Raw genomic sequence first — 113,412 nt, forward strand, 5'->3', positions numbered from 1 at the left:
GGTGGCGGACGTCATCCACCGCGACCGCTGGTAGCCTCCGGCCCCGCGTCACCCTCGCCGGCACCCCTGTCGGGTGACACTGGACGTCACCCGACAGGGCTGGCTTGGCTATCAACTCCCCTACGTTTGCAGGATGTTGCCAGCAGAATCACCCCTACAACTCTTTGTCATGCCCACCCCATGTCGATAGCCTGACCGTGTTCGGCACCCCTCTGGCCCACCCCGGGCCCGAGGGCTTTTCTCTTCCCTCCACGCCCACCCCACAGAGCAGGAGCCCTCATGCCCCTACGCACCGCCGCCCGGACCCGGGCCCGTGCCTGTGCCGTGGCGGCCGTCATGGCCACGGCCCTCCTCGCGACCGGGCACCCGGCGACCGCCGCCCCGCGAGCGGACACGCCCGACCCGATGAACCGCGCGTTCGCCGAAGCGGCGGACGCGTACGGCGTACCGCGCGATCTGCTGGCCGCCGTCGGCTACGGCGAGAGCCGTCTCGACGGCCACGCGGGCGCGCCCAGTCAGGCGAACGGCTACGGCGTGATGCATCTGGCGAGCAACCCGGCCAACCGCTCCCTGGAGAAGGCCTCCGAGCTGACCGGCGAGAGCGCGGCCCGGCTGCGCCGGGACACCACGGCCAACATCCTCGGCGGCGCGGCCGTCCTGCGCGACCACGCCGACGCGCTGGGCCTGGACGCCACCGGGCGCCGGGACGTGAACTCCTGGTATGCGGCGGTGGCCCGCTACAGCGCCGCCGAGGGTCCGGCCGCCGCGCTCTACGCGGACGCGGTCTTCACGTCCCTCGCCGAGGGCGTGTCCGCCACGGCGCCCGGCGGCGAGGAGGTCCTCGTACCCTCCCGCCCGGTCGACCCGGACAAGCGTGCGCTGCCGGCGTCCGACGTCTACGCCGCGAGCCCGGACTACCCCTCGGCGCGCTGGGTGCCCGCGTACTCCGGGAACTTCGTCGTCGGCCGCAAGGCCGCCATCGACAAGGTGGTCATCCACACCACCCAGGGGTCGTACGCCGGTTCCATCAGCTGGTACCAGAACCCGGCGTCGGAGGTCAGCGCGCACTACACGATCCGCTCCTCGGACGGTGAGGTCACCCAGTCGGTCCTGGAGAAGGACACCGCCTGGCACGCCGGCGGCACCAACTCCTCGTCCGTCGGCATCGAGCACGAGGGTTACGTCGACAACCCGGCCTGGTACACGGAGGCGATGTACCGGTCCTCCGCCGCCCTCACCAAGCACCTCGCGGCGCGGTACGGCATCCCGAAGAACCGGTCGCACATCATCGGCCACAGCGAGGCGCCCGGCGCCGACCACACGGACCCCGGCCCCAACTGGGACTGGGACCACTACATGGAGCTGATCGACGGCGACCCGGGCAGCGGCGGCGACGGCCTGACCTTCCCCATGTACACGACCCAGCGGTCCGGCTCCACCGGCCCGCAGGTCAAGGCCGTGCAGACGCTGCTCAACGCCCAGGGTTACCAGGCGGGCGCGGCGGACGGCAGCTTCGGGCCCACCACGCAGAGCGCGGTGCAGGCGTTCCAGCGGGCCCGCGCGCTGGAGGCCGACGGGGTGGTCGGCCCGAAGAGCTGGACGGCCCTGCTGTCGGCGGGCACGACCCCAGCGCTGTCACGGGGCAGTTCGGGCGACGCGGTGAAGCGGCTTCAGCGGTCCCTGACGGCGGCGCTCGGGACCACCGTCGGCGTGGACGGCAGTTTCGGCCCGGCCACGGAGACGGCGGTACGCGGCTACCAGACCGGCCGGAAGCTCGTGGTCGACGGCAAGGTGGGCCCGGCCACGTGGGAGGCGTTGCAGAGCGGGAAGTGAGCGTGGCCCCGGGCGGGCCCCGCTTCGGCTCCGGGGAGGCCCGCCCGGGACTGCCGGGCGGGCTTCCGGCCCGGTAGGTTCGTCCCGTGTGCTACTACGCGATGACGCACTACAAGCCGCACTTCGCCTGCGTCCCCTGCCGCGTCAGCTTCAAGCGGCATCCCTCGGGCGACCGGGAGCAGCCGTGCCCGAACTGCGGTCGCGCCCTCGTCTGCGCCGGCCACGACTTCGCGCCCCCGCCGCGCCGTGACACCGCGGCCTGGGGTGCGGTGGCGGCCGTCCTGGGAGCGGGCCTGCGTTACGAGGGCCTGGAGCCGTGCGGCTGCGGCAAGCTGCCGCGATTCCGGCCCCGGAGGCGCTCGGAGGTCAGGGCCCGGCTGGCCGTGGCGGCCCGGACGGGCGTGCCGGTCGCCGAGGCGCTGGCCCGCCGCGACCCGGCGACCCCGGAGGCGGACTGACCGCGACGCCACGGCCGCGAGGCCCACGGTGTCCGGGGCGCGGCCTACTCCCCCGTGCCGACCGGGTACCCGATCTCCTCGACGTCCTGGGCCAGTTCGGCGGGGAGCCGCTCGGGGGCCAGGGCGGCGATCACCTCGTCGGTCAGCGGTCGCAGCGCGTAGACGTGGCGTACGGCTTCGAGGTCGACGGAGACCTCGAAATGGTCCTCGGCCCACTCCTGGTAGGACTCGGGGGTACCCGTGACGAGAAGCTGGAAGAGCCAGTCGGCCCCGTCGGAGTCCTCACCGTCCTCCGGGAACTCGATGGCGCCGGCCCGCCAGCGGTCGTCGTCGCTCGCCCGCCAGAGGCAGGCGGTGACGACGGGCATGCCGGACTCGTCGGTGAACGAGGGCTCGTCGACGTAACGGCGGAACACGGCGGGCACCTCGTCGAGCACACCCGGCCAGGGGCCGTCGTCCACGTACGGGCTCATCGGCGACTCGTGGTCGAAGCCGCGCGCGTACGCCCCGTCGGCGGAGAAGACCACGGAGTACTCCCCGCCCGAACCGTCCCGCATCGAGGCCATCGCCTCCGTCGGCGACCACCGCGCGTCGAAGCCGTGCCAGCGGTGGTCCCACTCGGGACACAGGATCGCGTCGAGCATCGCCAGGGAACGGCAGAGATCGGTGAGGGCGGATATGCCCGGCAGCCTGCGGGCCACGTCGTGAACGCTCATGGTCATATCCAACCGCACCGGCCCGGCGGGGTTGTTCGCGCGCTCCCCGGGCACCCGCCGGGCGGACGGTCCGGGGCACTGACCGGCTGAACGCGACGGTCCCGCACCCCCGTGGGAGTGCGGGACCACGTCAGCAGGTCACTTCAGGCCGAAGGCCCGGATGATCTCCTGGTCGACGACGAGCCCGCCGGGGCCCTCCGCGTGCGCCTTGAGCGAGACCGAGGTCGCGCCCTTCGACGGGGTGCGGAACGTGGCGGTCCACTCGCCGGACTTCTTCTTGTGGAGGTCCACCTTCGACCAGTGCTTGCCGTCGTCGTAACTGACCGACAGCGAGGCCTTGTTCGCCTTCACCGCGCCCGGCAGCCATTCCTGGGTGGTGGAGGAGAGGCCGATCTCCGTCGAGCGGCCGGCCCGGACGTCGCCCGCCAGGTCGGTGTCGACGGCGTAGTCCAGCTGGAGCATCGGGATGTCGGCCTGCTGGGGGCCGCCCGGCTCCAGGGCGCCGGAGACGAAGCCCCACTCGGAGTGGGTGCGGGTCGACGTCTTCCAGGTCTCCGCGTCACGCCGGGAGTCGATGACCAGGCGGTACGGGAGCTCCTCGGCGGGGAGGTCCCAGGCGAATCCGGCCCTGCCCGCACCCTTCTTCAGCTCCTTGTCACCCTGGTGGAGGGCGTAGGAGGTGGTGTCGTACTCGTTCTCGGGCATCGAGCCGGAGTGACCCGCGCCCGCGTCCGTCCACGGAGTGATGTTGAACTGGAGGTCGTTGCTCACCGTGCGGAACGGCCCCCAGTAGCCGGTGCCGAGGCGGGGGCGGACCACCGGGGCGAACCACTCGGCGCGGTAGTCCTCGCCCGCCCGGTAGTCCAGCTCGGCGCTGCGCATCTCGTGCGCCCGGCCGGACTGCTCCGCGTCGAGGACCGCGTGGTTCTCGTACCAGAAGGAGTCGCCCGGCAGCGGGTTGACCCATTCGGTGCGGACGCCCGGGAACTGCTCGTACTCCTGGAAGCCGAGGCCCGGCCCGTACTCCGGGATGTCGTAGCGGTAGCCGCCGCCGAGCGTCTTCTTGTGGCCGTAGAAGGTGTTCTCCACCTTGGCGAGCCGGCGGGTCGAGGGAGCGAACGCCAGCGAGCGGTCCGGGATCGTGCCGTCGTGGCGGTCCACCAGGTCGTACAGGTAGTCCGCGAACTTCTTCTGGTCGATCTGGACCTTCTTGCCGCGCTGCGCCGCCCTGATCAGGCTCTCGCCCGCGGAGGTCTGGACCGAGGCGACCGGAATGGTGGTCTCCTCGCCGTACGGGGTGTAGCTCTCCATCGCCACGCCACGCTCGTCGTTGACGACGAACAGCGCCTTCGCTCCGGCGGCCAGGGCAGCCGCGAGGCGTTCGGCGGGGGTGACGTCGGCGCTGCGGGTGACGACGACGGCCTTGCCGCGCGCGTTCACACCCCGGTAGTCCGCCGGCGCGCCCTTGTCGACGTACACCGACTTGAGCTTCCGCCGGCTGTCCTCGGCGACCGGCGAGCCGCCCTGGACGAAGACCGGCACGTCACGGCCGTCGGCCTCGACGTCGATCAGCTCCTCGCCCTGGCGCCAGCGGGTCAGGAAGCTGAAGCTGCCCTCGGTGACCTTCTTGGTGGGGCTCGCCCACAGCTGGTCGTACGTCAGCGGTATCTGGTACGCGTCGCGCTGGACGGTGCCGTCCGGGGCGGTGCGCGCCATGTCGTAGCGCAGCTGGCGGGTCTCGGTCTCCTTCGGCGTCCGCACGCTGACCTTGTTGGCCTCGGAGGCGTCGAGAGTGACCGTGGTGGACTTGTCCAGGATCGTCTCGGGGGCCGCGAGGAACGCCACGGCCTTGGAGTCGGGGCGGTCGCCGTCGACGTCCACGGTGGACCAGGCTGTGTAGTTGCCCGGCGGCAGGCGCAGGGTGGTCTCGCCGCCGCTGACCTGGACGAGGCCGAGCTGGGGGTCACCCAGTTCGGCGAGGACGACGGCGCCGTCCATCGGCTTGCCCGAACGGTCGCGGAGCTTCACCGTCAGGTCGTGCAGCTCCCTCTCCTTGGTGAGCGCGAAGCCGGTGTGCGCGACCGTCGTGCCCGCCGCGTCGGTGGCGACGACCTGGCCGGAGAAGGTCGTGTCGTTGGCGACCTTCGCCGGGTCCAGGGACAGGACCGCTTCCGCGGTGCCCCCGGCCGGGACGGTCAGCTTGTCGGCGGAGAGCGTGTACGCCGGGTCGTCCGTGTCGGTGGCCAGGTTCAGCGTGACGTCCTCGTCACCCGTGTTGCGGTAGGTGACGGTGCGCTCGGCGACCTCGTCGGACGGGCTGTGCGGCCAGGCGTAGGAGGCGACCTCGACCGAGCCGGTGGCCTCGATCGTCGTGTCGATGGCCGCCTTAACGTCGAGCCGGCCGGTGCCCTGCTCGTACGGGGTGTACGCGTCGAGCTTCTTGGAGGAGGTCATCAGCGCGTCCTTGATGCGCTGACCGGACCAGTCGGGGTGACGCTGCTTCAGGATCGCCGCCGCGCCCGCGACATGGGGCGTGGCCATCGAGGTGCCCGACATCGACTGGTACATGCCCTCGATGCCGGGGATCGACTGCGAGGCGGCGGCGTTGATGCCGACGCCGGGGGCCGACAGGTCGGGCTTCAGGCCGTGGGAGCGGACGAGCGGTCCCATCGAGGAGAAGTCGGCGCGACCGTCCTGCTTGTCGACGGCGGCGATGGTGAGCGCCTGCTCCGCGGAGCCCGGCGAGCCGATGGTGCCCGCCCCGTACGCGTTGCCCGCCGCGATGACGAACAGCGGGCCGCCGTCCGCCGAGAGGGCGTTCACGGCCTGGGACATCGGGTCGGTGCCGTCGTCGGGCACCGGGGAGCCGAGGCTCATCGAGACGACGTCGGCCCCTTCGGCCTTGGCCCACTCCATGGCCTCGATGATCCCCGAGTCCGCGCCGGAGCCCTCGTCGCTGAGGACCTTGCCGACGAGCAGGTCTGCGGCCGGGGCCACGCCCTTGTTGGCGCCATCGGAGGCGGCGCCGGATCCGGCGATGGTGGAGGCGACGTGCGTGCCGTGTCCGTTCTTGTCGTCGACCTCCTCGCCCGGGATGAAGCTGCGGGCGCCGACGACGCGGTCCTTGACGTCCGGGTGGTCGGCGTCGATGCCGGTGTCCAGGACCGCGACCTTGGTGCCCTTGCCGTCGAAGCCGTCGGCCCACGCCTGCGGGGCGCCCACCTGGGGCACCGACTCGGTCAGCAGCGCCTCGGAGCGGCCGTCCAGCCAGAGCTTCGCGATCCCGCTGTCCAGCGAACGGGCCTTGTCGTCACGGGTGATGGCGCTCCAGAAGGTCCGCGCGTCGTCCTTGTCGGCCGTGAGCGCGGCCCCGTTGACGGATTCGAGGGTGCGGACCTTCTTCGCGCCGCGCGGGGCGGCGGGCAGCGCCTTGGCGCGCGCGGGCGGGTAGGTGGCGATGAGCGGGACGGAGCCGGTGCCCTCGTCGTCGTAGCCCATCCGCACCAGGGCCGAGACGTTGAACAGCCGCCGGTCCAGGGTGCCCGCCGCGATCAGCGTGGTGGCCTCGTCGGGCAGGACGTACACGTCCTCGCCCGCCTGCTGGATGCGGACGCCGCCGTGTCCGCCGTCGGGGCGGTCCACGGTGACGGTGTCCTGGCCGCCGGGGCCGTCCACGTAGCGCACGACGTCACCGGTGATCAGGGTGACGGTGTGGCTCTCGGTGCGTACGTCGGAGCGCGGGGTCCCGTCGCGGGGTGCTGGGGCGGCGCCGGCGGTGCCCGCGAAGGGGACCAGCATGCCGCCCAGCAGGGCCGCCGAGGTCGCCAGGAGCAGGGCTCTGCGTCCTGGGCGGGCGGATCTCGCCCGGCCGGGAACGGAGGAAGGAGAAGAAGTCATGCAGCTGATCTACCGGTAAATCCGGGGCGACCGCTGCGTTCCGGGCGGGCGGGAAACCGCCGTGGCGGATACCCGCCCGGGGCGGACGGGGCGTTGACGAGTGCTTCAGGCCACCGAGACGAGCGGCTGTCCGCTGCTGTCGTGATGGATGGGGGTGTGGGCGCCGGTGAGGGGTACGCCGCTGCCGCCGCGCCGGACCGCGACGATCTCGGCGGCGATGGACAGGGCCGTCTCCTCCGGCGTACGGGCGCCGAGGTCGAGGCCGATCGGCGAGCGCAGCCGGGACAGTTCACGGTCGGTGAGCCCGACCTCGCGCAGCCGGTCCTCGCGGTCCAGGTGGGTGCGGCGGGACCCCATCGCGCCGACGTAGGCGACCGGGAGGCGCAGGGCGGCCTCCAGCAGCGGGATGTCGAACTTGGCGTCGTGGGTGAGGACGCAGAGCACGGTGCGCGCGTCGGTCGCGGTTGTGGCGAGGTAGCGGTGGGGCCAGTCGACGACGATCTCGTCCGCCTCGGGGAAGCGTGCCGCGGTGGCGAAGACCGGGCGGGCGTCGCAGACGGTGACCCGGTAGCCGAGGAACTTCCCGGCGCGGACCAGCGCGGCGGCGAAGTCGATGGCGCCGAACACGATCATGCGGGGCGGCGGGACGCTGGACTCGACCAGCACCTCGATCGGCCGGCCGCAGCGGGAGCCCTCCGCGCCGATGGCGAGCGGCCCGGTGCGGCCCGCGTCCAGCAGCGCGCGGGCCTCGGCGGCGGCGGTCCGGTCGAGCGCCGGATGGCCGCCGAGCCCGCCCACGTGGCTGCCGTCGGCGCGGACCAGGAGCGGGAGTCCGAGCAGTTCCCCGGGTCCGTCCGTGACCCGCGCCAGCGCGGCCGCCGTCCCCTCCGCGGCGGCCGCGAGCGCGGCGGCGAACACCGGGCGGGCGGGGTCGTCCGCCCGTACCGGTGTCACCAGGATGTCGATGACGCCGCCGCAGGTCAGACCGACCGCGAAGGCGTCCTCGTCGCTGTAGCCGAAGCGCTCGCGGACGGACTTCCCGTCGTCCAGGGCCTGTTGGCACAGTTCGTAGACGGCCCCCTCCACGCATCCGCCGGACACCGAACCGATGGCCGTGCCGTCGCGGTCGACGGCGAGGGCGGCGCCGGGCTGCCGGGGCGCGCTGCCGCCGACCGCCACGACGGTGGCGACGGCGAACTCGCGTCCCTGCGAGACCCACCGGTGCAGCTCTTCGGCGATGTCCAGCATGGCGTATCTCCTTAGGCGGGAAGGGGGCGCGGACGTCAGTGGACGCCCAGCCAGCTCTCGATGGGGTTGAGGGCGAAGAAGACGATGAAGATCACCGTCAGCCCCCACATGAAGGCCCCGACCTCGCGGGCCCGGCCCTGGGCGAGCTTGATGGCGCTGTACGCGATGACGCCCGCGGCGACACCGGTGGTGATGGTGTACGTGAAGGGCATCAGGACCACGGTCAGGAAGACCGGGATGGCGACCGAGCGATCGCTCCAGTCCACGTGCCGGGCGTTCTGCATCATCATCGCGCCGATGACGACGAGGGCGGCGGAGGCCACCTCGGTCGGCACGATCGCGGTGAGCGGGGTGAAGAAGAGGCAGGCGGCGAAGAAGAGTCCGGTGACGGCGGAGGCGAGCCCGGTCCGGGCCCCTTCGCCGACGCCGGTGGCCGACTCCACGAAGACCGTCTGGCCGGAGCCCGAGGCGACACCGCCGATGACGCCGCCGGCGCCGTCGATGAACAGCGCCTTGGACAGGCCCGGCATGCGGCCCTTGTCGTCGGCGAGCTTGGCCTCGGTGCCGACGCCGATGATGGTGGCCATCGCGTCGAAGAAGCCTGCCAGCACGAGAGTGAAGACGATCATGCCGACCGTCATCACACCGACGTCTCCCCAGCCGCCGAACTCGACGTTACCGAAGAGCGAGAAGTCGGGCGCGGAGACCGCGCTGCCCTCCAGCTCCGGCGGGCCGCTGCTCCACTTCTTGGGGTCGATGTCGACGATCGCGTTGATGACGATCGCGACCACGGTGCCGACGGCGATGCCGATCAGGATCGCGCCGGGGATGTTGCGCGCCTGGAGCATGAAGATGAGCAGAAGCGTCACGCAGAAGATCAGGACGGGCCAGCCGGCGAGTTCACCGGCCGGACCGAGGGAGACCGGGGTCGCCGCGCCCTTGTGGACGAATCCGGCCTTGTAGAGGCCGATGAGGGCGATGAAGAGCCCGATGCCCATGGTGATGCCGTGCTTGAGCGCGAGCGGGATCGCGTTCATGATCATCTCACGGAGGCCGGTGACCACCAGGAGGCAGATCACCACACCGTAGATCACGCACATGCCCATGGCCTGTGGCCAGGTCATGTTGGGCGCGACCTGCGAGGCGAGCACACCGGAGACGCTGAGCCCGGCGGCGAGCGCCAGGGGCACCTTGCCGACGAAGCCCATGAGCAGGGTCGTCGCGGCCGCCGCGAACGCGGTCGCGGTGATCAGGCCGGGCTGGCTGAGGAGGTTGCCGTTGACGTCCTCCCCGCCCAGGATCAGCGGGTTGAGCAGGAGGATGTACGCCATGGCCATGAAGGTCGTGACGCCGCCGCGCAGCTCGCGCGCGACGGTGGATCCTCGTTCGGATATGTGGAAGTACCGGTCGAGCCATGATCTTCCGGCGGGGACGCGCGAGCCGGGGCCCGCGGCCTCCGGACTGGTCTTCGGTTCCACTGACTGCTGGGTCATGATGCCTGACTCCCAAGGTTCACAGGGGCACCCGCTTGGAGATTCCTGAATGCGGGATTTGGGATGACTGCGTCGGCTGCACGACCCGGGGACGGCCGGGACGGACTGTTGAAGCAGAACGGATGTGCCGGCGGCACGGATGGTCCGTGAGGCGTTGCCGTGCGCGCGGCACGGCGAAGAACCGCGAGCGGTGCGGTACTTGGTTCCTCCGGGCGGTGCGGGGTGCGGAAAAGTGTGACGTTCTCGGCGCTGCGCACCGCCCGGAGAGTTCGGGGGGACCGCTCGGAGTCCGCCGGGCGACGACCGGTGGGAGATCGCCCGGCAGGCTCTCAGGTGCTGGTGAGGTGTTCGGGCCGCACCGGTGTCCTGTTGAGCTCGAGACCCGTCGCGTTCCGGATCGCCGCGAGGACGGCCGGGGTGGACGACAGGGTGGGGGCCTCGCCGATGCCGCGGAGCCCGTACGGGGCGTTCTCGTCGGCGAGTTCGAGCACGTCGACGGGGATGGTCGGCGTGTCGAGGATGGTGGGCAGAAGGTAGTCCGTGAAGGACGGGTTGCGCACCTTCGCGGTCTTCGGGTCGACGATGATCTCCTCCATCACGGCGACGCCCATGCCCTGGAGGGTGCCGCCCTGGATCTGGCCGAGGACGGAGAGCGGGTTGAGCGCCTTGCCGACGTCCTGGGCACAGGCCAGTTCGATGACCTTGACCAGGCCCAGTTCGGTGTCGACCTCGACGACCGCGCGGTGCGCGGCGAAGGAGTACTGGACGTGGCCGTTGCCCTGTCCGGTGCGCAGGTCGAACGCCTCGGTGGGCCGGTGGCGCCACTCCAGCTCGATGTCGATCGCCTCGTCCTCCAGGACGTCGGCGAGGTCGGCCAGCACCTCGCCGCCGTCGGTGACGACCTTGCCGCCCTCCAGGAGGAGTTCGGCGGTTGCCCAGGCCGGGTGGTAGGTGCCGAACTTGGTGCGGCCCAGCTCCAGGACCTTCTCCCGTACGGCTTCGCAGGAGTTCTTGACCGCGCCGCCGGTGACGTACGTCTGGCGGGAGGCGGAGGTGGATCCGGCGGAGCCGACCCGGGTGTCGGCGGGGTGGATGGTGACCTGGTTGACGCCGAGTTCGGTACGGGCGATCTGGGCGTGGACGGTGACGCCGCCCTGGCCGACCTCGGCCATCGCGGTGTGCACGGTGGCGACCGGTTCGCCGTTGATGACCTCCATCCGGACCCGGGCGGTGGAGTAGTCGTCGAAGCCTTCGGAGAAGCCGACGTTCTTCAGGCCTACCGCGTAGCCGACACCCCGCACGACGCCTTCGCCGTGGGTGGTGTTGGAGAGCCCGCCGGGCAGCGCGCGGACGTCCACGGAGGTGCCCTCGCTGCCCGCCGCCAGCCACTGCTGCTCGGGCGGCAGCGGCCGGGACTTGACCCGGCGCAGCAGTTCGGCGACCGGGGCCGGCGAGTCGCAGGGCTGTCCGGTGGGCAGCAGGGTGCCCTGCTCCATGGCGTTGAGCTGGCGGAACTCCACCGGGTCCATGTCCAGCTTGGCCGCCAGCTTGTCCATCTGCGCCTCGTAGGCGAAGCACGCCTGGACCGCGCCGAAGCCGCGCATCGCGCCGCAGGGCGGGTTGTTGGTGTAGAGCGCGATCGCCTCGATGTCGACGTCCTCGATGACGTACGGGCCGACCGAGAGCGACGAGGCGTTGCCGACGACCGCCGGGGAGGCGGAGGCGTAGGCCCCGCCGTCCAGGACGATGCGGCACTTCATGTGCGTGAGCTTGCCGTCCTTGGTGGCGCCGTGCTCGTAGTGGAGCTTCGCCGGGTGCCGGTGGACGTGTCCGAAGAAGGACTCGAACCGGTTGTAGACGATCTTGACCGGCTTGCCGGTGCGGAGCGCCAGCAGGCAGGCGTGGATCTGCATCGAGATGTCCTCCCGGCCGCCGAAGGCCCCGCCGACGCCGGAGAGCGTCATGCGGACCTTCTCCTCGGGCAGGCCGAGGACGGGGGCGATCTGGCCGAGGTCCGAGTGCAGCCACTGGGTGGCGACGTACAGCTCGACGCCGCCGTCCTCGGAGGGCACCGCGAGGCCGGACTCGGGGCCGAGGAAGGCCTGGTCCTGCATGCCGAAGGTGTAGTCGCCGGTGACGATGACGTCGGCCCGCTTCGCGGCCTCGTCGGCGTCGCCGCGGATGATCGGCTGGCGGTGCACGATGTTGGGGTGCGGGACGTGACCGATGTGGTGGTCGTCGCGGCCCTCGTGCACGAGCACGGCGTCGGCGGCGGTCGCCGAGGCCTCGTCGGTGACGAGGGGCAGCTCGCGGTACTCGATCCTGATCTTGGCGGCGGCGCGGCGCGCGGTCTCCGGATGGTCGGCGGCCACGATGGCGACCGGCTCACCGTGGTGACGGACCTTGCCGTGGGCGAGAACGGGGGTGTCCTGGATCTCCAGGCCGTAGTTCTTTATCTCGGCGGGCAGGTCGTCGTAGGTCATCACGGCGTAGACGCCGGACGTCGCCAGCGCCTCGGAGGTGTCGATGGAGACGATCTCGGCGTGCGCGACGGTGGAGCGCAGCGTCTGGCCCCACAGCATGTCCTCGTGCCACATGTCGGAGGAGTAGGCGAACTCCCCGGTGACCTTGAGGGTGCCGTCGGGGCGGAGCGTGGACTCACCGATGCCGCCCTTGGTGGGCGACCCCTGGGTGATCTTGGTGGGCGTGCCGGCCGGTGCGGTCCGGGCCTCGGGTGTCGTCGTCATGACTGGACCGCCTCTTCCTGGCGGGCTGCCGCGAGGCGGACCGCGTCGAGGATCTTCTCGTAGCCGGTGCAGCGGCAGAGGTTGCCGGAGAGCGCCTCACGGATGTCCTGGTCGGACGGCGAGGGGGTGTTCTCCAGCAGCTCGTCGGCGGCGACCAGGAGGCCGGGGGTGCAGAAGCCGCACTGGACGGCTCCGGCGTCGATGAACGCCTGCTGGATCGGGGAGAGTTCGACGGCCTCGCCGGTCTGGCCGTCGGTGGGCCTGGACTGCCAGCGCTTGGCGGCGTCCAGGGTGGTGCCGCAGGCGCCGGAGGCGCAGCCGCCGCCGGGGTGGGCGTCCTCGCGGTGCTTGGCGTAGTCGGCCAGGCCCTCGACGGTGACGACCTCGCGGTCCTGGACCTGGCCGGCGGCGACGAGGCACGCGCAGACCGGGACACCGTCGAGGCGGACGGTGCAGGATCCGCACTCGCCCTGCTCGCAGGCGTTCTTGGAGCCGGGCAGGCCCATGCGCTCACGCAGGACGTACAGGAGGGACTCGCCCTCCCACACGTCGTCGGCTTCCTGCTGACGGCCGTTGACCGTGAAATTGACTCGCATGGTTACGCAGCTCCTTCCAGCGCGCGGCCCGCGCCGCGGTACTGCTCCCAGGTCCAGCCGAGCGTGCGGCGGGCCATGATGCCGACCGCGTGCCTGCGGTACTTCGCCGTGCCGCGCACGTCGTCGATCGGGTTGCAGGCGCCGGACGCGAGGGTGGCGAACTGCTGGGCGATCGCGGGGGTGATGATCTTGCCGTTCTCCCAGAACCCGCCCTCTTCGAGCGCGGCGTTCAGGAACTCCTCGGCCTCCTTGGCCCGGACCGGGGTCGGGGCGGCCGAGCCGATGCCGGTGCGCACGGTGCGGGTCTCGGGGTGCAGGGCGATACCGAACGCGCAGACGGCGATGACCATGGCGTTGCGGGTGCCGACCTTGGAGTACTGCTGGGGTCCGTCGGCCTTCCTGATGTGCACGGCGCGGATCAGCTCGTCCGGCGCCAGGGCGTTGCGCTTGACCCCGGTGTAGAAGGCGTCGATGGGGATCAGCCGCGTTCCGCGTACGGATTCGGCCTCGACCTCGCAGCCGGCGGCGAGCAGGGCCGGGTGGGCGTCACCCGCCGGCGACGCGGTGCCGAGGTTGCCGCCGACGCCGCCGCGGTTGCGGATCTGCGGGGAGGCGACGGTGTGCGAGGCGAGCGCCAGACCGGGCAGCTCGGTGCGCAGGTGCTCCATGATGCTGCTGTACGGCACGGAGGCGCCGAGCCGCACGCTCTCCTGGCCCACCTCCCACTCGGACAGCTCACCGATGCGGTTCAGGTCCAGGAGGTACTCGGGCCGCCGGTGGTCGAAGTTGATCTCGACCATCACATCGGTGCCGCCCGCGATGGGCACAGCGGTGGGGTGCTCGGCCTTGGCGGCGAGCGCCTCCTCCCAGCTGGCGGGGCGAAGGAAGTCCATGAGTGGCTCTCTTCTTCTCAATCGGTTCGTTCGCCGGGGCGGGGGACGGCCGGCCCACGACTGGCTCGTTCATGTGGTGTTCACGTGGTGTGTGACCCAGTACACAAGCCCTGCTCCTACCGGTGCAGTCACCGAAACACTGAAGGAGTTGGCTGGTGTCCGTCCTCGTCTTGTAGATTCGAACGAATGGCGGGAATCAGTAACCTCGCCGCAATCGACAGCTACCCGTATCCCTCACGGCTCCCCCACCCCACGGCCTCCTTCACCCACTTCCACCCCCACCTGCTCCTTCACGAACTTCACCTGCTCCCCTACGGAAAGATCGGCGGCGACGAGATGCGGCTGCGCGCACTGCTGGAGAACGACGCGCTGGGCCTGCGGCTGCTCGGCGGCGAGGACGAGCTGGACCGCTCGGTCCGGGGCGTCATGACGACCGACCTGCGCGATCCCAGCCGCTACCTCTCCGGCGGGGAGCTGGTGCTCACGGGGCTCGCCTGGCGCCGGGACGCGGCGGACTCCGAACCCTTCGTCCGGATCCTGGCGGGCGCCGGGGTGGCCGGTCTCGCGGCCGGCGAGGCGGAGCTCGGCGACATCCCCGGCGATCTGGTCGAGGCGTGCGCGCAGCACCGCCTCCCCCTCTTCGCCGTGAACGAGACCGTTGCTTTCGCGACGATCACCGAATACGTCGTCCGTCAGGTCTCCGGTGAGCGGGCGGGCGACCTGGCGGCCGTGGTGGACCGGCACCGACGGCTGATGACCTCGGGCCCGGCGGGCGGCGGCCCCGAGGTGGTCCTGGATCTCCTCACCTCCGACCTGGACCTGCGGGCCTGGGTCCTCTCCCCCACCGGCCGCCAGATCGCGGGGGCGGGCACCCCGCTGCCCGGACCGCTGGGCGCGGCGCTGGCCGGGCACCACCTGGCCGCGACCCGTACCGGCCGCCGGGGCCCGCACCGGGCGGCGGTCTCCGGCACGACGTATTCGCTCTTCCCGATCCGGAACACCGGCCGGGGCGCGGTGCCGGCCGCCCGCGACGTACGGGAGTCGGTGCTCTCCGACTGGCTGCTCGCGGTGGAGGCCGACGCCTCGGACTGGCCCGCCGCCCGGCTCGACCTGCTCCAGGGCGTCACCCAGCTGATCGCGGTCGAGCGCGACCGCCGCGACGCGGCCCGTACGGTACGCCGCAGGCTCGCCCAGGAGGTCCTGGAGCTGGTCCAGGCGGGCGCCGCCCCCGCCGAGATCGCGGCCAGGCTGCGGGTCGCCGCGCCGGTCCTGCTGCCCGGCCTCGGCGTGGCCCCGCAGTGGCAGGTCGTGGTGGCCCGGGTCGACTGGAGCGCCGGGGGCCAGGCGGCCACCGCGGGCGAGATCGCGAGCGGTCCGGTGGCCCAGGCGCTGCTGGAGGAGATCCTCGTCGACCCGGCGGTCAGCGGCCCCGACTCGGCCGACCGGATCGCCGTCGCGCACACGGGCGAGGAGGCCATCGCCCTGGTGCCGCTGCCCGCACCCACCGCCGCCGTGGCCGCGGAGTCCGGGGAGGGCGCTCCGGGCGATGCCGCGCGGGCGGGCGCCGAGGACGCCGCCGCCATCGACGCGGAGCCCGGCCTGCACGCCGACGCGCTGCTGGCCTCCGTGCGCGAACCGCTCTCCGCGGGACTCGCCGACGACGGCCGGCTGACACTGGGTGTCAGCGCGGCCGTGCATTCCGCCGAAGGGCTGCGCGGCGCGCTGGAGGAGGCCCGGCACGCCCGCCGGGTGGCCGCGGCCCGTCCGGGGCGGGTCTGCGCGGCCGGTCACCACGAGCTGGCCTCGCACGTGCTGCTGCTGCCGTTCGTCCCCGACGACGTCCGGCGTGCCTTCACCGCCCGGCTGCTGGACCCGCTGCGCGACTACGACCGGCGCCACCGGGCGGAGCTGATCGAGACGCTGGAGGCCTTCCTGGACTGCGACGGGTCCTGGACCCGCTGCGCGGCCCGGCTGCACCTGCACGTCAACACCTTGCGCTACCGCGTCGGGCGGATCGAGCAGTTGACGGGGCGTGACCTTTCGCGCCTGGAGGACAAGCTCGACTTCTTCCTCGCCCTGCGCATGAGCTGACCTCCGGGCCGCGCCGCGGGCCCGGCGGGGGCCAGTCGCGTCCCGGCCGATTGTGAAATCTTTCACCTGACATTGCCCGGACCCCTTGGCCCGGCGTGCCAATCCGTGCTGAGATGCGCCGTACCCAACAGCACAATGGCGCGCTCGGGGAGGGCAATGTGGCGCATACCGCCATGTCTGGTTCCGGAACGACAGCAGATGACGATCCTCCGCTCCAGACCGCGGTATGGCGGCTGCGCTCACGCGCCTGCTGGACGGACGCGGCCGCACTGCTGGAGCACGACGCGGGCACGGAACCGGCCGCCGCTCTCCAGCGCACCGCGCTGCTGACCGAGCGGTGTCTCTACACGGGAGAGGGCTGGACCGACGCGGAGGACGCCCTGCGCACGGCGGAGGCCATCGCCCGCAGCGACGACGAGCGTGGGTCCGCCGCCTCCGAGCGGGGCCATCTGGCGTACGCCTCGACCCTCCTGGCGGTACGGGACCGGGCCGACGAGGCGAGCGTGGCGCTGAGCCGGTCGGCGGCGCTGCTGGCGCCCGCGTCCCCGGCCCGGCCGCTGCTGGACTTCCGGCGCGGGCTGATCGCCCAGAACATCGCGGAGTCGCCGCAGTCGGCGCGTGCCGCGTTCCGCCGGGCGCACGCCGGTGCGGCGGACCGGGGCGACGAGTTGCTCCTCTCGTCCACCTGGCGGCATCTGGCGGCGCTCGCCCTCCGCGAGGGGGAGCTGGCCGAGGCCCGGCACGGCTTCGCGGAGTCCCTGCGGATCCGGGAGGAGCTGGGGTTCCTGGTCGGTACGGCCCCGGCGCTGATCTCCCTCGCGGAGACGGAGGAGGAGTCGGAGGCGGCACGGCTGCGGGCCGAGGCCGGCCGGCTGTTCCGGCTGCTGGGCGGCGTGCCCACCTGGCTGGCCCCCCACCTGGGCCCCCCGGCCCCGCGCACCGCCGGGGCGAGCTGAGGCAGGGGCGTGCCGACCGCCGCGGACCCGGTCAGGATCCGCCGGACGCGCCGTAGGCCCCCGGGCGGCGGACGTCGCGGCGGTCAGCCGTCGGCGCCGGCGAAGTGTTCGCGGACCAGGGCCCGGACGACGGCGAGGTCCTGGGAGACGAGGGCGTCGAGCAGGGCGGTGTGCTCGGAGGCGTCGGCCAGCAGGTCGGCCCGGCGGGTCTCGGGGCCCGAAACCAGCGGCCACTGGGAGCGCCGGTGCAGTTCGTCGGCGACGGTCACGAGCTGCTCGTTGCCCGACAGCGTGAGGACCGCGCGGTGGAAGGCCCGGTCCGAATCGGCGTAGGCGGCCCGGTCGCCGACGGCCGCCGCCGTGACCGTGGCCTCCGCCAGCGGACGCAGAGCGCTCCAGCGGTGCGCCGGGACCGTACGGGCCAGGCTCAGCATCACCGGGACCTCGATCAGCGCCCGCACCTCGGCCAGTTCGGCCAGTTCGCGGGGGCCGCGTTCGCTGACCCGGAAGCCGCGGTTCGGCACGACCTCGACGGCTCCCTCGACGGCCAGCCGCTGCATGGCCTCGCGCACCGGCGTGGCGGAGACCCCGAAGCGGGCGCCGAGCGCGGGGGCGGAGTACACCTGGCCGGGCACCAGCTCACCGCCGACGAGGGCGGCGCGCAGGGCGTCCAGGATCTGACCGCGGACGGAGTGGCGCTGGACGACGGCACGCGGCGCGGGGGGCTCGCTGTGGGTGTGCTCGCCCCGGGCCGCCTGTTCCCTCTCGGCCGGGCGCCCGCCGGTCCGCTGGACCCCCGCCTGCTCGAATCCGGCCCGCTCGCCCCGCGCCTGTTCCGGCACCCGGCGCTCCGGCATCCGGCCTTCCGCCGGGGTGCGCGGGAACGCTCCCAGGGCGTACGCCGGACGTGCGCTCTCGCGCGCGCTGCCGTGCTCCACCCGGACCTCCTCCGCCTGCCGCGGGCCGGCTCGCGTGTGCCGGACCTCCTGTGCACGATAGAGGGAGGAGGCTGCGGTTCAAACATCGATGGCATCGGGTAAGGTAAGCCTTACCTGCAAACGATCCCGATTCGGTGGTCCCCTGCATGACCCTCTCCCCGCCGTTCACCGGTGCCGCGACATCCCCCGTGACCGCCGCGTACACCCGCCTGACCGAGGTGTTCCCCGGGCTGCGGGCCGACGTGCTCGACAGCGACGCCGTGGCCCCGTCCGGAGCGGGCTGGGTCGGCGCGGCGGAGCTGGCCGCCGGCGGTCACGCCGTGGACACCTTCCTCGCCTGGGACAACGCGCAGGTGCTGCGCGACCACGGCCGGCAGGCCCGTCCGGACGTGGTGGCGAGCTTCGGTCTGCACCGGTACGCCTGGCCCGCCTGTCTGCTGGTCACGGTGCCCTGGTTCCTCCAGCGCCGGGTGCCCCGGATCCCGGTCGAGGACGTGGCCTTCCAGCGGGCGCTGGGGCATCTGACCGTGCGGGTCCGGGAATTCGCCTGCCTGCCGGACGACCCGGCCGCCACCCTGCCCGGGGCCCGGGTCGTCGCGGACGAGGCGGCGCTGCGGGCCGAGGTCCTGACCTCCCTGACCGAGCACCTCGGCCCGGTGCTGGAGGGCTTCGGGCCGCGCATGCGGCGCGGGAAGCGGGCCCTGTGGGGGATGGCGACCGACGAGATCGTCGAGGGCCTCTGGTACATCGCGCATCTGCTGGGTGAGGAACGCCGCGCCATGGCCGAGCTGGAGCTGCTGCTGCCCGGCACGACCAAGCCGTACGTCGGCACCGCCGGCTTCCGCGAGCTGACCGGACCCGACGGCCGGTCGCTGCCGACCCGGGACCGGGCGAGCTGCTGCCTCTTCTACACGCTGCGCCCCGAGGACACCTGTGTGACCTGTCCGCGTACCTGTGACACGGACCGGGTGCGGAAACTCAGGGCTGTCCCGTAATCCCTGGCGGGCGCACGACGACAGCTACGGCACCTCGCCGCGTTGTCGGAACGCCCGGATACATCCAGTATGCGGACGCCCCTCCGCCTTGCGATGCACCGCATCTGACGCCGCGCGCTGATCCACCAGGGATTGCGGGACAGCCCTGAGCCGCAGCTTCCTGATCCACACCGCCCGTCCGGATGACGTGGAATCGAACGTGACTCGACTAGATCGAGCGCTCGTTCGAGAAGATTCCACCCATCGATAGCCTCTCCCACCCCCATGGCGTGCTCTTGTCCCGAAACCACCGGAGCGGGACGGGAATTCCGTCACGATGGCGCACGAAACGCCCTACGTGACGCAAGGGACCGCGCATGAGACTGACCGACATATCGCTTGACTGGCTGCTTCCGGGCGCCGTACTGCTCGTGGGAGTCATGGCGGCGGTGACGGTGGTCGCACGCGGCAAGCGTGCCGCCGGCAAGGCCGCGGCCGACGACTCCTGGGAACGCAGCGAGGAGCGCCGCAGACGCAAGGAAGCGCTGTACGCCACCGCCAGTTACGTCCTGCTGTTCTGCTGCGCGGCGGTCGCCGCCGCGCTCTCCTTCCACGGGCTCGTCGGCTTCGGCCGGCAGAACCTGAACCTCACCGGAGGCTGGGAGTATCTTGTCCCGTTCGGGCTGGACGGGGCCGCGATGTTCTGTTCGGTGCTGGCCGTACGGGAGGCGAGCCACGGAGACGCGGCGCTCGGCTCCCGGCTGCTGGTGTGGACGTTCGCCGGGGCCGCCGCCTGGTTCAACTGGGTGCACGCCCCCCGGGGCATGGACCACGCGGGCGCTCCGCACTTCTTCGCGGGGATGTCCCTCTCGGCCGCGGTGCTCTTCGACCGCGCGCTGAAGCAGACCCGCCGCGCCGCGCTGCGCGAACAGGGCCTGGTGCCCCGCCCGTTGCCGCAGATCCGGATCGTCCGCTGGCTGCGGGCGCCCAGGGAGACCTTCGGCGCCTGGTCGCTGATGCTCCTGGAGGGCGTCCGCACCCTGGACGAGGCGGTGGACGAGGTGCGGGAGGACCGCAGGGAGCGTGAGCAGGACCGGCTCCGCCGACGCGACCAGGAGAAGCTGGACCGGGCCCGTATCAAAGCCCTGAACCGGCAGAACCGGGCCTGGGGGCGCGGGGGACGGGGCGGCCGGCAGCTGGACGTGCCCGCCATCGCCGCGGCCTCGGGCGGCGCGGCGCCGGCCGTCGCGGAGCCCGCCATAGCAGAGCCGGGTCAGCTGCCTCTGCGACCCCGGCCATCCCTGCAAGCCGTCGGCCCGAAGCAGCCGGACGCTTCGAGCTCGAAGAGCCTGGACGCACCGAGCCAGGGAAGTGACCCGCGGACCGTCGACCTCACCGCCGAGGACGACACCCAGACACTCCCGCGGCTCGACTCGCTGGAACAGAAACTGAAGGATCTGGAGCAGCAGTTCGGCTGAGAGCGCTGCGCGGCGGAGGGCCCCTCAGGGCCTTCCGCCGCGCAGCTCGAACCAGACGACCTTGCCCAGGGCCTGTGCCTCCACGCCCCAGGCATCGGCCAGGCTCCGGACCAGGATCAGGCCCCTGCCGTGCGTACCGTCGTCGGCGTTCGGTACGTACTGCGCGGGCAGATTCTCCGAGGCGAAGTCCTGGACCTCCACCCGCAGTCGGGCCGGCGTCTCCGTGGCGGTGACCACGGCCCCGTGCCGGGTGTGGATGAGCGCGTTGGTCACCAGCTCGCTCACCAGCAGCTCCGCCGCCTCGGTCCGCTCCTCGTCGGAGCTGCCCCGGAGGAACTCCCTCATCTCCCGGCGCACTTCGCCCACAGCCGACCGTTCGGTGTGGCCCACCCTGCGGCGCATCCGGGTCGGCGGTGGCGCCTCGCCCGGTCTCCGGCCCCGGGGGCCGTGCCCCTCGATGACCGCGGTCCTTCTCTGACGCTTCGCCATCTCCCCCGCCCGCACAGTGCACCGACCTCCTCGGAACCGGCCGCTCGTCGAACAGCCTCACGGGATGCATGCCCCTGTACGCACACGGTCACGCTTGTCGACCCGTCAATAGGTGAACGGTCGGGAGCGGCGAGGGGCGCACGGAACATCCCACCCGCGCACGCCATCACCACAGAGGCGCAGCTCCGCTCAACCTCCCTCGGCTACACCCGAGTTGCTGTTGCCCCGGCGCAAGGAAGTCAGTCAGGCGACCGCCGACTCAAGGACGGGGCACGTTACGGAGGTTGGAGCGGGCCATCTGGAGCATGCGGCCCACTCCGCCGTCGAGCACGATCTTGCTCGCGGAGAGCGCGAAGCCGGTGACCATGTCCGCGCTGATCTTCGGCGGGATGGAGAGCGCGTTCGGGTCGGTGACCACGTCGACGAGCGCGGGTCCCTTGTGCTTGAAGGCGTCCTTGAGCGCGCCCTGCAACTGCTTGGGCTTCTCCACGCGTACGCCGTAGGCGCCGGCCGCCCGGGCGATGGCGGCGAAGTCGGGGTTCTTGTTGGTCGTCCCGTACGAGGGGAGGCCCGCCACCAGCATCTCCAACTCGACCATGCCGAGCGAGGAGTTGTTGAACAGGACGACCTTCACCGGCAGGTCGTACTGGACCAGCGTGAGGAAGTCGCCCATCAGCATGGAGAATCCGCCGTCGCCCGACATCGCGACGACCTGCCGGTTCAGATCGGTGAACTGGGCGCCGATCGCCTGCGGCAGGGCGTTGGCCATCGAGCCGTGGCTGAACGAACCGATCACCCGGCGCTTGCCGTTGGGCGTCAGATAGCGGGCGGCCCACACGTTGTTCATGCCGGTGTCGACCGTGAACACGGCGTCCTCGTCGGCCATCTCGTCCAGCACGGAGGCGACGTACTCGGGGTGGATCGGGACGTGCTTGTCGACCTTGCGGGTGTAGGCCTTGACCACGCCCTCCAGGGCGTTCGCGTGCTTCTTCAGCATCCGGTCGAGGAACTTGCGGTCGGACTTGGGCTTCACCCGGGGCGTCAGGCAGCGCAGGGTCTCACGCACATCGCCCCAGACCGCCAGGTCGAGCTTGGAGCGGCGGCCGAGGTGCTCCGGGCGCACATCGACCTGGACGATCTTCACATCGTCCGGAAGGAAGGCGTTGTACGGGAAGTCCGTGCCGAGCAGGAGGAGGAGGTCGCACTCGTTGGTCGCCTCGTACGCGGCGCCGTAGCCGAGCAGCCCGCTCATCCCGACGTCGTACGGGTTGTCGTACTGGATCCACTCCTTGCCGCGCAGCGCGTGCCCGACCGGGGACTTGATCTTCTCGGCGAACTCCATGACCTCGGCGTGCGCCCCGGCCGTGCCGCTGCCGCAGAACAGCGTCACCCGCTTGGCCTCGTCCACCATGCGGCAGAGCTTGTCGATCTCGTCGTCGCCGGGCCGTACAGTCGGCCGCGCGGTGACCAGGGCGTGCTCGATGCTCTTCTCGGGGGCGGGCTTGGAGGCGATGTCGCCCGGCATCGAGACGACGCTGACGCCGCCGCGCCCGATGGCGTGCTGGATCGCCGTCTGGAGCAGCCTCGGCATCTGCTCCGGGTTGGAGATCATCTCGTTGTAGTGGCTGCACTCCTGGAACAGCAGCTCCGGATGGGTTGCCTGGAAGTAGCCGAGACCGATCTCGCTGGAGGGGATGTGCGAGGCGAGGGCCAGCACCGGGGCCATCGAGCGGTGGGCGTCGTACAGGCCGTTGATGAGATGCAGGTTGCCCGGTCCGCAGGAGCCGGCGCAGGCCGCGAGCGAACCGGTGACCTGCGCCTCCGCACCGGCCGCGAAGGCGGCGGTCTCCTCGTGGCGGACGTGGATCCAGTCGACGGCCGGGTTACGCCGGATGGCGTCCACGACGGGGTTCAGGCTGTCGCCGACGACGCCGTACAGGCGTTTGACGCCTGCCCTGGCGAGGATGTCGACGAACTGCTCCGCCACGTTCTGCTTGGCCATGGGTGCGCGCCCTTTCCTTGCCCGTGCTCCGTGCACTTCGGTTGTCCGGACTCCGGAGCCCGAAACACCGTGTCGCCCGGCTCCGGAATCCATCAACCCACGGTGTGCGCGGTTACGCCTCCCAGACCGCGGCGCAGGTGCGGTCGTCGGCGTACCCCTTGATCCGGAGCTGGATGTCGGCGAGGAAGGCGGGCAGTCCGGGCGGTCCGGCGCTCCCCCAGCGCTCGGCGAGCTCGCCGGGGAGCGCGGGCTCGCCGCGCATCGGCTCGGCGAGCCCGTTGCTGCACAGCAGCAGCGTGTCGCCGGGGCGCGCCACGGAGGCCCGGAAGCGGAAGGGTTCGGCGGGCTGCCGCGCGGGGCCGTCGGCGTTCGGGGACGGCGGTGCGGCGATCTGGAGGTCCATGGTCAGCCGGTCCCCGTCCGGGCCCTCCTCCCGCTCGTCGCCCGACTGCGGGCCGCCGCCCTCCGGGACGGAGGGCTCCAGGTCCTGCCAGAGTCCGTCGCGGAGGCGGAAGAGGCCGCCGCCGCCGCCGACGCCGAAGAAGACCCGGGTGCGGCAGTCGGGGTCGGCGGACAGCAGGAGGCACCGGAGGCTCGCGGTGTACGCGTCCGGTGGCACGCCGAGTTCGGCGGCGCGGGCGCGCAGCTTGCCGTACGTACGGTCGGTGAGCCGGTGCAGCCCGGCCTTCAGGTCGCCCCGGCGGCCCGCTCCTATGTCCTCGGAGAGCCGGATGTGGCTGCGGGCGACGGCACCGCCGATCCAGCGGCAGGCGTCGGCCGCGGCGAGGTGAGCCGCTGCGCCGGCCCGGTTGCCACCGGCCACGGCGACGAGGACGAGGGCGCTCTCGGCCGCCCCGAAGCGGGCGGTGAGCAGCCCGTCGCGCCGGGGTTCTCCGCGGAAGCGCGCGGAGTCACCGCGCACGGAGGCGGTGCGCAGGGTGTACGTCCCGTACCGCGCGCCATCCAGGACGGTGTCGGGGGCGAGACCGTCCAGGTTCTCCGAGGTGGCGGAGGGCAGGGCGGCGGGCTCGGCGTCGTAGGTGGGCGGCCGGTCCCCGAGGTGGCCGACGGACGGCCGGCCGTCGGTCGCTTCGTCGTCGGCGGGATCCGGCGGAAGTGCGTGCAAGGCACTGGGGTCGGGCGCGAGGGCGGGCTCGGGCGCTTCCGGCACGCGCGGCGCGGCGAACGTCCGGGGCCCCGGCTGCCCGGCGGGCGGCTCCCAGGGGGCGGGAAAGACGGTGGTGCGGGGGGCGCCGGGCTCCGGCCCCGCGGGTGCGGCCGACTCCGGCACCGGCACCGGATTCCGCTTCGGCACCGGCACCGGGTCCGGGTCTGGCACCGGCACCGGGTCCGGCTCCGGATTCCGCTCCGGGTCCGGCTCCGGTTCCGGATTCCGCTCCGGCTTGGCATCAGCGGCCCGCTCCGGCCGCCGGTCGCGCTTCGCATACGAATCCCAGGCCGACCGGGGGTCGGGCATGAGCTCCGGAGCCGCTTCAGAATCCGGGACGGGGTCCGGGGCGGGGTCCGGGGCGGGGTCCCGAACGGGGTCCGGGGCGGAGTCCGGCCATGGCTCCCGCTGTGCCGCCACGGACCGGCTCCGTTCGGGCGACGGCCGGTACGCGTCCGCGTACGGATCCTCGTAGCCGTCGCCGTCCGGCTCCTCGAAGCGGTCGGCGTAGGGGTCCTCGTACGCGTCGCCGTACGGATCCCGGACGGTCTCGCGCACGGTGTCCCGGTGGTCGCCCACCGGGCTGCCCATCGGGCTGCCCATCGGGCTGCTCACCGTGTCCGACACGGAGTCGAAGCGGTCGTCGAGGCTGTCGGCCGCACGGCCGGGACCGGTGTCGTGCGCGGTCTCGTCGTACAGCTTGCGCCACCAGTCGTCCTCGTGGGCGGCGGGCTTCTCCCCCTGCTGACTCATGCCCATATTGTCCACCGCGAAGGCGGCCCGAAAACGGGACATCGGGAAAATGTGGCCCGCACATGGGCGTACGCGTCGTTGACGGTCTGCAATCCCGGGGTGTACCCGGCGTGACCGGTCGCGTCGAGTCCGATCTCCTGGCCCGGCGGTGGTCGCCGCTCCGGGTGCCGTGCGCGATATCGGGCGCATCGCTCTCCCCAGACCAATCCGGATGGAAGCATCCCAGGAGGGCGCATTCCGGAGGCCGTTGGTGCTGCGGTGGCAGAGGGGCCGGGGGTACGGGGGATGATGTGGGCGGCGGGTTTGCGCCGTGGCCTCCACCCGCCACCCGGGACCCGTCGCAGGGGCGCCTCGATGCGCGATCACCACACCCGGGGAGGTCGGAGAATGCTGGGGGCCATAGGTCTCGACGAGAGACAGGAAACCGCGTACCGCGCGCTCGTCGCGGCGGGAGCCGCGGAGCTCGCCGATCTCGCGCACCGGCTCGCACTGCCCGAGGCGGACACCGAACGGGTGCTGCGGCGGCTGGAGCAGCAGGGTCTGGCCGCACAGTCCTCGGCCCGGCCGGGCCGCTGGGTGGCGGCGCCGCCCGGCGTGGCGCTCGGCGCGCTGCTGATCCAGCAGCGGCACGAGCTGGAGCAGGCGGAGCTGGCGTCCGCGCTGCTCGCCGAGGAGTACCGGGCCGAGGCGAGCGAACCGGCGGTGCACGATCTGGTGGAGGTGGTGACGGGCGCGAGCGCCGTCGCCCAGCGCTTCCACCAGTTGCAGCTGGGAGCGGTGTCGGAGGTGTGCGCCCTGGTGACGGGCAAGCCGATCGCGGTGACCGGGATGGAGAACGAGTCCGAGGAGCGGGCGACGTCGCGCGGGGTGAGCTACCGGGTGGTGGTCGAGCGTGAGGTGCTGTCGACGCCGTTCGGGATCCTGGAGCTGTCGGCGGCGCTGAGCCGGGACGAGCAGTGCCGGGTGGTGGACCGGGTGCCGACGAAGCTGGTGGTGGCCGACGGGAGCCTCGCGATGGTCCCGCTGACCGCTCGGGGCGCGGAGCCCGCCGCTCTGGTCGTGCACGCCAGCGGTCTGCTGGAGTCGCTGATGGGCCTCTTCGAGGCGGTGTGGCGGGAGGCGATGCCGCTGCGGCTGGGCGAGGGCGGCGGCGGGGTGTGCGAGGACGGGGTCGGGCCGGATCCGACGGATCTGGAGATCCTGTCGTTGCTGTTGGCGGGTCTGACGGACGCCAGCGTGGCCAAGCAGCTGGATCTGGGGCTGCGGACCGTGCAGCGCCGCGTCAAGGGCCTGATGGAGCTGACCGGGGTCTCGACGCGGCTCCAGTTGGGCTGGCATGCGTACGAGCGTGGCTGGGTGGCCCGTACCGAGCCGGCCTGAGACGGCTTCGGCGCAGGTCGACGCGGGTGGGCGGGGGTGCGCTGACGGGCGGAGCGGGGCACTCTCCGGCAGGCTGGTCAGATGAGTGTGTGGCAGCTCGTCGCCGTGGGCCTGGTCATGCTGCTGGGCCTGGCCGGGGTGCTGGTGCCGGGCGTGCCGGGTCAGGCGATCGTGTGGGCGGCGGTGCTGTGGTGGGCGCTGACGGACATGACGCCGGCCGCCTGGGGCGTCCTGATCGGCGCGACGGCGCTGATGCTGCTGAACCAGGCCCTCAAACCGCTGCTGCCACCGCGCCGCCCGGGTGAGTCGGGGGCGCCTCGCCGGACCTTGATGATCGGCGGGGTCGCCGGAATCGTGGGCTTCTTCGTCGTGCCCGTGGTCGGCGGGATCCTCGGGTACGTCGGGGCCATCTTCGGCGCCGAGCGGCTGCGGCTGGGGAGCCGGGGCGCGGGCTGGGCGTCGGTGCGCTCGGTCATGCGGGCGACGGGCTACGCGGTGCTGGTGGAGCTGTTCTGCTGTCTGCTGGTGGCGGGCGCCTGGCTGGGCGCGGTGCTCTGGGGCTGACGGGAGCGCCCCGGGGCCCCGGTCAGCCGGGGACCGACGCCCCCGCCGCCTCCAGATGACGTACCGCGTAGGAGCGCCAGGGCCGCCACCGCTCCGCGCCCGGCGTTCCGTACGGGTCCACGTCGGGGTCGCCGAGCGCCCGCATCCGGATCAGGGCGGCGGTGCGGCGGCCGATCCCGGGCAGCGTCAGCAGCGTCCGTTCCGCCTCGTCGCGGTCGGCCCCGGCGTCCAGCCGCAGCCCGCCGTCGGCGAGCGCGGCGGCCAGGGCCGCGAGGGCCGGGTCCTCGCCGGAACCGGCGAGCACGTCCGGCTCCGGGAACACATGGGTGAGCCCGCCGCACGGCACGTCCAGTACCTTCCCGTACCGCTCGACCAGCTCCCCGGCGGCCTCGCGCCCCACCAGGATCCGCACCGCGGCCTCTTCCGGGTCGGCCGCGCCCGGCGACCGCAGCCCGGGGCGGGCGGCGACCAGCGGGGCGAGCCGGGGGTCGGCGGCCAGCGCCTCGTCCACCGCGTACGGGTCGGCGTCCAGGTCGAACAGGCGGCGCACCCGCTGGACGGCGGTGGTGAGGTCGCGGAGGTCGGTGAGCTGGATCCGGGCCTCCAGCCAGGGGCCGCCGGGCGAGGCCTCGTCGACCGCGACGAGGCCGGCCCCGTACGGCAGTCGCAGGGTGCGCCGGTAGACGCGGTGGCCGGGCGGGCCCGTCACCTCCTCGACCCGGGCGACCGCCCCGGCGGCCAGCAGGTCGAACAGGGCGGCGGTGGCGTACGGGCCCCGGTGGGCGAGCCGCAGCGGGATCCCGGCCCTGGTCCCCTCGCGGCGTCCGCCGCCGAGCCCCGTACCGGCCTCGGCGCGCAGGGCGCTGGGCGTGCGGGCGTAGATCTGCCGGATGGTGTCGTTGAACTGCCGGACGCTGGCGAACCCCGAGGCGAAGGCGATCTCGGTGACCGGCAGTCCGGTGGTCTGGAGGAGCACCCGGGCGGTGTGGGAGCGCTGGGCCCGGGCGAGCGCGACGGGTCCCGCGCCCAGCTCGGCGTTGAGCTGGCGCTGGACCTGCCGGGCGCTGTAGCCGAGCCGCCCGGCGAGTCCGGGGACGCCGTCGCGGTCCACGACTCCGTCGCCGATCAGGCGCATGGCCCGGCCGACGACGTCCGCGCGGGCGTTCCAGTCGGCGGAGCCGGGCACGGCGTCCGGCCGGCAGCGGCGGCAGGCCCGGAAGCCGCCGGCCTGGGCCGCCGCCGCGGTCGGGTAGAAGCGCACGTTGGCGCGTTTGGGTGTGACGGCGGGGCAGCTCGGCCGGCAGTAGATGCCGGTGGTCACGACGGCGAAGAAGAACGCGCCGTCGAATCGCGCGTCGCGGCTGCTGACCGCCTCGTAACTGGTCCGTTCATCCATCACACCGTCCAGTGTGCGGCAGCCCGGGCTGCCGCACTCGCGGCTTTCGGACGTCGAACCGGTCGCTCCGGCCTACCGCATCCCGCCACGCTTGGCCTCCATGGCGGCACGCCCTTCCGCGCCCTTCCGCTTCCAGTCCCGCTTGATCTCGGAGCGCACCCGGGCGTCGGTCTTGGCGACGATCCGCTGGTTCTCGCGGATCAGTTTCCGGTAGCTGTCGAGCCGCCTCTCGGGCAGGACCCCGTCCGCCAGCGCGCCGAGGACGGCGCACCCCGGTTCGGCCTGGTGGGCGCAGTCGTGGAACCGGCACCGGGTGGCCAGCTCCTCGATCTCGGAGAACACCTCGCCGACCCCGGTCCCGGCGTCGTAGAGGCCCACTCCGCGGAGCCCGGGGGTGTCGATGAGGACGCCCCCGTGCGGCAGGACGAGCAGGTTACGGGTCGTCGTGGTGTGCCGGCCCTTGCCGTCGACGTCCCGGGCCGCCTGTACGTCCATGACGTCCTGGCCGAGCAGGGTGTTGGCCAGGGTCGACTTGCCGGCGCCGGAGATGCCGAGGAGGACACTCGTACCGCCGGAGACGACGGCGCCGAAGACGTCGAGCCCCTCGCCCGTGGTGGAGCTGACCGGCAGCACCTGGACGCCGGGGGCGATCGCCTCGACGTCCTGGACGAGGTGGGACAGCGTGACCGCGTCGGGCACCAGGTCGGCCTTGGTGAGCAGCACGATCGGTTCGGGGTCCTGGCCCGCGTCCTGGCCGTCGCCGAGCAGGGCGGCGCCGCTGGAGCTGGAGAGGGCGAGCGCGAGGAAGCGCTCCAGGCGGCCGAGGTCCAGCTCGACGGCGAGCGAGACGCAGATGGCGATGTGGTCGATGTTGGTGGCGAGCACCTGCCCCTCGGACCGCTGGGAGGAGGTGGAGCGGACGAAAGCGGTGCGGCGGGGCAGGAGCGTGCGGACGAAGCGCGGATCGCCGCCGGCGTCGAGCGCCACCCAGTCGCCCGTGCAGACGATGCGCATCGGGTCGCGGGGCACGACGAACGCGGTGTCGGCGCGGACGGTGCCGTCGGCGGTGATCACGTCGCACTGACCGCGGTCGACCCGCACGACGCGTCCCGGCACGAGCCCCTGCTCGGCGTACGGGGAGAAGGCTGCCGCCCAGTCCTCGTCCCAGCCGTACGAGGTCAGCGGGTGCGAGGAGGAAGGAGCGGTGAGGAACGAGAAAGACAAGGGAAACCCTTCACAGGGTGGCCCCGGCACGCGCGCTCGGCGCGGGAATGAGGGAAGTCGGTCAGCCGGTGGCCACGGAGATGAGGACGATGCTCTTCCGGTTGTGGGCAGTGCCCATCGCAACGACAGTCATCAATGTCCTCACCTCCTGGTTCTTTCCGTTTCCGGGCCGCGGGCGTCATGGCGATGCCCGGAACAGTGGCCAGATTAGCCGGACCCCGGGGAGCGGCGTCAACAGCTTTTCCCCGCACCTCCGATGGAGGCGGCCGGACCGGGGTGTTCGCCGGAGTTGGGCACAGATCTCCCTCGATCGGGTGATACGCATGCATAGAGGCTGGTCCGGGGCCGTTAGGGTGCCGAGCATGACCACACCCCAGGCCTCCACCGGCACGTTCACCCAGGCCCAGTTGGGCACGCAGATCCTGATCGGCTGGAGCGGCCGGCAGCCCGACGCCGACCAGGACACCGCCTTCCTCCTCGCCTACTCGCTGGGCGACGGGCAGGACGGCCCGGAGGTCGGCCGCGAGGCCATGCGCGCCGCGCTGGAGCGCGCGGGCCTGCACGTCGGCGGCCCGATCCAGGACGCGGCCGAGAGCCCGGGCGTCCAGGCGAAGCTCCTCGTCCAGGCGGGGCGGGCCGTCCTGACACTGCCTCATCTCTCGGCGCAGTACCCCGCCCCGGCGGAGTGGCTGGCCGCCGCGCAGGCCCAGGGCCAGGTCTACGGGATGTTCGCCACCAGCCCATGGCCGGACGCCGTGCCCGGGCAGCCGGTCAGCGAGGACCGGCTGCGGGCCTTCGCCACCGACGTGGAGGTCGTCCGCAACGCCGCCCACTGCCTGCTCCCGGTCCGTTCCCTGGGCTGAGGAGCCGTCCGCCCACCGCCCCGAACACACGACGAGGCCCACCACCCCCCGTGGAGTGGTGGGCCTCACCCGTGCGGCGTGCGACCTGCGGCGGGGCCGTTGTCGCGAAACGAGGACGGGCGGCCCGGAGTGTGATCTCCGGACCGCCCGCACTCAACACCTCAGGCTGGGGTGCGTCAGTTGTTGCCGACGCCGTTGCCCGAGAGGACCGGGATGTCGTCCAGGATGTGCGACAGCGGCTCGTCGCCCTTGGCCTGGGTGGAGTTGTCGGTGCACTGCTGGTTCTGCGGGTTGGACAGGACGTTGATGTCCTGGACCGTGATCGGCACGATGCCGACGAGCGAACCGACGTTGACCTTGGCGGGCAGGCCGACGCAGAGCTTGTTCAGGGTGCCCTGGACGAGCTGGTTCTGCGGGCTCCAGTTGCCCTCCGTCTCGGCGTTGCCGATCTCCGACTCGGCACCGTTGCCGTTGACGGTGGTGGTGCCACCGTCGTTGCCGATCGCCATGGCCGTGGGAGCCGCGGCTGCGGACAGACCGAGCAGGGACACGGCCACTGCAGCGCCGGCCATCATCTTCTTCATCAACTTCACCTTTCGGAGCGTCCCGTTGTGGAACGTACTGATCAACTGCCCCCACCCCTGATCGGTTGCGCAGCACCACTCAAATGGGTTCGTTCCGGCGCAAGGTCGACGCCACTCCTCGATCCTCGGGGGCTCACCCTCCGGGTGCCCCGGGTCCGGAACCCTCGTCCGAGGTGCGGGCCGCCGGTACGATCCCGCCGCACGGGGGCGCCTGGTCCCGGTGCGGCTCCGCGAGGGGGTGGAGGCCTCCGGCCGCCTGCCACTCGGCGACGAGCCGGTCGTAGATCGGTGTGCCGCCCGTCGCGGGCCGCCGTTCTCCGCCCTGCGGGGTCTGACTGTCGTACGGATCCATACGGAGGCCCTACCCGGCCCGGCCGGGATCGTCAGCCGGTGCTACGGCATCCGGCCCAACCGGACAACCCGGTCGGCGGCGTCGGCACACGAGGAAGGGCCAGTCCGTCCGGTCCGGCGAAGCACGCTCGCCGTACGGATGGACTGGCCCCACGCGGGTCGGCCGGAGCGGACCCGGGCTACCCGGTCTCAGTTGTTGCCGGCGCCGTTGCCGGAGAGGATCGGGATATCGTTCAGCAGGTGCGACAGGGCCTCGTCACCCTTGGCCTGGGTGGAGTTCTCGGTGCACTGCTGGTTCTGCGGGGAGGACAGGACGTTGATGTCCTGGAGCGTGATCGGCACGATGCCGACGAGGGAGCCGAGGTTCGCCTTGGCCGGCAGGGCGATGCAGGGCTTGTTCAGCGAGCCCTGGATGAGCGCGAACTGCGGGCTCCAGTCACCGTGGGTCTCGGAGTTGCCGTACGCCTGCGAGGCGCCGTTGCCGTTGACCGTGGTGGTGCCGCCGTCGTTGGCGATGGCCATGGCGGGTGCGGCGGCAGCGGCGGAGACACCGACGACCGAGGCGGCGACGGCGGCCGAGGCCATGATCTTCTTGAACATGAAGGAGCCCTTCTGGGGAGTGATACGGATCGGTGAGAGAACTCAGTTGGAAAGGTCGTGCTGCGGCGGTCAGCCGCCGAGGGGAACCCCGCCCAGCAGCGGAGCGGCGCCCTCGACCGCCCCGGTTGCCTGGCCCGCCAGCTTGCCGACCGTGCCGTCCTTCGAGACCGTCTCGGCGGTCTCGGCGACCGTGCCCACCACCGGGTCCACGACCTGCGGGGCACTGGCCATCACCTGGTTGAGGCCGCTGTCGAGGCTGAAGTTGGGGGCCGTGGGCGTAGTAGCGGCGAAGGCGGGAGCGGCCGCGCCGAGGGCAGCCACGGAACCGGCAACAAGGGCGGCGGTCTTCGCGTACTTCACTTTTCTGGTTCCCTTCTGCGCGGCATCTGTTTCGGTCACGTTCCCGTGCCGCACACAAGCTTTCTTTACCTGTGACTTCTGCCGCTTTCTCCCTGATCAACGATCCGGTCGCAATCGGGAAACTGCGGGGCGACGATTTTCTCCGGCGCCTTCCGCGATTTCGGCCCGCCAAGCGCTGCGGCGTCACGATGAACGCCCGGGACGGGAACTGTTCGACGGGCGGATTCCCGGATGTCCGCCCGAATGCCGCGAATGCCCGTGGGACCGCGGCGGCGGACGTGGGCGAGGAAACCCGTGCGCGCACCCCGGAACGGCGACGGGCCCGAGCCGCCCGGTGGAGGAACTCCGGGGGCTCGGGCCCGAGTAGGGCGGCCGTGGATCAGTTGTTGCCGGCGCCGTTGCCGGAGAGGATCGGGATGTCCTCCAGGATGTGCGACAGGGCCTCGTCACCCTTGGCCTGGGTGGAGTTCTCGGTGCACTGCTGGTTCTGCGGGGAGGACAGGACGTTGATGTCCTGGACCGTGATCGGCACGATGCCGACGAGGGAGCCGAGGTTCGCCTTGGCCGGCAGAGCAATGCAGGGCTTGTTCAGCGAGCCCTGGATGAGCGCGAACTGCGGGCTCCAGTCACCGTGGGTCTCGGAGTTGCCGTACGCCTGCGAGGCGCCGTTGCCGTTGACCGTGGTGGTGCCGCCGTCGTTGGCGATGGCCATGGCCTGCGTCGTGCCGAGACCGAGGATGGAGGCGGCGACAGCGCCGGTAGCCAGAACCTTCTTGATCACGATTAACCCTTCTCGTACCGATCGCCCCGTAGCGGAGCCCCCTGGTCAACTCGCCGCCCGCCATTAGGTTCTGCTCATTCACCCGAATGCCGGACAGAGGGGGCCGCCCCTCATCCCCGTTCGTACGACCTCCTGTTCGTGAAGGAATTGCACGCACCCCTCCAACACTCCCCGTCCGAACGGGCGAACGAGGGCGAGCGACTCCGGGGCCCGTGGCCTCCACGGGAGAGGGCACGGCTCTGCCGTCAACACGTCTGACAACCCATGCAGGTGACGGCGAATCGTTTCTCCTCATTCGCGAAACGGGATGCTCAGGGTGAGACGACATCACCCGTTCAGGTGATTTCACATTTTCCACGCACATCCGAGTTTCCCACCTGAACCCAAGTCGTTATGGCAGTCGTCCAGCGCGCACGTCTTCATCACTTTCACCATGGCTTCGCCGCAGGATCGGGCTCTGCCGCGGCTCCCCCCGACGGCTGCCCGTCTCCGCGCGCGAAGCACCCACGCGAAGTCCTCGCGAATGTCCTAAGGAAGGGCAAGTAATGCGACAGGTCTTGAACAGAAGCATCATCGTCATGGCGGCCGCGTCCGGTCTTCTGGCCGCGGTCGGCGGCACCGCGCACGCCGACGCGTCGGCCGAGGGCGCGGCCGTCGGTTCGCCGGGGGTCGGTTCGGGCAACGCGGTGCAGGTGCCGGTCCATATCCCGGTCAACGTGTGCGGCAACACCGTCAATGTGATCGCTCTGCTGAACCCGGCCTTCGGCAACAAGTGCGTGAACGCCGACGGCCCGAAGCACAACCACCCGCCGGTGGACAAGCCGCCGGTGGACAAGCCTCCGGTCGACGAGCCCCCCGTCGACGAACCGCCGGTCGACGAACCGCCGGTCGATGAGCCGCCGGTGGACGAGCCGCCCGTCGATGAACCGCCGGTGGACGAACCCCCTGTCGATGAGCCGCCCGTCGACGAACCGCCGGTCGATGAGCCGCCGGTGGACGAGCCGCCCGTCGACGAACCGCCGGTGGACGAGCCCCCGGTGGATCAGCCGCCCGTCGACGAGCCGCCGACCGACACGCCCGGCACCGACACCCCCGGCTCGGGCACGCCCGGGTCCGGTACGCCCGGGTCCGATGTCGAGGGCGCGCACCTGGCCGACACCGGTGCCGCCGACCTGGGCCTGGCCGCCGGCGCGAGCGCCGCGCTGCTGCTCGGCGGTGCGGTGCTGATGCGCCGTACCCGCAACGCGCGGGACTGATCAGACCTCCTGCGGGAGAACGAGGTCCGGCCGGACAGCGGGGACTGTCCGGCCGGACCTTCCGTGTGCGCCGGGATCGTCGTTACTCAAAGGATTGTTGTCCTTCAGGCCGCGATGCGTTCGAAGACCGCGGCGAGGCCCTGGCCGCCGCCGATGCACATCGTCTCCAGTCCGTACCGGCCCTCGCGGCGGTGGAGTTCGCGAGTGAGGGTGGCGAGGATGCGGGCTCCGGTGGCGCCGACCGGGTGGCCCAGCGAGATGCCCGAGCCGTTGACGTTGATCCGCTCGTCGTGGTCCTTCTCGCCGAGGCCCAACTCCCGGGTGCAGGCCAGCACCTGGGCGGCGAACGCCTCGTTCAGCTCGATCAGGTCGAGATCGGCGAGGGTGAGGCCCGCCCGGTCGAGCGCGGTGCGGGTGGCGGCGACGGGGGCGATGCCCATCGTCGTGGCGGGCACCCCCGCGCGGGCGAAGGAGACGAGGCGGACGAGCGGGGTGAGGCCGAGGCGTTCGGCGGTCGCGGCGCTGGTGACCAGGCAGGCGGCGGCCGCGTCGTTCTGGCCGCTGGCGTTGCCCGCGGTGACCGTGGCGTCCGGGTCGGACTTCGCCATCACCGGTCGGAGGGAAGCGAGTTGTTCGGCGGTGGTGTCGGGGCGTGGGTGTTCGTCGGCGGTGACGACGTGTTCGCCCTTCCGGGTGCGCACGGTGACGGGGGCGGTCTCCGCGGCGTAGCGGCCCTCGGCCGCGGCGCGGGCGGCGCGCTGCTGGGAGCGCAGGGCCAGGGCGTCCTGGTCGGCCCGGCTGATCCCGTACTCCCGGCGCAGGTTCTCCGCCGTCTCGATCATGCCGCCGGGCACCGGGTGGTTGACGCCTCCGGCGGTGACGCGGCCCCGGGCGAGCGCGTCGTGGAGCTGGAGGCCGGGGCCCTTGATGCCCCAGCGTCCGTCGTGGGTGTAGTAGGGGGCGGCGCTCATCACGTCGACGCCGCCGGCGATCACCACATCGCTGAATCCGGCGCGGATCTGCATCGCCGCGTCCAGCACCGCCTGGAGTCCGGAGCCGCAGCGGCGGTCGATCTGGGAGCCGGTGACCGTGGTGGGCAGTCCGGCGTCCAGGGCGGCGACCCGGCCGATGGCGGGGGCCTCGCTGGTGGGGTAGGCGTGGCCGAGGATCACCTCGTCGACCAGGGTGGGGTCGATGCCGGTGCGGGCGACGATCTCCGCGATGACGTGTGCGGCCAGCGCGGCCGGGGTCTGCTGGGCGAAGACCCCGCCGAACCGGCCGATGGGGGTGCGCAGGGGTTCGCAGATGACGACGTCGAGCGGCACGACGGGGCCTTTCCTTCAGGGCGACCCAGGGCGACCCAGGGCGACCAGGGCGACGGGCGGGGCGCGGGTGGTGGGGTGACCTTCGCATCCGGCGACTGAGCGGGTCCAATACCGGATGTGCCCCCCTTTCAGAGTCCCGGCGTCTCAATCGGTCCTCCGCCCGGTCCGCGTACGGGGGTCGGCAGGGCGTCCCGGGCGACGGCGAGCACGGCGTGCAGGGCGGCGGAGGGGTTGTCGGCACGCCAGGCGAGGGCCGCCTGGCGGCGGATGGGCGGTCCGGTCAGGGGCCGGTAGGCCAGTCCGCTCTGCTGGATGTGACGTACGGAGGTGACCGTGAGGGTGACGCCGACCCCCGCGGCGACGAGCGCCATGATCGTGTACGAGTCGGGGGCCTCCTGGACGACGCGCGGGGTGAACCCGGCGCTCTCGCAGGCCTCGGTCATGGCGTCGCGCACGGTGGAGCCGGAGTTGGCGGGGAAGGAGACGAACGGTTCGTCCGCCAGCTCGCCGAGCGGCACCGCCGCGTGCCGGGCGAGCGGGTGGTCGAAGGGCAGGGCGCACAGCAGCTCCTCCTCGTCGATCACCCGGTGCTCCACTCCGGGCCGCGTCACCGGCAGCCGGACGAAGCCGAGGTCGAGGGAGCCGTCGGCGACCCGGTCCAGTGCGACGGTGGCGTATGTCTGACCGGTCATGACCAGTTCGAGGCCGGGGTGTGCGGCGCGCACGGCGCGGGTGAGGCGGGGCAGCGTCTCGTGGCTGGAGGCTCCGGCGAAGCCGATGGTCACCCGGCCGTACTCGCCCCGGCCCGCCGAGCGGGCGGCCCGGACGGCGGTGTCGAGGTCGTCGAGGACGGTCCGTACGGGGTCGAGGAAGGTCTCCCCCGCGCCGGTGAGCCGGACGGAGCGCGTGTTGCGGCGGAACAGCTGGACGCCGAGTTCCTTCTCCAGCTGCCGGATCTGCTGGCTCAGGGGCGGCTGTGCCATCTGGAGGCGTTTGGCGGCCCGGCCGAAGTGCAGCTCCTCGGCCACGGCGAGGAAGGCCTTCAGGTGGCGCAGTTCCATGGGGACACCCCTCGCTCCATTGATATGCCCCGGGTCTTGATCCGACCCTAATTCGGTATTGGACAGCCATCAATGGGTGCTGACACCGTGGGGCCCGCGCAGGCGGACGATGAGGAGGACCGTGGACCGGACGGACGGCAAGGTCATGTCGATGAGGGAGGCCGTCGCCGCCTTCGTCCGCGACGGGGACACCGTGAGCCTCGAAGGGTTCACTCACCTCATCCCGACCGCCGCCGGTCACGAGATCATCCGGCAGGGCCGCCGGAATCTCACGGTCGTCCGGATGACGGCGGACATCGTGGTGGACCAGATGCTGGCCGCCGGGTGCGTGACGGGTCTGGTCTCCTCCTTCGTGGGGAACTCGTCCGCCGGTTCGCTCGGGGAGCTGCGGCGGCGGATCGAGCACGCCGACCCGGGACCGCTGGCGTTCGAGGAGTACAGCCACTACGGGATGGTGTGCCGCTATCTCGCGGGGGCGCAGCGGCTGCCGTTCTACCCGCTGCGCTCGTACGGGGGCAGCGACCTGACGTCCGTCAATCCCGGCATCCGCAAGGTCGTCTCGCCCTACCCGGCGGCCGACGGGGGAGCCGAGCAGATCTACGTCGTACCGCCCGTCAATCCGGACGTGACGATCGTCCACGCGCAGCGCGCCGACCGCCGGGGCAACACCCAGGTCTGGGGGCTGACCGGCGTGCAGGCAGAGGCGGTGTACGCGGCGGAGAAGGCGGTCGTGGTGGTCGAGGAGCTGGTGGCGGACGAGGTGGTCCGCTCGGACCCGAACCGCACGCTGATTCCGGCCCACGCTGTCGACGCGGTGGTGGTCTGCCCGCGCGGGGCGCACCCCTCGTTCGCGCAGGGCTATTACGACCGGGACAACGCCTTCTACCGCTCCTGGTCCGCGATCAGCAAGGACCCGGCTCGGCTGCGGGAGTGGCTGGAGGAGTGGGTGTACGGCACCGCCGACCACGCGGAGTACGTGGCGAAGCTGGGCGAGGAGTTCTGGGCGGGGCTGGCGGTCGGCGAGGCGCTGAGCCAGCCGGTGGACTACGGGAGGCGGCTGTGAGCGAGCAGGAATCGAAAGCCACGCGGCCCGTCACCTCCTCGGAGTTGCTGTCGGTCGTCGCCTCGCGTGAACTGGCCGGACGCCGCGCGGTGTTCGCGGGGATCGGGCTGCCTACGCTGGCGGCCGAGCTGGCGCGGCTGACCGTCGCGCCGGGCATCGAGGTGGTGTACGAGTCCGGGGTCTGTGGGGCGCACCCTTCCCGGCTGCCGGAGACCATCGCGGACGCCGTCCTGATCACCGGGGCCGAAGCGGTGGTGTCGATGCCCACCCTGTTCGGCTCGGTGCTCCAGGGCGGGCACATCGACGTGGGTTTCCTGGGGGCCGCGCAGATCGACCGGTGGGGCAGCCTCAACACCTCGGTGATCGGGGACTGGGGCCGCCCGTCGGTGCGGCTGCCGGGTTCCGGTGGGGCGGTCGAGGTGATGGCGAACGCCCGGGAGGTCTTCGTGGTGATGCGCCGCCACACACCGCGTTCCTTCGCCGACGCCCTGGACTTCTGCACGACGCCGAGCCCGGACCGGGCGCTGGCGGACGGGATCCGCCCGCTGGGCGTCGGCGTCACCCGGGTCGTCACCGAGCTGGGCGTCCTCGCCAGGGAGGGGGTCGGCGACGAACTGCGGCTGGTCGCTGTCCATCCCGGGGTCACCGTCGAACAGGTGCGGGCCGCGACCGGGTGGGAGCTGAAGACGGCCGGCACGGTGGCGACGACGGCCCCGCCGACCGCCGCCGAGCTGCGGCTCCTGCGGGACGATGTCGACCCCGACCGCGTCTACCTCCGCTGACGAACCGTGTACGCCTCGGCGTGCACCGGCGTACTCACCTCCGTTGAAAGGGCTCCCACCGCCATGCGTATCAGGATCGTCGGAGCCGGGGCCATGGGCCGCGGCATCGCCCAGTGGGCGGCGAGCGCCGGTCACACCGTCGAGCTCGGGGACGTACGGCCCGAGGCGGTGACGGACGCCCTGGAGTTCGTGTCCTCGATGCTGGACCGGGCCGTCGCCAAGGGCCGGATGCCGGCCGCCGAGCGGGACGCGGCCGTGGCACGGCTGGTGCCGCTCGCCGAGCCGTGGGCGGCGGGGCCGGAGGTGGAGCTGGTGATCGAGGCGGTACGGGAGGACCCGGCGACCAAGGCCGAAATGTTCGGGAAGCTGGAGCGGGCGCTGCCCGCTTCCGCGGTCTTCGCGACCAACACCTCCTCCCTGTCGGTGACCCGGATCGCCGCGACGCTCCGGGATCCCTCGCGCCTGGCCGGGCTGCACTTCTTCAACCCGGTGCCGCTGATGAGGATCGTCGAGGTGGTGCCGGGCGCGGCCACCCGCCCGGAGATCCCGGCCCTGCTGACCGAGCTGGTGGAGGGTTGCGGGCACCGGGCGGTGACCGTCGCCGACACCCCCGGCTTCCTGGTCAACCACGCCGGGCGGGGGCTGGTGACCGAGGCGCTCGCGCTGCTGGAGGAGTCGGTGGCGGACCCGGCGGAGATCGACCGGATCGCCCGGGACGTGCTGGGGCTGCGGATGGGCCCCTTCGAGCTGATGGACCTGACCGGTCTCGACGTGACGGCCGCGGTGATCGACTCGATCTGGGAGGGCTTCCGGTACGAGGACCGGCTGCGCCCGTCGTTCCTGACCCCGAACCGGGTGGTGGCGGGGCTGCACGGCCGTAAGACGGGCCGGGGCTGGTACGCGTACGGCGAGGGGGCGTCCGGCCCCGCGCCGGAGAGGGCGGTCACCGGGGACGCGGGGCGCCCGGTGTTCCTGGTCCCGGGCGGGCGGCCGGAGACCGCCGCCTACGAGGAGGCCCTGGCCGGGTCCCTGGAGGCGGCGGGGGTCCGGGTCGAGCGGGGCGCGGGGCCGTCCGCGCGGGCCGTGGTGCTGGTGCCCGTCTGGGGGACGCCGGTGTCGGCGGCGGTCGCGGCGGGCGCGTGGCCCCGGGAGCGTACGTTCGGCGTGGAGGTACTGCCGTCGGCGGGGCGGCGGCGGGTCCTCGCGGTGACGGCGGCCGGCGACCCGGTGGCCGCCCGGGACGCGCGGGCGGTGCTGGCGCGGGCCGCCGAGGGCGACGATCCGTACGCGGTGTCGGTGGTGCGGGACACCGCGGGCACGGTCGCGCAGCGGCTGCTGTCCTCCGTCGTCGCGGTCGGCTGCTCGATCGCGGAGCGCTCGCTCGCCGCGCCCGGTGACATCGATCTGGCGGTGACCACGGGGCTCGGCTATCCGTACGGGCCGCTGGCCTGGGGCGAGCGGGTCGGGGCGGCGAGGCTGCTGGAGCTCCAGCGGTCGCTGCACGCGACGACGGGCGACCCGCGCCACCGGCCGACGCGATGGCTCACGGAGCGGGCCGCCCTGGGCCTGGCCGTGACCGACCCGGGGACCTCGCCGGCCGACTGCCTGGGGTGAGGGCCCGGCGCGGGCGACCGATTCGTACAAGACCGTCGGGGCGCCGCGTGCGTACGGTCGGGGCATGACTCCACGACTTGACGCGATCAGCATCATCACGGCGGACCTGGCGGCCTCGCTCGCCTTCTACCGCAGGCTCGGCCTCGACATCCCCGAAGGGGCCGAGTCCGCGCCGCATGTCGAAGTGACCCTGCCGGGCGGGCAGCGGCTGCTGTGGGACACCGAGGAGGTCATCGCCTCGTTCGATCCGGACTGGAAGCGCCCGGCGGGCGGTGAGCGGGTCGCCGTGGCCTTCGTCTGCGACAGCCCGCGGGAGGTGGACTCGGTGTACGCGGAGCTGGTCGACGCCGGGTACACCGGTCATCTGAAGCCCTGGGACGCGGTGTGGGGGCAGCGCTACGCGGTCGTCCTGGACCCGGACGGCTGCGGGGTGTCGCTGTTCGCTTCCGCGTCACCCGCCGAGAAGTAGGCCCCGAGCGTCGTCCCGGCGAGGGCGCGCATCTCGCGGGACAGGTGCGCCTGGTCGACGCAGCCCGCCGTGGAGGCCGCCTCGGCGTACGGCAGGCCCGCGCGGACGAGGTTCAGGGCGCGCTGGAGGCGGAGGATCCGGGCCAGGGTCTTGGGGCCGTAGCCGAAGGCGGCCAGGGAGCGGCGGTGCAGTTGGCGGGCCCCCAGGCCGACCTCGGCGGCCGTCGCGGCGACGGAGCCGCCGCGCCGCAGCCGGTCGGCGACGGCCGCCGTGAGCGGGTCCGGGGGGCCGGTCTCGGCGGCCAGGCCCAGGGCGTAGTCCTCCAGGGCGGCCGCGGGGTCGGCGGCCCGGTCGACCCGGTCGACGAGGCCGCTGACGGCGGCACGGGGCCAGAGGTCGGCGAGCTCGACCCGGTGGTCGCGCAGTTCGTCGGCCGGTACGCCGAGGAGGACGGGGGCGGTTCCGGGCGGGAAACGGATCGCGGCGCAGGCGGCGCGGTCGCGGGGGTCGACCCGGAAGGCATGGGTGTCGGGTCCGGCGACGACCAGGCGGCCGGCGGACCAGATCAGGTCCATGCAGCCGTCGGGAAGAACGGACCGGGCGGGACCCGTCGGTCCGGGCGGGACGTCCAGGGTCCAGACGACGGCCCCGGCCAGCCGGGACGGCCGTTCCTCGTAGCGCTGGTGTTCTTCCCGGGGCATGCCTCCACGCTAGGCCCTGTCGTCAAACTCCCGCCTGCCCCGCGGCGCCATGCACGCACTCCTGACCCCGCAGGGCCGCCCTTCGGGCGACGGCGGGAGTTTTGACGACAGGACCTAGCGCGCGGGCGGTTCCTCGGCGTCCCTCGGCCCGTGGGGCTCCTTGCTCTCCTTCGTGTCCCTGGGGTCCTTCTCCCAGGTCGCGTGCAGCCGGGACTTCACGTCGTCGGGCGGCAGGAAGCGGGACCAGCGCTCGGGGAACTCGGAGGGCATGTACGCGGGGCCGCCGTCGTCGTCATCGTCGTCGTCCGGGGCGGCGTAGGCGGTCGAGCGGGTACGGGCGACGAACTCGGCGGCCTGCGCGGCCCGGACGCGTTCGGTGGCCTCGCGGGCGGCGGCCGTGGCGAGCGAGGGCCACACCCGGTCGATGGCCGCGTTGACCGCCGCGCCGACCAGGACCGCGAAGGCGGAGATGCCGATCCACAGCAGGACGGCGATCGGCGCCGCCAAGGAGCCGTAGATGGTGGGGCCTTCGACCGTGTTGGTCAGGTAGATCCGGAGCAGGAAGCTGCCGAGGACCCACATGCCGAGCGCCATCAGGGCCCCGGGGACGTCCTCGATCCAGGGCGAACGCACCGGCACGGACACGTGGTAGAGCGTCGTGAGGAAGGCAACGCCCAGCAGGATCACGAGCGGCCAGTACAGAACGGCTATGACCTCGGTGCCCCACGGCACCAGCTCGACCACCCGGTCCGGGCCGACGACCAGCAGCGGCAGCACCACCGCACCGATCAGCAGGGCGACGACGTACAGCAGGAAGGCGAGCAGCCGGGTCTTGACGATGCCGCGGTGGCCGTCGAGTCCGTACATGACGGTGATGGTGTCGATGAAGACGTTCACCGCGCGGGAGCCGGACCACAGGGCGATGGCGAAGCCGATGGAGATGATGTCGGGGCGGGCCCCGGTCGTGACGTCGGCGAGCAGCGGTTTGGCGAAGTCGTTGACCCCGCGCTCGGACAGCACCGTCTGGGCGGCGGAGAGGATGTTGCGCTCGATGGAGGCGACGGTGGTGGTCGCGGTCCACTCGTCGACGTAACCGAGCAGTCCGATCATGCCGAGCAGCAGCGGAGGCAGCGAGAGCAGGGTGAAGAACGCCGCCTCGGCCGCGAGTCCCAGAATGCGGTACTCGATGCACGAGTTGACGATGTCCTTGAGCAAGTGCCACGCCATCCGTCGTTTGGAGACGTTGCGGTAGAGCACTCGCGCCCGGTGGAGCCGGCCCGGTGGCCGCTCGGGTGTTTCATCTGCTGCCTGCACGTCCTTACCGTATCGGCATGGCAGCCACCACCCGCACCGTGACCAATCAGGTTCCACCGCTGGTCGGCCATGACGTCCTCGCCGCGGACCGGGCCCTGTACGGGGCCGTTGGACGGCGGGGGCGCCTGGGGTCCTGTCCTTGGCGCCGGCGGCGCTCGGCGGGCGCCGGCGGCGCTCGGCGAGCTCGGCCGGGCCGCGGGCGCAGGGCGCGTATCCGCGCGCCGGGCAGCGGAGAAGGGCGGGGAAGCGACGGAGGGTGGTGCTGCGCCGACACGGCACCACCCTCCATGCTTCTGCGACACCGGGCGGCCGGGACAGGCCCGGCGCACAGTGTTCCTGCCACTCTCGTACGGAGCCGCAGGAACTGGCCAGAGTTGCAAAGGGTTGCAACCATTGTGTGGACTGATCGGCGGTCCGGCCAGGTGACCGGCAGGATGGGCCGGGCTGGGCAGCGTTCGGGGGGAACGGACCATGACGGAGACAGGTTCTGCGGGGGCGGGGCGGGTGACGGGCCAGGGGGCGGGCCGCCAGGCGACCCGGTCGCTCCACCGGGCGCGGGAGGCGCGGCTGGCGGGGGCCCGGTCCGAGGTCGCGCCCCGGGTGGAGATCGACGCCTCCTGGGACCGGGTGGTGCGCAGCGGCATCGACCCCGACCAGTCGCCGGAGAGCGAGCTGTTGCAGGCGGACGAGATCGAGCACCGGCGCCACAGCACGGCGCTCGGCGAGCTGATGCCGTTGCTGCGGGCGGGGCTGGCCTCGATAGCGGATGCCGCGCAGCAGATCCTGGTGGTGACCGACACCGAGGGCCGGGTGCTGTGGCGGCAGGGCCATACGGGGGTGCTGCGCCGGGCCCACGCCATCTGCCTGGAGGAAGGGGCGGACTGGGCCGAGGCGGCGACCGGGACGAACGCGATCGGGACGGCGCTGGCCGCCCGGGTCCCCGTCCAGGTCCACTCGGCCGAGCACTTCATCCGGGCTCTGCACGGCTGGACCTGTGCGGCGGCCCCGGTCCGGGATCCGCGCGACGGCCGGCTGATCGGGATCGTGGACATCAGCGGTCCGGCGTCCACGTTCCACCCGGCGACGCTGGCCCTGGTCGACTCGGTGGCCCGGCTCGCCGAGGGCGAGATCCGCACCCGTCACCTGGCGGAGATCGAACGGCTGCGCGCGGTGGCCGCGCCGATCCTGTGCCGGATCGGCGGGCGGGCGCTGGCGGTGGACGTGCACGGGCGGCTGGCGGCGGTGACCGGGATGGCTCCGGTGGACCGGCTGCCGCTGCCGAAGTCGCTGGGGCCGGGCCCGGTGTGGCTGCCCTCGCTCGGCATGTGCCGGGTGGAGCCGCTGCCGGGCGGCTGGCTGGTACAGGTGGACGACGGCGGCACGGAGGGGGCGCCGCGACGGGTGGTGCTGGACCTGAGCCGGCCCCGGTCGCTCGTCGTGCGGGTGACCGGACCGCTCGGGAGCCGCACCGAGCGGCTCTCGCCGCGTCACGCGGAGCTGTTGTACGCGCTGGCGGTGCACCGGCAGGGTCGGTCGGCCTCGGAGCTGGCGCGGGACATCTTCGGGGACGGGACCCGGACGGTGACGGTCCGGGCCGAGATCTCCCGGCTGCGGCGTCAGCTGGCGGAGGTGCTGGCCCACCGCCCGTACCGCTTCGGGGACGGGGTGGAGGTGGAGGTGATCCACCCGGAGGACCGCGCGGATCTGCTGCCGCACTCCAGGGCGCCCGTGGTGGCGGAGGCCCGCGGGGCGGCTCCGCCCGCCTGAGCGGGGCGGCCGTCGGGGGCGTGGCCTCCCGGGCGGGGGCCGCCGTGCGGGGGTGGGCGGCGGCATGGTTCTCTGGCCGTCATGAGCGATACCCCGCAGCCCGCAGCCCCGACCACCGAGGTGACCGTCTGGTCGCTGGAGCAGACCTCGCCCGACGATCTCCGGCCCGCCGCCGTACCGGAGGGCGATCTGCGGATCGTCCGGTCCGAGGTGGTGCTGCCGGAGTTCAGCCGGTTCCTCTACTCCGCCGTGGGCGGCGACATCCACTGGACCGACCGGCTGGGCATGACGTACGCCCAGTGGCAGGAGGCTCTGGAGCGGCCGGGGGCGGAGACCTGGGTGGCGTACGAGAACGGGACGCCGGCCGGGTACGTCGAGCTGGACCCGCAGGACGACGGCGTGGTCGAGATCATGTACTTCGGGCTGATCCCGGCGTTCCGGGGGCGGCGGATCGGCGGCCACCTCCTCGGTTACGGGGTGGCGCGCGCCTGGGACCTGGCGGAGCGCTGGCCGGAGCGGCCGGCGACGAAGCGGGTGTGGCTGCACACCTGCTCGAAGGACGGCCCGCACGCGATGGACAACTATCTCCGGCGCGGCTTCCGGCTCTTCGACACGAAGACCGAGGTGGAGCCGGACGTGGCGACGCCGGGTCCTTGGCCCGGGGCGTACTCCTCCTGATCACCCGTGACCTCTGAGGGCGGTGGAGCGGTGGCTCCACCGCCCTCAGGGCTGCCAGATGGGCGTTTTGCCGCCATTGTCCGTGCCGCAATCCGTGACCAGCGCCACATCGTCCCATCTTTCGAGACCCAGCCGTCCACATAGCGGATAGTGGTGGACTGCCCCGAGATGCGCGTGACACGCTTCCGCCATGCCTGGAACTGGAATTGCCTTGGTGAGTCGACGCCACGTCGACCTCTGCCGCATGTCCAGCGCCATCTGTCCGGCGAGCTGAGAGTCCCAGCACCGCCGCCCCCTCTTTCTCTCTGAACCGCCCTGCGCACCGCCGCGCCTCAGCGCGAGTGTGCCGCTCAGAGCCGCCCTCCCGCAGTCCCGAAGGACGTATTGTCATGGCCGCTACCCCGGAACAGCCTGCGACCACCACGCCCCGCCGCAAGGCCGGACGCCACCGCGGCGAGGGCCAGTGGGCCGTGGGCCACCACACCCCCCTGAACGGGAACGAGCAGTTCAAGAAGGACGACGACGGTCTCAACGTACGGACACGTATTGAGACGATCTACTCCAAGCGCGGCTTCGACTCCATCGACCCGAACGACCTGCGCGGACGCATGCGCTGGTGGGGCCTGTACACCCAGCGCAAGCCGGGCATCGACGGCGGCAAGACGGCCGTGCTGGAGCCGGAGGAGCTGGACGACGAGTTCTTCATGCTGCGCGTCCGCATCGACGGCGGCCGGCTGACCACGCGGCAGCTGCGGGTGATCGGGGAGATCTCCCAGGAGTTCGCGCGGGGCACCGCCGACCTCACCGACCGGCAGAACGTGCAGTACCACTGGATCCGCATCGAGGACGTGCCGGAGATCTGGCGGCGGCTCGAAGAGGTGGGCCTGTCCACCACCGAGGCCTGCGGTGACACGCCCCGCACGATCCTCGGCTCGCCCGTCGCGGGCGTCGCGGAGAACGAGATCATCGACGGCACGCCCGCCATCGACGAGATCCAGCGGCGGTTCATCGGCAACCCCGACTTCTCCAACCTGCCCCGTAAGTTCAAGACGGCCATCTCCGGCTCCCCGCACCTGGACGTGGCGCACGAGATCAACGACATCGCCTTCGTCGGCGTGGACCACCCGGAGCACGGTCCCGGCTTCGACCTCTGGGTCGGCGGCGGCCTCTCCACCAACCCGAAGCTCGGGGTGCGGCTCGGCGCCTGGGTGCCGCTGGAGGAGGTGCCCGACGTGTACGGCGGGGTCATCTCGATCTTCCGCGACTACGGCTACCGGCGGCTGCGCACCCGCGCCCGCCTGAAGTTCCTGGTCGCGGACTGGGGCCCGGAGAAGTTCCGCCAGGTCCTCCAGGACGAGTACCTGAAGCGTGAGCTGACCGACGGCCCCGCGCCCGAGGAGCCCGCCCAGACCTGGCGCGACCACCTCGGGGTGCACCGGCAGAAGGACGGCCGTTTCTACGTCGGCTTCGCCGCGCGGGTCGGCCGGATCGACGGATCCACGCTCACCAAGATCGCCGAGCTGGCCGACGCGCACGGCTCAGGCCGGGTGCGGACCACCGCCGAGCAGAAGATGATCGTGCTCGACGTGGCCGAGGAGCAGGTGGAGTCCCTGGTCTCGGGGCTGGAGGCGCTCGACCTCAAGGTCACCCCGTCCCCGTTCCGGCGCGGCACGATGGCCTGCACCGGCATCGAGTTCTGCAAGCTGGCGATCGTCGAGACGAAGGCGCGCGGCGCCGCCCTCATCGACGAACTGGAGCGCCGCATCCCGGAGTTCGACCACCCGATCACCATCAACATCAACGGCTGCCCGAACGCGTGCGCCCGCATCCAGGTCGCGGACATCGGTCTCAAGGGCCAGTTGATGCTGGACGAGAGCGGCAACCAGGTCGAGGGTTACCAGGTGCACCTCGGCGGGGCGCTCGGCCTGGAGGCCGGGTTCGGCCGCAAGGTCCGTGGCCTGAAGGTCACTTCGGCCGAACTGCCCGACTACGTCGAGCGGGTGCTCAGCCGTTTCCAGGAGGAGCGCGAGGACGGCGAGCGCTTCGCGACCTGGGCGGCGCGCGCCAGTGCGGAGTCGCTGTCATGAGCGAACGAGCCGCCCCGTTCTACTGCCCGTACTGCGGCGACGAGGACCTGCGCCCCAACGAGACCGGTCACGGCGCCTGGGAATGTGCTTCCTGCAACCGTGCGTTCCAGCTGAAGTTCCTGGGTCTGCTGACCCGGGGCGTTCAGCGCAACGACGGTGAAGGGGACCGGATATGACGGACACTCTGCTGAGCAGCGAGCTGACGGACAGCGAGCTTCAGGAGCTGGCCGAGCGGGCCGGGCGGGAGCTGGAGGACGCCTCAGCCACCGAAATCCTGAAGTGGGCGACCGACACCTTCGGGCCGCGCTTCTGCGTCACCTCCTCGATGGAGGACGCCGTGGTCGCGCATCTGGCGTCGCGGGTGATGCCGGGCGTGGACGTGGTCTTCCTGGACACCGGCTACCACTTCCCGGAGACCATCGGGACCCGGGACGCGGTGGACGCGGTGATGGACGTCAACGTCATCACGCTCACCCCCACGCGGACCGTGGCCGAGCAGGACGCCGAGCACGGCGAGAGGCTGCACGACCGTGACCCCGACCTGTGCTGCGCGCTGCGCAAGGTCAAGCCGTTGGAGGACGGCCTGACCGCGTACGCCGCATGGGCGACGGGCCTGCGCCGCGACGAGTCACCGACCCGGGCGAACACCCCGGTCGTCGGCTGGGACGCCAAGCGCCGCAAGGTGAAGGTCTCCCCCATCGCCCGCTGGACCCAGGACGACGTGGACGCCTATGTCGCCGAGCACGGGGTGCTCACCAACCCGCTGCTGATGGACGGATACGCCTCCGTCGGCTGCGCGCCCTGCACCCGCCGGGTGCTGGAGGGCGAGGACGCACGGGCCGGCCGCTGGGCCGGACGGGGCAAGACCGAATGCGGGCTGCACGGCTGATGACGACTGATCAGGAGAGTTCGATGAGCGTGACGGAGACGGGAGCCACGATCTGGCTGACCGGTCTGCCGAGCGCGGGCAAGACCACCATCGCGTACGAGCTGGCGGGCCGGCTACGGACCGAGGGACACCGGGTGGAGGTGCTCGACGGCGACGAGATCCGCGAGTTCCTCTCCGCGGGCCTCGGCTTCTCCCGCGAGGACCGGCACACGAACGTGGCCCGGATCGGCTTCGTCGCCGAACTGCTCGCCGCCAACGGCGTGAAGGTGCTGGTCCCCGTCATCGCCCCGTTCGCCGACAGCCGCGAGGCCGTCCGCAAGCGGCACGCCGCCGAGTCCACCACCTATCTGGAGGTGCACGTCGCGACCCCCGTCGAGGTGTGCTCCGTACGCGATGTGAAGGGGCTGTACGCCAAACAGGCGGCCGGCGAGATCAGCGGTCTCACCGGGGTCGACGACCCCTACGAGGCGCCCGAATCGCCCGACCTGCGGATCGAGTCGCACCAGCAGACCGTGCAGGAGTCCGCAGCGGCGCTCCACGCGCTGCTCACCGAGAGGGGCCTGGCGTGAGGACCGTCGCCACCGTGCCGGAAGGCACCGTCAACCCGTACGCGCTCAGCCACCTGGACTCCCTGGAGTCGGAGGCGGTCCACATCTTCCGTGAGGTGGCGGGAGAGTTCGAGCGGCCGGTGATCCTCTTCTCCGGCGGCAAGGACTCCATCGTGATGCTGCACCTGGCGCTCAAGGCGTTCGCGCCCGCGCCGGTGCCGTTCACCCTGCTGCACGTGGACACCGGGCACAACTTCCCCGAGGTCCTGGAGTACCGCGACCGTACGGTGAAGAAGCACGGGCTGCGGCTGCACGTCGCCTCCGTGCAGGAGTACATCGACGCCGGGAAGCTCCGCGAGCGCCCCGACGGCACCCGCAACCCGCTCCAGACGGTCCCGCTCACCGAGGCGATTCAGCAGCACCGCTTCGACGCGGTGTTCGGCGGCGGGCGGCGCGACGAGGAGAAGGCGCGCGCCAAGGAGCGGGTCTTCTCGCTGCGCGACGAGTTCTCCCAGTGGGACCCGCGCCGGCAGCGGCCCGAGCTGTGGCAGCTCTACAACGGCCGGCACGCCCCGGGCGAACACGTGCGGGTCTTCCCGATCTCCAACTGGACCGAGCTGGACGTCTGGCAGTACATCGAGCGCGAGGGGATCGAGCTCCCGGAGATCTACTTCGCCCATGAGCGCGAGGTCTTCAACCGCAACGGCATGTGGCTGACCGCCGGGCACTGGGGCGGTCCCAAGGAGCACGAGTCCACCGAGACCCGTCTGGTGCGCTACCGCACGGTCGGCGACATGTCCTGCACCGGCGCCGTCGACTCCGACGCCACCACGCTGGACGCCGTGATCACCGAGATCGCCGCCTCCCGGCTCACCGAGCGGGGCGCGACCCGCGCCGACGACAAGATGTCCGAGGCCGCGATGGAAGACCGCAAGCGCGAGGGGTACTTCTAACCATGACCACCCAACTCCAGTCCGCCGAGCAGCTGTCGGCCACCACCCTGCTGCGCTTCGCCACGGCCGGGTCGGTCGACGACGGCAAGTCCACCCTCGTGGGACGCCTGCTGCACGACTCCAAGTCGGTCCTCACCGACCAGTTGGAGGCCGTCGAGCAGGCCTCCCTGAAGCGGGGTCAGGAAGCGCCGGACCTGGCGCTGCTGACCGACGGGCTGCGGGCCGAGCGCGAGCAGGGCATCACCATCGACGTCGCCTACCGCTACTTCGCCACCGCCCGCCGCCGGTTCATCCTCGCCGACACCCCGGGCCATGTGCAGTACACCCGCAACATGGTGACCGGCGCCTCCACGGCGGAGCTGGCCGTGGTCCTGGTCGACGCCCGCAACGGCGTCGTCGAGCAGACCCGCCGGCACGCCGCCGTCGCCGCGCTGCTGCGCGTCCCGCACGTGGTGCTGGCGGTCAACAAAATGGACCTGGTCGACTACGCGGAGCCCGTGTTCGCCGCCATAGCCGAGGAGTTCACCGCGTACGCCGCGTCGCTCGGCGTCCCGGAGATCACCGCGATCCCGATCTCGGCCCTGGCCGGGGACAACGTGGTGGAGCCGTCCGCGCACATGGACTGGTACGGCGGGCCGACCGTCCTGGAGCACCTGGAGACGGTGCCGGTCAGCCACGACCTCACCGCCTGCCACGCGCGCCTCCCGGTGCAGTACGTGATCCGCCCGCAGAGCGCCGAGCACCCCGACTACCGGGGGTACGCCGGCCAGATCGCGGCCGGGGTGTTCCGGGTCGGCGAGACCGTCGCCGTGCTCCCCTCGGGGCGCACCACCACGATCACGGGCATCGACGCGCTCGGGGAGAGCGTCGACATCGCCTGGGCCCCGCAGTCGGTGACGCTCCGGCTGGCCGACGACATCGACATCTCGCGCGGCGACCTGATCGCCCCCGCCGACGACGCCCCGCCGGTCACCCAGGACGTCGAGGCGACCGTCTGCCACGTCGCCGACCAGCCGCTCTCGGTGGGCCAGCGGGTGCTGCTCAAGCACACCACCCGCACGGTCAAGGCGATCGTCAAGGACATCCCCTCCCGGCTCACCCTGGACGACCTCTCCCAGCACCCGGCGCCCGGCCGGCTGGTCGCCAACGACATCGGGCGGGTCGTCGTGCGCACCGCCGAGCCGCTCGCCCTCGACACGTACGAGGACTCCCGGCGAACCGGCTCGTTCCTGCTGATCGACCCGGCGGACGGGACGACGCTGAGCGCCGGCATGGCGGGCGCGGCGTTCGCCGCGGTCGCCGAAGCCGCCGCCCCGGCCGCCGACGACGGCGCCGAGTGGGACTTCTGATGGCCACCGACTTCTTCTCCACCTTCGCGAAGGAGGGCGGCCGGGTCGGCAGCGGCGCCCTCGGGAGCGGTAAGGGCGGGGTCGGGCGATGTGCGTGATGACGTACGCGCACCGCTCGCGCGCCCTTCCGCACCACCCGCACCGTCCGTACCGCCGAAGACCTGCCGACCTCCCGGCCACGCCCCCCTGACCCAGACAGCGGGACGTGAGCGCCGGGCCAACGAGAGGAAAGCCTCCCGTGCCTGCCCCCCGTTCCACCGTTCGCCGCTCCATCGCCGCCGTCGCGGCGCTGCCGCTGCTCGCCCTGGCGGCCACCGCCTGCGGCTACGGCTCCCAGGCCGAGGACGACGACGCCGGGAAGGTGAACGTCTCCGCCCAGGGGAAGAAGCTCTCCTCCGACACCGTGAAGATCGGCTACTTCCCGAACCTCACGCACGCCACCGCCCTGGTCGGTATCCAGGAAGGCACCTTCCAGAAGGAACTGGGCGGCACCCAAGTCGAGTCCACGACCTTCAACGCGGGCCCCTCCGAGATCGAGGCGCTGAACGCCGGGTCCATCGACATCGGCTTCATCGGCCCCTCCCCCTCCATCAACGGCTTCAGCAAGTCCCGGGGCAAGGGGCTGCGGATCATCTCCGGTTCGGCCTCCGGCGGGGTGAAGCTCGTCGTGAACCCGGACAGGATCAAGACCCTGGACGACCTCAGGGGCAAGAAGATCGCCACCCCGCAGCTCGGCAACACCCAGGACGTGGCCTTCCTCAACTGGATCTCCGAGAAGGGCTGGCAGGTCGACGCCCAGAGCGGCAAGGGCGACGTCTCCGTGGTCCGCTCGGACAACAAGGTGACGCCCGACGCCTACAGGTCCGGCGACCTGGACGGCGCCTGGGTGCCCGAGCCGACCGCGTCCAAGCTGGTCTCCGAGGGCGCGAAGGTGCTCCTCGACGAGAAGGACCTGTGGCCGGACAGGAAGTTCGTGATCACGAACATCATCGTGTCGCAGAAGTTCCTCGACGAGCACCCGGACGTGGTCGAGGCGGTGCTGAGGGGTTCGGTCGCCACCAACAAGTGGATCAACGCCAACCCCGACGAGGCCAAGGCGTCCGCCAACAAGGCGCTGGAGAACCTGAGCGGCAAGCCGCTGCCCGAGGAGATCCTCGACCCGGCGTGGGAGTCGATCGAGATCACCGACGACCCGCTGGCCGCCACGCTCAAGACGCAGGCCGGGCACTCGGTCAAGTCCGGTCTGCTCAAGGAGCCCGACCTCCGGGGCATCTACGACCTGGGCCCGCTGAACAAGATCTTCAAGGCCGAGGGCCGGCCCGAGGTCGCCGACGCCGGTCTCGGCGTCAAGTAACCCCGCCCATCCGTACCAGGACGTAAGGATCCCCAGGAGGTGACGACCATGGCGACCACCACCCTCACCAAGGCCGAGGACCGTACGACGGTCGAGCACGCCGCCCGTCTCGCGCACGTCTCGAAGTCCTTCGCCGGACCCACCGGTCAGCAGCTCGTCCTGGACGACATCACGCTCGATGTCGCTCCGGGCGAGTTCGTCACCCTCCTGGGAGCCTCCGGGTGCGGAAAGTCGACGCTGCTCAATCTGGTGGCCGGACTCGACCGCCCGTCCAAGGGGTCCATCGAGACCCCCGGCGGGCGGCCGGCCCTGATGTTCCAGGAGCACGCCCTCTTCCCCTGGCTGACCGCGGGCAAGAACATCGAACTGGCCCTGCGGCTGCGCGGGGTGCCCAAGTCCGAGCGGCGCACCGAGGCGGAACGGCTGCTCGAACTCGTCCGTCTCGGCGGGGCGTACGGCAAGCGGGTGCACGAGCTGTCCGGTGGTATGCGGCAGCGCGTCGCGATGGCCCGCGCCCTCGCCCAGGACAGTCAACTGCTGCTGATGGACGAGCCGTTCGCCGCGCTCGACGCCATCACCCGCGATGTGCTGCACGACGAGCTGACCCGGATCTGGCGGGAGACGAACGCCTCGGTCCTCTTCGTCACGCACAACGTGCGCGAGGCCGTGCGGCTCGCCCAGCGCGTCGTGCTGCTCTCGTCCCGGCCGGGCCGGATCGCCCGGGAGTGGACGGTCGACATCGAGCAGCCGCGCCGTATCGAGGACACCGCCGTGGCGGAGCTGTCCGTCGAGATCACCGAAGAACTGCGTGGGGAGATCCGCCGACATGGCCAGCACTGACATCACGTCGAGCCGGAAGCGGCCGGACGGGGCGGCCGGACCGGGCGGCGCCAGGCCCGACGACCTGGCGGGCCTGGAGGCCGGGCTCGACGCCCTGGACGCGGTGCAGATCAACCGCACCCCGGTGCGCGAGGTCCTGCTGCGCAAGGTGCTGCCGCCGGTCGTGGCGGTGGCGCTCGTCCTGGTGGTCTGGGAACTGCTGGTCCGCGCCCAGGTCACGGAGGTCTACAAGCTGCCGCCGCCGTCCGCCGTATGGGACAGCGCACGGGAGATGTGGCTCAAGGGCACGCTGCTGGACGTCGTCTGGACCAGCGTCTCGCGCGGTCTGCTCGGCTTCCTGCTCGCGGTCGCCCTCGGTACGCCGCTGGGGCTGCTGGTCGCCCGGGTGAAGCTGATCCGGGCCGCGATCGGCCCGATCCTGTCCGGGCTCCAGTCGCTGCCGTCGGTGGCGTGGGTGGCCCCGGCGGTGATCTGGCTCGGGCTGAACGACCAGATGATGTTCGCGGTGATCCTGCTGGGCGCGGTGCCCTCGATCGCCAACGGGCTGGTCTCCGGCGTCGACCAGGTGCCGCCGCTGTTCCTCCGGGCCGGCCGCACGCTGGGCGCGACCGGGCTGCGCGGGACCTGGCACATCGTGCTCCCGGCGGCGCTGCCCGGCTATCTGGCGGGCCTCAAGCAGGGCTGGGCGTTCTCCTGGCGCTCGCTGATGGCCGCCGAGATCATCGCCTCCTCCCCCGAACTGGGGCTGGGGTTGGGGCAGTTGCTGGAGAACGGCCGGAGCAACTTCGACATGCCCGGGATCTTCCTCTCGATCCTGCTCATCCTGTTCGTCGGCATCGCCATCGACCTGCTCATCTTCAGTCCGCTGGAGCGGTGGGTACTGCGCAGCCGCGGTCTCCTCGTCAAGAACTGAGCTCTCCCATGACGCACCCCACGCTCCTCGTCATCGCCCACGGCAGCCGCGACCCGCGGCACGCCGCGACCGTGCACGCGCTCACCGAGCGGCTCCGGGCCGAGCGCCCGGGGCTGCGCGTGGAGACCGCGTACCTGGAGTTCAACGCCCCATCCGTGCCCCGGGTGCTGGAGCGCCTGGCGGCGGCGGGGACGGACGAGGTCGTCGCCCTTCCGCTGCTGCTCACCCGGGCGTTCCACGCGAAGACCGACATCCCCGCGGTCCTGCGCGAGGCCCGCGCCCGGCTGCCGCGGCTGCGCATCCGGCAGGCCGGCGTGCTCGGCCCGTCCCCGCTGCTCGACGCCACGCTGGGGCGGCGGCTGCGGGAGGCCGGGATCCGTCCCGGCGACATCCCCCGGACCGGGCTCGTCCTGGCCTCGGCGGGATCCACAGACCCGGAGGCGATCGCAGTGATCGCTGAAATCGCGCGGGAGCTGCGGCACACCGGTTGGTGCGCCGTGCGGCCTGCGTTCGCCTCCGCTGTTCGTCCCGGTGGCATCTCCAGCACCGAGGGAGCCGTACGGGCGCTGCGTGCCGAGGGTGTGCGCCGGGTGGCGGTGGCCCCGTACGTCATCGCGCCCGGCCGGCTCCCCGACCGCATCGCGTCCGGCGCCGAGGCGGCCGGGGCTGACGTACTGGCCGATGTGCTGGGCCCCGCACCCGAGTTGGCGCGGCTGCTGCTGGACCGGTACGACGAGGCGCGGGTGACGGAGCGGGCCTCGCTGTCGGCCTGAGGTCTCGGGGCGGGGGGGGCGGCTCTCGGCCGATCAGCGATCAGACCTCGGCGAAAGGGCCGTCGAGGGGGTTGCCGGGCGGGCCGTCGTCGAACGGGGTCGCCTGGTGGAAGTAGAGCCGCCAGCCCTGCGGGGTCCGCCGCCACAGGGAACTGCGGTGCGAGTGGACGCCCTTGGACTCGGTGTCGAAGGTGAGGTGCACCAGGTCGGCGCAGAGCTGCGCCCCTCGCATGCGGGAGGCGGTGAGCGGACCGGGGCGCGGGGCGTCGGCGGCGGTGAGCGAGGCGATGATCGTCTCCCGGGTCCAGAGCCGGCCGGTGGTGCCGATCTCCCGGAACTCGGGGTGCAGCAGCGAGGCGAGGAGCTCGGGGGAGGCCCGTACCACCGGGTCCAGCAGGCGCAGCTCGCCCTCGATCGCCGCGGCCACGGCGGGCGACGGCTCAGCCACGGGTCAGCTCCACGAGTTTCGCCACGGTGTTCCAGTTGCGGCTGGTGGCGGTGAGGCCCTTGACGTGGCGGGGGCGTCCCAGCGCGACCGCCAGCTTGGAGCGGCCGAGCCCGTCGGGGGCGTACAGGTACAGGCAGCGGTCGCCCAGCCGGAACTCCTCCGGCAGGAAGCCCCCGGCCTCCAGGCCCGCGAAGCGGTCCGCGTCCACGGGCCGGTCGAAGAAGGTGACGTGGAGTTGCTTGCCCTCCAGCTCGGCCGCGGGGAAGGGGCAGGCCTCGGCGACGGCGGCGAGATAGCCGGCGTCGCGGACGAGGCAGTCGACGGCGAATCCGAACCGCCGGTGCAGGGCCTGCTCCAGGGCGGCGGCCAGCACGTCCTCGTCGTCGGTCTCGCTCCGGAAGACCGCGTTGCCGCTCTGCAGATGGGTGGCGATGCCGGTGTGGCCCAGTTCGGTGAGCACGGTGCGCAGTTCGGGCATGGGGACCCTCTTGCTGCCGCTCACGTTGATCCCCCGCAGCAGCGCCGCGTACGTCGTCGTCATGGCCACCCACCCTAGGCCCTCACACGCGGATCCGGCCGGATTGGCCGGATCGGGGAGCGGGGCCCGGCCGATCGCCGGGCGGGCCGGCAACGACGTGGCCGCCGCGCCCCGTGGGGGAGAGCGCGGCGGCCACTGTGCGCGGGGCCGGGCGGCGGGGGTGTGACCACCGCCGCCCGGCGTCCGGTCGGAACCGGGGTACTACTCGACGACCTTGAGGAGCTTGTTGGCCGTGCCCTCGGTGGCGTTGCTGATGGCGTCCGGGGTGGCTCCCCCGGTGAGCGCCGTGGCGACGGCCTCCGGGGTCGCGTCCTGGTTCCCCGCCAGGTAGACGGCGGCCGCGCCGACGACGTGCGGGGTGGCCATGGACGTACCGGAGATGGTGTTGGTGCCGGTGTCGCTGTCGTTCCAGGTGGACGTGATGTCCGAGCCGGGGGCGTAGATGTCGACGACCGGCCCGTAGTTGGAGAACGACGACTGCTCGTCGGCCTCCGTGGACGAGGCGACGGTGATCGCCTCGGGGACGCGGGAGGGCGAGCCCTGCCCTGCGTCGCTGGACTCGTTGCCGGCGGCCACGCCGAAGGTGATGCCCGCGGCGATGGCCTTCTGGACGGCCTCGTCGAGGGCGGGGTCGGCGCCGCCGCCGAGGCTCATGTTGGCGACGGACGGGCCCTTGGCGTTGGCGGCGACCCAGTCGATCCCGGCGATGACCTGCTCGGTGGTGCCCGAGCCGTTGTCGTCCAGGACGCGGACGGCCACGATGTCCGCCTTCTTGGCGACGCCGTGTGCTGCCCCGGCTATGGTGCCCGCCACGTGGGTGCCGTGCCCGTTGCCGTCGTCGGCGTCGTCGTCGTTGTCGACGGCGTCGAAGCCGGAGGTGGCCCGGCCCTCGAAGTCCTCGTGGGTGACGCGGACGCCGGTGTCGATGACGTACGCGGTGACGCCCTCGCCGCCGGCGTCCGGGTAGGTGTAGGCGTTGTCGCCCGCGGTCCCGGTCTGGTCGATCCGGTCCAGACCCCACGACGGCGGGTTGTCCTGGGTGGCGTCGATGCTGAACTTCTTGTTCTGCACCACCTTCGCGACGGCCGGGTCGGCGGCGAGACGCTTGGCCTCGGTCTCCGAAAGGCCGCTGGCGGAGAAGCCGTTGATGGTGGAGGAGTAGGCGCGCTTGAGCTTGCCGCCGTACTCCTTCGCGAGCTCGGACTTGTCGGCCTTCTTCTCGTCGAGCATCACGATGTAGCTGCCGGACACCGCGGTCGCGGCGTCCGCGCCGTAGACCGTGCCCATGGGAGCCGGTGCGGCTCCGGCGTACGAGGTGCCGAGAAGGGTGACTCCGGCGGCGGCCGCCACGGCGGTGATCGCGGCGGTCAGCTTCATGCGACGGGTGCGCTGGTGCTTGGCCATGAAGAGGGGTCTCCTCGTCAAACTCTGTGGGGGGATTGGCCCTCGGCCGGAAGATCTCCGGGGGCTGGCTCGAAACCCTGACCGATTGACGAGCACAGATCAAGGCCCCCAGGAGGGTGCGACCTGCTCAACAAGGTTCCGTAAGAGGAATTCGGCCATGGCTGGTCACCACGGCCGCGGAGCGCCGACCGCTGTCCCGGCCGCCCGGATCGACCGGCCCGGGTCTACCCCGCGAGCGCGCACCGCCTCGCATAACGCCTGTTCAGAGCCGTACTTGAAGCGTCGGACACCGGCCGTCCGGCCGCCGCCGGGGGGTCGCCGGGGCCTGTGGGGCGGGAGTGACCGGACGTGAAGGCCCGTGAAGGTCCGTGAAGGTGTGCGCGAGAGGGGTGAACACCCGGCCCCTGGTGTGAAATCGCGAGGGCGTGCGTGCAGATGCGCCGACCGGATCCTGCGCGACAGGGGCTTCACAGAGCCGGAACACGGACGTCCCGCCCCGGAGAACCGCTGGTCGCGGCAGTCGGGGCGGGACGGAGAACGTCCGGATAGCGCTCAGGCGGTTCCGCTCAGCGCGACAGTTCGGCCTCGATGAGGTCGGCGGCCCGCTGGGTGCCGCCCTCCCGCGCCATCTGCTCGCTCAGCCGCCCACACCGGGCGGCCACTTCGGGGTCGTCCACCAGGGCGAGCACGGCCTCGCGCAGGCTCGCGGCGTCGGCCTCGTCCATCGGGAGGTGCCGGGCCACCCCCAGCGACTGGAGCATGTCCGCGTTGCCGAACTGGTCGACGGCCTGGGGGACGGCGACCATCGGGGTGCCGGTGGCGAGCCCCTCCTGGCTCCCGCCCGCGCCGGCGTGGGTGATGAAGGCGTCGGCCTGCTTGAGGACGGCCAGTTGCGGCACCCAGGTGCGGACCTCCACATTGCCCGGTACGTCTCCGAGTTCGGCGGGGTCGACGTGGCTGCCGATCTGGAGCACCACGTGCCAGCCGGGCAGGCCACCGAAGGCCTCGACGCACTCCCGGTAGAACGCGGGCTGCTTGGTGAAGGAGGAGCCCAGCGACACCAGCAGCACCTTCTCGGCCCCGGCCGGCCGGGCCCACTCCCCCTGGTCCGCGCGGTCGCCCTGACAGGCCCCGACGAAGGTGTACATCTCGCGGTTGACCCGGTCCGCGTTCGGCTGGAGCGCCTCGGGGATCAGGACGATGCCGAAGCGCGGGCGGGCCACGAAGTCGTCGCTGGGGACATGGCCGAGGCCGTTCTCGGCGAGCCAGTCGTCGAAGCGCGCGTAGTACGCCTTGCCGCGGTCGGTCTGCTTCAGCTCGGCGGTCATCGGCTCGCCGACCTCCTGCTCGTATCCGTCCCAGGGGACCAGGTTGGGCCAGAGGGAGACGGCGGGGACGCCCCAGCGGTGGGCGAGGACCCGGGCGGGGTAGGAGGTGATGTCGTGCAGGACGAGGTCGGGCTCGTCGCCCGCGAAGGCCTCGGCGAGCTGCGGGAACGCCTGGAGCGCGTCGTCGAGGAAGGGTTCGATGTTGTCGATCAGTTCGGTGCCCCAGGCGTCGGGGTCGTCGTCGGTCGGCAGGGTCGAGGTGTAGATCACCGGCCGGGCGCCGGTGGCGGCGACCTTCTCGGCGAAGGAGGCCGGGATGGCGTAGCTGACGCGGTGTCCACGGTCGACGAGTTCGCGGATGACGTCGAGGCTCGGGTTCACATGTCCGTGGGCGGCGATGGAGAACATGGCGATGTGGGCACGCGGGGATTCCGTCATGCCGCACACCGTAAGCGAGACGAGACGTCTCGTACAACCTCTTTCCCGGCCGGGATCAGCGCTGGTAGCGGGCCAGCACCCGGTTTCCGTCGTCCACCAGCCGTTTCCGCAGCTCGTCGGTGTCGATCGCGCCGCTGTAGTACTCCTGGAGGGCGGGGGTGGCCACCTTGTCCTTCCACTCCGGGTAGCCGCGCACCGACTGGGCGGGCGCCGGCCGCAGCCCCCGCGCGAGCGCGGTGCCGACGGCCCAGCCGTGCTCGGTCGTGCTCAGCGACGGGTCGGCCAGGGCCTGGGTGCCGGTGGGCAGCATCCAGTCGCCCCGGGCGAGGCGCACCATGTTCGGCGGGCGCAGCAGGAAGTCGATGAACGCGACGGCCTCCTTCTTGTGCGGGCTCTCCTCGGCGACCGACAGCGTCTGCGGGCTCACGCCCTGGACCGCGCCGCCCGCGCCCGCGGGCATCGGCAGCACCGTCCAGTCGAACCCCTCGGGCGCCTGCTGAATGATCTGCTGGCGGTAGGAGAAGCCGAGCGGGAGCATCGCGTACTTGCCGCCGAAGAACCCGGGGAGCGCGTCCGACCCGCCCATGCCCAGCGCGCCGCGGGCGGCGCTGCCGTCGGTGTTGACCTGGTCGCGGATGGTGCCGGTCACCACACCGTCACCCTGCTCGAAGCGCAGGACCGCCTTGCCGTCGTCGTCGCGGTGGAAGAGCTGTCCGCCGCCGGACAGCCCCAGGTTGAGGGTGACGGAGACCGGCTCCTTCAGCGGCCAGGCGACCCCGTACCGCCCCTGGCCCGTCAGCTCGTCGGTGACCTCCCGGAACTCCTCCCAGCTCCAGGGGTGCTCCGGGGTCGGAATCCGCGCGCCCGACGCCTTCAGCAGCTCCGTGTTGGCGATCAGGACCCGGGGCTCCTGAAGGAAGGGCACCCCGTGGACGCCCTCGCCGAACGTGGTGGTGCGCCAGGACTGTTCGGGGATGTCGGCCTTGAGCCGGTCGGGGAGGAGGGGGCGCAGGTCGGCGAGGTAGCCCCCGTACGCGAAGTCGGCCAGGTCGTCGGAGGCGTCGTGGATGACGTCGGGGGCCTCGCCGCCCTCGAAGGAGGTGAGCAGCTGGTCGTGGACGCTGTCCCAGCTGCCCTGTACGTAGTCGACCTGGATGTCGGGGTGGGCCGCGTTCCACTCCTTCACCAGTTGCTTGTTGGCGTCGACGGACTCCTTCTGCCAGGCCAGCGACTGGAACCGGAGCCGGATCGTGCCGTCCGCGTCCCGCCCGTCGTCGCCGTCGCCGGAGCAGCCGGTGAGCAGCAGGGCCAGTACGGCGACGGCGGTCGCCGCCCGCCGGGCCGCGCCGCGCATCAGCTCTTCACCGCCCCGGCCGTCATCCCGCCGGTGATCCGCCGCTGGATGAGGGCGAAGAGGACGAGGGAGGGGAGCGTGGCGAGGAAGGCGGCGGCGGCGAGCGGGCCGAGGTCGGCCACGCCCTCCGCGCCGAGGAAGTGGGTGAGGACGACCGGCAAGGTCTGCTTCTCCGGGGTCTTGAGCAGGACGAGCGCGAAGAAGAACTCGTTCCATGCGGTGATGAACGCGAACAGCGCGGTGGCGACGATCCCCGGGGCGAGCAGCGGGGCCACGACCGAGACGAGCGTCCGCACCCGGCCCGCCCCGTCGACGGCGGCGGCCTCCTCCAGCTCGGTCGGCACGGCCCGTACGTATCCGGCGAGCATCCACAGCGCGAAGGGCAGCGACCAGACGACGTAGACCAGGATCAGCCCCCAGAGGGTGTTGATCAGGTGCAGGTTCTTCAGGATCAGGAAGAGCGGGATGATCACCAGGACGAACGGGAACGCCTGGCTGACGACCACCCAGCCGGTCGCGGCGGTGGCGAGCCGGCCCCGGTGGCGGGCCATCACATAGGCCATCGGGGTGGCGATCACGACGGCGATCACGGCCGCGCCGACGGCGGCGATCAGGGAGTTGGCGGCGGCCTGGAGCAGCGGCTGCTCGTCGAAGGCCTGCCGGAAGTTGTCCAGGGTGGGCTGCTCGGGGATCCAGGTGGGGTGGAGCGAGCCCAGTTCGCGGGCGGGTTTGAAGGCGGTCGAGATCAGCCACACGAACGGGAACGCGAGGAAGACCAGGTACGCCAGGAGCGCCAGGTACTGAGCGGCCCGCGCGGGCGTGCTGGTGCGCAGCCCGGTCGACTCCCGCCCCGCCGGCCCACGTCTCGCGGGCCCGGCCCCCGCCGGCTTCCGCCTCATCGGTCCGCGCGACATCGGTCCGCTCCTCATCGGTCCTCGCCTCATCGGTCCTCGCCTCCCCTGAGCCGGCCGACGAGGTAGAGGGCGAGGAGCACGGAGATCACCGCGACCATCACACAGCCCATCGCCGCGGCGTAGCCGAACTGTCCGTAGCGGAAGGCCTCCTCGTAGGCGAAGAGCATCGGCAGCCGGGTCCGGCCGCCGGGTCCGCCGCTGGTCAGGACGTAGACCAGGGCGAAGGAGTTGAAGTTCCAGATCAGGTTGAGCGCGGAGATCGCGAGCGCGATCGGTTTCAGCGCCGGCCAGGTGACGGTACGGAAACGGCGCCACGCGCCCGCTCCGTCCAGGGCGGCCGCCTCGTGGAGTTCGCGCGGGGTGTTCTGGAGTCCGGCGAGCAGGGCCACGGTGGTCTGGGGCATGCCCGCCCAGATGCCGACGAGGATCACGGCGGGCAGCGCGGTGGCGAGGCCGGTGAGCCAGTCCCGGCCGTCACCGAGTCCGAGGTCGCGGATGGTCTCGTTGAGGATGCCCGCGTCCGGGTTGTAGACGAGCCGCCACATGATGCCGACGACGACCTCGGGCATCGCCCAGGGGATGATCGCCAGCGCCCGGGCCAGCCAGCGCATCCGCAGGTTCTGGTTGAGCAGCAGGGCGAGGCCGAGCGCCAGGAGGAACTGCGGGACGGTGACGCCGACCGCCCAGAGCAGGCCGATCCGGAACGAGTCCCAGAACAGGGTGTCGTGCAGCAGGTCCTGGAAGTTCAGGGTGCCGGTCCACTGGGTGGAGCGGGTGCGGCCGGACTGCGCGTCGGTGAAGGCGAGAGAGATGCCGTAGAGGAGCGGTCCGACGCTGAGGAGCAGGATCGGGATGAGCGCGGGGAGCACCAGGAACCAGGCGGCCCGGTCCCCGAACGCCTTTCGTTCCGGACGGCCCGGCCGTCCCGGCCGGCCGGAGCCCCCCGCACGTCCGCCGCGTCCGCCCTGCCCGTCCGGTCCGTTGCGCCCGCTGTGCGGGCCGTCCGGTCCGGACCGCTTCGCCGCGGTCACCGATGTCACGAAGTAGACCCCTTTGCCCCGTATCTCCCTGATGTGCCTGAGACGGACTTCATCCCGTTCCTCCTGCCCGGGAGGCCTCCGTCATCGTGCTGACGGGTCATCGGTTCGTCAAGGTGGCCTGCGGGGATGCAAAATCGCACCCATGGACGAGATGCGAGCGCGCGAGGTGCTGACGGCCGCCGGCTTCCCCGGCGCGGCGGAGCTGCTCGCGCTGGGCGAGAACGCGGTCTTCGCCGCCGGCGACCTGGTGATCAAGGTCGGCCGGGACGCCACCGGCCATCCCGAGCTGCGCGAGCGGGCGGAGCGGGAGGTGGCCCTCGCCGACTGGCTCGCCGCGTCCGGCGTCCCGGCCGTCCGCGCGGCCGAGCGCGGGCCACGCCTGGTCGAGGGCCACCCCGTGACGCTGTGGCACCGGCTCCCCGACCCCGTACGCCCCGCCGAGCCGCGCGACCTCGCACCGCTGCTCTCCCTGGTGCACGCGCTGCCCGCCCCGGCCGGCTTCACCCTGCCGCGCCGCGAGCTGCTGGGCGGCGTGGAGCGCTGGCTGAGTCTGGCGGGAGAGGCGATCGACCCGGCGGACGCCGACTACCTCCGCCGGCGCCGCGACGGCTTCGCGGCCGCGTCCGCCGCGCTCGTTCCGCAGCTGCCGCCGGGACCGATCCACGGCGACGCGCTCCCGCGCAACGTCCACGTCGGGCCCGACGGCCCGGTCCTGGTCGACCTGGAGACGTTCTCCGCCGATCTGCGCGAGCACGACCTGGTCGTCCTCGCCCTCTCCCGCGACCGCTACGGCCTCGACCCGGCGGCGTACGACGCCTTCACGTCCGCGTACGGCTGGGACGTCCGGGAGTGGGAGGGGTGCGCGGTGCTGCGCGGCGCCCGGGAGACGGCCAGCTGCGCCTGGGTCGCCCAGCACGCCCCGGCCAACCCGAGGGCGCTCGCCGAATTCCGCCGCCGGGTGGCCTCGCTGCGCGAGGGGGACGCGGCGGTTCGGTGGTATCCGTTCTAGCGCTCGACGACTCCCGTGGTTCCGGTGTCGGTTCCGGTGCCGATGCCGGGGTCGGTTCCGGCGTTGATGCCGGTGCCGGTCGGGGCGGCGACGGGAGGATCGGATGATGGACGGCGTAGCGGCTCAGGCCATCGTGGGCGACATCGTCGATCGGCTCGGCGTCCGGGTGAACGTCATGGATGGTCACGGCATCATCATCGCCAGCAGCGACCGGTCCAGGGTGGGCAGTCTTCACGAGGGCGCGCTGCGTGTGCTGCGGACGGGGCGCCTCTTCGCCGTCACCAGCGAAGAGGCGCACGCCCTGACGGGGACGCTCGCCGGAGTCAATCTGCCGTTGCGGCTCGGCGACGAGATCGTGGGCGTCGTCGGGGTGAGCGGCGACCCCGCGAGTGTGGGCGAGATCGCCCGGGCCATCGCGAGGATGGCCGAGCTCATGGTCGCCCAGCAGGCGTTCCTCGGAGAGGCCGGCTGGCGCCACCGCGTGCGGTTGCAGCTGATCGAGGACCTGCGCACCGGGGGTCTGACCGGGGCGGGCTGGCGGCAGCGGCAGCAGCTCGCGGGCTGCCGGGTGGAGCCTCCGTACCACCTGTTCGTGGTCGACGGGGTGACGTCACGGCCCGGCCGCGACCCCCTGGGCGACCCGGAGGACCCCGCGGAGCGGTACCGCCGACTGGAGGCGGACGAGGCCGCCACCATCATCGCGCCGGACACGAACGGCGTCCTCTGGGTGGTGGCCGGCGGGTCCGCCGGAATCGGGCTGCGGCACCGGATCGCGCTGCTGTGCCGGGCGGAGAGCGACATCGGATTCCTGGACGCGGGGCGCGCCGATGACTTCCCGACGCTCCTCGAACGGGCCGCGCAGGCCGGGTTCGCGCTGCGGCGGCGGCTGCGCGGTGTGGTGCACCTGTCGAGTCTGGAGCTGCCGGTCCTCCTCGCCAGGCTCGACCCCGGGACCCGGCGCGGTGCGGCGGCACGCATCGTGGGGGCGCTGCCCGAGGAGCTGCGCCACACCCTGCGGGTGTACTTCACGCACGACCGGAACGTGGGCGACGCCGCGACCGCTCTGAACGTCCACCGCAACACGCTGGCCTACCGCCTCGGACGCGTGGAGCACCTCACCGGCCGGGACCCTCGTGCCTTCCAGGACGCGGTGGTCCTCCAGGTCGCGCTGCACTTGCAGGAGCTGTCCGAGCCGGAGTGACCGGGATGGCGAGGTTCTTTCCGCGGGCGCTTGTGCACATGCACAGAGACGCCCGGCCAGGACCGGGGGAAGTTCGTCTGCCGAGCCGATGTCCCACGAGTGGGGCGATTCCTACAGTGCTCTCACGGACCGTTCGTTTCCCGAGCGTTCCGGTTTTCACCCAAGGAGTCCCATGAGCACCGCAGGACCGTCCCTGCTCGTCGCCCTCGCGGCAAGCATCGTCTTGATCATCGTTCTGTGCGGCCGGTTCCGGCTGCACCCCTTCCTGGCCATCGTCATCGCCACGTACGGCTTCGGTCTCGCGGCGATGGGCATCGGCTCGGCGACCGGGGCGGACAAACCCTTCGTCGACGACCTCGGAGCCACCATCGCCGAGGGGTTCGGCTCCATTCTGGCCGGCATCGGCCTGGTGATTCTCTTCGGGACGATCATCGGCAAGGTCCTGGAGCGCACGGGTGCGGCGGTCACCCTCGCCGAGGCCGTGCTCAAGGTCGTGGGCAAACGGCATCCGGCGCTCGCTATGTCGGTCATGGGCTGGGTCGTCTCCATTCCCGTGTTCTGCGACTCCGGCTATGTGGTGCTGTCCCCGCTCCAGCGGTCGATCGCCCGCAGGACCGGCAAGAACCCGGTCGTCCTGGGCACGGCGCTGGCCACCGGTCTGTACGCGTCGCACACCTTCGTACCGCCCACGCCGGGTCCCATCGCCGCAGCGGGGAACGTGGGCATCGGGTCGGACGGCCTGGTGTGGGTCATCCTCTTCAGCATCCCGGTCTCGTTGGTCGCCGCGCTGGCCGGACTGCTCTGGGCCCTGCGTCGCACCCAGGACCTGCGGAGTTCGCTGCCCGACGTCGAGGAGTCCTTCGAGGAGTACAAGGAGCAGTTCGAGCGGCTGCCGGGACTCGGCCGGGCGCTGGCTCCGATCCTCGTCCCGATCGTTCTGATGGCCACCGGCTCGGTCGCGGCCTTCCCCTCGGGTGACTCCACGCTCGTCGACGGCGCCCTCGGAGCTCTGCTCACGGACCTGGGCTCACCGGTGAACGCGCTGCTGATCGGTGTCGTCCTGGCACTCGCGCTGCTCCCGCCGCGGCGGGACGCCAAGGCGCTCACCACCTGGGTCGCCGAGGGCCTGGTCGACGCGGCGCCGATTCTCGTCATCACCGGAGCAGGCGGCGCGTTCGGCGCGGTGATCAAGGGCACTCCGCTGGCCGACTACATCGGCACCCTCATCGGGGACGGCTCGGCGCTGAAGGGAGTGACCGCCCTCCTGGTGCTGTTCGGGATCGCGGCGCTCCTCAAGACCGCGCAGGGCAGCAGCACCGCCGCGCTCATCATCACCTCCACCCTCGCCCACCCGCTGCTGCCCACGCTGGGCCTGGACGGAACGCTCGGCTCGATCCCCATCGGCCAGGTGATGGCGGTGCTGGCGATCGGCGCCGGCGCCATGGTGGTGAGCCATGTCAACGACTCGTACTTCTGGGTCGTCACCCAGTTCTCCGGAATGGACGTCAAGACCGCGTACCGGGCGCACACGGCGGCCACCCTGGTCCAGGGCCTCAGTGCGCTGGCCGCTGTACTCGTGCTCGGAGTCGTGCTGCTCTAGCCGGAGGGCGGAGCGGGCACTCAACACCTCCCCGATCGTGAGGGCCTCTTCGTGGGGTGTCCGCCGGAACGGCCCTCCTCGCACCGCCGGTCCGGCCCCTCTCTAGGTTGGCCTCATGGGATTCTTCGACAAGCTGACCGGAACCAAGCGCCCCGAGGCCGGGGCGGTGCCACGACCGGCCGGGGAGTTGCGGACGGCCCTCCTCGGTCTCAATGGGCCGGACGTCCCTTACATCATCAGCGACGGCGCGGCGCACGGCGCCGATCTGGTGGCGGAGTGGCGGATCTCCGAGCCCGCCTGGCAGCACATCTTCGTCCAGTCCCGGCTGACGCACGCCATCCGGATCCGGATGCGGCTGGCCGAGGACGTCCCCGAGGTGCGTGCGGTCGAGGAGAGTTGGGAAGTCACCCGCGTCGGGAATCCTCCGCGGCTCCAGACGTCGGCGACGTACACGCGCGGCGCGGGCAGGACCATCTCCCGCCAGTACACGCTCCAGCGGGGGGAGAACGGCCGCCTCGAAGCGACCGAGTCGTTCAGCTTCGACAGCGCGCAGCTGACGGGCCCCCTGCGGAACACCACTCTGAAGTCGGGCTGGACCTGGCGTGGAGTGATCTTCGGCAAGCTCTGAACGACCCCCCGGCGCCGACTTCCGCGTCCCGCCCGCCCCGGCTCAGCGGCTGCGCGGGATCACCGGCCAGGACGCCTCGACCACGGCCGTCGGGTCCGAGCGGCGCAGATAGGCCTGGAGCGATACCGACTGCTCGGCGGCCGCCCGGACCTGAAGGGCGTGCAGTTCGGCGGGCGGCAGGGTGCCGACGGGGCGGTGCCGCTCCCCCATCCGGCGCACCACGCGCACGGCGGCCACCGCGTCGGCGCTCGCCTCGTGGGCTCCGTCGAGGGTGACCCCGTAGTGGTCGCACAGTGCTTGGAGGGCCCGCTTGCCCCGGCGGTACTTGTCGACGTGCTTGTCGATCACCAGCGGGTCGATGACCGGCGAGGGCGCTCCGCCGACCCGCTCGTCGACCGACGCCAGCCCGTGCCTGCGGCACTCGCGGTCCAGCAGCGAGAGGTCGTAGCGGGCGTTCATCACCACCAGCGGGACGCCCGAGCGCAGCACTTCGGCGACCGCGTGGGCGATCTCCTCGACCGCCGGGGCGGCCCGCGACCCGTGCGTGCGGGCGTGGTCGGTGCCGATGCCGTGGATCGCCGAGGCCTGTTCGGGTATCGCGACTCCCGGGTCGAGCAGCCAGGTCCGCTGCTCGGCGACCGTCCCGTCCGCGTCCAGCCGGACCAGTGCGGCGGTGACGATGCGGTCGTTCTCGACGTCGGTCCCCGTCGTCTCCAGGTCGAAGCCGACCAGTGTTCCCCGGTGCCAGCTCATCCCGATACCTCCTTCGTGGTGCGCTCCCCCATGTGCTGACCACCTTCGCACGGACCACTGACAGAGCCCCGGGGAGGGCCACGACCGGCCACGGCCCGTCAGAAGGCCGGGCGGGCCGGTGAGGAGAGCCGGGTGGAGCCGTCGGGAGACCCGAGCGGGCCCGTCGGGGAACCGAGCGGGCCCCGGTGAGGAGAGCAAGGCGGGCCCGTGACGGGAACCGGGCGGGCCTGCCAGGGCCGGCGGGAACCGGGCGGGCCTGTCAGGGCCGGCGGGAAAGCGGGCCGGCCCGCTGGTTCAGGAGACCGGCCGGGAGTCCGTCCAGACCGATTCGAACTCCTCGCGGTATGTCTCGAACAGGCCGTGCTCGCTGTCCTGCCCCGCCCGCACCACCGTCCGCCGGCCCCCGCCGCGCAGCACCAGGACGGGCGCCTCCATGCCCCGGGCCCGCCGCAGATAGGGCTGGACGACGCCCACGGCGTCCGGGCCGTCACCGTCCACCAGGTAGGCGGTGAAGCGCGGGGTCTCGTCGAAGACCTGGATCTCGAACGCGCCCGGGTCGCGGAGCTTGGAGCGCACCCGGCGCATGTGCAGGATGTTCATCTCCACCGAACGGCTCAGCTCGCCCTTCTTGAGGCCGAGTTCCCGCTCCCGGCGGCGCACCGCGCTGCTGGCCGGGTTGATGAACAGCAGCCGGACCCGGCAGCCCGATTCGGCGAGCCGGACGAGCCGGCGGCCGGAGAAGTTCTGTACGAGCAGGTTGAGCCCTATACCGATGGCGTCGAGCCGCCGTGCCCCGCCGAAGAGGTCCTCGGCGGGCAGCTGGCGCTGGAGCCGGACCCGGTCGGGGTGGACGGAGACCACGTCCGCGTACCGGTCGCCGACCAGCTCCTCCACCGCGTCCACCGGCAGCCGGTCCGCGGAGGGCACCCCCGCCCCGCTGCCGAGGATGTCCAGGAGCCGGGCGGAGGCGCGCTCCGCCTGGGCGAGGACCGCTTCGTTCAGCGCGCGGTTGCGGGAGACGACGTTGCGCGCGACCTCCAGCTCGTCCAGGGCCAGCTCGACGTCGCGCCGGTCGTCGAAGTACGGCTCGAAACAGGGCCAGTGCTGGACCATCAGTTCACGCAGCTGCGGCAGCGTCAGGAAGCTGAGGACGTTGTCGTCGGCCGGGTCCAGCAGATAGCCCTTGCGGCGCGAGACCTCGCGTACGGCGACGGCGCGCTGCACCCACTCCTGCCCGGCCGGTCCCGCCGCGGCCACCACCCACTCCTCGCCGTGCACGGGCTCGTAGATCGGCCGGAGCACCGCGGCGACGACGGCCCGCAGACGTTGTTCGACCAGATTCAGCCAAATGTAGGCGCGTCCGGCCCGCTGGGCCCGGGTGCGCACCTCGTTCCAGGCCTCCGAGCCCCAGTCCAGCTCGGCGCCGATCTCCATGGGCTGCGCGAGGGACACCGCCCCGGGCGGGGCATCGGTCGATTCCCCCTCGTGACCTGCGTCACCTGGGGGCAGCTCGAACCCTCCCGAGCTCACCCGCGTACCGCCTTCCACTCCCCCACCCAACGATCAAGGAAGGGTACTCCGGGACCGTGATCCGACGCAGCCCGATGCGCAGGCGACTTTCTCAACTCCCCTGTGTACACGGCTTGTTCCTTGCGGCGAGATCGGGTGGAGTGAGCTGATTCATAGTGATTCGGGCCCCTGCCCCGGGGCGGGAACCGGACGCCCGCCGGGCGACGGGGTCCGGAAGCGCGTCCGGGGCGGCACGGGAGTGTCCGAAGTTGACCGGTGCGGTCCTGGTCCGGCGACGGGACCCGGCCGCACCGGGCGACGTCCTAGGTGAGCACCGTGTTTTCGGGGAGTATTCGGGAAGTATCGGGCCGAGGAAAACCACCGCACCCGGATCAGAAGTGGGAAGAGTCTTCATCATGCAGGTCTGGCCGGGACACGCTTACCCCCTCGGCGCCACGTACGACGGCGCCGGCACCAACTTCGCGGTCTTCTCCGAGGCCGCCCACCGGATCGAACTGTGCCTGTTGCACGACGACGGTTCGGAGACGGCGGTGGAGCTCCGCGAGACCGACGCCTTCGTGCGCCACGCCTATCTGCCCGGGGTGATGCCGGGTCAGCGGTACGGCTTCCGGGTGCACGGCCCCTACGAACCCCAGCGCGGGCAGCGGTGCAACTCCGCGAAACTGCTGTTGGACCCGTACGCCCGTGCGGTGGCCGGAAAGATCCAGTGGGGCGAGGAGGTGTACGGCTATCCGTTCGGCAGGCCGGACGCCCGCAACGACCTCGACTCGGCCCCCCACACTATGAGCTCGGTGGTGGTCAACCCGTACTTCGACTGGGGCGACGACCGCCGTCCCCGGACGGACTACCACCGCACGGTGATCTACGAGGCCCATGTGAAGGGCCTGACGATGCTGCACCCGGGGCTTCCGCCCGAGCTGCGCGGCACGTACGCGGGCCTCGCCCACCCGGAGGTGATCGCCCATCTGACCGAACTGGGCGTCACCGCGATCGAGCTGATGCCCGTTCACCAGTTCGTGCAGGACCACCGGCTTTCGGACATGGGGCTCGCCAACTACTGGGGCTACAACACCATCGGCTTCTTCGCCCCGCACAACACGTACGCCTCCTGGGGCGACCGCGGCGAGCAGGTGCTGGAGTTCAAGCAGGCGGTGAAGGCGCTGCACCAGGCGGGCATCGAGGTCATCCTCGACGTGGTCTACAACCACACGGCCGAGGGCAACCACCTCGGCCCGACGCTCTCCTTCCGCGGCCTCGACAACGCCTCCTACTACCGGCTCACCGACGACCAGCGCTACTACATGGACACCACGGGCACCGGGAACTCCCTGCTCATGCGGTCCCCGCACGTCCTCCAGATGATCATGGACTCGCTGCGGTACTGGGTGACCGAGATGCATGTGGACGGCTTCCGCTTCGACCTCGCGGCGACGCTCGCCCGGCAGTTCCACGAGGTGGACCGGCTCTCCTCGTTCTTCGACCTGGTGCAGCAGGACCCGGTGGTCAGCCAGGTGAAGCTGATCGCCGAACCGTGGGACGTCGGCGAGGGCGGCTACCAGGTGGGCAACTTCCCGCCGCTGTGGACCGAGTGGAACGGCAAGTACCGCGACACGGTCCGCGATCTGTGGCGGGGTGAGCCGCGCACCCTGGCGGAGTTCGCCGGGCGGCTCACCGGCTCCTCCGACCTCTACCAGGACGACGGCCGCCGGCCACTCGCCTCGATCAACTTCACCACCTGCCACGACGGCTTCACCCTGCACGACCTCGTCTCGTACAACGACAAGCGCAACGACGCCAACGGCGAGGAGAACCGGGACGGCGAGAGCCACAACCGGTCCTGGAACTGCGGCGCGGAGGGCGAGACCGATGATCCGGAGGTCCTGGAGCTGCGGGCCCGCCAGATGCGGAACTTCATCGCCACGCTGATGCTCTCGCAGGGCGTGCCGATGCTGAGCCACGGCGACGAGTTCGCCCGTACGCAGCACGGCAACAACAACGCCTACTGCCAGGACAACGAGCTGGCCTGGGTGCACTGGCCCGATCCGGACGGGAAGGCCGACGCCCCCTCCTCGACGCTGCTGGAGTTCACCCGGGCGATGGTGTGGCTGCGCCGGGACCACCCCGTCTTCCGGCGCCGCCGCTTCTTCCACGGGCGGCCGGTGGAGGGCACCCACGACGAGCTCTCCGACATCGCCTGGTTCACCCCGGAGGGCGAGGAGATGACGCAGCGGGACTGGCAGGCGGCCCACGCCAAGGCGATGACCGTGTTCCTGAACGGGCACGCGATCTCTGAGCCGGGGCCGCGCGGCGAGCGGATCTCCGACGACTCGTTCCTCCTGATGTTCAACGCGAGCGCCGAGACGCTGGAGTTCGCCGTCCCGGTCGGCCACGGGGAGCAGTGGCAGGTCGTCGTCGACACCGCGCGGCCGGAGGGGGTGGAGCCGGGGGCGGGACCGAAGGTCGCCGAGGGCGAACGGGTCACGCTGATCGGGCGCAGCCTGACCGTGCTGAAGCGGTCCGCCTGAGGCCGGACGGGCCGGGAGCGGGAGTGAGTGTTCCGCCCGGGGTGACACGGATCGTCCCGGGCGGGGTACGTAGGAGTCCATGACGCCCACCGCCACGTACCGGCTTCAGCTCCAGCCCGACTTTCCGTTCGCCGCCGCCGAGAAGGCCGTGCCGTACCTCGCCGCGCTCGGCGTCTCGCACCTCCACCTGTCGCCCGTCCTGGAGGCGGTCCCCGGCTCCCCGCACGGCTACGACGTGGTCGACCACAGCCGCGTCCGGGCCGAGCTGGGCGGGGAGGAGGGGCTGCGCTCGCTGGCCTCGGCCGCCCGGGAGCACGGGCTCGGCCTCGTCCTGGACATCGTGCCCAACCACATGGCGGCCTCGCCCCGGCACAACCGGCGGCTGTGGGACGTGCTGCGTGAGGGCCCGTCCTCCCCGTCCGCACGCTGGTTCGACATCGACTGGGCGGCCGGCGGGGGCCGGGTGCTGCTGCCGGTGCTCGCCGGGCCGCTCGGCGGAGAGCTGGAGCGCCTGACGGTGGACGGGGAGGTGCTGCGCCACGGCGAGCTGGCGTTCCCGTTGCGCGCCGGGACGGCGGGCCTTCCCCTGCCGGAGCTGCTGGACGCCCAGCACTACCGGCTCGGCTGGTGGCGCCTGGCCCGTACCGAGCTGAACTACCGGCGGTTCTTCACCGTCTCCGAGCTGATCGGGGTCCGCGTCGAACACCCGGAGGTCTTCGACGCCACGCACGCCAAGGTCCTCGACCTGCTCCGCGACGGGGTGCTCGACGGGCTGCGCGTCGACCATCCCGACGGCCTCGCCGCGCCCGCCGCCTATCTGGAGCGGCTGAACGAGGCCACCGGCGGCCGGTGGACGGTGGTGGAGAAGATCCTCACCGGCGACGAGCGGCTCCCGGCGGAGTGGGCGGTCGCGGGCACCACCGGGTACGACGCGCTGCACCGGATCGACGGGCTGTTCACCGACCCGTCCGGCGCGGCGGAGCTGCTCGGCCGCTACCGGGAGTTCGCGGGCCCGCCCGGCGACCGGGGCGGCGACTGGGCGGCGACGGTGCGCCGGGCCGCGTACCGGGTGGTGACGCATGAGCTGGCCGCCGAGACCGCGTGGCTGACCCGGCTCGCGGCCGGGATCTGCGGCCGGGACCCCGCGTTGCGCGACCACGCGCCCTGGGCGCTGCGGACGGCGGTCCGGGAGCTGCTGGTGCGGATCCCGGTCTACCGCCTGTACGTCACGGCGGGCGAACCGCCGACGCGGTTCGCCGAGGGGACGCTGACCGACGAGGCGGTACGGGACGCGAAGGCGGTGTTCTCCGTCCCGGAGGAGGCGACGGCCGTCGACGTCGTACGGGATCTGGCGCTCGGGCGGCTCGGCGACGGGGAGGAACAGGCGGCGTTCTGTGCCCGGTTCGCGCAGACCGCGTCCGCGCTGCACGCCAAGTCGGAGGAGGACACGGCGTTCTACCGGTACGTCCCGCTGATCTCGGCCACCGAGGTGGGCGGGGACCCGGGGCGGCCCGCGGTGTCGCCGGAGGAGTTCCACGCGTTCGCGGCGCGGATCGCGCGCGACTGGCCCGCCACCGGTACGGTCCTGACCACGCACGACACCAAGCGCAGCGCGGACGTGCGGGCCCGGATCGCGGTGCTGTCCCAGTGCCCGGAGCGGTGGGCGTCGCTGGTGGCGGAGCTGACGGCGGCGACCGGTGTGGCCGCCCCGGATCCGCAACTGGCCTGGGCGGCCTGGCAGTCGGCGTACGGCTGCGCGGAGCTGCCGGCCGAGGAGCTGTCCGAGCGGCTGGAGCCGGCGCTGCTGAAGGCGGTGCGGGAGGCGGGCCTGTTCACGAGCTGGACGGAGCCGGACCCGGCGTACGAGCGGGCGGTGGCGGACTTCGTCGCCGCCGGTCCGGGCAACGGGTCGGGCGTGGCCCGGACGCTGGTCGCCGAGTTCGCGGACGCGCTCGCCCCGCACGTGCGGGCCCAGGTGCTGGGGGCGGCGCTGGTGCAGCTGACCATGCCGGGGGTGCCGGATCTCTACCAGGGCACGGAGAGCGAGTACCTGGCCCTGGTCGACCCGGACAACCGGCGGCCTTTCCGGCGGCCGGAGTCCGGGGGCGAGAAGCAGGCGCTGACGGCGGTCGCGCTGGGGCTGCGGCGGGAGCTGCCACAGGTGTTCGGGGAGCCGGGGACGTACGCCCCGCTGACGGCGAGGGGCCCGGCCGCCCCGCACCTGGTGTCCTTCTGCCGTTCGGGCGAGGTGGTCACGGCGGTGACCCGGCTGTCGCTGCGGCTGGCCGAGGCCGGGGGCTGGCGGGACACGGTGCTGGAGCTGCCGGGCGAAGGCCCCTGGACGGATCTGCTGTCGGACTCGCCGGGCCGGGAGTTCGCGGGCGGCGCGGTGGCGGCGGCCGAGCTGTTCGCCGAGCGGCCGGTGGCGCTGCTGCGGCGGGTACGGGACTGAGCGGCCGGGGCCGTGACCGTCAGGACGGGCGTATGAGCAGGGTGCGCGGGCCACGGGTGAGCAGGCCGCCCGCCGCCGGGCGGAAGCCGTCGGCCCAGCGGATGCCGGGCATCGCCGTCAGCAGGGCGCGCAGGCCGTGTTGGGCCTCCAGTCCGCCGAGGAGCGCCGCGGGGCAGCCGGCCGGGCCGATGAGCAGCGGGTCGGCGTCGGCGCGCAGCGGGTCGAAGCGGTCGGGCGCGCCGAACCGGGCGGGGTCGCGGCCCGCCGCGCCGATGAGGCAGGCGACGGGTGCGTCGGCGGGGAGCGTGCCGCCGCTGACGGCCACCTCGGTACGGGTGCGGCGCAGCACGATCTGGACGGGTGGGTCGCGGCGCAGCGTCTCGGCCCAGGCCCGCCCCAGCAGGGTGGCGGCCCCTTCGCCTGCCGTCGCGGCGGCCGCCAGGTCGGGGTCGTCGAGCATGTTGGCGAGGAACGAAGCGAGGGCGTACTCGCGGAGCGCGGTGGACCCGGCGCAGCCCCCCGCTCCGCCGCCCGCCCGCAGGTGGTGGCCGCCCCGGGGCAGGCTGCTCAGGTCCGGGTAGGAGAGCCCGGCCGCAGCGGCGGCGGCGCCGGCGGGCAGCCAGCGGCAGAAGTCGGCGACCAGGTCCGCCCGGTCGCGCCCGGCGATCCGGCGGGCCAGGACGTACGCGGTCCGCTCGACGGCGGGTTCGGCGGTGCGGTGGGGCACGGCCGGGGGGACGCAGACCAGGCTGCCCCGGCAGAGGCCGAGCGGGACGGGGGCCTGCCCGCGCGGGGCCCCGTCGTGCGGGTAGCCGGTGAACCGGGGGTCGGTGAGGGCCAGAGCCACATCCGCGTACCGGCTCAGCAGCCAGGCGCCGAGGCCCGGGTCGTAGCCGAGGGGGTAGTCGGTGCGCAGCAGGCGGTAGAGGCGCAGCCGGTACGGGTCCGTGGTGGCCCCGGGAGCCAGCAGGCCCGGCTGTCCGCCCGCGAGCCGGTGCGGGCGGCGGGCGGCGGGCAGGGCGTCGGGGCGGTCGGCCGGCATCCCGCGCCCCCTGAGGTCGGTGCGCCGGCGGTCGGCGCGCGCCCTCTCAGCGGACCACCGCCGGGGGCGTACCGCAGTCGGCGTACGGCCGTTCGGGTGAGAGCGTGGCGGCGCTGGGAGTGCCGTCAGACTCCCGTCGTGCACGGCGCCGCGGGGCAGGCGGGAGTCTCACGACGGGGCCTGGGTGGGCGGATCCCGGCGGTGGGCAGGGAGCCGAGCAGTTCCGTGAAGGCCGCCGCAGCCCCCGTCAGCGCCACCCGGGAGAAGACGCCCATGGGCCGCAGCCAGGGCGGGTCGACGCCGAGCACCGCGCAGTCCTCGCCGATCGCGCTCCGGACGAGGTGGGCGGCGGCCGCGGACACACCGACGCCGGCCGCCGCCATCCGGACGGCTGTGGAGGTGTGCTCGGTCCACACCGCCGTACGGGGCACGAAGCCCGCCGCCTCGCAGACCCCTTCCAGGAAGGGGCGGCCGTCGATGAGGGGCTCCATGGCGCACCGCACCCAGAACCGGTCGGCGAGCTCGTGGAGGGCGACCGAGGAACGCCCGGCCAGGGGGTCGTCGAACGGGACGACGAGGACGATCTCCTCCTCCCCCACCGGGACGACGGGGCCGGTCCAGCGCGCCGGCAGCGGTCCGACGGCCAGGTCGGCGATGCCGCGCTCCACCTCGTCCTCCAGGGCGTCGGTGGTCGCGTACTCGTGGAGGACGAGGCGCACGCCCGGATGGGCACACCGCCAGTGGGCGAAGACGTCGGGGAGGATGCCGACGGCCACCGAGTGCACGGTGGCGATGTGCAGTTCGCCGCCCTCCGCCCCGGCGGCGGCGCGGGCCGCGCGGCGGGCCTGGGCGGCGCTGCGGACGGAGCGCTCGGCGTGCGGCAGGAACGCCCGGCCCATCGGGGTGAGCAGGACGCCGCGCGGCAGCCGTTCCAGCAGCTCGCCCCCGACGGTCCTCTCCAGCGCCTTGATCTGGTGGGAGAGGGCGGGCTGGGTGACGTGGAGCCGTTCGGCGGCGCGGGTGAAGGAGGACTCCTCGACCACCGCGACGAAGTACTCCATCTGACGCAGGCTCATCCACCGTGCCTTTCGCGGGACTTCACGCACCGCGTCCCATGAACGTTGTGCATCGACTCCACACGCATTCTGCCTTGGACGCATGACCGGGGCGGGAGCGAGGCTGGGACCCATGACACCGACCGACGCGGAGAAGATCCACAAGAGCGGGACCACCACGGACGTACTGGTCATCGGCGGCGGGACCGGCGGCTACTCGACGGCGTTGCGCGCGGCGGCCCTGGGGCTGCGCGTCGTGCTCGCCGAACGGGACGCGGTCGGCGGCACCTGTCTGCACCGCGGCTGCATCCCGAGCAAGGCGATGCTGCACGCCGCCGAACTCGTCGACGGCATCGCCGAGGCCCGGGAGCGGTGGGGGGTGAAGGCGACGCTCGACGCGGTGGACTGGCCCGCCCTGGTGGCGACCCGGGACGACATCGTGGCCCGCAACCACCGCGGTGTCGAGGCGCAACTCGCGCGGGCCGGGGTCGAGGTGGTGCGTGGCAGCGCCGAGCTGACAGGCCCGCGCTCGGCCCGGATCGACGGGTTCGGGGAGGTCGTCGCCGGGCGCGGCGTGGTACTGGCGACCGGGTCGCGGCCCCGGATGCTGCCGGGGCCGGCGGTGGACGGGCGGCGGGTGGTGACGAGCGACGACGCGCTGTTCGCGCCCGGGTTGCCCGGGTCCGTGCTGGTGGTCGGGGGCGGGGCGATCGGCGTGGAGTACGCCTCGTTCCACCGGTCGATGGGGGCCGAGGTCACCCTGGTGGAGGCCGCGGACCGGCTGGTTCCGCTGGAGGACGCGGCGGTGTCGCGGCACCTGCTGCGGGGGCTGCGGAAGCGGGGCATCCGGGTGGAGACGGGGGCGCGTCTGCTGGAGTGGGCGGTGGAGGAGGAGGGGGTGCGGGCCGTCGTGCGGACCTCCCGGGGCGAGAGCGTCGCGGTGGCGGCCGAGCGGCTGCTGGTCGCGGTGGGCCGGGAGCCGGTGACGGAGGGGCTGGGGCTCGCGGCTGCGGGGCTGGCGACGGACGGGCGGGGACATGTGGTGCCCGCCGACTGGTCGCGGCTGGAGACGGCGGTGCCGGGCATCCACGTGGTGGGCGACCTGCTGCCGCCGCCGTCACCTGGGTTGGCCCACGCCTCGTTCGCCGAGGGGCTGTTGGTGGCGGAGACCCTGGCCGGGGTGCGTACCTCCCCGATCGACTACGCCGCCGTTCCCCGGGTCACGTACTCCTCGCCGCAGACGGCCGCGGTGGGGCTGACCGAGGCGCAGGCCCGGGACGCGGGGCACGACGTGGTGGTGAACGCCCTGCCGCTGACCGCCGTCGCCAAGGGCATGGTGCACGGCAGGGGCGGTCTGGTGAAGGTGGTGGCGGAGCGGGCGGGCCGGGTGCTGGGCGTGCATCTGGTCGGCCCGCACGTCTCGGAGATGATCGCGGAGAGTCAGCTCGTGGTCGGCTGGGACGCCGAGCCCGCCGATGTCGCCCACCACATCCATCCGCATCCGACGCTGTCGGAGGCGGTCGGCGAGGCGTTTCTGACGCTGGCCGGGCGCGGGCTGCATCAGCAGCACTGACCGGGGGCTGCATCAGCAGCACTGACCGGGGGCTGTGCAGGCACTGACCGGGGTCCAGACGGGCCGGTGACCAGGGGTCAGACGGGCGGGTGACCGGGGTGGGGCGGTGGCAGCTCGGGCGGCTGCGCGGACGGCCGGGGCGCGGGCGGCGGGAGCTCGGGCGGCTGCGCGGACGAGCGGGGCGCGGGCGGCGGAAGTTCGGGCGGGCGGGGTGCCGGGGCGGTGAGGCGGAAGCTCATCCGGCCGAAGCTCACCTGATCTCCGTCCCGCACCGGGATGGAGCCGACGAGCCGCTGGCCGTTGACACAGGTGCCGTTGGTGGAGCCGAGGTCACGCAGCACCCAACGGCCGTTCCGTGCGGAGAGTTCGGCGTGCAGCCGGGAGACGGTCTCGTGGTTGAGCCGCAGTCCGTTGGCCGGGTCGCGGCCGACGAGCAGGGGGTACGGGCCGGGGGCGGGCAGCAGCAGCCTGGGGAGCCGCTCGGTCTGCCAGGCGCGGCGCAGCCGCCCGGGGAAGGCGGAGATGCCGCCCACCGCGCGGACCAGTCCGTGGGACCAGCCGCTGCCGGTCTCCAGGTCGGAGGTGAGGGCCGCCAGCTCCTCCGGGCGCCGGGCGACGAGTGCGAGCTCCATGCGGCGCATGAACGTGTCGTGCGACAGCTTGCCCTGTGCCGCACCGTCTCTGAGCACGCCGAGGACACGGTCGCGCTGGGCGTCCGAGAGCCGCGCGGGACCCGTGTGGAACTCGAAGGAGGACGTCACGTCGACGATTGTCGGGCCGAGGGGCCCGGGGTGTCCAGATGAGGCCGTGTTTCCTCCCGCGCTGACCTGCGCCGCTCCCCGGCGGAGCCCCTTGCTAGGGTCTGCCGCTCATCCATTACGAGGAGACTCTGTGAACTCTGTTCCACCGCAGTTGACGGTCCGTCCGCTGTCCGGACCCGATGAGCTCGACCTGTTCTGCGGCCTTTCCTACGTTCTCGACCACGAGCTGGCCGACGACCTCGCCACCGGGCGCCGCGTCCCGGGGTGGATGTGGGTCGCCCTGGACGGGAAGCGGGTCGTCGCCAGGGCCGCCTGGTGGACCGACGCGGCGGGCAACAGGCCGCTGGCGCTGGACTTCTTCGACCTGGACGACACCCTCCCGGCCCCCGAGCGCGTCGCGATCGGCGTCCGGCTGCTGGAGACGGCGACGGCGGCCGTGCTGCCCGCCGGTGCGCAGCGGCCCGAGTACGGGCGGTTCGTGCCGCCGGACTGGCACGAGGACCCGGTCGTCCGGGACGCCGTGGGGGCGCGGATCCAGGTGATGGAGGAGACCGGGGCCCGCATGCTGGTGGAGCGGCTGCGACTGGAGTGGCGGGCCGGTACGCCGGTGCCCGAGGACTCCGGCCGGCTGGTGTTCCGTCCGGTCACCGGGCGGGAGGACCTGCTCGCGCTGATGGCACCGGTGATGGAGGGCACCCTCGACGCCCACGGGCAGGAGGACCTGGCGTCCGGGCTCGATGTGCGCAAGGCGGCGGAGAAGCACTACGACGAGGAGCTGGCGGGGTACTCCACCCCGATGGACTGGTGGCGCATCGCCGAACTGCCCACGGGTGAGCCGGTCGGCTTCGTCGTCCCCGCACGCAACAACTACAACCCGATCATCGCCTACATCGGGGTGCTGCCCGCCCGGCGCGGGCACGGGTACATCGACGATCTCCTCGCCGAGGGCACCCGGGTGCTGGCCGCCGAGGGCGTGGACCGGATCCGGGCGGCGACGGACCTCGGCAACGTGCCGATGGCGAAGTCCTTCGAGCGTCTCGGGTACGTCAACTTCGAGCGGGCGTTCAACATGGTCTGGGACGCGGAAGAGGCGCGGCGTTAAGCGCCTGGCAGGCGCTGGCGGCGGACGAGCCGGTCGTCATCACGGTCCTGGGCGTTGTCGTCACGTCCCTGGTGCTCCTGGTGTCCGGTGGTCTCGCGAAGGTCGTACGGGTCAGCCCGCCTAAGCACCGCACGCCCGAGGACCGGCGCCGGGCGCGCGAGCGCAAGGCCGCCCACCGCCGTCAGGCCGCGCTCCGCAAGCGCCGCGAGGCGTTGCAGCGCCGGAGCCGCCGCCGGGGGTGAGGGCGCGGAGAAGGAGGCGCTTCCCGGGCACGCCCCGAAGAAACCGGTGGACGGCGGGCGCGGGGGCGGCTACGGTCGGCACCGGCATCGGAACCGGTCGTGGAAGGAGGCGAGACACGTGCGCAGGAACATCCGCACCACCATCCGCAGTACGTCACTTTCGCGCTCCCGCCCCGTCCGCCGGGCGGTGTCGGACCTCGTCTGACCGGGAGCGCGGCATTCCGTCCCGGAGGACATTTCCATGACCGATCTGGTCATCCGCGCGCTCACGCCGAGCGACGCCGCACTCTTCACCACGTTCCAGGACAGCCCCTTCGTCGGCCGGGCCGCCTTCGGCCACGCGTACGCCTCGACGGCCGACGGCGGCGAGTACCGCCCCGACTGGTCCTGGGTCGCCCTGCGCGACAACACCGTGATCGCCAGGGCCGCCTGGTGGGGCGGGCCCGACGACACCGAGCCCGTCGTGCTCAACTGGTTCGACTTCGCGGATGGGGAGGCGGAGGCGGGCGCCGAACTCCTGCGCCGCGCCCCGTTCGACAAGGAGTACGAGCTGATCGCGCCCGCCGGGTGGCGGGACGACCCGGCGGCGCGGGCCGCCGTCGAGGCACGGGTCGCCGCCGCGACGGCGGCCGGTATGAAGCCGCTGGTCGAGCGCTACCGCTATCGGTGGACCCCCGGCTGCCCGCTGCCCGAGCGGACGGGCCGGCTCACCTACCGTCCGGAGCCGGACGACGAGGTCGTCCTCGAAGTCCTGCGCCGGGTCCACTCGGCCACGCTGGACGCCCACGCCCGCAAGGCCATCGAGGGCCCCGGCGGTCTGGAGGCGGCGGCCCAGGAGGAGTTGGACTTCTTCCACTGGTGCCCATCGCCGAGGGAGTGGTTGCGGCTCGCGTACACGCCGGACGGCGAGGTGGCGGGCATCCAGGTGCCCGCGCACAACCCGTCGGGGCCCTGCGTCGGCTTCATCGGAGTCGTCCCCGAGGCGCGCGGGCACGGTTACGGCTACGACCTGCTGGTGGAGTGCACGCGCTTCCTGGTCGAGCAGGGAGCCGAGTTCATCGCGGGCGCGACGGACCAGGGCAACGTGCCGATGGCCGCCGCGTTCACCCGCGCCGGGTACCCGGTCACCCAGGAATGGGTCCATCTGGCGTGAGGGCCCCGGCCTCCTCGGCCAGCCACTCCAGGCGGCGGCGCTGCTCGGCGGGGATCGTCGCGTCCTCGCCGCGCGGCCCCACGTTGAGCAGGACCCTCCCCCCGTCGGCCGCCGTGTCGCGGATCAGTGAGGTGAGGGCTTCGCGGCCGATGAAGGCATCGGCTTCCGAGGCCCGGTTGTAGCCGAAGCTGTGGTCGACGCCCCGGGTGATCTCGTAGGGGTCGGAGCCCTCGTAGCGGGCGTACTCCGGGGTGCGGAAGTCGAAGACGGGTGGTGTGCGCGGGACGAAGCCCTCGCCCCGCGCCACCGTCCGGCGGTCCCACCAGTTGTACAGCGCCTTCGCGCCCGGCAGGCCCAGGCCCCGCCAGTGCGGGGCGTAGGGCAGGAGGCGGTCGTTGACGACACCGTGCGGGACGGTGAAGCGGTAGTAGTCGACCAGGGAGCGGATCTCGCCGGCGGAGGCGGGCCAGGCGATGTCGTTCCAGAGGATGTCGGGCCGGTAGCGGCGGATCAGCTCCCGCAGCTGGGCGTCGGCGTAGGCGGGGTAGCTGCCGCGCGGGACGGCGGAGAACATGTCGGCGGCGGTGCCGATGGGCCGGTCGTCGAAGGTCCAGTCGAGCCCGCCGGAGTAGTAGACGCCGAAGCGCAGGCCCTCGGCCCGTACGGCTTCGGCGAACTCGCCCACCACGTCCCGGGTGGTGTGCCAGCCGGAGCGGTGCGGGTTCTTCGTCTCCGAGGGCCAGAGGCAGAACCCGTCGTGGTGCTTGGTGACCAGGACCGCGTAGCCGGCCCCCGCCTCGCGGAACGCGCGGGCCCAGGCGGCCGGGTCCCAGTCGGCGAGCCCGTCCTCGAAGTCACGGCCGAACTCCGTGTAGGGGCGCTTTCCGTAGGTGGCGCGGTGGTGGGCGGCGACCGGGGAGCCCGGGAAGCGGAGCGCGTTCTCGTACCACTCCGCGTACGAGGTCCAGCCCAGCGGGGCGCGGCGGCCCGCCGCCGGGAGTTCGGCGGCGGGGAGGTAGGGCGGGGCCCAGCCGGGAACGGATGCGGGTGTCCAGTGAACGAAGATCCCCAGTCGGGCCCGGGACCACCATGAAGCGACCATGGCGGGAGTATTGATCATTCGGGGGGAGCCGCGTAAGCCCCCTCGACCGCCGGATTCCGCTTCTGCACCTTCTGTTCTTTCTCTGCCTTCTGCGCCTTCTGTGCTTTCTGTGCCGTCTGTGCTGTCTGTGCCTTCTGCGCGCGGATCAGGTCGCGGTACCAGGCGTAGGACCGCTTGGGCGTACGGGTCAGGGTCTTGTAGTCGATGTGGACCAGCCCGAACCGCTGCGAGGCGCCCTCCGTCCACTCGACGTTGTCGGTGAGCGACCAGGTGAAGTAGCCGCGTACGTCCACCCCTGCGTCCATCGCCGCGCGCAGGGCCCTCAGATGGCTCTCCAGGTAGGCGATGCGGCGGTCATCCGCGTGGGGCTCCTCCAGGGCGCAGCCGTTCTCGGTGATGTACAGCGGCGGGAGGCGGTCGCCGTAGCGGGTGTGGAGCGCGGTGACGATCTCGGTCAGCCCCTCGGGCACGACGGGCCAGCCGAAGCCGGTCCGCTCGTACCCTTCGATTTCCCTTATACCGAAAGGGAGTTGGGCGGGCATCGTGAAGCCGGAGAAGGTGGCCGGCGCCGCCGGCCCGGGTGCGCCGACGAGGGTGGGGTTGTAGTAGTTCACGCCGTACCAGTCGAGCGGGGTGGAGATGACCAAGAGGTCGTCGGCGACCGGGCCCGGCATCAGCGCGGCGAGGTTCTCGTCCGGGTAGCGGCCTGTGAGGACCGGGTCGGCGAAGAGCCAGTTGGTGAGCGTGTCGTACAGCTCCGCGCCGAGGCGGTCCTCGTCGGTGTCTCCCGCCGTCCAGACCGGGGCGTGCGAGAGTGCGGCGCCGATGTTGTCCGCGCCCGCCGCGCGCAGGGCGCGGACCGCGAGGCCGTGGGCGAGGAGCTGATGGTGGGCGGCGGGCAGGGCGTCGAAGAGGAGGGTGCGGCCGGGGGCGTGCTCGCCCAGCGCGTAGCCGAGCAGCGTCACCTCGGCGGGCTCGTTGACCGTGATCCACATGGGGACGCGGTCGGCGAGGCGTTCGGCGACGATGCCGGCGTACTCGGCGAAGCGGTAGGCGGTGTCCCGGTCGAGCCAGCCGCCCGCCTCCTCCAGCGGGAGCGGGGTGTCCCAGTGGTAGAGGGTCGGGGCGGGGGTGATGCCGTGGGCGCAGAGCTCGTCGACGAGCCGGTCGTAGAAGTCGAGCCCGTCGGCGTTGACGGCTCCGCTGCCGCCGGGCACCACGCGGGGCCAGCTGACGGAGAACCGGAAGGCGTCGGCTCCGAGTCCGGCCAGCAGGGCGACGTCCTCGCGGTAGCGGGCGTGGAATCCGGTGCCCCGGGTGGTGTCGGTGCCGTCCTTGATCCGGCCGGGCAGCGCGGCGAAGGCGTCCCAGCCGGAGGGGCCCTTGCCGTCCGCGTCGACCGCCCCCTCGGTCTGGAAGGCGGAGGCGGAGGCCCCCCAGAGAAAGCCGGGAGGAAACATCGGCAGGGTCATCGCGGCCTCCAGCAGTCGTACGTAGGAGCGAAACCAGCACGTGTCAGCAGAACCAGTACGTGTGAGCGGAATCCGTATGAGCGGGCGCCTCGCCGGGCAATGATCAGGACCAGACCTTAATCGCCGGTGGCGGGCGGCAACAGAGCCTGTCGCGTGGATCGTGGAGCCCGTCCCCGGGCGGCCGCGCGCCCCGCCCAGGGACGAGGAGTGGTGGATGCAGTTCGAGGTGTGGGCCCCCGAGGCGGACTCCGTCGTGCTGGAGGCGGCGGACGTCCGGTGCCCGATGGAGCGTGATGCGGGGCGCGCGGGGTGGTGGACGGCCGAAACGGAGGCCTGGGACGGGGTCCGGTACGGGTTCCGGCTGGACGAGGGCCCCCTGCTGCCGGACCCCCGTTCGCGGCGTCAGCCTGACGGGCCGGACGGCCCGAGCGCGGTCGTCGACCAGGAGGCGTACGCCTGGTGCGAGGCGTGGGCGGGGCGGCGGCTGAACCGCGCGGTGCTGTACGAGCTGCACGTGGGGACGTACACCCCCGAGGGCACCTTCGACGCGGCGGCGGCGCGGCTGGGCCATCTGGCCGAGCTGGGCGTCACCCATGTGTCGCTGATGCCCGTCTGCCCGTTCCCGGGCGTCAACGGCTGGGGGTACGAGGGCGTCTCGCTGTGGGCTGTGCACGAGCCGTACGGCGGACCCGAGGGACTGAAGCGCTTTGTCGACACGGCGCACGGGCTGGGGCTCGGGGTGGTCCTGGACGTCGTCCACAACCACCTGGGCCCGTCCGGGAACCACCTGCCCGCCTTCGGCCCGTACTTCACCGACACCCACCACACCCCGTGGGGCGCGGCGGTCAACCTGGACGCGCCGGGCTCCGACGAGGTGCGGGCGTTCCTGCTGGGCAGCGCCCTGGCCTGGCTGCGCGACTACCGCCTCGACGGGCTGCGGCTCGACGCGGTGCACGCGCTGGCCGACACCCGGGCGCTCACCTTCCTGGAGGAGCTGTCGGCGGCGGTCGACGCGCTGGCCGTCGAGGTGGGCAGGCCGCTCGGGCTGATCGCCGAGTCCGACCTCTGCGACCCGCGCACCACGACCCCGCGTCCGGCGGGCGGCCTCGGCCTGCACGCGCAGTGGAACGACGACTTCCACCACGCCCTGCACACCGCGCTCACCGGCGAGTCCCAGGGTTATTACGCCGACTTCGCCCGCGCCCCGCTCGCCGCCCTCGCCAAGACGGTGACGTCCGGGTTCTTCCACGACGGGACCTTCTCCAGCTTCCGGGGCCGCACCCACGGCCGTCCGGTCGACGTGACGCGCACCCCGGCCCACCGCTTCGTGGGCTACGCGCAGACGCACGACCAGATCGGCAACCGGGCGCTCGGCGACCGGCTGACCACCTCCCTGACCCCCGGGCTCCAGGCCTGCGCGGCGGCCCTGGTGCTGACGGGCCCGTTCACGCCGATGCTCTTCATGGGCGAGGAGTGGGGGGCGCGGACCCCCTGGCAGTTCTTCACCGACCACACGGATCCGGAGCTGGCCGAGGCCGTGCGCGACGGCAGGCGGCGGGAGTTCGGCGCGCACGGCTGGGACCGGGAGGAGATCCCCGACCCCCAGGACCCGGCGACCCGGGACCGGTCCTGTCTCGACTGGTCCGAGCCGGAGCGCGAACCGCACGCTCGGCTGCTCGCCTGGTACCGCGAACTGATCGCGCTGCGCCGCACGTTGCCGGATCTGCACGATCCCGACCTGGCCTCGGTGAAGACGGCGTTCGACGAGGACGCGCGCTGGCTGGCGTACCGCAGGGGTGATCTGCGGATCGCGGTGAACCTGGCGGACAGGCCGGCCGCCGTCCCGCTGGGTTCTGGACGCCACCGTCGGGCCGGAGGGCGGGTGTTGGCGGCCTGGGAGCCGGTGGAGGTCCCGGGGGCGGACGGGGTCCTGCATCTGCCGCCGGAGTCGTGCGTGGTCCTGACCGACGACTGATCGATGCCGTTGGACCGTCAGTTTTCTTGCCTTCGTGTGCGCTTCAACTCGTAGCGTTCCGGGCATCGCACGAAACCACGAGAGGAACACCATGAAGCAGCGATTCCTGGGGCGTTCGGGGCTGCGCGTCAGCGAACTGTGCCTGGGCGCGATGACCTTCGGCCAGGACACCGACGAGGCGGCCGCCCATCGGATCCTCGACGCGTTCACGGAGGCGGGCGGCACGTTCATCGACACCGCCGACGTGTACCACCAGGGCGTCTCCGAGGAGATCGTCGGCCGTTGGCTGAAGGGCCGCAGACGCGACGATCTCGTCATCGCCACCAAGGTGTTCGGGACGATGGGCGAGTCCCCGAACGCGGGCGGGTTGAGCCGCAAGCACATCGTGTCGGCGGTGGAGGCGAGCCTGCGCCGCCTCGGCACGGACCACATCGACCTGTACCAGACGCATGTGTGGGACGCGACGACTCCGGTCGAGGAGACGCTCTCCACCCTGGACACGCTGGTGAAGGCGGGCAAGGTCCGCTACCTCGGCGCGAGCAACGTCTCCGCCTCCCAGCTCCAGCGCTCCCAGGACCTCGCGGACCGGAACGGCTGGGAGCGGTATGTGTCCCTCCAGCCGCTGTACAACCTGCTGGCGCGCGAGATCGAGTGGGAGCTGGTCCCCGTCAGCGCGGCGGAGGGCGTCGGCATCATCCCATGGAGCCCGCTCCAGGGCGGCTGGCTGACCGGCAAGTACCGGCGCGGGATGACCGCCGCCGCACCGGGCACCCGGGAGGCCCGCTACCAGGAGGAGCTGGGCCGGGAGGCCTGGCGGGAGCGGGACAACGAGGAGACCTGGCGGGTCGTGGAGGCGGTCGTCGCGGTGGCCGGGGAGGCGGGCCGCACCCCGGCGCAGACCGCGCTGCGCTGGCTGCTCGGCAGGCCCGGCGTCACCGCGCCGATCGTCGGGGCCCGGACGCCGGAGCAGCTGGCCGACAGTCTCGGCGCGGCCGGCTGGGAGCTGACGGCGGAGCAGGCCGAGCGGCTGGACGCGGCGAGCGCCCGGCCGCTGCCCTACCCGTACGACATCCTGCACCGCTTCCGTGACCGGGAGCCGCGCGACGACTGAGCCGGGGAAGACCCGGGGCCGCCCGAGGGGTGTCCCTGGGCCGCCCAAAGGGTGCCCCTGGGCCGCCCGAGGCTGTCCCGGGGCAGCCCAAGGGGTGGCCCGCGGCAGCCCTTACTCGACGACGGCCAGTTCGCGGGCGGTGGTGTTGAGCCGCCGCCCGCCGTCCTCGGTGACGGCCACGGTGTCCTCGATCCGGACGCCGAAGCGGCCCGGGAGGTAGATGCCCGGCTCCACGGAGAAGCACATACCGGGTACCAGCGGCTGCTCCTCGCCCTCGATCATGTAGGGCGGCTCGTGGGTGGTGACGCCGATGCCGTGGCCGGTGCGGTGGATGAACCGTTCGCCGTAGCCGAATTCGGTGATCACCGCGCGGGCGGCCCGGTCGATCTCCTGGCAGGCGACGCCGGGCCGGACGGCGGCGCAGCCCGCCTGCTGGGCCTCGCGGACGATGTCGTGGACGCGCTGCTCCTCGGCGGTGGGCTCGCCGACGTGGACCGTACGGGAGGTGTCGGAGCCGTAGCCGTGCTTGAGGCCGCCGAAGTCGAGGACGACCATGTCGCCGCGCTCGATGGTGCGTGTTCCGGCCTCGTGGTGCGGGTTGGCCCCGTTCGGGCCGGAGCCGACGACGGTGAAGTCGACCTGGGAGTGTCCGAACTCGCGGAGGAGGGCGGCCAGATCGGTGGCCACGTCGACCTCGCGGCGGCCGGAGAAGCGCACCTTGAGGATCTCCTCGTACGTGGCGTCGGCGGCGGCCCCGGCGGCGGTGAGCCGTTCCAGCTCGGCGGCGTCCTTGACCGCGCGGAGCATCGGGAGCGCTTCGGTGAGCGCGGTGTAGGAGGTGCCGGGGAGCTCGCGCTGGAGGCCGAGCAGATGCATCGCCCAGGCGTTGTCGCTGACGCCGAAGCGGCCCTCGGCGTCCAGCAGCGGGGCGGTCACCGCGTACGGGTCCTTGCCGTCGGTCCAGTCCCGCAGGGTGAGGGCGGGTGCCCCGGTGGCGGCGGCCGCGTCGGGGGCCTCCAGGGTCGGAACCACCAGGACCGGGTCCTGGCCGGCCCGCAGCACGAGGAGCGTGAGGCGTTCGGTGCTCACGGGGCGGTAGCCGGTCAGGTGGACGAGGTCGGGGCCCGGCGCGACGATCACCCCGGCGAGCCCGGCCTCGGCGGCGGACTCGGCGGCGCGCGCCATCCGGGCCCGGTAGTCGTCGGCGGTGAAGGGCGGCGGGGCGGACTGCTGGGCGGACGGGCTCGGGCTGGACATCAGGGCCTCCTGGCGGTGCGACACGGCACACAGCATCCTGCCTGCCCAGCGGGGCGTGCGCGACCGGCTTGCCCAAGTGTCCGGCCTCAAGAACGACCGGCGGGTCAGAGGCGCACGATCAGGTCCGCCCGGCCCCGGCCCCGCTCCACCAGCCGGGCGTTCGCCTCGTCGGACCGGGCCACCCACTCCTCCGCGCCACTCCGGGGCCTGCCGTGGCGGACATGACGGTCGACGAGCCGGCGCACCCGCACCGCCGGGTCGATTTCCAGGAACCACACCTCGTCCAGCAGCCCGCGCACCGGGGCCCAGGGGCCGGCGTCGAGCAGCAGGTAGTTCCCCTCCGTGACGACGAGCGGGACGTCCGGCTCCACGGGCAGCGAACCCGCGACCGGCTCCTCCAGCGACCGGTCGAAGGCCGGGGCGTAGACCGCGTGCAGCGGGTCCGGTGCGCGCAGCCGCCGCAGCAGGGCCGCGTACCCGGCCGCGTCGAAGGTGTCGGGGGCGCCCTTGCGGTCGGCGCGGCCGAGGCGGTCCAGCTCGGCGGCGGCGAGATGGAAGCCGTCCATCGGGACGAGGGCGGCGCGTCCGTCCAGGGCCGCGACGAGCCGTTCCGCCAGGGTGGACTTTCCGGCTCCGGGCGGGCCCGCGATCCCCAGGAGATGTCGTCCTCCGGTCTCGGCGAGGGCGCGGGCCCGCTCCGTCAGCGCGGCCCGGCCGCCGGCGGTCGTGCCGTCCAGGATGTCCACGTCCATGTCCATGCGGGGCATTGTGCGACGGCGGGGAGCCCCGGCGTTAGTGTTACGTATAACCTCATCGATGGAAGGACTCCCCGCCATGTCCCGTATCGCCCTGGTCACCCTGGTCGTCCGCGACTACGACGAGGCGCTCGCGTTCTACCGCGACGCGCTCGGCTTCGAGCTGGTGGAGGACACCGACCGGGGCGACGGCACCCGGTGGGTGGTGGTGCGCCCGCGTGGAGCCGCGCCCGGCACGGGGCTGCTGCTGGCCCGCGCGAAGGACGAGGTCCAGAGCGGGGCGGTGGGGGCGCAGACGGGCGGCCGGGTCGGCTTCTTCCTGCACACCGAGGACTTCGCGGCCGACCACGCCCGGATGGTGGCGGCCGGGGTGCGGTTCCTGGAGGAGCCCCGGCACGAACCGTACGGCTCCGTCGCGGTCTTCGAGGACCTCTACGGCAACCGCTGGGACCTGCTCCAGCCGGCCGCCTGATACCGCCCCGCCCCCGGTACGGCCCCGCCATCGGCTCCTCACGGGGTGACCCCGCCCCGGCCCTGTCAGGGCGTGAACCCGTCCCGGCCCTCCAGGTAGGCCAGCACCGCGAGGACGCGGCGGTGGACGGCGCCGTCGTCCGGCTCCAGGCCGAGCTTGGCGAAGATCGAACCGATGTGCTTGCTCACCGCCCGTTCGGAGACGGTGAGTTCGGCGGCGATGGTGGCGTTCGCCTTGCCCTGCGCCATGTGCTCCAGGACCTCGCGCTCCCGGGCGGTGAGGCTCTGGAGCGGGCCCGCCGAGGACTTGCGGGTGAGGAGCTGCGTGACGACCTCCGGGTCGAGCGCGGTGCCGCCCGCCGCCACCCGGTCCAGGGCCTCCAGGAACTGTTCGACCCGGCCCACCCGGTCCTTGAGCAGGTAGCCGATGCCCCGGGCGCCCTGGGCGAGCAGCTCGGCGGCGTACGTCTCCTCGACGTACTGGGAGAGGACCAGGATCGGCAGGCCGGGCAGTTCGGCGCGGGCGGCGATCGCGGCCCGCAGCCCCTCGTCGCGGAAGGTGGGCGGCAGCCGTACGTCCAGCACGGCGACGTCCGGGCGGTGTTCGAGCAGGGCGGGCAGGATCTCCGGGCCGGCCGCCGCGTCGGCCACCACCTCGTGTCCTGAGCTGGTGAGCAGGAGGACGAGGCCCTCGCGCAGGAGGGCGTTGTCCTCGGCGATCACGATCCGCACGGCAGCTCCACTTCGATGTCCGTCGGCCCCCCGGCGGGGCTGCTGACGCGGGTGGCGCCGTCCAGCGCGGCGACCCGCCGCCGGATGCCCACCAGCCCGCTGCCGGCGCGTTCGTCCGCGCCGCCGCGACCATCGTCGCCGATGGTCACCCGCAGGAGGCCGGGGGGCCGGTCGATGCGGACCCGGGCGGCGGTGGCGCCGCTGTGCTTGCTGATGTTGGTGAGCGCCTCGGCGACCACGAAGTAGGCGGCGGCCTCGATCGCGGCGGGCAGCCTCCCGTCCTCCACCCCGTCCAGGTCCGCCGTGACGGGTACGGCGACATCGGCGGCCAACGCCCGTACCGCACCGGCCAGTCCACGGTCGGTGAGGACCGGCGGATGGATGCCGCGCACCACGTGCCGCAGCTCGGCGAGCGCGGCTTCGGCGCCGTCCTGGGCCTCGTCCAGGCGGGCCCGCGCGGCGGCCGGATCGCGGTCGAGCAGCTGTTTGGCGAGCCCGATCCGCATCGACAGGGCGACGATCCTGGCCTGGGCGCCGTCGTGCAGATCCCGCTCGATGCGCCGCAGCTCGGCCCCGTGCGCGGCGACCGCGCCGGCCCGGCTCTCGGTGAGGTGGGCGATCCGCTCGGTGAGTTCGGCGGCGGGCGGCGGGGCGAGCAGGGCCATGGTCCAGCCCGCCGAGAGGTCGGCCAGCACCGGGTGCCAGCGCAGCGCCCAGCCGGGCCGGTCGGGCGGCTCGATGCCGTACTCGTCGGCCCGCCGCCGGTCCACCAGTCCCACGACGGACAGCGCGGCGCCGTCCACCAGCAGGGCGACTGGCCACAGGATCATCGTGAGGTAGCCGAGCCCCATGCCGAAGAGCGTCTGGACGGGCAGCCAGAGCGCGAGCCGCCAGGTGGTCCGGTCGGTGAGCGTCCGCCGGACCCGTTCGGGCAGCTCGCCGCCGCCCAGCGGCGGATACGACGCGGCGCGGTGTCCCGGCCCGAGCCGGGCCGCCGCCCTGCGGCTCTCCGCCGAGGCGGCCCGGCGCAGCAGCGCGGCGGCCTCCGGCAGCGCGGGCAGCCCGATGATCGCGACGGCGAACAGGAGGGCGGCCACCACCAGGAACGCGCCGACGTAGGTCAGCATCGCGACCCCGATGCCGATGAGGAGGTAGCGCGAGGCGTCCCAGGAACGCCGGACGGCGACCGAGAGGGGCCCGGGTGGTGAGCTGCTCATGGCAGCCCACGGTACGGGGGCGGGCCCGCCGACGGAGGGGGGCGGTCCCCCGGCCGGGGGTGGAGCTGGCTGCACCCCCGGTCCGGTAGTGCGCACCCTCGCCCGGCGACGCCCCGTCTCATAGCGTTCTAGCAAGTCAAACAGTACGGGGACGGTGGAGGCGAACAGTGGGTACGACGATGGTGGAGCAGGGAGCCGCGCTCGGTCTGGAGGGGGTGAGCCGGAGCTACGGGCGGCGCGGAAGCAGTCGGAGGACGACGGCGCTCGACGGGGTCAGCTGCGCGGTCCCGGTCGGCAGTTTCACCGCGGTGGTCGGCCCGTCGGGTTCGGGCAAGAGCACCTTCCTCCAGGTCGCGGCGGGCCTGGACCGGCCGACCTCGGGCACGGTCAGGATCGCCGGCACGGATCTCGGGTCGCTCTCCGAGGCCGCGCTGACCCGGCTGCGGCGGGACCGGATCGGGTTCGTCTTCCAGTCGCACGCGCTCAACCTGGTGCCGTCGCTGTCCATCGAGGAGAACGTGGTGCTGCCGCTGGTGCTGGGCGGCGCGGACCCGGGCGGCACCGATGTGCTGGCGCGGGGGCGGGAGTTGCTGGCCCGGGTGGGTCTCGCGGGGCGCGGCGGCGACGGGCCGTCGACGCTGTCGGGCGGCCAGCAGCAGCGGGTCGCGGTGGCGCGGGCCCTGGTGACGGAGCCCGAGGTGATCTTCGCGGACGAGCCGACCGCCTCCCTCGACCCGGAGTCCGCGGCGCTGGTGCTGGCGCTGCTGCGGGACGCCGTGAGAATCGAGGGCCGCACGGTCGTGATGGTCACCCATGACCCGGTGGCGGCGAGCTGGGCGGACACCGTGCTGACGATGGACGGCGGTCGGCTGCGATGAGAAGGCGTACGGGCCCGGTGGCCCAGGAGCCGACGGAAGCACGGAGCAGGCGTACGGGCGGAACGGCCCCGGAGCCGGCCGGAGCACGGAACAGACGTACGGGCACGGCGGCGCGGGAGCCGCTGGGAGTGCGGCAGGGGTCGCGGCGGGCGTCGGCGTTCCTGGCCCGGCGGTCGCTGGCCACGCACCGGCGGGCCTGGGCTGCGGTGATCGTGGCGACGGGGGCCGCCGCCGCGCTGGTCGGCGCGTTCGCGTTCGTCGTCGGCTCGCTGCTGGTGGCCGCGCCGCCGGTGCAGCGGTACGCCGGCGCGGACGCGGTGGTGGCGGCGGACCAGAAGGTGTCGTACACGGCGAAGCCGTGGGGCAGTGAACCGCAGACGGCTACGGCGTATTTGCCGGAGCGTGCCCGCCTCGACCGTTCGGTGCTGGCCGCGGTGGCGGGGGCCGACGGCGTGGCGAAGGCGGTCGCGGACGATTCCGTGCCGGTGTCCACGGGCGACGGGCTGCCCGCGGTGGGCCGCTCCTGGCCGTCCGCCGTCCTCAGCCGCTACGAGCTGGCCGAGGGCCGGGCCCCCAGGGGCGCGACCGAGGTCGTCCTGGACGGCGCGCTCGCGGCGGGCGGCCACGCCCCGGGCGAGCGGGTCGTGCTGCGGGCCGACGGAGCCGCCCGGACCTACACCGTCAGCGGGATCGCCCGCACCGGGGACGGGGGCGACGCTCCCCCGGCCGTGTTCTTCACCGAGCCCCGGCTGACCGCCCTGGCCGGGCACCCGGGCCGGATCGACGCGATCGGCGTGGTCGCGGAGCCGGGCGTCTCCCGCGACGCGCTGCGGGACGCGATCGGCGCGGTCCTGCCGGAGCGTTCGGGCGTCCCCGGGGCCGACCGGGGGGTGCGGGTGCTGACGGGCACCGAGCGCGGCGAGGCCGAGCAGGTGGACGCGCTCGGCGGACGGAGCGATCAGCTGGCCCTGCTCGGTTCGATCGGTGGCACCGTGCTGATGGTGGCGCTCCTCGTGATCGCCTCGACGCTGTCCCAGGCGATCCGTCAGCGGTCCGGGGAGCTGGCGCTGCTGCGGGCCGTCGGGGCCTCGCCCCGTCAGCTGCGGTCCGCGATCGGCCGGGAGGCGGGCCGGGTGTCCGCGGCGGCGGCGCTGCTGGGCGGCATCGGGGCCGTACCGCTGGGTCTCGCGATGCGTTCGCTGCTGACCACCGATCCGCTGCCGCTGCCGGTGCCGTGGTGGCTGCCGCCCGCCGCGGCGCTGACCGGCGGGCTGCTGGTCGCGCTGCTGGCTCGGCCCGTCGCGATGCTCGCCGCCCGGTCCGTCACCCGGCTGCGGCCGGCCGCCGCGCTGGGTGCGGCGACGGCGGACGAGCCGAGCGAGCCGGGACGGTTCCGTACGGTGGCGGGGGTCGTGCTGGCCTTCGCCGGGATCAGCTCGGCGGGGGTCGCGACGACGCAGAGCGGTCAGGCGGCGGGCGCGGCCGCCTCGGGCGCGGCGATGTCCCTGGTGATCGCGGTCGCCCTGCTGGGGCCCCTGGTCTCCCGGATCGTCCTGGGGGTGCTGGGCCGCCCGCTGCGGAAGGCAGGCGGAGTCTCGGGGTTCCTGGCCGAGCGGGCGGCCTCGGCGCACACCCGGCGGCTCGCCACCGCGTTCACGCCGATCGTGCTGGTGGTCGCGTTCGTCTGCGTGCAGCTCGCCTCGGGGCCCACGATGGAGCGGGCCGCCGACCAACAGGCGTCCGCCGCGCTGCGGGCGGACCTGGTGGCGACGGGCGGCGGGGCGGGACTGCCCGCCGGGGCGGCCCGGGCGGTGCGGGAGGCTCCGGGGGTCACGGCGGCGACCGGGGTGCTGCGTTCGACGGTCGTCCTGGCCGACCGGCAGGCCGGCGAGCCGGTGCTGACCCGGCTGCCCGTGCTGGGCGTGGAGGCGCACGGCCTGTCCGGCACGCTCGATCCCGGCGTCACGGCCGGCGACCTGGACCGGCTCACGGGCCGGGACGCCGTCGCGGTCGGGGCGGACCGGGCGAAGAGCCTCGACGTCGGCCCCGGGGACCGGGTCGCGCTGCGGCTCGGCGACGGTACGCGGGTGGAACCGCGGGTCGTCGCGGTGTACGAACACGAGCTGGGCCTGGGCGAGTTCCTCTTCCCGCGCGAGGCGCTGGCGGGCCATGTCTCGGCCGCGCGGGACCAGGCCGTCCTGATCCGGACCGGGTTCGGGTCCGGGGCCGGGGCCGAGGCCGAGACCGGGGCCGGGGCCGGGGCCGGGTCGAAGGCCGGGGCCGGGGCCGGTGCGGACCCGGCGGACGCGGTGCGGGAGGCGCTGGCTCCGTACGGCGGCGGGGTGGCGGTGCGAGCCGCCACGGGCGACGACGTCGCGATCGCTCCGCCGGTGTCGGACGGGGACAACGCCGTGATCGTCATCGGCGTCGGGGTGATCGGCGGCTTCGCGCTGCTGGCGGTGGTGAGCACGCTGGCGCTGATCACGATCGGCCGCCGGGGCGAGTTCCGGCTGCTGCGGATGGTCGGCACGGGGCGTCGGCAGCTGCGGCGGATGCTGGTGCTGGAGACGGGCCTGGTCACGTTCGCCGGACTGGTGATCGGCACGGCGGTGGCCGCGGTCCCGCTGACCGCGTTCGCCGTCTCGGTGGCGGGCACGGCACCGTATCTTCCGCCGGTGCACTACGCGGTGATCGCGGGGGCGGTGGCGCTCGCCGCGGCGGCCGGGACGCTGGTCCCGGGCGCGTCGGCCGGGGGACGCTTCGTCCTGGGTCGCCGGGCGGGGTGAGGAGCGGGGCCGGGGGCCGGGCGGAGGGTGCGGGTGCCGCCGTGGGGGCGTTCCACTCGGTCCGCGTCACACCGACGCGGCGCCCTCCGGCCTGCCGGACGGATGGGTCGGGCTCAGGTGGTGCCGCGAGCCATCAGGCGGTGCGGCACGATGAGTTCCTGCGGGGGAACGGTGTTCCCCGGGCTGTAGATACGGTCGGCCAGACATTGCAGGGATCGTTCGGCGATCTGTTGCTTGGCCGGTGAGACGGTGGTCAGCGGAGGATTGCTGTAGTGACCGTCCTCGATGTCGTCGAACCCGACGATCGCGACGTCCTCGGGCACGCGCAGGCCGCGTCGGTGTGCTGTGTGAAGGGCGCCCAGGGCGAGTTCGTCACTGAAGGCGAACACGGCGTCGGGGGCGACCGGCCCCTCCAGCAGTTCGGTCATGGCTCGGGCGCCGTCCGCCCGGTGCAGGGCGACGACGGCACGCTCCGCGCCCTCGTTCCTGGGAAGGCCAACGCGGTCCAGGGCACGCCGGTAGCCTTCCAGGCGCAGTCGGGCGGTGTCGTTGTGCAGATGGGGCTGCGTGCCGATGGCGGCGATACGTCGCCGGCCGAGGCCGATCAGGTGGTCCGTGGCTTCTTCGGCCGCGGCGATGTTGTCGACGGCGACGCGATCGGCCGCTCCGTGCGAACCGCGCTCGCCGAGCAGGACCAGGGGGACCGTCGGCCCGGTGGCCGCGAGTTCGGCGGGATCGAGGGCCCAGGGGCTGATGATGAGGCCGTCGACCACGCGCCCACCGCCCGGCGTGAGCAGTCGGCGCTCGGCCTCCGCGTCCCCCCGCGTCTGGTCGATGACGACGGTCCACGAGCGTCGTCGGGCTTCGTCCAGCAGGAGGGCGGCCAGTTCGCCGAAGTAGGGGGAGTCCAGTTCGGGGATGGCCAGGCCGATGATGCCGGTGCGGCCGGCCCGCAGACTCCGGGCAGCGAGGTTGGGGCGGTAGCCGAGTTCTTCGATCGCTTCCTGTACGCGTCGGCGGGTCTCCGCCGCCACCGGCGCCGATCCGCTGACCACGTTGGACACGGTGCGTACGGAGACTCCGGCCCGGGCGGCCACATCCTTCAGACGACTGCTCACCTCGGCATCCTGTCATGCGCGCAGGAGACTTGCGCACCAAGGTATTGCAACGTTGCATGCATCGATGCAAATGTAGGGCGGAAGCTCCGTTCGCAAGAAGGCGAGGATGACCGTGCCCGCAACCCCCGACGCATTTACCACTGCTGACGTCGACGCCATGCCCTGCCCTGCCGATGCCCCCCTGGAAGTGGCGCAGGACGTGGCCGACCTGTACTCGGCCGGCATCACCGCGCGGAAAGGGGCCTTCACCGTGGAGTGGGTCGACCGGCTGCGCGAGGACATCGAGACCGCGTTCGAGGAGGCACGCTCCAGGCCGCGCGGCGCGGTGGGCCGGGGGCCCCACCGCTACTACGTGGAGATCCACCCCGAGCAGTTGCGGGGGTTCGTCGAGCTCGTCGACCATCCCTGGGTCAGGTCGGTGGCCACCGCCGTCCTCGGCCCCGGCTACCGCATCGTCGAGCTCGGTTTCGACGTACCACTGGAAGGCGCGGTGAACCAGCCGTGGCACCGCGACTTCCCCATCCCCGCGAACACCCGCACCAAACGCCGCCTCACCTCCCTCGCGTTCAACGTCACCGCCGTCGACACGGGCCCCGACATGGGCCCCTTCGAGATCGCGCCGGGTACCCAGTGGGACGACGAACCCGATTTTGAACACGGAATGTTCCCGGCCCGCCGGAGCTACCCCCGCTACGAGCAGCTCGCGGTGCGCAAGTATCCGCAGCGCGGCGACATCTCGGCCCGCTCCGCGCTCACCATCCACCGCGGCACCAAGAACGAGTCGGCCAAGGCCCGGCCCGTCCTCGTGCTGGGCCTCGACGGACCCGACGCGCACAATGCCGACCGCCACGACGCCGCTGTCTCGCGGCAGTTCTGGGACGGCCTGCCGCAACGGGTCCGTGACCACCTCGACTGCCCGGTCGTCGACGAGCTGACGCCCATCACGCAGAAGCACACCATCGAGGGTCTGGTCATGGGCGCACCCTGAACCGGGGGGGACCCGCGTCGCCCGGTCGAGGGGGGCCGCCCTGGCCAGGGCGGCGTTCAGACCCGCGCCAGGCCCGCTTCCCGTACGGCCACCGCCTCCATCGCGTCCAGCACCGGCCGGATCAACGGATGGCCCTCGGCCCCCTGCCGTACGGCCGCGAAGACACGGCGGGTCGGGGCGCTGCCCTCGACGGGGCGGACGACCACCCCGGTCAGCTCCATCCCGCGCAGCGCGGACCGGGGCACCAGGGCCACCCCGGCGTCCGCCCCGGCCAGGGCGACCACCGCGCGGAAGTCGTCCGACGAGTGTTCGAGGCGGGGAGCGAACCCGGCGAACTCGCAGGCCAGGACCACCACGTCATGGCAGGGGTTGCCCGGGTACGGCCCGATCCACGGGTCCTTCGCGAGGGCGGCGACCGCCACCTGGTCCTGGTCCGCGAGGCGGTGGCTCACCGGGAGCACCGCGTCGAACGGCTCCGAGTACAGGGGAACGCGGGTCAGGCGGCGGTCGTCCTCGCCGGGCGCGCCCCGGTATTCGACGGCCACCGCCACATCGACCTGCCGGTCCAGCACCATCGGCACGCTCGCGTCGCCCTCCGCGTCCTGGACCTTGACCCGGATTCCGGGCGCGGTGCGGGCCAGCTCGGTGAGGGCGGGGGCGAGGACGAGGCCGATGCCGGTGGCGAACGCGGCGACCGTGACCGTACCGGCGACGCCCGCGCTGTAGTCGGCGAGCTCCGCCTCCGCTCGCTCCAGCTGGGCCAGGACCACGTTGGTGTGGCTCAGCAGGATCTCCCCGGCGGCGGTGAGCCGGGCCCCGCGCGCACCGCGTTCGACGAGGCGGTGGCCGGTCTCCTGCTCCAGGGCGGCGAGCTGCTGGGAGACGGCGGAGGGCGTCAGGTACAACGCGGCGGCGGCCGCGGTCACCGTGCGGTGGTCGGCCACCGCACGGAGGATTCGCAACCGCCGCGCATCGATCATGTGCCCATTGTCCCAGGTCGCGACGAGTGCCCGACCCGGTGAGCGGTTACGCCTCCGCGTCCAGGGCGGCCCGCGCGTCGACGAACGCGTCCACGGCGCGGTTGACGTCGGCCGTGGAGTGGGCGGCGGAGAGCTGGACGCGGATCCGGGCCGCGTCCTGCGGGACGACGGGGTAGGAGAAGCCGATCACGTACACCCCGCGTTCCAGGAGCAGTTCCGCCATCCGGCCGGCCCTGCCCGCGTCCCCGATCATGACGGGGGCGATGGCGTGGTCGCCGGGCAGGATGTCGAAGCCCTCCTCGGTCATCCGGGTGCGGAAGAGCGCGGTGTTGGCGTTGAGCTGCTCGCGCAGGTCGCCTGCGGACTCCAGCAGGTCGATGACCTTGAGGGAGGCGGCGGCGATGACCGGGGCGAGGGAGTTGGAGAAGAGGTACGGGCGCGAGCGCTGGCGCAGCAGGGCGACGATCTCCGCGCGGGCCGCGACGTAACCGCCGGAGGCTCCGCCCAGCGCCTTGCCGAGGGTGCCGGTGATGATGTCGACCCGGTCCATGACGCCGTGCAGTTCGGGCGTGCCGCGTCCGCCGGGGCCGACGAAGCCGACGGCGTGCGAGTCGTCGACCATGACCATGGCGTCGTAGCGGTCGGCCAGGTCGCAGATTTCCTGGAGGGGGGCGACGTAGCCGTCCATGGAGAAGACGCCGTCGGTGACGATGAGACGGCGGCGGGCCCCGGACGCCTCCTTGAGCTGCGTCTCCAGCTCACCCATGTCGCGGTTGGCATAGCGGTGGCGCTTGGCCTTGGAGAGGCGGATGCCGTCGATGATCGAGGCGTGGTTGAGGGCGTCGGAGATGACGGCGTCCTCGGGGCCCAGCAGCGTCTCGAAGACGCCGCCGTTGGCGTCGAAGCAGGAGGAGTAGAGGATCGTGTCCTCCTGGCCGAGGAAGGCCGAGAGCCGCTGCTCCAGCTCCTTGTGGACCTCCTGGGTGCCGCAGATGAAGCGGACCGAGGCCATGCCGTAGCCCCAGCGGTCCAGCGCCTCGTGCGCGGCGGCGATGACCTCGGGGTGGTCGGCGAGGCCCAGGTAGTTGTTGGCGCAGAAGTTGAGGACCTCGCCCGCGCGCCCGCCGGAGGTGACGGCCACGGTCGCGGACTGCGGGGTGCCGATCACGCGCTCGGGCTTGTGCAGCCCGGCGGCGCGGATCTCGTCGAGGGTGGTGCGCAGGTCGTCGCGTACGGAGTCGAACATGCGGATTCCTTAGGGGATCAAGGGCAAAAGATCAAGGGCGAAGGGCGGTCGGGAGATCAGGCGCGTCCGGCGGTCGTCAGCCGGTCAGCCGGTCAGCCGGTCAGGCCGTCCAGTCGAGGATGACCTTGCCGCCGAGACCGCTCGCGGCGTCGTCGAAGGCCGCTTCGTGGTCGCGGAAGCCGTACCGGCCGGTGATCACGGGGGCGAGGTCGAGCCCGCCCTCCAGCAGGACGGACATGGCGTACCAGGTCTCGTACATCTCGCGGCCGTAGATCCCCTTGATGGTGATCATCGAGGTGACGATGCGGGACCAGTCGACGGGGAACTCCTCGGCGGGCAGCCCCAGCATCGCGATGCGGCCGCCGTGCGTCATGTTCGCGACCATGTCGCGCATCGCCTCGGGGCGGCCGGACATCTCCAGGCCGATGTCGAAACCCTCGCGCAGACCCAGCTCACGCTGGCCGTCGGCGATGGTCCGGTCCGCGACGTTGAGGGCGAGGCTGACGCCGACCTTGCGGGCCAGGGCGAGGCGGGCCTCGCTGACGTCGGTGATGACGACGTTGCGGGCCCCGGCGTGCTGGGCGACGGCGGCGGCCATGATGCCGATCGGTCCGGCGCCGGTGATCAGGACGTCCTCGCCGACGAGCGGGAAGGACAGCGCGGTGTGCACGGCGTTGCCGAACGGGTCGAAGATCGCCGCGATGTCGAGGTCGACGGGGGTCCGGTGCACCCACACGTTGGAGGCGGGCAGGACCACGTACTCGGCGAACGCCCCGTCCCGGCCGACGCCGAGGCCGACGGTGGAGCGGCAGAGGTGGCGGCGGCCGGCGAGACAGTTGCGGCACTTGCCGCAGACCAGGTGGCCCTCGCCGCTGACCAGGTCGCCGACGGCGATGTCCGCGACGTCGGAGCCGGTCGCCGCGACCTCGCCGGCGAACTCGTGGCCGAGGATCAGCGGGGTGGTGACCGCCTGCTGGGCCCAGCCGTCATAGGCGCGGATGTGCAGGTCGGTGCCGCAGATGCCGGTGCGCAGGACCTTGATCAGGACATCGGTGGGGCCGTACTCCGGCTCCGGCACGTCCATCAGCCACAGTCCGGGTTCGGCCTTCTGCTTGACGAGTGCCTTCACGGCCGCTGCTCCCTGACGTCGGTACGCGAGTGGATACCCCGGGCCTCGGGGCAGGTCGGAAGAACCCTGCGGCCCGGGGGTGGTTTTCGGGTGGTCGCCCCCAAGGCGGGGGCGGGACGGGACGGGACGGAGCTCGTCGTACGGCTGCACGACGTACGGCTGCACGACGACGTACGACGACTGCACGACGTATCGCTGTACGACGTACGACTGCACGTCGCACGGCTCCACGCGCCATCCTCGGCCGTCACGGAGAAATCTGCCGCACGACGGGGCCCGGGTCCATCGAGGATTTCTTAAGCACGGCCGCAGGAGATCTTCACGCCTGGCCGTGGCTTCACCGACCGCTGTCGCCGCCGGGGCACCGCCGTGGCGGTCGCACCTCGCCGTGGACGGCTACACGTCGCCGAACGGACCGAGGAAGCGGGGGCGGCCCTTCTCGATCCGGTAGAGGAAGATCCCGTTCTCGTACCGCAGCACCTGGCGGGTCGACGCGTGGAAGGCGAGCGGGCGCACGACCCCCCGGTGCTCGGTACGGAAGAGCCGCCGGGCGGTGCCGCTGCGCACCTCCCCCGAGGTGGTCCCGGCGGCGCGGGCGATCAGGCCGACCGCGTCGTACGCCTCGGCGGCCCAGGTGCCCGGGGGTGCGCCGAAGCGTTCGCGGTGGGCGGCGGTGAACTTCCTGGCCGACGGGAGGGCCGTGGGGTCGGCGTACGCCTCGGCGAAGACCCAGCCCTCGGCGGCTGCGCCCGCGCCCGCGAGGAAGGCGGGGCCGAGGGCGGGCCCGGCGGCGACCCTGCTGCCGGTGTAGCCCTCGCCCGCCAGCGCGGTGGCCAGGCGGGCGGCCCGGGTCGCGGCGCCGCTCGCGAGCACCACGGCGTCCGCCCCGCTGCTCATGGCCTTGCGGGCGGCCGTGCCGAAGCCGGAGTCGCCCCGTGGGAGCGCGTGTTCGATGAGAGTGGCGTCGGTCGGCGGGGTGTCTCGGATCGCGCCGCCCAGCTGTCCGCCGAGGCCGGTGCCGTCGCTGTCGCTGTCCTGGACGAGGAGGACGCGCTCGGCGGGGCGGCTGTGGACGACGTAGCCGACGAGGCCCGGGGCGAGCATGCGGTCGTACGGGCGGGTCACGCAGAGGTGGGCGGCCGTTTCGGACGCCGTGGTGGAGCCTGGCGCGACGACGACCAGGGCTAGCCGCGCCTCGCCGTACCGCTCGACGACGTCCTCGGCCAGTACGGCGCCGGTGGGCCCGACCGTGGCGATGACGTCGGGGTCGGCGCCCAGCCGGTCGGCCGCCCGCAACGCCCGGCGCGGGTCCCCGGCGTCGTCCTCGGTGCGCAGGGCGAGGCGGAACACCGTGTCGGCGCGGGCGTTGTGATCGGCGACCGCGAGCCGTACGCCGCGCTGGTGGGCCAGCCCGGCGGCGCGGCCGGGCCCGCTGAGGTCGGCGTGGAGCCCGATCGTGTACGTGGGCGGTGTGCCGGAGCCCGACGCGGCCCCGGCGGACCGCCGCCCGGCGAGCCACACCGCGGTGGAGCCGCCGGTGACCACGACGGCCCCGGCGGCACCGGCGATCAGGAGCCTCCGCCGCGTGAGGCCCGCCGCCGACGGTGCCGCTTCGACCTCGTCCGGGACGAGGGTGGCGGGCAGCTGCTCGGGGTCCGGCAGCGCGAGGGCGGCCGCGGAGCGTTCGGCGATCAGCGCGGAGAGCCCGGGCAACGCGAACCAGGACTCCGGGGGCGGGGCGGTGTCCGGCTCCACGTCCGGAGTCCCACCCGGCACGGCCCCGGCAGCCCCGTCCCGAGCCCTCCCGGAAGCCCCGTCGCGCGCACCGCCCCCGGAAGCCCCACCCGGCACAGCCCCGGCAGCCCCGTCCCGAGCCGTGCCCGGAGTCCCGCCCGGGGCCGTGCGGGGGGACCAGGCCGCACGGGGGTCCGGCGGCCGGAGCGGGACCGGCCCCGGGCTCTTCCCCGACCGGCCGCGGTTGGCTCCCCCGGCCGTCTGAAGGTCGTCGCCGACGCGGCTCGCCGACGGCCGGGCGGCCGGGTCCTTGCTCAGGCAGGAGGCGATCAGGGGCAGCAGCCCGGGCTCCACACCCGCCAGGTCCGGCTCCTCGTGGACCGTACGGAACAGCACACCGGCCGCGCCGGCCGCGCCACCCTCGCCGAACGGCCGCCGGCCCGTCGCCGCGTACACCAGGACGCAGCCGAGGGAGAACACGTCGCACGCCGGTCCCACCGGCCCGGCCGACGCCTGTTCCGGGGCGAGGTAGCCGGGCGTGCCGATCACCGCGCCGGTAGCGGTGAGTGCGGTGGCGCCCTCGTGGCGGGCGATCCCGAAGTCGATGAGGCGAGGGCCGTCGAGAGCGAGGAGTACGTTGCCGGGTTTGACGTCACGGTGGATCAGCCCGGCCTCGTGGACCGCGGCTAGGGCCTCGGCCAGCCTGCTCCCGAGCGCCCTGACGGTGGTCGTGGGCAGCGCGCCGCCGGCGCCCACCACCTCGGCCAGTGAGGGCCCGGGGACGAACGCGGTGGCCAGCCACGGCTCGCGGGCCTCGGTGTCCGCGCCGAGCACCGGGACCACCCACGGGCCGGTGATCCGGGCGGCGGCCTCGGCCTCGCGCCGGAAGCGGGCCCGGAACCCGGGATCGGCGGCGTGCTCGCCCCGGATCACCTTGACGGCGGCGAGCGCCCCACCCGCCGTTCGCGCCAGGTAGACCACGCCCATGCCGCCCGCTCCGAGCCGGACGAGGGTGCGATACGGGCCGACGGTGCGGGGGTCCTGCGAGGTGAGGGGCCGCACGTCAGCCCTTCGGCTTCGGGGCCGGGCCGAGATGGCGGTAGCGGCCCTTCTCCACCCGGTACAGGTGGGCTTCCTGGCCGACGAGTTGCTGACGCTTCTCGTCGAACGCGTACGGGCGGGAGACCCCCTCGTACCGGGCGGCGGCGATCGCGGCGGTCAGCTGGGAGCGGGTGGGACGGCCGCTCTTGGGCAGCCCGGCGCCCGGCTTCGCTCTCTGCCCCGCCCGCCCGGTCAGGGCGGCCAGTTCGCGGGCGACGAGCCCCGCCACGTCGTACGCCTCGGCCGACCAGGCGGCGGGTGCGGCGCCGAAGCGTTTGCGGTGGGCTGCTGCGAACGTCGCGGCGGTCGGGGCGCTCGCGTCGGTGAACGGTGCGACGAACTCCCAGCCGTCGGCCGCCGCGCCCGCCTGTTCCAGGAACTCCGGCCCCATGACGGTGTGCTGGGCCATGCGCGGTCCGGCGAAGGAGAGGTCGGCCAGGATGCGGGCGACCCGGGAGGCTCCGGCCGCGTCACCGGCGTAGAAGAGGGCGTCGCTCCGGTGCGAGAGGAGGTCGGTGACGACCGGTTCGAAGACGGTCGTCCCGGCGGGCACCACACGGGGGCGGGTGGTGCCGGTGGTGAGGTTGGGCGCCATCAGGTTCGTCGCATAGCCCGCCTGGTAGGCCGCCTGCCCGCCGGCCCGGTCGATCAGGATGCCCAGCCGCTCGACGTCGGGGCGCAGCAGGAGGCGGTGGACGATGGGGACACAGAGCGAGGCGTAGGAGGGGGCGGCCTGGAAGAAGGAGCCGTTCGTCCGGGCGGGGAAGGCGATCTGGAGGGCCGACACCGTCAGGACCGGCAGCACCGCCTCGTCGTACGCGGCCAGTGCCGCCCCGGCCGCCGCGTTGCCCGTGGGGCCGATGACGGCGACGACCTCCGGGTCGCGGGCGAACTCCTCGGCGACGCGGGCGGAGCGGGCGGGGTCCCCCTGGTCGTCGAGGGCTTTCACGGCGAGCCGGAACGGCTGGTCGTCGAGGGAGTTGAAGCGGTCGACGGCGAGCCGGGCGCCGCGTTCCTGGGCACGTCCGGCGGCGCTCAGGGGGCCGGTGAGGTCGGCGTGCACGCCGATGATCCAGCGGCGTCCGCCGGGAGCCCCGTCCCCGCCGCCGTCGGGTCCGTCGCCGGTGAGGCGCACGGCGGCGAAGGCGCCCGCGCCGAGGGCCACCGCCCCGCCCGCCGCGAGGAGCAGGAACCGCCGTCGGCCGGGGGCGGGTTCCGGCGGGCCGGGCTCGTCGGTGACGGTGGCGTCGATGCCGGGCAGGGCCAGCACGGCGGCGGACCGTTCCGCGATGATCCGGACGACGTCCTCGGGCAGCCAGTCGGCGGTGGGGCCGCCCGGTACGTCCTCGGCGATCAGGGAGTCGAGGTCGGCGGCGGCCGGACGCTCACCGGGGTCCTTGGCGAGGCACCGGTCCAGGACGGCGCGCAGGCGGGCGTCGTCGATCCCGTCGAGGTCGGGCACGTCGTGGACGGTTCGGTAGAGGAGGGCGTCGACCGCTCCGCTGCCGAACGGCGGCCGGCCGGTGGCCGCGTACGCCAGCAGGCAGCCGAGCGAGAAGAGGTCCCCGGCCGGTCCCGCGGTGTTCCCGGACGCCTGCTCGGGCGGAAGGAATCCGGGGGTGCCGACGACGAGTCCGGTGGCGGTCAGTGCGGTGGCGTCGACGGCGCGGGCGATCCCGAAGTCGATCAGCCGGGGGCCGTCGGCCGTCAGCAGGACGTTGCCGGGTTTGACGTCGCGGTGGACGAGCCCTGCTCCGTGTACGGCGGTGAGGGCGCGGGCGAGCAGCCGGCCGAGGACCGTGACGCTGCGTACGGGCAGCGGCCCGCTCCGGGCGACGACCTCGGACAGCGTGGGCCCGGGAACGAACTCCGTTGCGAGCCACGGGCGTTCGCTCTCGGTGTCGGCGCCGGTGACGCGCACGGCCCAGGGACTGTCGACCCGTCGGGCCGCCTCGGTCTCGCGGCGGAAGCGGGTCCGGAAATCCTCGTCCCCCGCGAGTTCGGGCAGGATCACCTTGATCGCGGCGAGCGCTCCGGCGTCGGTGCGTCCGAGGTAGACGACGCCCATGCCGCCCGCCCCGAGGCGGCCGAGGAGCCGGTGACCGCCGATGCGAGCGGGATCAGTGGGTCGCAGGTCGTCCATCGCCGGGCCTCAGCTCTGCTTCTCGACGGCGTTTTCGAGCCGGGACAGCATGGCGCCCTGTGCCTCGTTGACGAAGGCGTCGATCTCGTCCTCGGTGCGACCCTTCGCCCCCTTGCCGGTCACGGCGACGGTGAACTGGAGGGTCTGCGCCTGCTGCCAGGAGTAGTGGTGCGGCCCGCCCAGTTCGGAGCTCCGGTACTCCCCCATCTCGTTGAGGAAGTCCTCGGAGCTGTTCTGGGCGCTCTCGCCGCCGAGGAGCGCCCCGGCGACCATCGATCCGATCGTCTCGCCCTCGCGCAGTTCCTGGGTGGGGCAGCGCATGCTCTCCTCGATCGACTCCGCCATCTCCCAGGCGGCGTCCTCGCGGGTACGGTGCACGGTGACGACGGCACCGAGGCGCACCGGCCCCTTTCCCGGCTCGGCGGGCACCTCGAACGACCGGGTGAGGGTGGCCAGGACGCTGTACGCGGGCTTTTGCTGCCGCCAGACGCAGTCCTCGCCGAGCACGGGCCAGGTCGCGGGGGCGCTCTCGTACGGGCTCCGCTTCACCACCCCGGGGCCGAAGCTGTCGGGGCCTGCGATGACGCGGTCGATGAGGTCGCGCGCCTCGGCCCGGGTCTGCGGGAGCCGGGCGGGGTCAGGCACGAGCGAGTCCTCGGGCGACGGCCCGGTATCGGTGTTGCCGCCGGGCTCCGGGCTCGCGCTCGCGCTCATCGGGGCGTCGCGCTTTCCCCCTCCCCCCGGGTCGTCCGCCGCGCCGGAGCAGCCGGCGAGCAGCACGGTCACCAGGGCCAGGGGCAGCGCGTACCGCCCCCCTCCTAACGGCACGTGACAGGTCACAGCGGTTCCCCGTTCCTCCTCGACGCCACGTCGATCATAGGTTCGCCCGGTGCGGTCGGTGGGCGCCGATGAGGGACTGTTACCCCGTCGGGACATGCACCGCACCGCCCCCGGGAGCCGGGCTCCGCCCCCCGGGAGCCGGGCTCCGCCCCCCGGGAGCCGGGCTCCGCCCCCCGGGAGCCGGGCTCCGCCCCCCGGGAGCCGGGCTCCGCCCCCGGGGAGCCGGGCTCCGCCCCCTCAGGCGGTCTCCGCCAGGAAGGCGCCGATGTGCTCGACGAGGGCGTCGGGCCGGTCCTGGGGAATCAGCGTGTAACTGTCGGCGACTTCCACCAGCCGCCCCTGCGGCAGAAGTTCGGCGAGGCGTCGCCCGTGGTCGAGCGGCATCACCCGGTCCTCGGTCGCCCAGATCACCAGCGCGGGCCGGTCGAAGGTGCGCAGTTGCTCGGCCCACCGCAGGAGTTCGGCCTTCTCCGGTACGCCGAGGACGTAGGCGCGCAGGTCACGGCGGATCTCCGGGGAGGTCTGGAGCGGCCGGAACCACCGGTCCATCGTGGCGTGCGGGACGGGCCGCTTGCTCATCCATCCCCAGGTCATGGGCGCGCGTCGTGCGGGCCGCAGCCGGAGCAGGCAGAAGGCCGCCCTGATCCCTCCGGGCAGCCTGGCGGAGGCGGCGAGGTTCCGGCCGGGCAGCCCCGGCGGGTAGTTGTCGAACGCCTCGCACGACGTGATCACGAGCCGGCCGATCCGGTCGGCCCGCCCGTCCGCGACCAGGGCCTGTGCGCCGCCCCAGTCGTTCATCACCAGGGTCACGTCCTCCAGCCGGAGCGCTTCCAGGAACTCCGCGACCAGGCGGGCGACCCCGAGGACGGAGAGGTCGGCCCCGGCCTCCATGGGCCTGCGGTGCCCGCCGAGCGGCAGGGTCGGCACGATGCACCGCACCCCGTCCCCGAGCCCGGTGACGACCTCGTCCCACAGCGAGCCGTCCATGGCCACGCCGTGCAGGAGGACCACGACGGGCCCGTCGCCGCCGGTGTCGTGGTACTCGATCACGCCTGCGGAAAGCCTCACGTCGCTCATGGGCTCAACGTAGTGCAGCGACCCTCGGGCCAGCACCTGACGCAGCGTAGGGATTCCGTCCCCGTCCTTGATAACGTCGCCCCCGCGGCTGCGGACTTCTTCCCCCGACCCCAGCCGTACGGGGTGGGCACGGGGATCGGGCGCGGCAGGACGAAGAGGGCCGACAGATGAGCCTTGCACAGGTGCACTACACCTCCGCCGCGCCGGGGGACGAGGGAACGGCGGGCCGGTTCACGGCGGTCGGCCCAGGAGTGTCGGGTGCTCTGCTGGCGGAGATCGAGCCCTTGGTGCGCTACGAGCTTCCCGGGGGCGTTCCCGACCGGCTGACCGACGACGAACTGCGCGCACTGCCGCAGGCGTTCGGCTACTTCGTCCTGTCCGACGGCAGCCGGCTGGTGGCACGTTCGGCTCCGGTACGGGACACGGGCGGCCGCGCGGGGTCGGGCGTACGGTTCCACGCGCACGCGGTGCATCTGCCGCCGGGGGTTCCGCTGCCGGGCGACCGGCTGCCGGTCGAGGCGTGGCGGTCGCCGCACTGGGTGGGGGTGACGCCGGGCGGGCCGATACCGGACCCGTTGACGCTGCCGCCGGGCCCGGCGGCGGTCTCCGAGGGGCTGGACGACTTCGCCGTCTCGCGCGGCCCCTGGCTCGCGGCCGTGCTGGCGGACCTGCGCCGGGCGAGCGAGGCGGAGGCGGCCGACGGGCGGCCGGTGGTGCTGGTGGAGCGGCAGTGCGCGGACGTGGCCCGGTGGCTGGGGCTCGCGTCGCTCACCCTGCCGAGGGAGAGCGCGGAGCGGCTGACGTTCACCACGTACACCCGGCGGCCGGAGAGTTCGGCGTCGCGGGTGGTGGGGGTGGGGCCCGAGGACGCGGCGGCGGCACGGGCCGCGGGTCTGCGGGTGCACGAGTGCGCGGGGCCGCCTCCGGCCGGCGGCGGCCCGGCCGACGCGTGGGCGGCGACGGCGGCACGGGTCTGGCGGAGCCGGTCGCCGGAGCTGTTCGGTGAGGCGCGGGAGCTGCCCGGGGAGCCTTTCGCGGCGGGCCCGTTGGCCGTGACGGCGCTGTGCGCGGGGATCGAGCTCGGGCCGGACGGGCGTGCGGCGGCGGCCGGTTGGGCCGCCGATCGCCCGTACGCGCTGGACGCCAAGCGCACCCGCCAGTTGGTGGAAGCCCTCGCCTCCCCCGCCGTCGACGACCGTACGGGCCCCGAATTCGACGCGGCCGGGCGGCTGTTCGGCGCGCTGGAGGGCCGTTGCCCGGCCGCGGTGACCGCCCCGCTCGCGGCGATGCTGGTCACGGAGGCGGTACGGGGCGGCAACGGCTCGCTGGAACTGCCGCGCCGGGAGGCGTTCGCCGGTCCGGAGGGGGCGGAGGTCGCCGAGCGGCTGGGCCCGGAGATCCTGACCGAGCTGGCCGACACGGTCGGTGCGCGCTCGGTGGCACGCACCGTACAACTCCTCCGAGTAGCACGGCTGCTGGGCGTGAACGGTACGGAGTCGCTGCCGAGGGTCGTGGACCGCTTGGCGCCCGCTCTGCTGGCGGAGGCGGCGGCTTCGGCGTCGCACGAGGGCCCCCCGGGCTTCGCGCCGGCCCTGCTGGAGTTGCTGGACGAGCAGTTCGAGGTGCGGACGGCGCTGCTCGGCGCGCTGGACCGGCTCGCGCCCGAGGACCCCGGCGCGGTGGCCCGGTTCCTGGAGCGGGTCACGCTGCCGTTCACGGGTACGCAGGCGCTGCCGCATCTGCGGATGTGCGCCGAGGTGCCGGAGGCGATGGCGACCCTGGGCGGTGACCGGGCGGCGGTGTGGCACCGGGTGCTGCGGGCGGCCGGCCTCTCCCCCTTCGCCGAGCCCCTGGTCCTGCGCACGGCGGCCGGCCTGGTGTGGGAGGACCGGGCCCCGACGGTCGAGGAGGCCCGGCTGCTGCTGGACGCGGCCACCTCGGACGCGCACCGCGCGGCGGGTACGTGGGCGCGCCTGATGGACGCGGCGCTCAGCCCGTCCGCCGCCGGGACATCCGCCACCGGCGCGTCCGCCGCCGGGACATCCGCCACCGGCGCGTCCGCCGCCGGGACGTCCGCCGCCGGGACGGACGAGGCAGCCGGGCTCGCCGACGATCTGCTGCGCGGCTTCCCGGAGGAGATCGGCGGCCGGGAGCGGGCAGGTCTCCTCCTCCTGGTCCTCGTCCGCGAACTGCGCACCGGAGCACCGGAGCCCGGCTGGGCGGAGCGGGTCCGCACGCTGTGCGCGCAGGCGGAGCCGGTCGAACCGGCGCTCCGCGAGCGGGCGTACGCGGCCCTGGTCGAGCGCCTGCTGGCCCCGGACCGCCCGGGGGCCGAGCTGTACGACTTCGTCCACGGCGACGACGCCGAGCTGATCGCCGCGTACGACCGGGCTGCCCGGACGGAGACCGTACGGGCGCGCCTGCGCACCCAGCCCGCCTACGCGGCGGACTGCTTCACCGTCTGGACGGCCCACCCGCACGCGGGCCGCACCTGGCCCCCGGTGGCTGCCGCACTCCTCGACGAGATCCTGCGCCCCGCCGTACGCGGTATGTCGGCCGAGGCCGCGGCGGAGGTGGAGGAGACGGTGGGCCGCACGGGCAGCAGCGGCCGGGCCGACGCCTTCCGCGACTGGAACCGGTCGAGCGCGCTCGGCCGGCTGGGCCGCCGGATCGCGGGGCGGGTGCGGCGGGGGTGACCTCGGGTCGGCCCCGCCCCACGCTCGATGCGGGCTGCCGAGGCAGAGTGAGGGCGGGGCCCGTCATCATGGGCACCGCCCTCACCTCGTACGTGCGCGGCGCCGGTCGTCAGTGGACATTCCCCGAATCCGCCGGAAAGTCCGGCGGCCAGGGCCCGTCGTACAGCGACTCCCGGCCGCCCATCAAGGCGTATTCCGCCTCGCGCCAGCTCGGATTGCCACCGACGACGAAGCTGTCACCGTCGGGGTCCAGCATCCAGGTGTAGGCCGCGTCGGCGGATTCCAGCCCGTGGCGCTCCGCCACCATGGCGAACTCCTCGGGACGAGCGCGTCGGATGTGCAGGCCGTTGCGGTAGTACGGCTGGAGGAGCATCAGGGTCACGTGGCCGATATGGACCTCGATGTGGGTCGAGGTCCCGTCGACCAGCGTCGCTTCGCTCCGCAGGAAGAGCTGCCGGTGGGACGGGTTGAACCCGGCCACCCGGAACAGCCTTCCGGTCCGGATGAGATCGGTCATGCTCGAAGCCCCCTCCTGATCACGGCACCGGCCATGCCGGCGTGGTGCCGTCCGAAGTTTCACCCGGTCGCATCCGCGGTGTTGGCGAGGTGCGCGGACTTCCCGTGGTTCCGCTGTAAATATGTCCGGTATTCCCTTCCTGGGTACTCGACAGGAGACGACTGGCCATGACAGCGAAACGCGCGGCGGTCCTCGCGGTCCTCACAGGCGCGGTCCTCACGAGCGCGGCCCTCCTCATGGTGGGCGCGACGGTCACCGAGTCCCCGCGTCCGGCGGGTGCCGGGGGGGCGGGCGCGTTCTTCGACGTTCGGCGCCTCGCCGACCGTGGCGCGGTCGTGGTCACCATCAACTACCGGCTCGGAGTCTTCGGCGGCTTCGCCTACCCGGGCCTGGAGGGCTCCGGGACGTTCGCTCTGCGGGATCAGCAGGAGGCGCTGCGGTGGGTCCGGCGCAATGCCGCCGCGTTCGGCGGTGACCCCGGCAACGTGACGGTGGCTGGTTCCTCCTTCGGCGCCGCGGCCATCAGCGGCCACCTCACGTCGCCCGACGCACGGGGACTGTTCCACCGGGCCATCCTGGCCAGCGGCGAGGGAATGATGGACATGCCGGCCGGACGAGCACCGCCTGTTCGTCGGGATGGCCCACGACGCGATCGGCTCCCCGTTCACCGCCGCCCAGTACGCCGCCGCTCTCGGTACCGCCTTCGGCGAGGACGCGGACGCGGTGGCCGCGCGCTACCCGGTCACCGCCTTCCCCTCGCCGGCCCTGGCCTGGTCCACCGTGGTGACCGACAGGATGGGGGCCCTCGGCACCTACGCCCAGGCGACCGCCTTCGGACGCCACGCCCCACGTACGCCTACGAGTTCGCCGACCAGGACGCCCCGACGTACCTCCCCCTCCCCGGAACCTTCGACTTCGGCGCCTACCATGCGGGCGACACGCCGTACCTCTTCGAGGACCCTGCCGCGCAGGAGCACTTCACCGCAGCGCAGGTACGTCTGTCCGACATCATGACCGACTACTGGGCACAGTTCGCCCGTACCGGCACACCGAACCGGCCGGGGCTTCCAGGATGGTCCCCGTTCGACCCGGCGAAGGCCGTACCGCACACCCAGTCCCTGGCGCCGGACAGGGTCGGGCCGGTCGACTACGCCGGGAGACACCGGCTCGATTTCTGGCGCCGCCTCGCCGGCCAGGGCACGCCGCCGGCATCCCGGCCCGCCGCCCAGAGCAAGGAGCCGGTCGCGTGACCGCCCCCGACGTCACCCATGACACTGCCCGCGGCGTGCGGGTGCACCGTCCGCGTGGGCTCAGCGAGGACGAACTGGACGTGTACGACGGCGGCTTCCGTATGCAGACCTTCGTCCGCGATCCGATGATCGTCATCGGCGACCGGGTCATCGAAGCGGCGCTGCGCCTGCCGGCCCGCTTCAAGGAACGCTTCGGCCTGCGTCCCGTCATCGAGGAGGCGGAAGCACGCGGGGCACGCTGCTCGGTCATGCCACCGCCGGCGCCCGTACCGGTGGCGGACCTCCCCACGGCCGTAGAGCCCTTCCTGGAGGGCGGAGACGTGCTGCCCATGGGCCGTGACATCCTCGTCGGCACCGGCAGGGCCGCGTCCGACGCGGCGGGCGCCCGGTGGCTGGAACGGCTCCTCGGGGACGATTACCGCGTCCACCAAGTGCCCCTCTCGGAGGGGGTGATCCACCTCGACGACGGCCTCACCACCGTCCGCGAAGGGCTCGCCGTAGTCTGCCGGGAGCAGTTCACGGACGGGCTGCCCGCACCGGTAGCCGACTGGGAACTGATCGACGTCAGCCTCCATGACGCCGTCAACCTCCTGGCGGGCAACAGCCTGGTCCTCGCCCCCGGCGAAACGCTCGTCGACGAACGCCTCACCGACCTCGCCGAAGCACTCACCGCCCGCGACGTCACCGTCCACACCCTCCCGTACGACGCCGTCACCCCCTTCGCGGGCGGCTTCCGCTGCTCCCACCACCCCCTGGTCCGCAACCTCATCGACACGGAGGGAGGCCCGGTGGTCGGTCGGCCGGAGGCCCGGTGGTCGGTCGGCGTGCCCTTACCGGCCCGACCGGGCTGTGTGATCGCCGGCGGCGACAAGGACATCCGCCGCCGTGAACACGGCCAGGGCGAGACCGAACACGGTCTCGCCCTGTTTCCCGCCCTCCGAGGCTGACTGAGGGCCGTCCGTCAGGGGACGGCCACCTTCGACGGTGTGAGGACCGCGTCGAGGGAGACGATGTAGTCCTTCATCTGCTCCAGGGTTTGCAGGGGGTTCTCCGGGTCGGAGCGCATGTCGGAGAACGAGGCGACGACACGTTCCAGGACGACGCGGCCCAGAACGCGCACCAGGGGCAGGCCCAGGCAGATGTACATCCCTTGCCCGAAGGTCATGTGGGGGTTCGGGGAGCGCCTGATGTCGAAGCGGTCGGCCTGGGGGAAGTAGTTCTCGTCGAAGTTGGCCGACGAGTCCCAGACCACGATGTACTGGTCCGCTTTGATCTCCTGGCCTCCCAGTACGGTGTCGTGTCGGGCCGTGCGCCACAGGTTGAACCACGAGAAGTCGTAGCGCAAGATCTCCTCGATGGCCCCGGGGATCAGTGAGGGGTCGCGCCGCAGGGTCTGGAAGAACTCCGGGTCGCGACAGAAACGGTCGAAGGCATAGGCCAGCATGAGGGCCAGGGGTGCGTTGCCGGCGGTCGCCAGGTCAAGGCACATATGGACGATCTTTTCCTCGGCCAGTCGGCTGTCCTTGCGTCGCTCCGCGAGGAGTTCGCTCATGAGGTCGTCGCCCGGGTTGCGCTTGCGCTCGTCGAGCTGCTCCTTGAACAGGTCGACCACGTTGGCGTGGTCCGGGGAGCGGACGCCGATGAGCTGGCCGAACATCTGGTCGGACCATGCACGGAAGTGGTCGGCGCCGGGGATGCGCAGGCCGAACATATGGGCGACGGCGCGCTCCATGATCGGGTAGCAGAGTTCGCCGAGCATCTCCATCTTTCCGGAGGTGCGGGCGGGCTCGAGGAGCGAGTCGACCATGGCCGTGAATTCCGGCGCCATCTTTTCGATGCTGCCGGGTTGGAACGAACGCGCTACGAACCCGCGCAGGTAGCGGTGGTCGGGTATGTCCGCCCGGCCGAAGGAGAACGGCAGGCCCATGTGCGTCTTGTTGGTCACCGAGAAGTCGGCGGGATTCTTGAGCACGTGTTGCACGTCGTCGTACCGGAACACTTCCCACAGGTTGTATTCCGGGCGGAAGCGTAGTGGTTGATTCTTCTGCATGTGCTGGAACCAGGCGATCCGCGATGTGATGGAGTCACTCAGTTCGGGAAACAGCAGCTCCCTGGTCGGCTTGTTTGGCGAATTCGTCATACCCCTACCCTTTCTGACTGGCCGCACGTCGAACACCA

96 protein-coding genes and 1 pseudogene (1 of these 97 cut by a window edge) are annotated in these 113,412 nt (G+C 72.9%); 47 read left to right on the forward strand and 50 right to left on the reverse strand.

Going from position 1 to position 113,412, the window contains the following annotated elements:
- From ACH4KB_RS11020 to ACH4KB_RS11030, 3 genes are all read left to right on the forward strand, one after another.
- A protein-coding gene (locus ACH4KB_RS11020) for a nitroreductase family protein (RefSeq protein WP_361874796.1) crosses the window boundary here: on the forward strand, nucleotides 1–34 show its 3' end. It extends 698 nt beyond the left edge of the window; the window shows 34 of its 732 coding nt (coding positions 699–732); its start codon lies off the left edge, out of view; the stop codon is at nucleotides 32–34.
- A gap of 245 nt (nucleotides 35–279) precedes the next feature.
- Entirely contained in the window at nucleotides 280–1,833 is a 1,554-nt protein-coding gene (locus tag ACH4KB_RS11025) for an N-acetylmuramoyl-L-alanine amidase (protein ID WP_398065685.1), read from the forward strand.
- An 86-nt stretch (nucleotides 1,834–1,919) separates the two neighbouring features.
- Nucleotides 1,920–2,291: a hypothetical protein gene (locus tag ACH4KB_RS11030; protein WP_398065686.1), complete on the forward strand. Its 372-nt coding sequence runs from the start codon at nucleotides 1,920–1,922 to the stop codon at nucleotides 2,289–2,291.
- A 44-nt stretch (nucleotides 2,292–2,335) separates the two neighbouring features.
- Here the strand turns inward: ACH4KB_RS11030 and ACH4KB_RS11035 are convergent, their stop codons facing one another.
- From ACH4KB_RS11035 to ACH4KB_RS11065, 7 genes are all read right to left on the reverse strand, one after another.
- Nucleotides 2,336–3,007, reverse strand: a complete 672-nt coding sequence (locus tag ACH4KB_RS11035) for a hypothetical protein (RefSeq protein WP_398065687.1) — start codon at nucleotides 3,005–3,007, stop codon at nucleotides 2,336–2,338.
- A gap of 138 nt (nucleotides 3,008–3,145) precedes the next feature.
- A complete protein-coding gene (locus ACH4KB_RS11040) occupies nucleotides 3,146–6,805 on the reverse strand; it encodes a S8 family serine peptidase (RefSeq protein WP_398066052.1) in 3,660 nt (1,219 codons plus the stop codon).
- Between the two features lie 204 nt (nucleotides 6,806–7,009).
- Entirely contained in the window at nucleotides 7,010–8,152 is a 1,143-nt protein-coding gene (locus ACH4KB_RS11045) for an XdhC family protein (protein ID WP_398065688.1), read from the reverse strand.
- A 35-nt stretch (nucleotides 8,153–8,187) separates the two neighbouring features.
- A complete protein-coding gene (locus ACH4KB_RS11050; RefSeq protein WP_398065689.1) occupies nucleotides 8,188–9,645 on the reverse strand; it encodes an NCS2 family permease in 1,458 nt (485 codons plus the stop codon).
- A 329-nt stretch (nucleotides 9,646–9,974) separates the two neighbouring features.
- Complete coding sequence (locus ACH4KB_RS11055; RefSeq protein ID WP_398065690.1) at nucleotides 9,975–12,392, reverse strand: xanthine dehydrogenase family protein molybdopterin-binding subunit; 2,418 nt, start codon at nucleotides 12,390–12,392, stop codon at nucleotides 9,975–9,977.
- Nucleotides 12,389–12,988, reverse strand: coding sequence for a (2Fe-2S)-binding protein (locus tag ACH4KB_RS11060; RefSeq protein WP_398065691.1), 600 nt, complete (start codon nucleotides 12,986–12,988; stop codon nucleotides 12,389–12,391). The genes ACH4KB_RS11055 and ACH4KB_RS11060 overlap by 4 nt, the downstream gene beginning before the upstream one ends.
- Before the next feature lie 2 nt (nucleotides 12,989–12,990).
- Complete coding sequence (locus ACH4KB_RS11065; protein ID WP_398065692.1) at nucleotides 12,991–13,881, reverse strand: FAD binding domain-containing protein; 891 nt, start codon at nucleotides 13,879–13,881, stop codon at nucleotides 12,991–12,993.
- 336 nt (nucleotides 13,882–14,217) lie between these two features.
- Between ACH4KB_RS11065 and ACH4KB_RS11070 the strand changes: the two genes are divergently transcribed.
- The gene (locus ACH4KB_RS11070) at nucleotides 14,218–15,972 is read left to right on the forward strand and encodes a PucR family transcriptional regulator (protein WP_398066053.1); all 1,755 of its coding nucleotides are present in this window, start codon (nucleotides 14,218–14,220) and stop codon (nucleotides 15,970–15,972) included.
- Nucleotides 15,973–16,145: 173 nt separating this feature from the next.
- Complete coding sequence (locus ACH4KB_RS11075) at nucleotides 16,146–16,928, forward strand: hypothetical protein (protein ID WP_398065693.1); 783 nt, start codon at nucleotides 16,146–16,148, stop codon at nucleotides 16,926–16,928.
- An 83-nt stretch (nucleotides 16,929–17,011) separates the two neighbouring features.
- On the opposite strand, the gene ACH4KB_RS11080 is transcribed toward ACH4KB_RS11075, so the two are convergent.
- Nucleotides 17,012–17,866 (reverse strand): GntR family transcriptional regulator, encoded by an 855-nt coding sequence (locus ACH4KB_RS11080; RefSeq protein ID WP_398065694.1) that lies wholly within the window; start codon nucleotides 17,864–17,866, stop codon nucleotides 17,012–17,014.
- Between the two features lie 146 nt (nucleotides 17,867–18,012).
- On the opposite strand from ACH4KB_RS11080, the gene ACH4KB_RS11085 reads away from it, so the two are divergent.
- Nucleotides 18,013–18,861 carry a (2Fe-2S)-binding protein gene (locus ACH4KB_RS11085; RefSeq protein ID WP_398065695.1) on the forward strand — a complete coding sequence of 283 codons (849 nt, stop codon included), beginning with the start codon at nucleotides 18,013–18,015 and terminating at the stop codon, nucleotides 18,859–18,861.
- A 356-nt stretch (nucleotides 18,862–19,217) separates the two neighbouring features.
- The gene (locus tag ACH4KB_RS11090) at nucleotides 19,218–20,318 is read left to right on the forward strand and encodes a DUF2637 domain-containing protein (protein ID WP_398065696.1); all 1,101 of its coding nucleotides are present in this window, start codon (nucleotides 19,218–19,220) and stop codon (nucleotides 20,316–20,318) included.
- 24 nt (nucleotides 20,319–20,342) lie between these two features.
- On the opposite strand, the gene ACH4KB_RS11095 is transcribed toward ACH4KB_RS11090, so the two are convergent.
- From ACH4KB_RS11095 to ACH4KB_RS11105, 3 genes are all read right to left on the reverse strand, one after another.
- A complete protein-coding gene (locus ACH4KB_RS11095; protein ID WP_398066054.1) occupies nucleotides 20,343–20,708 on the reverse strand; it encodes an ATP-binding protein in 366 nt (121 codons plus the stop codon).
- A gap of 358 nt (nucleotides 20,709–21,066) precedes the next feature.
- The gene (locus ACH4KB_RS11100) at nucleotides 21,067–22,809 is read right to left on the reverse strand and encodes a pyruvate dehydrogenase (RefSeq protein ID WP_398065697.1); all 1,743 of its coding nucleotides are present in this window, start codon (nucleotides 22,807–22,809) and stop codon (nucleotides 21,067–21,069) included.
- A gap of 112 nt (nucleotides 22,810–22,921) precedes the next feature.
- The gene (locus ACH4KB_RS11105; protein ID WP_398065698.1) at nucleotides 22,922–24,730 is read right to left on the reverse strand and encodes a protein phosphatase 2C domain-containing protein; all 1,809 of its coding nucleotides are present in this window, start codon (nucleotides 24,728–24,730) and stop codon (nucleotides 22,922–22,924) included.
- 387 nt (nucleotides 24,731–25,117) lie between these two features.
- On the opposite strand from ACH4KB_RS11105, the gene ACH4KB_RS11110 reads away from it, so the two are divergent.
- Entirely contained in the window at nucleotides 25,118–26,110 is a 993-nt protein-coding gene (locus ACH4KB_RS11110; RefSeq protein WP_398065699.1) for a helix-turn-helix domain-containing protein, read from the forward strand.
- A gap of 81 nt (nucleotides 26,111–26,191) precedes the next feature.
- Nucleotides 26,192–26,674, forward strand: a complete 483-nt coding sequence (locus tag ACH4KB_RS11115) for a DUF456 domain-containing protein (protein WP_398065700.1) — start codon at nucleotides 26,192–26,194, stop codon at nucleotides 26,672–26,674.
- Nucleotides 26,675–26,696: 22 nt separating this feature from the next.
- On the opposite strand, the gene ACH4KB_RS11120 is transcribed toward ACH4KB_RS11115, so the two are convergent.
- Both ACH4KB_RS11120 and rsgA read right to left on the reverse strand, forming a co-directional pair.
- A complete protein-coding gene (locus ACH4KB_RS11120; protein ID WP_398066055.1) occupies nucleotides 26,697–28,070 on the reverse strand; it encodes a DNA-3-methyladenine glycosylase 2 family protein in 1,374 nt (457 codons plus the stop codon).
- A 72-nt stretch (nucleotides 28,071–28,142) separates the two neighbouring features.
- Entirely contained in the window at nucleotides 28,143–29,294 is a 1,152-nt protein-coding gene (gene rsgA, locus ACH4KB_RS11125) for a ribosome small subunit-dependent GTPase A (protein WP_398065701.1), read from the reverse strand.
- Nucleotides 29,295–29,656: 362 nt separating this feature from the next.
- Between rsgA and ACH4KB_RS11130 the strand changes: the two genes are divergently transcribed.
- Nucleotides 29,657–30,157, forward strand: a complete 501-nt coding sequence (locus ACH4KB_RS11130; protein WP_398065702.1) for a DUF5949 family protein — start codon at nucleotides 29,657–29,659, stop codon at nucleotides 30,155–30,157.
- A 176-nt stretch (nucleotides 30,158–30,333) separates the two neighbouring features.
- On the opposite strand, the gene ACH4KB_RS11135 is transcribed toward ACH4KB_RS11130, so the two are convergent.
- The 5 genes from ACH4KB_RS11135 to ACH4KB_RS11155 form a co-directional block, all read right to left on the reverse strand.
- Nucleotides 30,334–30,741, reverse strand: coding sequence for a rodlin (locus ACH4KB_RS11135; RefSeq protein WP_352240673.1), 408 nt, complete (start codon nucleotides 30,739–30,741; stop codon nucleotides 30,334–30,336).
- Between the two features lie 133 nt (nucleotides 30,742–30,874).
- Complete coding sequence (locus ACH4KB_RS11140) at nucleotides 30,875–31,093, reverse strand: hypothetical protein (protein ID WP_398065703.1); 219 nt, start codon at nucleotides 31,091–31,093, stop codon at nucleotides 30,875–30,877.
- 188 nt (nucleotides 31,094–31,281) lie between these two features.
- A complete protein-coding gene (locus tag ACH4KB_RS11145) occupies nucleotides 31,282–31,692 on the reverse strand; it encodes a rodlin (protein ID WP_398065704.1) in 411 nt (136 codons plus the stop codon).
- A 69-nt stretch (nucleotides 31,693–31,761) separates the two neighbouring features.
- Nucleotides 31,762–32,052 carry a hypothetical protein gene (locus ACH4KB_RS11150; protein WP_398065705.1) on the reverse strand — a complete coding sequence of 97 codons (291 nt, stop codon included), beginning with the start codon at nucleotides 32,050–32,052 and terminating at the stop codon, nucleotides 31,762–31,764.
- A 379-nt stretch (nucleotides 32,053–32,431) separates the two neighbouring features.
- Nucleotides 32,432–32,833, reverse strand: coding sequence for a rodlin (locus ACH4KB_RS11155; protein WP_398065706.1), 402 nt, complete (start codon nucleotides 32,831–32,833; stop codon nucleotides 32,432–32,434).
- Between the two features lie 545 nt (nucleotides 32,834–33,378).
- Between ACH4KB_RS11155 and ACH4KB_RS11160 the strand changes: the two genes are divergently transcribed.
- On the forward strand, nucleotides 33,379–34,089 hold the full coding sequence (locus ACH4KB_RS11160) for a chaplin family protein (protein ID WP_398065707.1): 711 nt from the start codon (nucleotides 33,379–33,381) through the stop codon (nucleotides 34,087–34,089).
- A gap of 104 nt (nucleotides 34,090–34,193) precedes the next feature.
- On the opposite strand, the gene ACH4KB_RS11165 is transcribed toward ACH4KB_RS11160, so the two are convergent.
- Nucleotides 34,194–35,414 carry an acetyl-CoA C-acetyltransferase gene (locus tag ACH4KB_RS11165; RefSeq protein WP_398065708.1) on the reverse strand — a complete coding sequence of 407 codons (1,221 nt, stop codon included), beginning with the start codon at nucleotides 35,412–35,414 and terminating at the stop codon, nucleotides 34,194–34,196.
- A 128-nt stretch (nucleotides 35,415–35,542) separates the two neighbouring features.
- On the reverse strand, nucleotides 35,543–36,475 hold the full coding sequence (locus ACH4KB_RS11170; RefSeq protein ID WP_398065709.1) for a LysR substrate-binding domain-containing protein: 933 nt from the start codon (nucleotides 36,473–36,475) through the stop codon (nucleotides 35,543–35,545).
- 121 nt (nucleotides 36,476–36,596) lie between these two features.
- Between ACH4KB_RS11170 and ACH4KB_RS11175 the strand changes: the two genes are divergently transcribed.
- From ACH4KB_RS11175 to ACH4KB_RS11190, 4 genes are all read left to right on the forward strand, one after another.
- On the forward strand, nucleotides 36,597–37,538 hold the full coding sequence (locus ACH4KB_RS11175; protein ID WP_398065710.1) for a CoA transferase subunit A: 942 nt from the start codon (nucleotides 36,597–36,599) through the stop codon (nucleotides 37,536–37,538).
- On the forward strand, nucleotides 37,535–38,320 hold the full coding sequence (locus tag ACH4KB_RS11180; protein WP_398065711.1) for a CoA-transferase subunit beta: 786 nt from the start codon (nucleotides 37,535–37,537) through the stop codon (nucleotides 38,318–38,320). Before ACH4KB_RS11175 ends, ACH4KB_RS11180 begins: the two co-directional genes overlap by 4 nt.
- A gap of 63 nt (nucleotides 38,321–38,383) precedes the next feature.
- On the forward strand, nucleotides 38,384–39,934 hold the full coding sequence (locus tag ACH4KB_RS11185; protein WP_398065712.1) for a 3-hydroxyacyl-CoA dehydrogenase NAD-binding domain-containing protein: 1,551 nt from the start codon (nucleotides 38,384–38,386) through the stop codon (nucleotides 39,932–39,934).
- Between the two features lie 64 nt (nucleotides 39,935–39,998).
- Entirely contained in the window at nucleotides 39,999–40,403 is a 405-nt protein-coding gene (locus ACH4KB_RS11190; protein ID WP_398065713.1) for a VOC family protein, read from the forward strand.
- Here ACH4KB_RS11190 and ACH4KB_RS11195 read toward each other — a convergent pair.
- Together ACH4KB_RS11195 and ACH4KB_RS11200 are read right to left on the reverse strand one after the other, a co-directional pair.
- The gene (locus tag ACH4KB_RS11195; protein WP_398065714.1) at nucleotides 40,331–41,104 is read right to left on the reverse strand and encodes a DUF6597 domain-containing transcriptional factor; all 774 of its coding nucleotides are present in this window, start codon (nucleotides 41,102–41,104) and stop codon (nucleotides 40,331–40,333) included. The genes ACH4KB_RS11190 and ACH4KB_RS11195 overlap by 73 nt on opposite strands.
- Nucleotides 41,105–41,218: 114 nt before the next feature.
- Entirely contained in the window at nucleotides 41,219–42,361 is a 1,143-nt protein-coding gene (locus ACH4KB_RS11200; protein WP_398066056.1) for a YihY/virulence factor BrkB family protein, read from the reverse strand.
- A gap of 528 nt (nucleotides 42,362–42,889) precedes the next feature.
- Between ACH4KB_RS11200 and ACH4KB_RS11205 the strand changes: the two genes are divergently transcribed.
- The 13 genes from ACH4KB_RS11205 (at nucleotide 42,890) to ACH4KB_RS11265 (ending at nucleotide 54,569) form a co-directional block, all read left to right on the forward strand.
- Nucleotides 42,890–44,185, forward strand: coding sequence for a GAF domain-containing protein (locus ACH4KB_RS11205; protein ID WP_398065715.1), 1,296 nt, complete (start codon nucleotides 42,890–42,892; stop codon nucleotides 44,183–44,185).
- A gap of 81 nt (nucleotides 44,186–44,266) precedes the next feature.
- Entirely contained in the window at nucleotides 44,267–44,863 is a 597-nt protein-coding gene (locus tag ACH4KB_RS11210; protein ID WP_398065716.1) for a GNAT family N-acetyltransferase, read from the forward strand.
- A gap of 190 nt (nucleotides 44,864–45,053) precedes the next feature.
- Nucleotides 45,054–45,137: a putative leader peptide gene (locus tag ACH4KB_RS11215; RefSeq protein ID WP_310738857.1), complete on the forward strand. Its 84-nt coding sequence runs from the start codon at nucleotides 45,054–45,056 to the stop codon at nucleotides 45,135–45,137.
- A 115-nt stretch (nucleotides 45,138–45,252) separates the two neighbouring features.
- Nucleotides 45,253–46,950 (forward strand): nitrite/sulfite reductase, encoded by a 1,698-nt coding sequence (locus ACH4KB_RS11220; RefSeq protein WP_398065717.1) that lies wholly within the window; start codon nucleotides 45,253–45,255, stop codon nucleotides 46,948–46,950.
- Nucleotides 46,947–47,126: a hypothetical protein gene (locus tag ACH4KB_RS11225; protein WP_007449013.1), complete on the forward strand. Its 180-nt coding sequence runs from the start codon at nucleotides 46,947–46,949 to the stop codon at nucleotides 47,124–47,126. Before ACH4KB_RS11220 ends, ACH4KB_RS11225 begins: the two co-directional genes overlap by 4 nt.
- Complete coding sequence (locus ACH4KB_RS11230; RefSeq protein ID WP_398065718.1) at nucleotides 47,123–47,839, forward strand: phosphoadenylyl-sulfate reductase; 717 nt, start codon at nucleotides 47,123–47,125, stop codon at nucleotides 47,837–47,839. The genes ACH4KB_RS11225 and ACH4KB_RS11230 overlap by 4 nt, the downstream gene beginning before the upstream one ends.
- Before the next feature lie 23 nt (nucleotides 47,840–47,862).
- Nucleotides 47,863–48,408 carry an adenylyl-sulfate kinase gene (gene cysC, locus ACH4KB_RS11235; protein WP_003965435.1) on the forward strand — a complete coding sequence of 182 codons (546 nt, stop codon included), beginning with the start codon at nucleotides 47,863–47,865 and terminating at the stop codon, nucleotides 48,406–48,408.
- Nucleotides 48,405–49,340 (forward strand): sulfate adenylyltransferase subunit CysD, encoded by a 936-nt coding sequence (gene cysD / locus ACH4KB_RS11240; RefSeq protein ID WP_398065719.1) that lies wholly within the window; start codon nucleotides 48,405–48,407, stop codon nucleotides 49,338–49,340. Before cysC ends, cysD begins: the two co-directional genes overlap by 4 nt.
- A 2-nt stretch (nucleotides 49,341–49,342) precedes the next feature.
- Nucleotides 49,343–50,689 (forward strand): sulfate adenylyltransferase subunit 1, encoded by a 1,347-nt coding sequence (locus ACH4KB_RS11245; RefSeq protein ID WP_398065720.1) that lies wholly within the window; start codon nucleotides 49,343–49,345, stop codon nucleotides 50,687–50,689.
- Between the two features lie 238 nt (nucleotides 50,690–50,927).
- Nucleotides 50,928–52,043: an aliphatic sulfonate ABC transporter substrate-binding protein gene (locus tag ACH4KB_RS11250; RefSeq protein ID WP_398065721.1), complete on the forward strand. Its 1,116-nt coding sequence runs from the start codon at nucleotides 50,928–50,930 to the stop codon at nucleotides 52,041–52,043.
- 48 nt (nucleotides 52,044–52,091) lie between these two features.
- Nucleotides 52,092–52,883: an ABC transporter ATP-binding protein gene (locus ACH4KB_RS11255; protein WP_018956819.1), complete on the forward strand. Its 792-nt coding sequence runs from the start codon at nucleotides 52,092–52,094 to the stop codon at nucleotides 52,881–52,883.
- Entirely contained in the window at nucleotides 52,870–53,796 is a 927-nt protein-coding gene (locus tag ACH4KB_RS11260; protein WP_398065722.1) for an ABC transporter permease, read from the forward strand. The genes ACH4KB_RS11255 and ACH4KB_RS11260 overlap by 14 nt, the downstream gene beginning before the upstream one ends.
- Nucleotides 53,797–53,804: 8 nt before the next feature.
- Nucleotides 53,805–54,569: a sirohydrochlorin chelatase gene (locus tag ACH4KB_RS11265; RefSeq protein ID WP_398065723.1), complete on the forward strand. Its 765-nt coding sequence runs from the start codon at nucleotides 53,805–53,807 to the stop codon at nucleotides 54,567–54,569.
- A 40-nt stretch (nucleotides 54,570–54,609) separates the two neighbouring features.
- Here ACH4KB_RS11265 and ACH4KB_RS11270 read toward each other — a convergent pair whose 3' ends face one another.
- The 7 genes and pseudogenes from ACH4KB_RS11270 to ACH4KB_RS11300 form a co-directional block, all read right to left on the reverse strand.
- Nucleotides 54,610–55,017 carry a DUF4440 domain-containing protein gene (locus ACH4KB_RS11270; protein ID WP_398065724.1) on the reverse strand — a complete coding sequence of 136 codons (408 nt, stop codon included), beginning with the start codon at nucleotides 55,015–55,017 and terminating at the stop codon, nucleotides 54,610–54,612.
- A complete protein-coding gene (locus tag ACH4KB_RS11275) occupies nucleotides 55,010–55,558 on the reverse strand; it encodes a DUF1697 domain-containing protein (protein ID WP_398065725.1) in 549 nt (182 codons plus the stop codon). The genes ACH4KB_RS11270 and ACH4KB_RS11275 overlap by 8 nt, the downstream gene beginning before the upstream one ends.
- A 198-nt stretch (nucleotides 55,559–55,756) precedes the next feature.
- A complete protein-coding gene (locus ACH4KB_RS11280) occupies nucleotides 55,757–56,959 on the reverse strand; it encodes a S8 family serine peptidase (protein WP_398065726.1) in 1,203 nt (400 codons plus the stop codon).
- Between the two features lie 566 nt (nucleotides 56,960–57,525).
- Nucleotides 57,526–58,762: pseudogene (gene mgt, locus ACH4KB_RS11285) on the reverse strand (macrolide-inactivating glycosyltransferase).
- A gap of 18 nt (nucleotides 58,763–58,780) precedes the next feature.
- Nucleotides 58,781–60,079: an ABC transporter substrate-binding protein gene (locus tag ACH4KB_RS11290; protein WP_398065727.1), complete on the reverse strand. Its 1,299-nt coding sequence runs from the start codon at nucleotides 60,077–60,079 to the stop codon at nucleotides 58,781–58,783.
- A complete protein-coding gene (locus ACH4KB_RS11295) occupies nucleotides 60,079–60,993 on the reverse strand; it encodes a carbohydrate ABC transporter permease (RefSeq protein WP_398065728.1) in 915 nt (304 codons plus the stop codon). The genes ACH4KB_RS11290 and ACH4KB_RS11295 overlap by 1 nt, the downstream gene beginning before the upstream one ends.
- 26 nt (nucleotides 60,994–61,019) lie before the next feature.
- Nucleotides 61,020–62,033 carry a carbohydrate ABC transporter permease gene (locus tag ACH4KB_RS11300; protein ID WP_398065729.1) on the reverse strand — a complete coding sequence of 338 codons (1,014 nt, stop codon included), beginning with the start codon at nucleotides 62,031–62,033 and terminating at the stop codon, nucleotides 61,020–61,022.
- Nucleotides 62,034–62,175: 142 nt separating this feature from the next.
- Between ACH4KB_RS11300 and ACH4KB_RS11305 the strand changes: the two genes are divergently transcribed.
- The 4 genes from ACH4KB_RS11305 (at nucleotide 62,176) to ACH4KB_RS11320 (ending at nucleotide 66,471) form a co-directional block, all read left to right on the forward strand.
- Complete coding sequence (locus tag ACH4KB_RS11305) at nucleotides 62,176–63,042, forward strand: phosphotransferase enzyme family protein (protein WP_398065730.1); 867 nt, start codon at nucleotides 62,176–62,178, stop codon at nucleotides 63,040–63,042.
- Between the two features lie 106 nt (nucleotides 63,043–63,148).
- Complete coding sequence (locus tag ACH4KB_RS11310; protein WP_398065731.1) at nucleotides 63,149–64,243, forward strand: CdaR family transcriptional regulator; 1,095 nt, start codon at nucleotides 63,149–63,151, stop codon at nucleotides 64,241–64,243.
- A gap of 172 nt (nucleotides 64,244–64,415) precedes the next feature.
- Nucleotides 64,416–65,843: a GntP family permease gene (locus tag ACH4KB_RS11315; RefSeq protein WP_398065732.1), complete on the forward strand. Its 1,428-nt coding sequence runs from the start codon at nucleotides 64,416–64,418 to the stop codon at nucleotides 65,841–65,843.
- A gap of 115 nt (nucleotides 65,844–65,958) precedes the next feature.
- Nucleotides 65,959–66,471 carry a hypothetical protein gene (locus ACH4KB_RS11320; protein ID WP_398065733.1) on the forward strand — a complete coding sequence of 171 codons (513 nt, stop codon included), beginning with the start codon at nucleotides 65,959–65,961 and terminating at the stop codon, nucleotides 66,469–66,471.
- A 42-nt stretch (nucleotides 66,472–66,513) separates the two neighbouring features.
- Here the strand turns inward: ACH4KB_RS11320 and ACH4KB_RS11325 are convergent, their stop codons facing one another.
- Both ACH4KB_RS11325 and ACH4KB_RS11330 read right to left on the reverse strand, forming a co-directional pair.
- Nucleotides 66,514–67,224 (reverse strand): 3'-5' exonuclease, encoded by a 711-nt coding sequence (locus ACH4KB_RS11325; RefSeq protein ID WP_398065734.1) that lies wholly within the window; start codon nucleotides 67,222–67,224, stop codon nucleotides 66,514–66,516.
- 294 nt (nucleotides 67,225–67,518) lie between these two features.
- Entirely contained in the window at nucleotides 67,519–68,754 is a 1,236-nt protein-coding gene (locus tag ACH4KB_RS11330) for an SAV2148 family HEPN domain-containing protein (protein WP_032790987.1), read from the reverse strand.
- Between the two features lie 395 nt (nucleotides 68,755–69,149).
- Between ACH4KB_RS11330 and glgX the strand changes: the two genes are divergently transcribed.
- Entirely contained in the window at nucleotides 69,150–71,279 is a 2,130-nt protein-coding gene (glgX, locus tag ACH4KB_RS11335; protein WP_398065735.1) for a glycogen debranching protein GlgX, read from the forward strand.
- A gap of 79 nt (nucleotides 71,280–71,358) precedes the next feature.
- A complete protein-coding gene (gene treY, locus ACH4KB_RS11340; RefSeq protein WP_398065736.1) occupies nucleotides 71,359–73,731 on the forward strand; it encodes a malto-oligosyltrehalose synthase in 2,373 nt (790 codons plus the stop codon).
- A 19-nt stretch (nucleotides 73,732–73,750) separates the two neighbouring features.
- On the opposite strand, the gene ACH4KB_RS11345 is transcribed toward treY, so the two are convergent.
- Together ACH4KB_RS11345 and ACH4KB_RS11350 are read right to left on the reverse strand one after the other, a co-directional pair.
- A complete protein-coding gene (locus ACH4KB_RS11345; protein WP_398065737.1) occupies nucleotides 73,751–74,773 on the reverse strand; it encodes a cytochrome P450 in 1,023 nt (340 codons plus the stop codon).
- A 125-nt stretch (nucleotides 74,774–74,898) separates the two neighbouring features.
- Nucleotides 74,899–75,849, reverse strand: a complete 951-nt coding sequence (locus tag ACH4KB_RS11350; protein ID WP_398065738.1) for a LysR substrate-binding domain-containing protein — start codon at nucleotides 75,847–75,849, stop codon at nucleotides 74,899–74,901.
- A 112-nt stretch (nucleotides 75,850–75,961) separates the two neighbouring features.
- Here ACH4KB_RS11350 and lpdA point away from each other — a divergent pair, with 112 nt between their 5' ends.
- On the forward strand, nucleotides 75,962–77,401 hold the full coding sequence (gene lpdA, locus ACH4KB_RS11355; RefSeq protein WP_398065739.1) for a dihydrolipoyl dehydrogenase: 1,440 nt from the start codon (nucleotides 75,962–75,964) through the stop codon (nucleotides 77,399–77,401).
- A 77-nt stretch (nucleotides 77,402–77,478) separates the two neighbouring features.
- Here lpdA and ACH4KB_RS11360 read toward each other — a convergent pair whose 3' ends face one another.
- On the reverse strand, nucleotides 77,479–78,162 hold the full coding sequence (locus tag ACH4KB_RS11360; RefSeq protein WP_398065740.1) for a DUF1707 and FHA domain-containing protein: 684 nt from the start codon (nucleotides 78,160–78,162) through the stop codon (nucleotides 77,479–77,481).
- A 130-nt stretch (nucleotides 78,163–78,292) separates the two neighbouring features.
- Here ACH4KB_RS11360 and ACH4KB_RS11365 point away from each other — a divergent pair, with 130 nt between their 5' ends.
- From ACH4KB_RS11365 to ACH4KB_RS11375, 3 genes are all read left to right on the forward strand, one after another.
- A complete protein-coding gene (locus tag ACH4KB_RS11365) occupies nucleotides 78,293–79,264 on the forward strand; it encodes a GNAT family N-acetyltransferase (protein WP_398065741.1) in 972 nt (323 codons plus the stop codon).
- Between the two features lie 80 nt (nucleotides 79,265–79,344).
- Nucleotides 79,345–79,506, forward strand: a complete 162-nt coding sequence (locus tag ACH4KB_RS11370) for a hypothetical protein (RefSeq protein WP_398065742.1) — start codon at nucleotides 79,345–79,347, stop codon at nucleotides 79,504–79,506.
- A 241-nt stretch (nucleotides 79,507–79,747) separates the two neighbouring features.
- Entirely contained in the window at nucleotides 79,748–80,659 is a 912-nt protein-coding gene (locus ACH4KB_RS11375; protein ID WP_398065743.1) for a GNAT family N-acetyltransferase, read from the forward strand.
- Here ACH4KB_RS11375 and ACH4KB_RS11380 read toward each other — a convergent pair.
- A complete protein-coding gene (locus tag ACH4KB_RS11380) occupies nucleotides 80,631–81,761 on the reverse strand; it encodes an alpha-L-fucosidase (RefSeq protein WP_398065744.1) in 1,131 nt (376 codons plus the stop codon). The two genes, ACH4KB_RS11375 and ACH4KB_RS11380, sit on opposite strands and share 29 nt — an antisense overlap.
- Nucleotides 81,762–81,775: 14 nt before the next feature.
- Nucleotides 81,776–83,233 (reverse strand): GH1 family beta-glucosidase, encoded by a 1,458-nt coding sequence (locus ACH4KB_RS11385; RefSeq protein ID WP_398065745.1) that lies wholly within the window; start codon nucleotides 83,231–83,233, stop codon nucleotides 81,776–81,778.
- A 214-nt stretch (nucleotides 83,234–83,447) separates the two neighbouring features.
- Between ACH4KB_RS11385 and treZ the strand changes: the two genes are divergently transcribed.
- Both treZ and ACH4KB_RS11395 read left to right on the forward strand, forming a co-directional pair.
- Complete coding sequence (treZ, locus tag ACH4KB_RS11390) at nucleotides 83,448–85,208, forward strand: malto-oligosyltrehalose trehalohydrolase (protein ID WP_398065746.1); 1,761 nt, start codon at nucleotides 83,448–83,450, stop codon at nucleotides 85,206–85,208.
- Between the two features lie 91 nt (nucleotides 85,209–85,299).
- The gene (locus ACH4KB_RS11395; RefSeq protein WP_398065747.1) at nucleotides 85,300–86,319 is read left to right on the forward strand and encodes an aldo/keto reductase; all 1,020 of its coding nucleotides are present in this window, start codon (nucleotides 85,300–85,302) and stop codon (nucleotides 86,317–86,319) included.
- A gap of 111 nt (nucleotides 86,320–86,430) precedes the next feature.
- On the opposite strand, the gene ACH4KB_RS11400 is transcribed toward ACH4KB_RS11395, so the two are convergent.
- Nucleotides 86,431–87,576, reverse strand: a complete 1,146-nt coding sequence (locus ACH4KB_RS11400) for a M24 family metallopeptidase (RefSeq protein WP_398065748.1) — start codon at nucleotides 87,574–87,576, stop codon at nucleotides 86,431–86,433.
- Nucleotides 87,577–87,680: 104 nt separating this feature from the next.
- Entirely contained in the window at nucleotides 87,681–88,343 is a 663-nt protein-coding gene (locus tag ACH4KB_RS11405) for a nucleoside/nucleotide kinase family protein (protein ID WP_398065749.1), read from the reverse strand.
- A 67-nt stretch (nucleotides 88,344–88,410) separates the two neighbouring features.
- Here ACH4KB_RS11405 and ACH4KB_RS11410 point away from each other — a divergent pair, with 67 nt between their 5' ends.
- Nucleotides 88,411–88,803 carry a VOC family protein gene (locus ACH4KB_RS11410; RefSeq protein WP_398066057.1) on the forward strand — a complete coding sequence of 131 codons (393 nt, stop codon included), beginning with the start codon at nucleotides 88,411–88,413 and terminating at the stop codon, nucleotides 88,801–88,803.
- A 65-nt stretch (nucleotides 88,804–88,868) separates the two neighbouring features.
- Here the strand turns inward: ACH4KB_RS11410 and ACH4KB_RS11415 are convergent, their stop codons facing one another.
- A complete protein-coding gene (locus ACH4KB_RS11415) occupies nucleotides 88,869–89,534 on the reverse strand; it encodes a LuxR C-terminal-related transcriptional regulator (protein WP_398065750.1) in 666 nt (221 codons plus the stop codon).
- Entirely contained in the window at nucleotides 89,522–90,751 is a 1,230-nt protein-coding gene (locus tag ACH4KB_RS11420; RefSeq protein ID WP_398065751.1) for a histidine kinase, read from the reverse strand. The genes ACH4KB_RS11415 and ACH4KB_RS11420 overlap by 13 nt, the downstream gene beginning before the upstream one ends.
- A gap of 179 nt (nucleotides 90,752–90,930) precedes the next feature.
- Between ACH4KB_RS11420 and ACH4KB_RS11425 the strand changes: the two genes are divergently transcribed.
- Entirely contained in the window at nucleotides 90,931–91,629 is a 699-nt protein-coding gene (locus ACH4KB_RS11425) for an ABC transporter ATP-binding protein (protein WP_398066058.1), read from the forward strand.
- Nucleotides 91,626–94,415, forward strand: a complete 2,790-nt coding sequence (locus tag ACH4KB_RS11430) for an FtsX-like permease family protein (RefSeq protein WP_398065752.1) — start codon at nucleotides 91,626–91,628, stop codon at nucleotides 94,413–94,415. Before ACH4KB_RS11425 ends, ACH4KB_RS11430 begins: the two co-directional genes overlap by 4 nt.
- 113 nt (nucleotides 94,416–94,528) lie before the next feature.
- Here the strand turns inward: ACH4KB_RS11430 and ACH4KB_RS11435 are convergent, their stop codons facing one another.
- Nucleotides 94,529–95,533 (reverse strand): LacI family DNA-binding transcriptional regulator, encoded by a 1,005-nt coding sequence (locus tag ACH4KB_RS11435; RefSeq protein WP_398065753.1) that lies wholly within the window; start codon nucleotides 95,531–95,533, stop codon nucleotides 94,529–94,531.
- Between the two features lie 157 nt (nucleotides 95,534–95,690).
- Between ACH4KB_RS11435 and ACH4KB_RS11440 the strand changes: the two genes are divergently transcribed.
- A complete protein-coding gene (locus ACH4KB_RS11440; RefSeq protein WP_398066059.1) occupies nucleotides 95,691–96,521 on the forward strand; it encodes a phytanoyl-CoA dioxygenase family protein in 831 nt (276 codons plus the stop codon).
- 56 nt (nucleotides 96,522–96,577) lie between these two features.
- On the opposite strand, the gene ACH4KB_RS11445 is transcribed toward ACH4KB_RS11440, so the two are convergent.
- The 7 genes from ACH4KB_RS11445 to ACH4KB_RS11475 form a co-directional block, all read right to left on the reverse strand.
- Nucleotides 96,578–97,501 (reverse strand): LysR substrate-binding domain-containing protein, encoded by a 924-nt coding sequence (locus ACH4KB_RS11445; protein ID WP_398065754.1) that lies wholly within the window; start codon nucleotides 97,499–97,501, stop codon nucleotides 96,578–96,580.
- A gap of 46 nt (nucleotides 97,502–97,547) precedes the next feature.
- Nucleotides 97,548–98,747 (reverse strand): glycine C-acetyltransferase, encoded by a 1,200-nt coding sequence (locus ACH4KB_RS11450; RefSeq protein ID WP_398065755.1) that lies wholly within the window; start codon nucleotides 98,745–98,747, stop codon nucleotides 97,548–97,550.
- Nucleotides 98,748–98,847: 100 nt separating this feature from the next.
- The gene (gene tdh, locus ACH4KB_RS11455) at nucleotides 98,848–99,876 is read right to left on the reverse strand and encodes an L-threonine 3-dehydrogenase (protein ID WP_398065756.1); all 1,029 of its coding nucleotides are present in this window, start codon (nucleotides 99,874–99,876) and stop codon (nucleotides 98,848–98,850) included.
- A gap of 396 nt (nucleotides 99,877–100,272) precedes the next feature.
- Entirely contained in the window at nucleotides 100,273–102,672 is a 2,400-nt protein-coding gene (locus ACH4KB_RS11460) for an ABC transporter substrate-binding protein (protein ID WP_398065757.1), read from the reverse strand.
- 1 nt (nucleotide 102,673) lies between these two features.
- A complete protein-coding gene (locus ACH4KB_RS11465; RefSeq protein ID WP_398065758.1) occupies nucleotides 102,674–104,854 on the reverse strand; it encodes a bifunctional serine/threonine-protein kinase/ABC transporter substrate-binding protein in 2,181 nt (726 codons plus the stop codon).
- 9 nt (nucleotides 104,855–104,863) lie between these two features.
- On the reverse strand, nucleotides 104,864–105,640 hold the full coding sequence (locus ACH4KB_RS11470; RefSeq protein WP_398066060.1) for a hypothetical protein: 777 nt from the start codon (nucleotides 105,638–105,640) through the stop codon (nucleotides 104,864–104,866).
- Between the two features lie 291 nt (nucleotides 105,641–105,931).
- Entirely contained in the window at nucleotides 105,932–106,771 is an 840-nt protein-coding gene (locus ACH4KB_RS11475; RefSeq protein WP_398065759.1) for an alpha/beta fold hydrolase, read from the reverse strand.
- Between the two features lie 167 nt (nucleotides 106,772–106,938).
- Here ACH4KB_RS11475 and ACH4KB_RS11480 point away from each other — a divergent pair, with 167 nt between their 5' ends.
- Entirely contained in the window at nucleotides 106,939–109,467 is a 2,529-nt protein-coding gene (locus ACH4KB_RS11480) for a GTPase-associated protein 1-related protein (protein ID WP_398065760.1), read from the forward strand.
- A gap of 109 nt (nucleotides 109,468–109,576) precedes the next feature.
- Here the strand turns inward: ACH4KB_RS11480 and ACH4KB_RS11485 are convergent, their stop codons facing one another.
- Nucleotides 109,577–109,984, reverse strand: a complete 408-nt coding sequence (locus ACH4KB_RS11485) for a hypothetical protein (RefSeq protein ID WP_398065761.1) — start codon at nucleotides 109,982–109,984, stop codon at nucleotides 109,577–109,579.
- A 167-nt stretch (nucleotides 109,985–110,151) separates the two neighbouring features.
- Between ACH4KB_RS11485 and ACH4KB_RS11490 the strand changes: the two genes are divergently transcribed.
- Entirely contained in the window at nucleotides 110,152–111,234 is a 1,083-nt protein-coding gene (locus ACH4KB_RS11490; RefSeq protein ID WP_398065762.1) for a carboxylesterase family protein, read from the forward strand.
- On the forward strand, nucleotides 111,231–112,181 hold the full coding sequence (locus tag ACH4KB_RS11495) for an amidinotransferase (RefSeq protein ID WP_398065763.1): 951 nt from the start codon (nucleotides 111,231–111,233) through the stop codon (nucleotides 112,179–112,181). The genes ACH4KB_RS11490 and ACH4KB_RS11495 overlap by 4 nt, the downstream gene beginning before the upstream one ends.
- Nucleotides 112,182–112,195: 14 nt before the next feature.
- Here the strand turns inward: ACH4KB_RS11495 and ACH4KB_RS11500 are convergent, their stop codons facing one another.
- The gene (locus tag ACH4KB_RS11500) at nucleotides 112,196–113,374 is read right to left on the reverse strand and encodes a cytochrome P450 (protein WP_398065764.1); all 1,179 of its coding nucleotides are present in this window, start codon (nucleotides 113,372–113,374) and stop codon (nucleotides 112,196–112,198) included.
- Between the last annotated feature and the right edge of the window lie 38 nt (nucleotides 113,375–113,412).

This window comes from Streptomyces sp. NPDC017520 (assembly GCF_044329855.1).
Taxonomy (GTDB): domain Bacteria; phylum Actinomycetota; class Actinomycetes; order Streptomycetales; family Streptomycetaceae; genus Streptomyces.

Excerpts from the sequence above, each read along its gene's own strand:
- ACH4KB_RS11055 (WP_398065690.1), bottom strand. The coding sequence starts at position 12,392 with ATGACGACGACACCCGAGGCCCGGACCGCACCGGCCGGCACGCCCACC.
- ACH4KB_RS11100 (WP_398065697.1), bottom strand. The coding sequence starts at position 22,809 with ATGGCCAAGCAGAACGTGGCGGAGCAGTTCGTCGACATCCTCGCCAGG.
- ACH4KB_RS11345 (WP_398065737.1), bottom strand. The coding sequence starts at position 74,773 with ATGCCGGCCGACCGCCCCGACGCCCTGCCCGCCGCCCGCCGCCCGCAC.
- ACH4KB_RS11350 (WP_398065738.1), bottom strand. The coding sequence starts at position 75,849 with ATGAGCCTGCGTCAGATGGAGTACTTCGTCGCGGTGGTCGAGGAGTCC.
- ACH4KB_RS11275 (WP_398065725.1), bottom strand. The coding sequence starts at position 55,558 with ATGACGACGACGTACGCGGCGCTGCTGCGGGGGATCAACGTGAGCGGC.
- cysC (WP_003965435.1), top strand. The coding sequence starts at position 47,863 with ATGAGCGTGACGGAGACGGGAGCCACGATCTGGCTGACCGGTCTGCCG.
- ACH4KB_RS11475 (WP_398065759.1), bottom strand. The coding sequence starts at position 106,771 with ATGAGCGACGTGAGGCTTTCCGCAGGCGTGATCGAGTACCACGACACC.
- ACH4KB_RS11425 (WP_398066058.1), top strand. The coding sequence starts at position 90,931 with ATGGTGGAGCAGGGAGCCGCGCTCGGTCTGGAGGGGGTGAGCCGGAGC.
- ACH4KB_RS11230 (WP_398065718.1), top strand. The coding sequence starts at position 47,123 with ATGACGGACACTCTGCTGAGCAGCGAGCTGACGGACAGCGAGCTTCAG.
- ACH4KB_RS11140 (WP_398065703.1), bottom strand. The coding sequence starts at position 31,093 with ATGGATCCGTACGACAGTCAGACCCCGCAGGGCGGAGAACGGCGGCCC.
- ACH4KB_RS11035 (WP_398065687.1), bottom strand. The coding sequence starts at position 3,007 with ATGAGCGTTCACGACGTGGCCCGCAGGCTGCCGGGCATATCCGCCCTC.
- ACH4KB_RS11385 (WP_398065745.1), bottom strand. The coding sequence starts at position 83,233 with ATGACCCTGCCGATGTTTCCTCCCGGCTTTCTCTGGGGGGCCTCCGCC.
- glgX (WP_398065735.1), top strand. The coding sequence starts at position 69,150 with ATGCAGGTCTGGCCGGGACACGCTTACCCCCTCGGCGCCACGTACGAC.
- ACH4KB_RS11375 (WP_398065743.1), top strand. The coding sequence starts at position 79,748 with ATGACCGATCTGGTCATCCGCGCGCTCACGCCGAGCGACGCCGCACTC.
- ACH4KB_RS11210 (WP_398065716.1), top strand. The coding sequence starts at position 44,267 with ATGAGCGATACCCCGCAGCCCGCAGCCCCGACCACCGAGGTGACCGTC.
- ACH4KB_RS11215 (WP_310738857.1), top strand. The coding sequence starts at position 45,054 with ATGCCTGGAACTGGAATTGCCTTGGTGAGTCGACGCCACGTCGACCTC.
- ACH4KB_RS11310 (WP_398065731.1), top strand. The coding sequence starts at position 63,149 with ATGGACGGCGTAGCGGCTCAGGCCATCGTGGGCGACATCGTCGATCGG.
- lpdA (WP_398065739.1), top strand. The coding sequence starts at position 75,962 with ATGACACCGACCGACGCGGAGAAGATCCACAAGAGCGGGACCACCACG.
- ACH4KB_RS11220 (WP_398065717.1), top strand. The coding sequence starts at position 45,253 with ATGGCCGCTACCCCGGAACAGCCTGCGACCACCACGCCCCGCCGCAAG.
- ACH4KB_RS11025 (WP_398065685.1), top strand. The coding sequence starts at position 280 with ATGCCCCTACGCACCGCCGCCCGGACCCGGGCCCGTGCCTGTGCCGTG.
- ACH4KB_RS11135 (WP_352240673.1), bottom strand. The coding sequence starts at position 30,741 with ATGAAGAAGATGATGGCCGGCGCTGCAGTGGCCGTGTCCCTGCTCGGT.
- ACH4KB_RS11190 (WP_398065713.1), top strand. The coding sequence starts at position 39,999 with ATGACTCCACGACTTGACGCGATCAGCATCATCACGGCGGACCTGGCG.
- ACH4KB_RS11405 (WP_398065749.1), bottom strand. The coding sequence starts at position 88,343 with ATGCCCCGCATGGACATGGACGTGGACATCCTGGACGGCACGACCGCC.
- ACH4KB_RS11075 (WP_398065693.1), top strand. The coding sequence starts at position 16,146 with ATGTCTGGTTCCGGAACGACAGCAGATGACGATCCTCCGCTCCAGACC.
- ACH4KB_RS11480 (WP_398065760.1), top strand. The coding sequence starts at position 106,939 with ATGAGCCTTGCACAGGTGCACTACACCTCCGCCGCGCCGGGGGACGAG.
- ACH4KB_RS11500 (WP_398065764.1), bottom strand. The coding sequence starts at position 113,374 with ATGACGAATTCGCCAAACAAGCCGACCAGGGAGCTGCTGTTTCCCGAA.
- ACH4KB_RS11065 (WP_398065692.1), bottom strand. The coding sequence starts at position 13,881 with ATGGACTTCCTTCGCCCCGCCAGCTGGGAGGAGGCGCTCGCCGCCAAG.
- ACH4KB_RS11420 (WP_398065751.1), bottom strand. The coding sequence starts at position 90,751 with ATGAGCAGCTCACCACCCGGGCCCCTCTCGGTCGCCGTCCGGCGTTCC.
- ACH4KB_RS11060 (WP_398065691.1), bottom strand. The coding sequence starts at position 12,988 with ATGCGAGTCAATTTCACGGTCAACGGCCGTCAGCAGGAAGCCGACGAC.
- ACH4KB_RS11170 (WP_398065709.1), bottom strand. The coding sequence starts at position 36,475 with ATGGAACTGCGCCACCTGAAGGCCTTCCTCGCCGTGGCCGAGGAGCTG.
- ACH4KB_RS11410 (WP_398066057.1), top strand. The coding sequence starts at position 88,411 with ATGTCCCGTATCGCCCTGGTCACCCTGGTCGTCCGCGACTACGACGAG.
- ACH4KB_RS11185 (WP_398065712.1), top strand. The coding sequence starts at position 38,384 with ATGCGTATCAGGATCGTCGGAGCCGGGGCCATGGGCCGCGGCATCGCC.
- ACH4KB_RS11305 (WP_398065730.1), top strand. The coding sequence starts at position 62,176 with ATGGACGAGATGCGAGCGCGCGAGGTGCTGACGGCCGCCGGCTTCCCC.
- ACH4KB_RS11445 (WP_398065754.1), bottom strand. The coding sequence starts at position 97,501 with ATGATCGATGCGCGGCGGTTGCGAATCCTCCGTGCGGTGGCCGACCAC.
- ACH4KB_RS11450 (WP_398065755.1), bottom strand. The coding sequence starts at position 98,747 with ATGTTCGACTCCGTACGCGACGACCTGCGCACCACCCTCGACGAGATC.
- ACH4KB_RS11225 (WP_007449013.1), top strand. The coding sequence starts at position 46,947 with ATGAGCGAACGAGCCGCCCCGTTCTACTGCCCGTACTGCGGCGACGAG.
- ACH4KB_RS11145 (WP_398065704.1), bottom strand. The coding sequence starts at position 31,692 with ATGTTCAAGAAGATCATGGCCTCGGCCGCCGTCGCCGCCTCGGTCGTC.
- ACH4KB_RS11265 (WP_398065723.1), top strand. The coding sequence starts at position 53,805 with ATGACGCACCCCACGCTCCTCGTCATCGCCCACGGCAGCCGCGACCCG.
- ACH4KB_RS11325 (WP_398065734.1), bottom strand. The coding sequence starts at position 67,224 with ATGAGCTGGCACCGGGGAACACTGGTCGGCTTCGACCTGGAGACGACG.
- ACH4KB_RS11395 (WP_398065747.1), top strand. The coding sequence starts at position 85,300 with ATGAAGCAGCGATTCCTGGGGCGTTCGGGGCTGCGCGTCAGCGAACTG.
- ACH4KB_RS11315 (WP_398065732.1), top strand. The coding sequence starts at position 64,416 with ATGAGCACCGCAGGACCGTCCCTGCTCGTCGCCCTCGCGGCAAGCATC.
- ACH4KB_RS11090 (WP_398065696.1), top strand. The coding sequence starts at position 19,218 with ATGAGACTGACCGACATATCGCTTGACTGGCTGCTTCCGGGCGCCGTA.
- ACH4KB_RS11110 (WP_398065699.1), top strand. The coding sequence starts at position 25,118 with ATGCTGGGGGCCATAGGTCTCGACGAGAGACAGGAAACCGCGTACCGC.
- ACH4KB_RS11320 (WP_398065733.1), top strand. The coding sequence starts at position 65,959 with ATGGGATTCTTCGACAAGCTGACCGGAACCAAGCGCCCCGAGGCCGGG.
- ACH4KB_RS11050 (WP_398065689.1), bottom strand. The coding sequence starts at position 9,645 with ATGACCCAGCAGTCAGTGGAACCGAAGACCAGTCCGGAGGCCGCGGGC.
- ACH4KB_RS11400 (WP_398065748.1), bottom strand. The coding sequence starts at position 87,576 with ATGTCCAGCCCGAGCCCGTCCGCCCAGCAGTCCGCCCCGCCGCCCTTC.
- ACH4KB_RS11045 (WP_398065688.1), bottom strand. The coding sequence starts at position 8,152 with ATGCTGGACATCGCCGAAGAGCTGCACCGGTGGGTCTCGCAGGGACGC.
- ACH4KB_RS11280 (WP_398065726.1), bottom strand. The coding sequence starts at position 56,959 with ATGGCCAAGCACCAGCGCACCCGTCGCATGAAGCTGACCGCCGCGATC.
- ACH4KB_RS11105 (WP_398065698.1), bottom strand. The coding sequence starts at position 24,730 with ATGAGTCAGCAGGGGGAGAAGCCCGCCGCCCACGAGGACGACTGGTGG.
- ACH4KB_RS11295 (WP_398065728.1), bottom strand. The coding sequence starts at position 60,993 with ATGTCGCGCGGACCGATGAGGCGGAAGCCGGCGGGGGCCGGGCCCGCG.
- ACH4KB_RS11040 (WP_398066052.1), bottom strand. The coding sequence starts at position 6,805 with ATGCTGGTCCCCTTCGCGGGCACCGCCGGCGCCGCCCCAGCACCCCGC.
- ACH4KB_RS11130 (WP_398065702.1), top strand. The coding sequence starts at position 29,657 with ATGACCACACCCCAGGCCTCCACCGGCACGTTCACCCAGGCCCAGTTG.
- ACH4KB_RS11120 (WP_398066055.1), bottom strand. The coding sequence starts at position 28,070 with ATGGATGAACGGACCAGTTACGAGGCGGTCAGCAGCCGCGACGCGCGA.
- ACH4KB_RS11115 (WP_398065700.1), top strand. The coding sequence starts at position 26,192 with ATGAGTGTGTGGCAGCTCGTCGCCGTGGGCCTGGTCATGCTGCTGGGC.
- ACH4KB_RS11085 (WP_398065695.1), top strand. The coding sequence starts at position 18,013 with ATGACCCTCTCCCCGCCGTTCACCGGTGCCGCGACATCCCCCGTGACC.
- ACH4KB_RS11070 (WP_398066053.1), top strand. The coding sequence starts at position 14,218 with ATGCGGCTGCGCGCACTGCTGGAGAACGACGCGCTGGGCCTGCGGCTG.
- ACH4KB_RS11430 (WP_398065752.1), top strand. The coding sequence starts at position 91,626 with ATGAGAAGGCGTACGGGCCCGGTGGCCCAGGAGCCGACGGAAGCACGG.
- ACH4KB_RS11290 (WP_398065727.1), bottom strand. The coding sequence starts at position 60,079 with ATGCGCGGCGCGGCCCGGCGGGCGGCGACCGCCGTCGCCGTACTGGCC.
- treY (WP_398065736.1), top strand. The coding sequence starts at position 71,359 with ATGACGCCCACCGCCACGTACCGGCTTCAGCTCCAGCCCGACTTTCCG.
- ACH4KB_RS11160 (WP_398065707.1), top strand. The coding sequence starts at position 33,379 with ATGCGACAGGTCTTGAACAGAAGCATCATCGTCATGGCGGCCGCGTCC.
- ACH4KB_RS11440 (WP_398066059.1), top strand. The coding sequence starts at position 95,691 with ATGCCCTGCCCTGCCGATGCCCCCCTGGAAGTGGCGCAGGACGTGGCC.
- ACH4KB_RS11490 (WP_398065762.1), top strand. The coding sequence starts at position 110,152 with ATGACAGCGAAACGCGCGGCGGTCCTCGCGGTCCTCACAGGCGCGGTC.
- ACH4KB_RS11205 (WP_398065715.1), top strand. The coding sequence starts at position 42,890 with ATGACGGAGACAGGTTCTGCGGGGGCGGGGCGGGTGACGGGCCAGGGG.
- treZ (WP_398065746.1), top strand. The coding sequence starts at position 83,448 with ATGCAGTTCGAGGTGTGGGCCCCCGAGGCGGACTCCGTCGTGCTGGAG.
- ACH4KB_RS11380 (WP_398065744.1), bottom strand. The coding sequence starts at position 81,761 with ATGGTCGCTTCATGGTGGTCCCGGGCCCGACTGGGGATCTTCGTTCAC.
- ACH4KB_RS11255 (WP_018956819.1), top strand. The coding sequence starts at position 52,092 with ATGGCGACCACCACCCTCACCAAGGCCGAGGACCGTACGACGGTCGAG.
- ACH4KB_RS11245 (WP_398065720.1), top strand. The coding sequence starts at position 49,343 with ATGACCACCCAACTCCAGTCCGCCGAGCAGCTGTCGGCCACCACCCTG.
- ACH4KB_RS11260 (WP_398065722.1), top strand. The coding sequence starts at position 52,870 with ATGGCCAGCACTGACATCACGTCGAGCCGGAAGCGGCCGGACGGGGCG.
- ACH4KB_RS11195 (WP_398065714.1), bottom strand. The coding sequence starts at position 41,104 with ATGCCCCGGGAAGAACACCAGCGCTACGAGGAACGGCCGTCCCGGCTG.
- ACH4KB_RS11485 (WP_398065761.1), bottom strand. The coding sequence starts at position 109,984 with ATGACCGATCTCATCCGGACCGGAAGGCTGTTCCGGGTGGCCGGGTTC.
- ACH4KB_RS11465 (WP_398065758.1), bottom strand. The coding sequence starts at position 104,854 with ATGGACGACCTGCGACCCACTGATCCCGCTCGCATCGGCGGTCACCGG.